107 protein-coding genes and 1 tRNA gene are annotated in these 110,543 nt (G+C 32.2%); 56 read left to right on the top strand and 52 right to left on the bottom strand.

Translation table 11 applies throughout. The annotated features are described in order from the left end of the window. From N5D90_RS08135 to N5D90_RS08110, 6 genes are all read right to left on the bottom strand, one after another. Positions 1 to 1,195, bottom strand: a 1,195-nt coding sequence (locus N5D90_RS08135) for a DNA repair ATPase (RefSeq protein ID WP_280062132.1), incomplete at its 3' end; no start/stop codon positions are given. Between the two features lie 87 nt (positions 1,196 to 1,282). Next, a complete protein-coding gene (locus N5D90_RS08130) occupies positions 1,283 to 3,367 on the bottom strand; it encodes a flotillin family protein (protein WP_114997783.1) in 2,085 nt (694 codons plus the stop codon). Between the two features lie 99 nt (positions 3,368 to 3,466). Next, positions 3,467 to 4,159, bottom strand: a complete 693-nt coding sequence (locus N5D90_RS08125) for an OB-fold-containig protein (RefSeq protein WP_114997780.1) — start codon at positions 4,157 to 4,159, stop codon at positions 3,467 to 3,469. 18 nt (positions 4,160 to 4,177) lie between these two features. Next, positions 4,178 to 4,372, bottom strand: coding sequence for a DUF4177 domain-containing protein (locus N5D90_RS08120; protein WP_038332555.1), 195 nt, complete (start codon positions 4,370 to 4,372; stop codon positions 4,178 to 4,180). Between the two features lie 69 nt (positions 4,373 to 4,441). After that, the gene (locus N5D90_RS08115; protein WP_180905237.1) at positions 4,442 to 5,146 is read right to left on the bottom strand and encodes a PspA/IM30 family protein; all 705 of its coding nucleotides are present in this window, start codon (positions 5,144 to 5,146) and stop codon (positions 4,442 to 4,444) included. 12 nt (positions 5,147 to 5,158) lie between these two features. After that, entirely contained in the window at positions 5,159 to 5,551 is a 393-nt protein-coding gene (locus N5D90_RS08110; RefSeq protein WP_038332747.1) for a hypothetical protein, read from the bottom strand. Between the two features lie 93 nt (positions 5,552 to 5,644). Between N5D90_RS08110 and N5D90_RS08105 the strand changes: the two genes are divergently transcribed. Further along, on the top strand, positions 5,645 to 6,304 hold the full coding sequence (locus N5D90_RS08105; RefSeq protein WP_280062131.1) for a helix-turn-helix transcriptional regulator: 660 nt from the start codon (positions 5,645 to 5,647) through the stop codon (positions 6,302 to 6,304). 30 nt (positions 6,305 to 6,334) lie between these two features. Here the strand turns inward: N5D90_RS08105 and N5D90_RS08100 are convergent, their stop codons facing one another. Both N5D90_RS08100 and N5D90_RS08095 read right to left on the bottom strand, forming a co-directional pair. Beyond that, positions 6,335 to 6,901: a hypothetical protein gene (locus N5D90_RS08100; RefSeq protein WP_280062130.1), complete on the bottom strand. Its 567-nt coding sequence runs from the start codon at positions 6,899 to 6,901 to the stop codon at positions 6,335 to 6,337. A gap of 10 nt (positions 6,902 to 6,911) precedes the next feature. After that, entirely contained in the window at positions 6,912 to 8,120 is a 1,209-nt protein-coding gene (locus N5D90_RS08095; protein ID WP_280062129.1) for an acyltransferase family protein, read from the bottom strand. Between the two features lie 120 nt (positions 8,121 to 8,240). On the opposite strand from N5D90_RS08095, the gene aspA reads away from it, so the two are divergent. The 3 genes from aspA to N5D90_RS08080 all read left to right on the top strand — a co-directional run bounded on the left by aspA (position 8,241) and on the right by N5D90_RS08080 (position 10,274). Next, on the top strand, positions 8,241 to 9,629 hold the full coding sequence (aspA, locus tag N5D90_RS08090; RefSeq protein WP_280062128.1) for an aspartate ammonia-lyase: 1,389 nt from the start codon (positions 8,241 to 8,243) through the stop codon (positions 9,627 to 9,629). A gap of 52 nt (positions 9,630 to 9,681) precedes the next feature. Next, positions 9,682 to 9,987 carry a hypothetical protein gene (locus N5D90_RS08085; RefSeq protein ID WP_280062127.1) on the top strand — a complete coding sequence of 102 codons (306 nt, stop codon included), beginning with the start codon at positions 9,682 to 9,684 and terminating at the stop codon, positions 9,985 to 9,987. 86 nt (positions 9,988 to 10,073) lie between these two features. Then, a complete protein-coding gene (locus N5D90_RS08080) occupies positions 10,074 to 10,274 on the top strand; it encodes a hypothetical protein (protein WP_280062126.1) in 201 nt (66 codons plus the stop codon). Positions 10,275 to 10,350: 76 nt separating this feature from the next. On the opposite strand, the gene N5D90_RS08075 is transcribed toward N5D90_RS08080, so the two are convergent. Beyond that, complete coding sequence (locus tag N5D90_RS08075; RefSeq protein ID WP_280062125.1) at positions 10,351 to 11,493, bottom strand: DEAD/DEAH box helicase; 1,143 nt, start codon at positions 11,491 to 11,493, stop codon at positions 10,351 to 10,353. A gap of 245 nt (positions 11,494 to 11,738) precedes the next feature. Between N5D90_RS08075 and N5D90_RS08070 the strand changes: the two genes are divergently transcribed. Both N5D90_RS08070 and N5D90_RS08065 read left to right on the top strand, forming a co-directional pair. After that, positions 11,739 to 12,914 carry a PLP-dependent aspartate aminotransferase family protein gene (locus tag N5D90_RS08070; RefSeq protein WP_280062124.1) on the top strand — a complete coding sequence of 392 codons (1,176 nt, stop codon included), beginning with the start codon at positions 11,739 to 11,741 and terminating at the stop codon, positions 12,912 to 12,914. An 89-nt stretch (positions 12,915 to 13,003) separates the two neighbouring features. Then, complete coding sequence (locus N5D90_RS08065; RefSeq protein WP_280062123.1) at positions 13,004 to 13,513, top strand: hypothetical protein; 510 nt, start codon at positions 13,004 to 13,006, stop codon at positions 13,511 to 13,513. A gap of 36 nt (positions 13,514 to 13,549) precedes the next feature. Here N5D90_RS08065 and N5D90_RS08060 read toward each other — a convergent pair whose 3' ends face one another. Then, positions 13,550 to 14,566, bottom strand: a complete 1,017-nt coding sequence (locus N5D90_RS08060) for a low specificity L-threonine aldolase (protein WP_280062122.1) — start codon at positions 14,564 to 14,566, stop codon at positions 13,550 to 13,552. Between the two features lie 93 nt (positions 14,567 to 14,659). Between N5D90_RS08060 and N5D90_RS08055 the strand changes: the two genes are divergently transcribed. The 5 genes from N5D90_RS08055 to N5D90_RS08035 all read left to right on the top strand — a co-directional run bounded on the left by N5D90_RS08055 (position 14,660) and on the right by N5D90_RS08035 (position 17,743). Then, the gene (locus N5D90_RS08055; protein WP_280062121.1) at positions 14,660 to 15,331 is read left to right on the top strand and encodes a response regulator transcription factor; all 672 of its coding nucleotides are present in this window, start codon (positions 14,660 to 14,662) and stop codon (positions 15,329 to 15,331) included. 1 nt (position 15,332) lies between these two features. After that, entirely contained in the window at positions 15,333 to 16,607 is a 1,275-nt protein-coding gene (locus N5D90_RS08050) for a HAMP domain-containing sensor histidine kinase (protein ID WP_280062120.1), read from the top strand. A 64-nt stretch (positions 16,608 to 16,671) separates the two neighbouring features. After that, a complete protein-coding gene (locus N5D90_RS08045; RefSeq protein WP_280062119.1) occupies positions 16,672 to 17,100 on the top strand; it encodes a PepSY-like domain-containing protein in 429 nt (142 codons plus the stop codon). Between the two features lie 112 nt (positions 17,101 to 17,212). Next, positions 17,213 to 17,470, top strand: coding sequence for a type II toxin-antitoxin system Phd/YefM family antitoxin (locus tag N5D90_RS08040; protein WP_280062118.1), 258 nt, complete (start codon positions 17,213 to 17,215; stop codon positions 17,468 to 17,470). After that, positions 17,471 to 17,743 (top strand): Txe/YoeB family addiction module toxin, encoded by a 273-nt coding sequence (locus N5D90_RS08035; RefSeq protein ID WP_280062117.1) that lies wholly within the window; start codon positions 17,471 to 17,473, stop codon positions 17,741 to 17,743. Between the two features lie 63 nt (positions 17,744 to 17,806). Here the strand turns inward: N5D90_RS08035 and N5D90_RS08030 are convergent, their stop codons facing one another. Continuing rightward, a complete protein-coding gene (locus tag N5D90_RS08030; RefSeq protein WP_280045208.1) occupies positions 17,807 to 18,454 on the bottom strand; it encodes a protein-L-isoaspartate(D-aspartate) O-methyltransferase in 648 nt (215 codons plus the stop codon). 71 nt (positions 18,455 to 18,525) lie between these two features. Here N5D90_RS08030 and N5D90_RS08025 point away from each other — a divergent pair, with 71 nt between their 5' ends. Further along, entirely contained in the window at positions 18,526 to 19,530 is a 1,005-nt protein-coding gene (locus N5D90_RS08025) for a Gfo/Idh/MocA family oxidoreductase (protein ID WP_280062116.1), read from the top strand. 192 nt (positions 19,531 to 19,722) lie between these two features. Continuing rightward, positions 19,723 to 20,613 carry a 3-hydroxyacyl-CoA dehydrogenase family protein gene (locus N5D90_RS08020; protein WP_114997739.1) on the top strand — a complete coding sequence of 297 codons (891 nt, stop codon included), beginning with the start codon at positions 19,723 to 19,725 and terminating at the stop codon, positions 20,611 to 20,613. Between the two features lie 76 nt (positions 20,614 to 20,689). Here the strand turns inward: N5D90_RS08020 and tpx are convergent, their stop codons facing one another. Further along, positions 20,690 to 21,190: a thiol peroxidase gene (gene tpx / locus N5D90_RS08015; RefSeq protein ID WP_280062115.1), complete on the bottom strand. Its 501-nt coding sequence runs from the start codon at positions 21,188 to 21,190 to the stop codon at positions 20,690 to 20,692. A 111-nt stretch (positions 21,191 to 21,301) separates the two neighbouring features. Between tpx and N5D90_RS08010 the strand changes: the two genes are divergently transcribed. From N5D90_RS08010 to N5D90_RS08000, 3 genes are all read left to right on the top strand, one after another. Next, entirely contained in the window at positions 21,302 to 22,483 is a 1,182-nt protein-coding gene (locus tag N5D90_RS08010; RefSeq protein WP_280062114.1) for a pyridoxal phosphate-dependent aminotransferase, read from the top strand. A 204-nt stretch (positions 22,484 to 22,687) separates the two neighbouring features. Next, positions 22,688 to 22,761 (top strand) — tRNA-Met (locus N5D90_RS08005). Positions 22,762 to 22,909: 148 nt separating this feature from the next. Then, positions 22,910 to 23,962, top strand: coding sequence for an NAD(P)/FAD-dependent oxidoreductase (locus N5D90_RS08000; RefSeq protein WP_038332589.1), 1,053 nt, complete (start codon positions 22,910 to 22,912; stop codon positions 23,960 to 23,962). A 60-nt stretch (positions 23,963 to 24,022) separates the two neighbouring features. On the opposite strand, the gene N5D90_RS07995 is transcribed toward N5D90_RS08000, so the two are convergent. Then, positions 24,023 to 25,468: a DUF5723 family protein gene (locus N5D90_RS07995; protein WP_280062113.1), complete on the bottom strand. Its 1,446-nt coding sequence runs from the start codon at positions 25,466 to 25,468 to the stop codon at positions 24,023 to 24,025. A gap of 108 nt (positions 25,469 to 25,576) precedes the next feature. Continuing rightward, positions 25,577 to 26,368: a TIGR00266 family protein gene (locus N5D90_RS07990; protein WP_280062112.1), complete on the bottom strand. Its 792-nt coding sequence runs from the start codon at positions 26,366 to 26,368 to the stop codon at positions 25,577 to 25,579. Positions 26,369 to 26,510: 142 nt separating this feature from the next. Here N5D90_RS07990 and N5D90_RS07985 point away from each other — a divergent pair, with 142 nt between their 5' ends. The 4 genes from N5D90_RS07985 (at position 26,511) to N5D90_RS07970 (ending at position 33,351) form a co-directional block, all read left to right on the top strand. Further along, positions 26,511 to 26,843, top strand: a complete 333-nt coding sequence (locus tag N5D90_RS07985) for a 2Fe-2S iron-sulfur cluster-binding protein (RefSeq protein ID WP_180905218.1) — start codon at positions 26,511 to 26,513, stop codon at positions 26,841 to 26,843. A 75-nt stretch (positions 26,844 to 26,918) separates the two neighbouring features. After that, positions 26,919 to 29,756: a DNA polymerase I gene (gene polA / locus N5D90_RS07980; protein WP_280062111.1), complete on the top strand. Its 2,838-nt coding sequence runs from the start codon at positions 26,919 to 26,921 to the stop codon at positions 29,754 to 29,756. A 138-nt stretch (positions 29,757 to 29,894) separates the two neighbouring features. Then, positions 29,895 to 30,917 carry a hypothetical protein gene (locus tag N5D90_RS07975; protein WP_280062110.1) on the top strand — a complete coding sequence of 341 codons (1,023 nt, stop codon included), beginning with the start codon at positions 29,895 to 29,897 and terminating at the stop codon, positions 30,915 to 30,917. 121 nt (positions 30,918 to 31,038) lie between these two features. Continuing rightward, positions 31,039 to 33,351: a GH92 family glycosyl hydrolase gene (locus tag N5D90_RS07970; protein ID WP_280062109.1), complete on the top strand. Its 2,313-nt coding sequence runs from the start codon at positions 31,039 to 31,041 to the stop codon at positions 33,349 to 33,351. 49 nt (positions 33,352 to 33,400) lie between these two features. On the opposite strand, the gene N5D90_RS07965 is transcribed toward N5D90_RS07970, so the two are convergent. The 5 genes from N5D90_RS07965 to recQ form a co-directional block, all read right to left on the bottom strand. Further along, the gene (locus N5D90_RS07965) at positions 33,401 to 34,177 is read right to left on the bottom strand and encodes a class I SAM-dependent methyltransferase (protein ID WP_280062108.1); all 777 of its coding nucleotides are present in this window, start codon (positions 34,175 to 34,177) and stop codon (positions 33,401 to 33,403) included. Between the two features lie 9 nt (positions 34,178 to 34,186). Then, on the bottom strand, positions 34,187 to 34,996 hold the full coding sequence (gene map, locus N5D90_RS07960) for a type I methionyl aminopeptidase (RefSeq protein WP_038332603.1): 810 nt from the start codon (positions 34,994 to 34,996) through the stop codon (positions 34,187 to 34,189). After that, positions 34,993 to 35,415, bottom strand: a complete 423-nt coding sequence (locus N5D90_RS07955) for a BT0820 family HAD-type phosphatase (RefSeq protein WP_038332605.1) — start codon at positions 35,413 to 35,415, stop codon at positions 34,993 to 34,995. Before N5D90_RS07955 ends, map begins: the two co-directional genes overlap by 4 nt. Before the next feature lie 27 nt (positions 35,416 to 35,442). Then, entirely contained in the window at positions 35,443 to 36,978 is a 1,536-nt protein-coding gene (gene gpmI, locus N5D90_RS07950; RefSeq protein ID WP_280062107.1) for a 2,3-bisphosphoglycerate-independent phosphoglycerate mutase, read from the bottom strand. A 66-nt stretch (positions 36,979 to 37,044) separates the two neighbouring features. After that, positions 37,045 to 39,246: a DNA helicase RecQ gene (recQ, locus tag N5D90_RS07945; RefSeq protein ID WP_280062106.1), complete on the bottom strand. Its 2,202-nt coding sequence runs from the start codon at positions 39,244 to 39,246 to the stop codon at positions 37,045 to 37,047. Between the two features lie 164 nt (positions 39,247 to 39,410). On the opposite strand from recQ, the gene N5D90_RS07940 reads away from it, so the two are divergent. From N5D90_RS07940 to N5D90_RS07915, 6 genes are all read left to right on the top strand, one after another. After that, positions 39,411 to 40,376, top strand: a complete 966-nt coding sequence (locus N5D90_RS07940; protein WP_280062105.1) for a KpsF/GutQ family sugar-phosphate isomerase — start codon at positions 39,411 to 39,413, stop codon at positions 40,374 to 40,376. Positions 40,377 to 40,380: 4 nt separating this feature from the next. After that, a complete protein-coding gene (tatC, locus tag N5D90_RS07935; RefSeq protein ID WP_280062104.1) occupies positions 40,381 to 41,214 on the top strand; it encodes a twin-arginine translocase subunit TatC in 834 nt (277 codons plus the stop codon). A 68-nt stretch (positions 41,215 to 41,282) separates the two neighbouring features. Beyond that, positions 41,283 to 42,029 (top strand): electron transfer flavoprotein subunit beta/FixA family protein, encoded by a 747-nt coding sequence (locus N5D90_RS07930; RefSeq protein ID WP_280062103.1) that lies wholly within the window; start codon positions 41,283 to 41,285, stop codon positions 42,027 to 42,029. Between the two features lie 26 nt (positions 42,030 to 42,055). After that, positions 42,056 to 43,012 carry an electron transfer flavoprotein subunit alpha/FixB family protein gene (locus N5D90_RS07925; RefSeq protein ID WP_280062102.1) on the top strand — a complete coding sequence of 319 codons (957 nt, stop codon included), beginning with the start codon at positions 42,056 to 42,058 and terminating at the stop codon, positions 43,010 to 43,012. A 108-nt stretch (positions 43,013 to 43,120) separates the two neighbouring features. Next, on the top strand, positions 43,121 to 43,753 hold the full coding sequence (locus N5D90_RS07920; RefSeq protein WP_038332620.1) for a bifunctional nuclease family protein: 633 nt from the start codon (positions 43,121 to 43,123) through the stop codon (positions 43,751 to 43,753). Between the two features lie 18 nt (positions 43,754 to 43,771). Next, positions 43,772 to 45,106, top strand: a complete 1,335-nt coding sequence (locus tag N5D90_RS07915) for an MFS transporter (protein WP_280062101.1) — start codon at positions 43,772 to 43,774, stop codon at positions 45,104 to 45,106. Between the two features lie 67 nt (positions 45,107 to 45,173). Here N5D90_RS07915 and N5D90_RS07910 read toward each other — a convergent pair whose 3' ends face one another. The 5 genes from N5D90_RS07910 to N5D90_RS07890 form a co-directional block, all read right to left on the bottom strand. Then, complete coding sequence (locus N5D90_RS07910) at positions 45,174 to 45,671, bottom strand: dihydrofolate reductase (RefSeq protein ID WP_280062100.1); 498 nt, start codon at positions 45,669 to 45,671, stop codon at positions 45,174 to 45,176. Between the two features lie 66 nt (positions 45,672 to 45,737). Beyond that, positions 45,738 to 48,272, bottom strand: coding sequence for a M1 family metallopeptidase (locus N5D90_RS07905; RefSeq protein ID WP_280062099.1), 2,535 nt, complete (start codon positions 48,270 to 48,272; stop codon positions 45,738 to 45,740). Between the two features lie 102 nt (positions 48,273 to 48,374). Beyond that, complete coding sequence (locus N5D90_RS07900) at positions 48,375 to 48,803, bottom strand: hypothetical protein (RefSeq protein ID WP_280062098.1); 429 nt, start codon at positions 48,801 to 48,803, stop codon at positions 48,375 to 48,377. Between the two features lie 69 nt (positions 48,804 to 48,872). After that, complete coding sequence (locus N5D90_RS07895; protein WP_280062097.1) at positions 48,873 to 51,485, bottom strand: reprolysin-like metallopeptidase; 2,613 nt, start codon at positions 51,483 to 51,485, stop codon at positions 48,873 to 48,875. Between the two features lie 84 nt (positions 51,486 to 51,569). Continuing rightward, entirely contained in the window at positions 51,570 to 52,364 is a 795-nt protein-coding gene (locus N5D90_RS07890) for a thymidylate synthase (RefSeq protein ID WP_280062096.1), read from the bottom strand. A gap of 43 nt (positions 52,365 to 52,407) precedes the next feature. Between N5D90_RS07890 and N5D90_RS07885 the strand changes: the two genes are divergently transcribed. From N5D90_RS07885 to N5D90_RS07875, 3 genes are read left to right on the top strand one after another with little or no spacing between them, the layout of a single operon-like run. Next, on the top strand, positions 52,408 to 52,671 hold the full coding sequence (locus N5D90_RS07885) for a hypothetical protein (protein ID WP_038332632.1): 264 nt from the start codon (positions 52,408 to 52,410) through the stop codon (positions 52,669 to 52,671). Positions 52,672 to 52,700: 29 nt separating this feature from the next. Continuing rightward, positions 52,701 to 53,450, top strand: coding sequence for a 23S rRNA (guanosine(2251)-2'-O)-methyltransferase RlmB (gene rlmB / locus N5D90_RS07880; protein ID WP_038332636.1), 750 nt, complete (start codon positions 52,701 to 52,703; stop codon positions 53,448 to 53,450). A gap of 12 nt (positions 53,451 to 53,462) precedes the next feature. Next, a complete protein-coding gene (locus tag N5D90_RS07875) occupies positions 53,463 to 53,780 on the top strand; it encodes a hypothetical protein (protein ID WP_038332637.1) in 318 nt (105 codons plus the stop codon). 36 nt (positions 53,781 to 53,816) lie between these two features. On the opposite strand, the gene N5D90_RS07870 is transcribed toward N5D90_RS07875, so the two are convergent. Further along, on the bottom strand, positions 53,817 to 54,263 hold the full coding sequence (locus N5D90_RS07870) for an exosortase F system-associated membrane protein (RefSeq protein WP_038332639.1): 447 nt from the start codon (positions 54,261 to 54,263) through the stop codon (positions 53,817 to 53,819). After that, the gene (gene xrtF, locus N5D90_RS07865; protein WP_038332642.1) at positions 54,253 to 54,795 is read right to left on the bottom strand and encodes an exosortase family protein XrtF; all 543 of its coding nucleotides are present in this window, start codon (positions 54,793 to 54,795) and stop codon (positions 54,253 to 54,255) included. The genes N5D90_RS07870 and xrtF overlap by 11 nt, the downstream gene beginning before the upstream one ends. Positions 54,796 to 54,890: 95 nt before the next feature. On the opposite strand from xrtF, the gene N5D90_RS07860 reads away from it, so the two are divergent. From N5D90_RS07860 to gyrB, 3 genes are all read left to right on the top strand, one after another. Further along, positions 54,891 to 55,337 carry a GAF domain-containing protein gene (locus tag N5D90_RS07860; protein WP_038332644.1) on the top strand — a complete coding sequence of 149 codons (447 nt, stop codon included), beginning with the start codon at positions 54,891 to 54,893 and terminating at the stop codon, positions 55,335 to 55,337. 6 nt (positions 55,338 to 55,343) lie between these two features. Further along, on the top strand, positions 55,344 to 55,970 hold the full coding sequence (gene rsmG / locus N5D90_RS07855) for a 16S rRNA (guanine(527)-N(7))-methyltransferase RsmG (protein ID WP_280062133.1): 627 nt from the start codon (positions 55,344 to 55,346) through the stop codon (positions 55,968 to 55,970). 188 nt (positions 55,971 to 56,158) lie between these two features. Continuing rightward, the gene (gene gyrB / locus N5D90_RS07850; protein ID WP_125349786.1) at positions 56,159 to 58,102 is read left to right on the top strand and encodes a DNA topoisomerase (ATP-hydrolyzing) subunit B; all 1,944 of its coding nucleotides are present in this window, start codon (positions 56,159 to 56,161) and stop codon (positions 58,100 to 58,102) included. Positions 58,103 to 58,183: 81 nt separating this feature from the next. On the opposite strand, the gene N5D90_RS07845 is transcribed toward gyrB, so the two are convergent. From N5D90_RS07845 to N5D90_RS07830, 4 genes are all read right to left on the bottom strand, one after another. Continuing rightward, entirely contained in the window at positions 58,184 to 60,460 is a 2,277-nt protein-coding gene (locus tag N5D90_RS07845; RefSeq protein WP_280062095.1) for a cation:proton antiporter, read from the bottom strand. A 98-nt stretch (positions 60,461 to 60,558) separates the two neighbouring features. Continuing rightward, a complete protein-coding gene (locus N5D90_RS07840) occupies positions 60,559 to 61,203 on the bottom strand; it encodes a LytTR family DNA-binding domain-containing protein (protein ID WP_280062094.1) in 645 nt (214 codons plus the stop codon). Positions 61,204 to 61,249: 46 nt separating this feature from the next. Next, positions 61,250 to 61,945 (bottom strand): sensor histidine kinase, encoded by a 696-nt coding sequence (locus tag N5D90_RS07835; protein ID WP_280062093.1) that lies wholly within the window; start codon positions 61,943 to 61,945, stop codon positions 61,250 to 61,252. Between the two features lie 159 nt (positions 61,946 to 62,104). Continuing rightward, on the bottom strand, positions 62,105 to 63,727 hold the full coding sequence (locus tag N5D90_RS07830) for an ABC-F family ATP-binding cassette domain-containing protein (protein ID WP_038332655.1): 1,623 nt from the start codon (positions 63,725 to 63,727) through the stop codon (positions 62,105 to 62,107). 66 nt (positions 63,728 to 63,793) lie between these two features. Here N5D90_RS07830 and smpB point away from each other — a divergent pair, with 66 nt between their 5' ends. Then, positions 63,794 to 64,246, top strand: a complete 453-nt coding sequence (gene smpB / locus N5D90_RS07825) for an SsrA-binding protein SmpB (RefSeq protein WP_038332657.1) — start codon at positions 63,794 to 63,796, stop codon at positions 64,244 to 64,246. 65 nt (positions 64,247 to 64,311) lie between these two features. Continuing rightward, positions 64,312 to 65,802 carry an OmpA family protein gene (locus tag N5D90_RS07820; protein WP_280062092.1) on the top strand — a complete coding sequence of 497 codons (1,491 nt, stop codon included), beginning with the start codon at positions 64,312 to 64,314 and terminating at the stop codon, positions 65,800 to 65,802. A gap of 75 nt (positions 65,803 to 65,877) precedes the next feature. On the opposite strand, the gene N5D90_RS07815 is transcribed toward N5D90_RS07820, so the two are convergent. Then, entirely contained in the window at positions 65,878 to 67,509 is a 1,632-nt protein-coding gene (locus N5D90_RS07815; protein WP_280062091.1) for an AarF/ABC1/UbiB kinase family protein, read from the bottom strand. A 241-nt stretch (positions 67,510 to 67,750) separates the two neighbouring features. Between N5D90_RS07815 and rpsA the strand changes: the two genes are divergently transcribed. From rpsA to N5D90_RS07800, 3 genes are all read left to right on the top strand, one after another. Beyond that, positions 67,751 to 69,577, top strand: coding sequence for a 30S ribosomal protein S1 (gene rpsA, locus N5D90_RS07810; RefSeq protein WP_280062090.1), 1,827 nt, complete (start codon positions 67,751 to 67,753; stop codon positions 69,575 to 69,577). Positions 69,578 to 69,770: 193 nt separating this feature from the next. After that, complete coding sequence (locus N5D90_RS07805) at positions 69,771 to 70,247, top strand: Lrp/AsnC family transcriptional regulator (protein WP_038332665.1); 477 nt, start codon at positions 69,771 to 69,773, stop codon at positions 70,245 to 70,247. 14 nt (positions 70,248 to 70,261) lie between these two features. After that, positions 70,262 to 71,269, top strand: a complete 1,008-nt coding sequence (locus N5D90_RS07800; RefSeq protein WP_280062089.1) for an EamA family transporter — start codon at positions 70,262 to 70,264, stop codon at positions 71,267 to 71,269. 51 nt (positions 71,270 to 71,320) lie between these two features. On the opposite strand, the gene N5D90_RS07795 is transcribed toward N5D90_RS07800, so the two are convergent. The 10 genes from N5D90_RS07795 to N5D90_RS07750 all read right to left on the bottom strand — a co-directional run bounded on the left by N5D90_RS07795 (position 71,321) and on the right by N5D90_RS07750 (position 82,013). Continuing rightward, the gene (locus N5D90_RS07795) at positions 71,321 to 71,740 is read right to left on the bottom strand and encodes a hypothetical protein (protein ID WP_280062088.1); all 420 of its coding nucleotides are present in this window, start codon (positions 71,738 to 71,740) and stop codon (positions 71,321 to 71,323) included. Positions 71,741 to 71,762: 22 nt separating this feature from the next. Beyond that, positions 71,763 to 72,266: a hypothetical protein gene (locus tag N5D90_RS07790; protein WP_280062087.1), complete on the bottom strand. Its 504-nt coding sequence runs from the start codon at positions 72,264 to 72,266 to the stop codon at positions 71,763 to 71,765. Between the two features lie 36 nt (positions 72,267 to 72,302). Further along, a complete protein-coding gene (locus tag N5D90_RS07785; RefSeq protein ID WP_280062086.1) occupies positions 72,303 to 72,761 on the bottom strand; it encodes a hypothetical protein in 459 nt (152 codons plus the stop codon). Positions 72,762 to 72,844: 83 nt separating this feature from the next. Beyond that, complete coding sequence (gene ribB / locus N5D90_RS07780) at positions 72,845 to 73,969, bottom strand: 3,4-dihydroxy-2-butanone-4-phosphate synthase (RefSeq protein ID WP_280035473.1); 1,125 nt, start codon at positions 73,967 to 73,969, stop codon at positions 72,845 to 72,847. Between the two features lie 9 nt (positions 73,970 to 73,978). Continuing rightward, positions 73,979 to 75,439, bottom strand: a complete 1,461-nt coding sequence (locus tag N5D90_RS07775; protein ID WP_280062085.1) for an LptF/LptG family permease — start codon at positions 75,437 to 75,439, stop codon at positions 73,979 to 73,981. Between the two features lie 3 nt (positions 75,440 to 75,442). Then, positions 75,443 to 76,072: an outer membrane lipoprotein carrier protein LolA gene (locus N5D90_RS07770; protein ID WP_038332673.1), complete on the bottom strand. Its 630-nt coding sequence runs from the start codon at positions 76,070 to 76,072 to the stop codon at positions 75,443 to 75,445. Positions 76,073 to 76,105: 33 nt separating this feature from the next. After that, positions 76,106 to 78,679 carry a DNA translocase FtsK gene (locus tag N5D90_RS07765; RefSeq protein ID WP_280062084.1) on the bottom strand — a complete coding sequence of 858 codons (2,574 nt, stop codon included), beginning with the start codon at positions 78,677 to 78,679 and terminating at the stop codon, positions 76,106 to 76,108. A 217-nt stretch (positions 78,680 to 78,896) separates the two neighbouring features. After that, complete coding sequence (locus N5D90_RS07760; protein ID WP_280062083.1) at positions 78,897 to 79,361, bottom strand: hypothetical protein; 465 nt, start codon at positions 79,359 to 79,361, stop codon at positions 78,897 to 78,899. Between the two features lie 64 nt (positions 79,362 to 79,425). Continuing rightward, on the bottom strand, positions 79,426 to 80,670 hold the full coding sequence (locus N5D90_RS07755; protein ID WP_280062082.1) for an amidohydrolase: 1,245 nt from the start codon (positions 80,668 to 80,670) through the stop codon (positions 79,426 to 79,428). Between the two features lie 11 nt (positions 80,671 to 80,681). Next, the gene (locus N5D90_RS07750; protein ID WP_280062081.1) at positions 80,682 to 82,013 is read right to left on the bottom strand and encodes an amidohydrolase; all 1,332 of its coding nucleotides are present in this window, start codon (positions 82,011 to 82,013) and stop codon (positions 80,682 to 80,684) included. 148 nt (positions 82,014 to 82,161) lie between these two features. On the opposite strand from N5D90_RS07750, the gene N5D90_RS07745 reads away from it, so the two are divergent. Beyond that, the gene (locus N5D90_RS07745) at positions 82,162 to 82,665 is read left to right on the top strand and encodes a hypothetical protein (protein ID WP_180905196.1); all 504 of its coding nucleotides are present in this window, start codon (positions 82,162 to 82,164) and stop codon (positions 82,663 to 82,665) included. A 22-nt stretch (positions 82,666 to 82,687) separates the two neighbouring features. On the opposite strand, the gene N5D90_RS07740 is transcribed toward N5D90_RS07745, so the two are convergent. Further along, positions 82,688 to 83,548 (bottom strand): helix-turn-helix transcriptional regulator, encoded by an 861-nt coding sequence (locus tag N5D90_RS07740; protein ID WP_280062080.1) that lies wholly within the window; start codon positions 83,546 to 83,548, stop codon positions 82,688 to 82,690. Positions 83,549 to 83,694: 146 nt separating this feature from the next. On the opposite strand from N5D90_RS07740, the gene dnaX reads away from it, so the two are divergent. The 3 genes from dnaX to N5D90_RS07725 all read left to right on the top strand — a co-directional run bounded on the left by dnaX (position 83,695) and on the right by N5D90_RS07725 (position 86,416). After that, positions 83,695 to 84,783: a DNA polymerase III subunit gamma/tau gene (gene dnaX, locus N5D90_RS07735; RefSeq protein WP_115001827.1), complete on the top strand. Its 1,089-nt coding sequence runs from the start codon at positions 83,695 to 83,697 to the stop codon at positions 84,781 to 84,783. Positions 84,784 to 84,992: 209 nt separating this feature from the next. Further along, the gene (locus N5D90_RS07730; protein WP_115001825.1) at positions 84,993 to 85,424 is read left to right on the top strand and encodes a hypothetical protein; all 432 of its coding nucleotides are present in this window, start codon (positions 84,993 to 84,995) and stop codon (positions 85,422 to 85,424) included. Between the two features lie 41 nt (positions 85,425 to 85,465). Then, entirely contained in the window at positions 85,466 to 86,416 is a 951-nt protein-coding gene (locus N5D90_RS07725; RefSeq protein ID WP_125349774.1) for an FKBP-type peptidyl-prolyl cis-trans isomerase, read from the top strand. Positions 86,417 to 86,484: 68 nt separating this feature from the next. Here N5D90_RS07725 and N5D90_RS07720 read toward each other — a convergent pair whose 3' ends face one another. The 4 genes from N5D90_RS07720 to N5D90_RS07705 all read right to left on the bottom strand — a co-directional run bounded on the left by N5D90_RS07720 (position 86,485) and on the right by N5D90_RS07705 (position 90,747). Then, positions 86,485 to 86,973 carry a thioredoxin fold domain-containing protein gene (locus N5D90_RS07720; protein WP_125349773.1) on the bottom strand — a complete coding sequence of 163 codons (489 nt, stop codon included), beginning with the start codon at positions 86,971 to 86,973 and terminating at the stop codon, positions 86,485 to 86,487. 119 nt (positions 86,974 to 87,092) lie between these two features. Beyond that, entirely contained in the window at positions 87,093 to 89,303 is a 2,211-nt protein-coding gene (locus N5D90_RS07715; protein WP_280062079.1) for a TonB-dependent receptor, read from the bottom strand. A 134-nt stretch (positions 89,304 to 89,437) separates the two neighbouring features. Next, positions 89,438 to 89,980, bottom strand: a complete 543-nt coding sequence (locus N5D90_RS07710) for an RsmD family RNA methyltransferase (RefSeq protein WP_115001821.1) — start codon at positions 89,978 to 89,980, stop codon at positions 89,438 to 89,440. After that, positions 89,956 to 90,747 (bottom strand): DUF3822 family protein, encoded by a 792-nt coding sequence (locus N5D90_RS07705; RefSeq protein WP_038332697.1) that lies wholly within the window; start codon positions 90,745 to 90,747, stop codon positions 89,956 to 89,958. The genes N5D90_RS07710 and N5D90_RS07705 overlap by 25 nt, the downstream gene beginning before the upstream one ends. A gap of 200 nt (positions 90,748 to 90,947) precedes the next feature. Between N5D90_RS07705 and kdsB the strand changes: the two genes are divergently transcribed. The 10 genes from kdsB (at position 90,948) to N5D90_RS07655 (ending at position 100,008) form a co-directional block, all read left to right on the top strand. Next, the gene (gene kdsB, locus N5D90_RS07700) at positions 90,948 to 91,691 is read left to right on the top strand and encodes a 3-deoxy-manno-octulosonate cytidylyltransferase (RefSeq protein ID WP_280062078.1); all 744 of its coding nucleotides are present in this window, start codon (positions 90,948 to 90,950) and stop codon (positions 91,689 to 91,691) included. 144 nt (positions 91,692 to 91,835) lie between these two features. Next, a complete protein-coding gene (locus N5D90_RS07695) occupies positions 91,836 to 92,387 on the top strand; it encodes an HNH endonuclease (protein WP_038332702.1) in 552 nt (183 codons plus the stop codon). Positions 92,388 to 92,466: 79 nt separating this feature from the next. Continuing rightward, positions 92,467 to 93,135: an outer membrane lipoprotein-sorting protein gene (locus tag N5D90_RS07690; protein WP_260392500.1), complete on the top strand. Its 669-nt coding sequence runs from the start codon at positions 92,467 to 92,469 to the stop codon at positions 93,133 to 93,135. A 108-nt stretch (positions 93,136 to 93,243) separates the two neighbouring features. Next, on the top strand, positions 93,244 to 95,205 hold the full coding sequence (locus tag N5D90_RS07685) for a site-specific recombinase Gcr (RefSeq protein WP_280062077.1): 1,962 nt from the start codon (positions 93,244 to 93,246) through the stop codon (positions 95,203 to 95,205). Between the two features lie 6 nt (positions 95,206 to 95,211). Beyond that, the gene (locus N5D90_RS07680) at positions 95,212 to 95,655 is read left to right on the top strand and encodes a dCMP deaminase family protein (RefSeq protein ID WP_115001819.1); all 444 of its coding nucleotides are present in this window, start codon (positions 95,212 to 95,214) and stop codon (positions 95,653 to 95,655) included. A 7-nt stretch (positions 95,656 to 95,662) separates the two neighbouring features. After that, the gene (locus N5D90_RS07675; protein ID WP_115001817.1) at positions 95,663 to 97,246 is read left to right on the top strand and encodes a S41 family peptidase; all 1,584 of its coding nucleotides are present in this window, start codon (positions 95,663 to 95,665) and stop codon (positions 97,244 to 97,246) included. Beyond that, positions 97,247 to 98,134 carry a site-specific tyrosine recombinase XerD gene (xerD, locus tag N5D90_RS07670; RefSeq protein WP_180905186.1) on the top strand — a complete coding sequence of 296 codons (888 nt, stop codon included), beginning with the start codon at positions 97,247 to 97,249 and terminating at the stop codon, positions 98,132 to 98,134. Positions 98,135 to 98,153: 19 nt separating this feature from the next. After that, the gene (locus tag N5D90_RS07665; RefSeq protein WP_280062076.1) at positions 98,154 to 98,672 is read left to right on the top strand and encodes an NUDIX domain-containing protein; all 519 of its coding nucleotides are present in this window, start codon (positions 98,154 to 98,156) and stop codon (positions 98,670 to 98,672) included. A 61-nt stretch (positions 98,673 to 98,733) separates the two neighbouring features. After that, complete coding sequence (locus tag N5D90_RS07660) at positions 98,734 to 99,258, top strand: DUF4136 domain-containing protein (protein ID WP_280062075.1); 525 nt, start codon at positions 98,734 to 98,736, stop codon at positions 99,256 to 99,258. Positions 99,259 to 99,270: 12 nt separating this feature from the next. Next, complete coding sequence (locus N5D90_RS07655) at positions 99,271 to 100,008, top strand: hypothetical protein (protein ID WP_280062074.1); 738 nt, start codon at positions 99,271 to 99,273, stop codon at positions 100,006 to 100,008. A 43-nt stretch (positions 100,009 to 100,051) separates the two neighbouring features. On the opposite strand, the gene N5D90_RS07650 is transcribed toward N5D90_RS07655, so the two are convergent. The 3 genes from N5D90_RS07650 to N5D90_RS07640 all read right to left on the bottom strand — a co-directional run bounded on the left by N5D90_RS07650 (position 100,052) and on the right by N5D90_RS07640 (position 101,910). Beyond that, the gene (locus tag N5D90_RS07650; RefSeq protein ID WP_280062073.1) at positions 100,052 to 100,525 is read right to left on the bottom strand and encodes a GNAT family N-acetyltransferase; all 474 of its coding nucleotides are present in this window, start codon (positions 100,523 to 100,525) and stop codon (positions 100,052 to 100,054) included. A gap of 82 nt (positions 100,526 to 100,607) precedes the next feature. Beyond that, entirely contained in the window at positions 100,608 to 101,135 is a 528-nt protein-coding gene (locus N5D90_RS07645) for a hypothetical protein (protein WP_180905180.1), read from the bottom strand. A 10-nt stretch (positions 101,136 to 101,145) separates the two neighbouring features. Further along, positions 101,146 to 101,910 carry an exodeoxyribonuclease III gene (locus N5D90_RS07640; RefSeq protein WP_115001807.1) on the bottom strand — a complete coding sequence of 255 codons (765 nt, stop codon included), beginning with the start codon at positions 101,908 to 101,910 and terminating at the stop codon, positions 101,146 to 101,148. A gap of 113 nt (positions 101,911 to 102,023) precedes the next feature. Between N5D90_RS07640 and N5D90_RS07635 the strand changes: the two genes are divergently transcribed. Further along, positions 102,024 to 102,779, top strand: a complete 756-nt coding sequence (locus N5D90_RS07635) for a head GIN domain-containing protein (protein ID WP_280062072.1) — start codon at positions 102,024 to 102,026, stop codon at positions 102,777 to 102,779. A gap of 95 nt (positions 102,780 to 102,874) precedes the next feature. Here N5D90_RS07635 and N5D90_RS07630 read toward each other — a convergent pair whose 3' ends face one another. Together N5D90_RS07630 and N5D90_RS07625 are read right to left on the bottom strand one after the other, a co-directional pair. Continuing rightward, entirely contained in the window at positions 102,875 to 104,269 is a 1,395-nt protein-coding gene (locus N5D90_RS07630; protein ID WP_180905178.1) for an OmpP1/FadL family transporter, read from the bottom strand. A 21-nt stretch (positions 104,270 to 104,290) separates the two neighbouring features. Further along, a complete protein-coding gene (locus N5D90_RS07625) occupies positions 104,291 to 105,631 on the bottom strand; it encodes a hypothetical protein (protein WP_280062071.1) in 1,341 nt (446 codons plus the stop codon). 103 nt (positions 105,632 to 105,734) lie between these two features. Here N5D90_RS07625 and proS point away from each other — a divergent pair, with 103 nt between their 5' ends. The 4 genes from proS (at position 105,735) to N5D90_RS07605 (ending at position 109,085) form a co-directional block, all read left to right on the top strand. Continuing rightward, on the top strand, positions 105,735 to 107,213 hold the full coding sequence (proS, locus tag N5D90_RS07620) for a proline--tRNA ligase (protein ID WP_280062070.1): 1,479 nt from the start codon (positions 105,735 to 105,737) through the stop codon (positions 107,211 to 107,213). Positions 107,214 to 107,384: 171 nt separating this feature from the next. Next, complete coding sequence (locus N5D90_RS07615; protein WP_038332733.1) at positions 107,385 to 107,603, top strand: hypothetical protein; 219 nt, start codon at positions 107,385 to 107,387, stop codon at positions 107,601 to 107,603. Between the two features lie 277 nt (positions 107,604 to 107,880). Beyond that, the gene (locus N5D90_RS17125; RefSeq protein WP_407932354.1) at positions 107,881 to 108,864 is read left to right on the top strand and encodes an RHS repeat domain-containing protein; all 984 of its coding nucleotides are present in this window, start codon (positions 107,881 to 107,883) and stop codon (positions 108,862 to 108,864) included. After that, entirely contained in the window at positions 108,864 to 109,085 is a 222-nt protein-coding gene (locus N5D90_RS07605) for a hypothetical protein (protein ID WP_180905167.1), read from the top strand. The genes N5D90_RS17125 and N5D90_RS07605 overlap by 1 nt, the downstream gene beginning before the upstream one ends. A 76-nt stretch (positions 109,086 to 109,161) precedes the next feature. On the opposite strand, the gene N5D90_RS07600 is transcribed toward N5D90_RS07605, so the two are convergent. After that, the gene (locus N5D90_RS07600; protein WP_180905166.1) at positions 109,162 to 109,326 is read right to left on the bottom strand and encodes a type II toxin-antitoxin system RelE/ParE family toxin; all 165 of its coding nucleotides are present in this window, start codon (positions 109,324 to 109,326) and stop codon (positions 109,162 to 109,164) included. Positions 109,327 to 110,543 lie beyond the last annotated feature (1,217 nt).

The raw sequence follows: 110,543 nt of genomic DNA, 5'->3' as shown, positions 1-110,543 counted from the left end.
CTTGATGATGTCGCGTTGCTTCTTCTTCTGTGCGGAAATAGATTAAACTTCCGTCTTTAAAAATAGTAAAACCATTGCAAACAATAGGCGTTTCGACATTTTGTTGAATGATATTGTACGATAAAAGAATGTATGTATTGGTTTCATCTTGATTGAAAATATACATAAAATCTTCTCCGTTTGGAGAATTTACACGACGGAAAAATTGAAAATTATCTAACTTATTTTCGAATATATGATAGGTTCCGTTTTGTAAATAATAGCCATTCGAAAAAATCAAACCTTGATTGTCTGGCAACAAAACTGCTGCATCCAAAAGAGCAGGAATATTGATGACTTCCTTGGTGCGAACATTGTAAATATACGCTCTGAAATCTTCTTGAAAAGGTTTGATTTTAACCGCAATCAGATTTCCTAAATCGGCGTAATAATATTCGGCATCGTCTAATTGTTGATCTAAATGCGTAACTTTTTCAGTGAAAATTCCTTTTCCTGTATCCGTATTATCCTCAATTTTGAACGTAATATCGCCACCAATCGCTTCGATAAAAATTTTATCTAAAATAGAAATGTGTGGAAATTTACCTAATCGACGATCATCAATTGACGTTTTTTGCCATTCGAAATCAAATTGATCTGCTTTTTTTACTTCGTGAATGCTGCGATCATCTTGATAAATTAATTTTCCGTCTTTGATTAACCATTTAAACGCTTTCAAATCTTGTGCGCTTTTACTGGTTTGGAAAACCATGTACAAATAATTATCTGTTCTACGAAATTTAGAAAAGATAGAATCGCGGTAATATTTATATAAATTCTGAAAATCTGTAAAGAAATTCTGATCGTTAATTAAGTCGAGAGGTTGAGGTATAAATTGATTTTCTTGAAACAGATAAATACTAAAAACATCGCTCAACTGAATGTCTGTGCGTAAACCGAAATGTACGTTGTACCCAAAAATACACAACTTATCGAACGCGATAATTCCACGTGAAATACAAGTGTTTTCTGTTGTAATTCTTTGGTTTGCGCTTAATGCAAAATTGGTAGAATTGAATACCTCTTTACGAGCTTCGTTCAATTTCGTTAATCTTTCCGAAAGAAAATCTTTTTGTGTAAGAAGTCTTTTTCGGATGATTTCGTACGCGCCTGCATCAAGCGTTTCGGTAACGTTAATATTTTTTTCTTCTTGCATTAAATTAAAATCTAAAAGGTGATTAAACGTGATGATAAGAGCGATTGAAACGATAAGATTTCAATCACTCTATTGTTGTTTAATGGATTAACCTATTTTTTTATTTGAAACACCTAACTGATTCGCAATTCCGAAAAGAGAATTGATAAATCCTGTGTCTTCGCTGTTTCCAGAAGCCGAAGCAGCTTGCTGTAATTTAATTAATGCCGCAGTAATTGTTAAGTTTTTGATATCGTTTGACGAAATACCATATTTATCGGCAAGACTTCTTACTTTTCCAGCTAAATCGCTTCCGCCATCTTCGTCAATCAATGCATTTTTGATGTCTGTTGCATGTTTAGAATTGTCGATTAAATGATCAAAACCTTTTGCATTCGAAACTTGTTTGACAATATTTTCGAAGAACATCGTTTCTCCACCAACAATGTCAATTTTCGCTGATTTCAATGCAGTTGATAACACCTCAGCTTGCGCTCCAGCAATATCTTTTTGAATGTTGATTTGAGCCAATTCGATATCTTTTTCTTTTTGTAATTGAAGTTTGAACTCTTCGTGCTCTTTTCCAACACCGTCCAATTTCTTCATAGCTTCTGCTTTTTCTTCGATTCCTTTCGCTTCTGCCAACGCTTTTTCACGTACAACTTCTGCTTGTGCTAAACCTTCTTTACGCAATGCTTCCGCTTTTTTCTCGATTACAGACGCTTCTACAGTTCCTTGTTTTTCTTCCGCTTCTGCTTTAGCAACCATTACTTCTGCTTCCGATAAACCAATTGCAGCTTCTTCTTTCGCTTGTGCTTCTGCAATAATTTTACGAGCTTCCGCTTCTTTTGCAGATGCCTCTTTTTTCGCCTCCGCATCAATTAATAACTCTTGCGCTTTGCGTTCTGCAACTTGTTTTTGTGCATCGGCTTCGATAACTTGACGAGCAGCTTCTTGTTCTGCTGCAATTTTAGATGCTTCCGCAGCTTTTACAGTTTCGATTAAACGCTCTTCCGCTTCTTGCGATGCAGCAATAATTCCGGCTTGTTTCTGACGCTCAACTTCTCTATAAACTTCAACGTCTTTCACGCCTTGTTGCTCTTCAATCACGCCTTTTTCTAAAAGAACACGTTCTTTGATAACGCCTTGAATATTTTTTTTCTCCACCTCGATTGATCTTTCTTTATCAATCTGAGCTAAAGTCACAATTCGTTCACGTTCTGTTTGCTCCAAAGCGCGATCTTTTTCAACGCGTTCAGTTTCGATAGCATCAGTACGAACTTTATTTTTTTCTGCGATAATAATTTGACGCAATTTATTTTCTTCTTGAACTGCTAATTGCTCTTCTGTTGTAATACGAACAGATTCAGCTTTTAGACGTTCTTCTTCACGAACTTTTGCAATTTCTGCTTCTTCACGTGCTTTTATATTTTCGATTTCTCTGCGTTGACGCTCTTCTTTTTCGGCTAATTGACGCTCTAATTCTAAGATTGCTTCACGTGCTTCAACGTTTTGTTTTTTGATTACTTTTTCTTCTTCACGACGAATTAAATTGGCGTTCATATTTTGTTGAGCCGTTAATTCAGTGATTTTTTTGATTCCTTCAGAATCTAAAATATTGTCTGGACTTAAAAATTGTAATTCAGTTTGTTCTAAATAATCAATTGCACAGTCATCTAAAATATATCCATTCAAATCTGTTCCGATAATATTTAAAATTTCATCTCTAAATTCACGTCTTGCTTCGTATAATTCGATAAAATCGAATTTTTTACCAACTGTTTTTAAGGCTTCTGAGAATTTTGCTTCAAAAATACTTTTTAATGTTTCTGGTTCTGATGCACGTTCTGTTCCTAAGTTTTGTGCAACATTGATTACATCATTCACCGATTTATTAACTCGAACAAAAAATGCAACTTTGATATCTGCACGAATGTTGTCTTTACAAATTAATCCATCATGTTGTTGACGCGCAATGTCAATTTTTTTGATCGAAATGTCCATAATTTCCATTTTATGGAAAACAGGAATTACATACATTCCTTTGTTGAATGCTACTTGCGAACCTCCAACACCAGTACGAACGATGGCTTTTCCTTGCGGAACTTTTTTATAGAAAACGCTTAAAACGACGATGAAAGCAATAAAGATGAAAACGATGACACCAACTGCTAAAAGAATAAAATTTGTCATGAGATTTTTATTATATTTTGATTGATTTAGTTAATAATTAAGGTTAAAATATCTTCGATAATAAACGAAGTAAGTTGAAATAATAGTATCATAATTAGGTTAAATATTGTTTAAAGTAATGTGTTTGATGACGAAATAATAATGATTTGACGGCGATTCGTCAGTAATAATAATGGTGTCACCAAAATTAATTTCTTCGCCATTTTGACTTTTGATGTTAAGCGTAATAATATCTTTCTCGATTTGAAATTCAGCAGAACCTATTTTATCACCAGTGATTTTAGACTTCGATTTTCCGACTCTTCCAATAAAATCTGTTTCGTCTTCTCCGTGATAGCCTAATTCTGCATAAACTCTTACGAGTGGTTTTGTAATCCAATGCATCATAAAATAAGCGATGATGAAAACTGGAATTAAAACTAAAACAGAATACAATCCTAACTTGCTTAATCCAAAAACAATCGAAGAAATAATGGTAATCACCCAACTGATAAATTTGAACAAGGTAATAATTACCATTAACGGAACTTTACCAACATTGATAAATTCTAAACATTTTGCCCAAAAACCTGGCTCGTGATGCACGTCAGCATCAGCATCGTGATCGGCGTCAATTTCGTGGTGCGCATCAACATCATTGATGTCTCCGATATGAAAATCTGAATCAGTTCCAAGGTCAATTCCGTCACCAGCCAACAATTGAAACACCCAATAGACGAGAGAAAATCCCATCAGAATGGTCATAATTCCATTGGCCAATGGATTGAAAAGAAGGTTTAAAATTTCGCTCATTAGCGTTGATTTTTAGTGTTAAAGTTGTCTTTTAAAGGTAAAATAAATTCTGTAAGTTATTCCATTATTTGACAATGGAGTAGAGGAGGTTAATTCCCAGCCTTCTGCTCCGTATTGATTCAATAATTTATCTAAATATTCTTGGTCGATAGAGACTTTGAAAATTCCTTGTTCAGCTTTTATTTCGATTGTTTTGTATTCAAATTTTGGCATATAGTTTCAAAATTAAAAATGATTAAGTTCTATTATTTTAAAGAAATAAAACTCACTATAAAAAGTGATTTATTCTTGATTTTTCGATAGAATTTTTAGCTTCAAAGCTTCTAATTCATTTTGAATCAAATCTCCTTTCAAGGTTTCATTAATTTCATCATCAGCTGTTTTCGAATTATCCGCCAAACTTCCGTAAGCTTGCGCAAGCGCTTCGTCTTCTTCTACTTTGGCTTTCATGCGTTCTAACATGCTAATTGTGCTATTTGCATCAATTTTTGCCATTTGTTTGTTTACCTGTTTTGTCGCATCAGCAACTTTTACACGCGCTTTTAACGTTGTCAATTCATTTTCCCATTTATTAATGTTGAATTTTAGAACTTCGACATTTTTATGGACTTCATTTGCAGATTTTTCATGAATAATTACTTGATTTTCTAATTCAGTAATTTCTTCTAACAATTGCTTCTTTAAGCCCAAAGCTTCTTTCGCTAAACTTTCGGCTTGTTCAACTGTAATTTCACTTCGCCCAGCTTTTTCTAACAAAAGAATTGCTTTTCGTTCGTAATCTGCCGCTTCTTCTTTCTTTTTGTCTACGCTATTTTGCGAACGAATTGCCATCGCTTTTACTTTTGCATAAGCTTCTAATGATTGATTAAGATCGTCGCGCATTTCGCGAATTCCTTGTTCAGTCATTTTAATTGGGTCTTCCATTTTTTCGACAACCGAATGTATTTCTGCTTGTCCAATTCTAAAAATACGTTTGAAAATATTCATAGTGATATTGTTTTATTGTTTAGAAAATTCGATTAATTGAGCAGAATATTCGCTCATCAATAAACTCAAAGAGTTTAACGTTGCTTCAAATTCGTTTTGATCAAGATTCGCAATTTGAAGTGTGTAACGATAAATAACTTTGTTTCCGTCTTCTGTTATTGCAAAAGCACCATGAATGATATCGCGATTTTTCATCAACAACGCTTTTAGCATTTCCAGATTATCATTTGTAATTGTAAATAAATACAACTCGAAAATGATGACAGGTGGTGCAATTCCTACAATCAGATTTTGAACACCATCCAATAAATTTTCAATCATAAAAACACCTTCTTTTTCGTCTTTGTAACTGATGGTGTAATTGATGTTTTGAATAAAATTTTCAATCTTCGAAAAATAATTCATTTTGTTGTTATTCGTGTTTTTTGTAATTTGTTTCCATAAAATTAAACAATTTGCTAAAATAATTAGCAATTAAAAATGTTAAAATTTTAAATAATGACAAAAATAGGTGAAAATATAAAAAAATTAAGACAGGTTAAGAACTTAACTCAACAGGCTTTTGCTGACTTATTTGAAGTTAGTAGAGGAAATATTTCATCTTATGAAGAAAAACGTGCAGAACCAAAAATTGAAACGATTTCTCAAATTGCTAAATATTTTAGCATTCCAATAAGTCATTTGATCGAAAAAAACTTAACTGTTAACGAAATATTACACTTTGATAACTATTTTGAGGAAGCTGATATGTTGCGAAATGTTAAAAATTTGAGCGCGATTCCTTTTTTATCTCGAGAAGTTATTCAATCAAAAAAAGAATTGTTTTCGAACTTAGAAAATTATCCTTCAATCTATTTTCCTATTTATAATTCGCATCAATTTATTGCGTTGGAATATTCTTCGAGTATCGCTTCACCTATCGATTTTGCAGAAGAAGAATCGTCTATTTTATTTTTTGAACATTTGGAAGTGGAAAATTTACATTTGGTTAATGATAAATTTGGTTTGTATGTGAATGATGATGAAATTTTTGTAGGAAAGTTTATTCAACACAATAATCAGTTGATTTTGGAATTAAATCAATGGAAACAAATTATTTTTGATGTTGAAAATATTCAGCATTTTTATCAGTTTTATGCTGTTTATAAGAAAGTTTAGTTAGAATTGAGGATTGATTGTGGTTTGTTTTTATTTTGTTTTTAAAGTAACTAATCGCATTTTAAAATCAATAAAATCTACTGTTTTATTTCCATCTTGGTCATAAGATATAAGAGTCTCACCAGCTTGTTGATACTTATAATTTTTAGGCAATCCGAACTTTTGAATTAAATGATCGTATTTTAAATATTCTTTCGGTCTGGAATTATAAAAAGTCAATGCAGATTTAATGTCATATAATAAGGTATCTGAAATTTCATGTAATTGTCCATTTTTAAAAATTAATCGTTCTTCATAGAGGCACGAACAGTATTTGTCCTTTCCAACGGAAAAGCTAAAATCACTTGGACAATCATTGATTTCTTTAGAAGATTTTAATTTTTTCAAACGATTAATAATTGAATTAAATTCGTTCTCATTAATTAAAACAATTTCAGAATCTTTATTATAATACCCATTGTTTTCTTGACATTCAGGAGGAATATTATAATCTACGTAATTAGGAGGAAAAGACGCAATAATATCATTGATTTCTTTTTGTTCATTGCAAGAGAAAAAATAGAAAAGACTTAATAATCCAATAATAAAATACTTCATAATTAAGATTTTAAACTTTAATATAAATCTTCTTTTTATCTAATAAATAAGCCAACCACCAAAAGAAAGCTAAGAAAATTAGCGAATAAACAAATGAACCAATTTCTGGAATTCCAGGAATTTTAGCACAGACATTTTCGTAAAACCAACCCAATGGTGAAATGAATTTGATTTCTCCTTTGTCGTTTAAACCAGCTTCAATTCTGATTAAACCTAATAATCGTGGTAATAATCCGCTCAAAACAAAGATGAACAAAGGGTTTTTTCCGAAAACATCAAAGAATTTCATGAAACCATTTTTGATTCCTAAAATTTCGATGAACCAAATCATTGCGCCAATTGTCAAAATTGCTAAACCAGTTGTGTTGAAAACATAAGAGCTGCTCCAAATCTTTTTATTGTACGGAAAGTCCCATTGCCATACGTAACCAATTGTCAATGCAATTGTTCCTAAAACAAATAAACCAGCTAACATTTTATATTGCGGATTGTCAGTATTTGGTAACGGATGATTCAACCAATTGATATTTCCTTGTTTCTGAATATAATCACCAACCAAATACCCAAATAAAACTTGTGGAATAGTAGAAATAGTACTAAAAATTCCTTCTGGATCAAACGGGATGCCTTCTCCTTTATAAATATGCGCTAAACCAAGCAATTGATTATCAATTTTAGTTCCGATAAAACCTTCTAATGAATAAGGATCAGAAGTTCCAAGTCCGAAAGTTAAAACCCAATAAAGTAGAAGAATCGCACAGCTTATCAATAAAACTTGTTTTTGTTTAAAATAAAAAGCAATCACCGAAGCGAAAAAATAAGCAATTGCAATTCGTTGTAAAACGCCCATAATTCGGATTCCGCTTTCTTCTGAATCTTTCCACGCTTTGAAAATTAGTTCATTATTATCCCACTTGAAAAATGGCCACCAATTGATGAATAATCCAATTCCGAAAATTAAAATTGTTCGTTTTATTACTTTTTGCCAAAAAATCTGTTGAGGTTGTTGTTGCAATTTTGGAATCACAAAAGCCATTGCATTTCCCACAGCAAACAAAAAGAATGGAAAAACCAAATCTGTTGGAGTACAGCCGTGCCAACTTGCATGCTCTAAAGGATCGAACATAGCCGACCAAGTTCCTGGATTATTTACCAAAATCATCAACGCAACAGTTGCGCCACGAAAAACATCTAATGAATAATAACGAGCTGCTTTCATCTCTTTTGTGTTAATGTTTTAAAGATATAGATTTTTTGAATTTTTTGGCAAAATGCTTTTCAAAAAGATACTAGATTATTCCTTACCTTTAATTTATAATAACAAACAATCTAAAAAAGAATGAGAACGGAGTCTGATTTATTAGGAGAGTTACAAATTCCTGAAACGGCTTATTATGGTGTGCAAACGCAACGTGCCATTAATAATTTCAAAATTTCCAATAATTATTTGTCGCATTATCCCGAATTTGTAAAGGCGCTTGGTGTCGTAAAATTAGGAGCTGCGCAAGCTAATCACGAATTAGGAATTTTATCGAAAGAATTATTTGATGCGATTTCTTTTGCTTCAAATGAATTAATTGCTGGGAAATATACAGAGCAATTTCCGATTGATATGATACAAGGTGGTGCGGGAACTTCTACAAATATGAATGCGAATGAAGTAATTGCAAATATTGCTTTGGAACATTTAGGAAAACAAAAAGGTGAGTATCAATTTTGTTCGCCAAATGATCATGTCAACCTTTCGCAATCTACGAATGATGCGTATCCATCTGCTTTGAAATTGGCATTATTTAATATGAATAAGCCTTTGGTTGAAGCATTAACTTCGTTGTATGAAGCGTTTGATAAAAAAGGAAAACAATTTGGTAATGTTATAAAAATGGGACGTACGCAATTGCAAGATGCAGTTCCAATGACGCTTGGGCAAGAGTTTGAAGGTTTTTCGAATACGTTGCATAAAGAAGTTGATAATTTGAATCGAATTGCGACCGAATTATTAGTGATTAATATGGGGGCAACTGCGATTGGAACTGGATTGAATGCTGTTCCGGGTTATGCGCAATTGTGTACAACTAAAATTGCTGAAATCATGAATGAAGATGTTTCGTTGGCTGATAATTTAGTGGAAGCAACTTCGGATACAAGTTCATTTGTTGATTATTCATCTGCTTTGAAACGTCTTTGTGTGAAGTTGTCGAAAATTTGTAATGATTTACGCTTATTGACTTCAGGTCCGAGAACAGGTTTGTTCGAGATTAATTTACCTCCAAAACAACCAGGATCTTCGATTATGCCAGGGAAAGTAAATCCGGTAATTCCAGAAGTTGTCAATCAAGTTTGTTTTAAAGTAATTGGAAATGATTTATCAATAACAATGGCTGCCGAGGCTGGACAATTGCAGTTGAATGTAATGGAACCGATTATTGGTTTTTCGATTATGGAATCAATTCAATATTTAACAAATGCGATGAATACGCTACGTGTTGAATGTGTAGATGGAATTACAGCGAATGTTGAACATTTGAAAAATGAAGTTCAAAATAGTATTGGAATTGTGACTGCGCTAAATCCGTATATTGGCTATAAAGCAAGTACAAAAATAGCGAAAGAAGCTTTAGAGACTGGTGGAAGTGTTTATCAATTGGTCTTAGATCATGGTTTGTTGTCGAAAGAACGTTTGGATGAAATCCTTGATCCTAAAAATATGCTTGGACCACATATATAGAAGTTGTGAGTTAGTAGTTATGAGTGAAAAGTTTTGAAAAAATAAATTAATAATGAAACCTTTAAATCTTCTAAAAATAGAAACATTAAACGATGAATGGCTAGATAAGGATGTGATTATTTTACATGCTTGTTTTCAGATTTTATGCGATTGTATTGAAAAAGAAAATTTATTTAAAAGTCATGTTGATTGGATGTATGATAATGAACATAAAAATGCAAAAATTGAAATTGAAAACTTATATAATTGGAGGAATAAACGTAAGTTCGATAATGATAATTTAGAAAATATTCAATATGAAGAAGATAATCAAATGTTGAAGAAATTAATAGAGTTTAGACAATATCTTTGGACTTAATTTGATTGTATATGATACCAATTGACGGGGAATTCGGAATTTTATATGTGTTTTATTTAATACTGTTCTGCTTTTGCATATTTAAAATGATAGTAGGAAATAAATTTAGTAGAATAAAAACGATACTGATTTTATCAATTAGCATTTTATTGAATGTCTTATTGTATTCTAATTCGAATAATTTTGAAGGAGGAGGTTCTTTAGTCGTTTTATTTTATTCAGGAATAATTTTTCTTTTGACTTTGGTAGTGATTCTTTTAGACCAATTGTTAGGAAAAAGAAAATAGCATTTTAATTAAAAAAATTATGAGTAATGAGTTCAGAGAAAACTTAGAACTTATTACTCATAACTTAAAACTTATTTTAATATCCGTGTAAATTCACATCATCAGTAGGAAGTAAATCAACTTTTTTACCCATTTTTTTCTGAATGATTTTGAAATGGTGTACATCTTCTTCTGTAATCAAACTAATTGCTTTTCCATTTGCATTTGCACGACCTGTACGTCCAATTCTATGTACATAATCTAAAGGAGAACGAGGTAATTCGTAATTAATCACAGTTGGCAAACCTTCGATATGGATTCCGCGTCCAATCAAATCTGTTGCAACCAAAACTTTAACATCACCTAATTTAAAATCTTCCAAATTATCCATTCTCGCGCCTTGGGATTTCTTACTATGAATCGCCATCGCAGAGATTTTATTCTTTTTTAATTTTTCAACCAAGTTATCAGCAGTTCGTGTCGAAGAAACAAAAACCAAAACTTGCTCTAAGTTTTCAGATTTGATTAAATAACGTAAAAAAGGACCTTTTGTTTCTGCATCAACTTTGTAAGCAATTTGCTCGATTTGTTCCAAATCAATTTCTTGCTTTTTAATTTCAATAACAATCGGATCAATATTTAATGTAGATTTTATTTCATCAATTTTATCATTCAAAGTCGCAGAAAAAAGAATAGATTGTTTCTTTTTCGGAACACTTTTCAAAATTCGGTTCATTTCATCACCAAATCCTAATTGGAACATTTTGTCCGCTTCATCAATCACCAAATATTGCAATTGATCTAATGATAAAGCATTATGATCCATCAAATCTAATAAACGACCAGGTGTTGCAATTAAAATTTCTGTACCATACAAATTTTTCATCTGTGGATTAATCGAAGTTCCTCCATACACCGCTTGTGTTTGTACTTCACGACGTAAAGCAGTTTGTAATCCTGCAAAAGTTTGTTCAATTTGAACTGCTAATTCACGTGTTGGAACTAAAATTAATGCTTTTATGTTACGAGATTTTTCGTACGATTGATGTTGAATTTTTTGCAACAAAGGCGCAACAAAACACAAGGTTTTTCCAGAACCAGTTTTTGCAATTCCCATCATATCTTTTCCTTTTAAAATAGATGGAATTGTTTCGGTTTGAATTTCAAAAGGTTTTAAAAATCCAAGTTTTGTAATTGCTTTTGATAAATATGGTGATAATCCTAAATTTTCGAATGACATAAATTGATATAAGATTGCAAAGGTAGAGATTAAATCTGAATGATATTTTATGAAAAATTGTTCAGTTCAACATTTTTGAATTTAATGAAAATGAAAGATTTAAAAACAAATTCTGAAATATTTCTAAAAATCATTTTATAATCGTGTCTAATTCTTTAAAATTAGATTTTAAACAGAAATAATTTCGGTTTAAAACTTATTAAAAAGCTTTTAGCTTAATAAAACTATCGTTAACTTTGATTCTTATGAAAAAAGATCAGTCTAAGATAATTCGTGAGCAAGCGCCAAGATCTGCTACTCGCGAGCATTCGGTTCCATTATATTTAACTTCAAGTTTTATTTTTGATAGTGCAGAACAAGGACGTGCAATTTTTGCGGAAGAAGAGCAAGGGATGGTTTATTCGCGTTATGCAAATCCAAATACAACAGAGTTTATTAATCGCGTTTGTGCGTTAGAAAAAGCTGATGCTGGTTTGGCTTTTGCGTCGGGAATGGCAGCTGTTTTTGCGTCATTTGCATCGTACATCAAAAGTGGAGATCATATTGTGTCGAGCCGTGCAATTTTTGGTTCTACGCATCAATTAATTACACAATTGTTTCCACGTTGGGGTGTAACTTATACGTATGTAGAAACGCCAAATATTGAAGATTGGGAAAAAGCAATTCAACCAAATACAAAAATTGTTTTCTTAGAATCTCCTTCAAATCCTGGATTAGAATTATTCGATTTAGAAGCTTTGGCAAAATTGAAAGAAAAACATCCGCATGTTATTTTTGCAATTGACAATTGTTTTGCGACACCATATTTACAACAACCTTTGCAATTTGGATTTGATTTATCTATTCATTCTGCAACAAAATATATGGACGGACAAGGTCGAGTTTTGGGTGGAGTAGTTGTAGGAAAAGAAGAATTAATCAATGAAATGATGTTTTTTATTCGTCATACAGGTCCGGCGATGTCTGCTTTTAATGCATGGACAATTTCTAAAAGTTTAGAAACTCTGCCGCTTCGTATGGATCGTCATTGCGAAAATGCGTTAGCGTTGGCAGAAGCTTTGGAAAATCATCCTGAAATTGCAGATGTAAAATATCCATTTTTACCATCGCATCCGCAATATGAGTTGGCGAAAAAGCAAATGAAAGGCGGTGGTGGAATCGTAACGTTTGAAGTGAAAGGCGGTAAAGAGCGTGCTTTCAGATTTATTGATGCATTAGAAATGATTTTGTATACGTCTAATTTAGGAGATTCTAGATCGATTGCAACGCATCCAGCTACAACAACTCACGCAAAATTATCAGATGCAGAACGTGCAGATTTAGGAATTATGCCAGGTTCTATTCGTTTATCAGTCGGTTTGGAAGATAAAACAGATATTATCGAAGATATTTTGCAAGCATTAGAAAAAACTAAACTTTAATAAGTTGATTATTTGTTGATTATGTGTAATTATTAAAAATTTATTCATTTCAGCACGGACTTTGCTTAGTCTAAACGAAAGTTTAGAAAATGAAGAAGGTTTTAATTTTTGGATTTACATTGTTCGCAATGTCAAGTTATGCACAACATAGGCCAAATGATGGAAATAATAGAAATGTCGATATTTTAATTGAACGATCAGATTATTATGATATATCATCAAGTCAAAAAAATAAAATAATTGCTTTAAAAAAACAAGCAAGTAAAGATTTCGAACGTATTGGTAGAGATCGCAATTTGTCTGGTTACGAAAAAGGTAGAAGAAAAAGAGAGATTTCGTACAATTTACAACGAGATATTGATAAAATCTTAAATGATAATCAACGTTACAAATGGTCAAATTCTCATCGTGATGATTATTACAAAAATAGAATTGATAATCGATTAGAGCGTTTAGAAGACGAATATGAAAGAGATATCAAGCGAATAGAACGTAATTATTTTCATGATAAAAATTTGATGAAACGTAAAAAAGAAATCAGAAAAGCAGAATATAAACGCGCAAAAGAGCGTATGAAAAATGCGAAAGATTATTATTAAAATAAAAGGATCCACAAATTATGGATCCTTTTTTTTTTATATTGATTTGATAAAACTTTCTACTTGTTCCTCTGGCGTTATCCAAGAAGTAACCAATCTAATTGCAGAATTTTGATCATCAATTTTTTGCCAAATATAAAACTCAAAATCTTGTTGTAGTTTTTCGATAATTGAATTTGGTAAAATAGGAAAAATTTGATTGGAAGATGGTTCAGTCAAAAAGTTGTGACCTTTTGCTAAAATAGCATTTGCTAATTTTTCTGCCATTTGATTAGCGTGTTTTCCCATTTCGAAAAATAAATCATCTCGAAACATTTCCGAAAACTGTATTCCAATCAAACGTCCTTTCGCTAACATTCCACCTTTTTGCTTGATATGATAACGAAAATCTTCGTCCAATTTCAAATTATTTATCACAATTGCTTCACCTAAAAGTGCTCCATTTTTAGTCCCTCCAATGTAAAAAATATCTGTAAAATTTGCCATATCTTCTAAAGTTAAATCACATTTAGAATAAGTTAAAGCAGAAGCTAAACGCGCGCCATCAACGAAAAGATATAAATTGTTTTTTTGGCAAAAATGATAAAGCTCTTGTAATTCCTTTTTCGAATAAACACTTCCAACTTCCGTAGAATTAGAAATATAAACCAATTTTGGCTTTACCATATGCTCGTCCGTGTGTGTGGCAAGAACAACCGAAATTTGCTCAGGAGTTATTTTTCCGTTATCCGTCGCAATGGTATTTACTTTATGTCCTGTTGCTTCTATCGCGCCAGTTTCGTGAACAGCAATATGCCCACTTTCTGCTGCAATTACAGATTCATGTGGTTTTAGAATAGAAGAAATTACAATTAAATTGGCTTGTGTTCCTCCAGAAACAAAATGAATTGCTGCATCTTTTTTCAGATGTTTTTTGATTAATTCTCTTGCTTCATTGCAAAATTCATCTTCGCCGTAACCAATTGTTTGTTCTAAATTTGTATCGATTAATCGTTGCAAAATTGCTGGATGAGCGCCTTCGCTATAATCATTTTTAAAGCTATATTTTTTCAAAATTGAAATCTTAAATTTTGAGAATAAAAGTAGGAGTTTTCCTAATTCTTTCCTATTTTACTATCTATTTTTACCAATTATTTAAACTGAATTATGAAGGTTTTAGTCGTAGAAGATGAAATAAAATTGCAAGAAACGATTGTTGAATTTTTAGAAAAAGAAAAGATGATTGTCGAAACTGCTGATAATTATCAGCAAGCTTTGGATAAAATAATTTCGTTCGATTATGATTGCATTTTGTTGGATATGATGTTGCCAGATGGCGATGGAATGTCTTTGTTGAAGGAATTGAAGAATCTTCATAAAGAAACTTCAGTCATTATTTTGTCGGCAAAAGATTCGGTTGATGATAAAGTAGAAGGATTATTGGTTGGAGCGGATGATTATTTGGCGAAACCATTTCATTTTGCTGAATTATTGGCTCGAATTAAAGTTGCTTTGCGTAAAAATCTACAAAAAGGAGAAGATGTTTTGAGTTATAAAAATGTTCAAATTTTTCCCGAAGATCGTTTGGTTAAAGTAAATAATATCGAACTGAAATTGAATAGAAAGGAATACGATTTGCTGTATTATTTTATGTTGAGACCCGAACGTGTTTTTCAGAAAACGACTTTAGCAGAAAGTGTTTGGGGAGATCATATTGAGCTATCAGATAATTTAGATTTTATTTATTCGCAAATAAAAAATCTAAGAAAAAAAATGAAAGAAGCGAATTCTGAAGTCGATTTACAAGCGGTTTATGGGATTGGTTATAAGTTGATTTAACATGAAAATATCACTAAAAAATTATACATTTCGTTACCTCACATTTTGGTTGCTTATCGTTATTGCGATTTGGGCTTTTCTTTTTCATTCCTTGATTTTGGATGAAGTTTATGACAATGTAGATGACGGATTAAAGAATCAAAAAATAGAAATTATTCGAGAAGCTTATCGCGATCCGAATTTATTAAATACAACCGAATTTGGATTAAGTCAATTCAAAATTACCAAAGTTGATCCAAGTAAATATGATGAAAGAAATCATTTTTCGAACGAGTTGGTTTACATGGAATACGATGATGATATGGAGCCTTATCGTATATTGAGAACTGGTTTTTATGACAAAGAAAATCATCCATATTCGTTAGAAATTAGAACCTCAACCGTTGAAGAAGATGAATTGATTTATGATTTGTCTCTTTCTTTGATTGCGCTATACTTTTTTATCTTGATTAGTATATTGTTGATTAATCATTTTGGATTGAAAAAAGCCTTCAAACCTTTTGGACAAATTATTTCTCAACTAAGAAAATATGAAGTGGGAAATAACGAAAAACCAAAACTTGTTGAAACGAATGTGAAAGAATTTTCTTATTTGCAAAAAGAAATTGAGCGAATGATTAATCGAAATGATGAGGTTTTTAATTCGCAGAAATTGTTTATCGAAAACGCTTCGCACGAGTTGCAAACGCCCTTGACAATTGCACTAAATAAACTTGATTTGCTAATAGAAAATTCAGATTTAAAAGAAAAAGAAGTGATGAGTTTAGTAGAAACAAAACAAACACTTTGGCGAATGGTAAATCTAAACAAATCGTTGTTAATGTTATCTCGAATCGAAAATAATCAATATAAAAATAATGTTGAAGTTAATTTTACAGCTTTGACAAAAGATTTGATCGAAGATTATGAAGAAATTTTTGAAGCAGAAGAAATTAAATTAGAAACGAATTTTAAGGCAGATTTTATTCTTGATTTTAATATCGATTTGGCGCGAATTTTAATTTCAAATTTGATTAGAAATGCGATCAAACATAACAATGATGAAAAAATTATTAAGATAGAAAGTGACTCAAATCAATTTATAATTTCTAATACAGGAAAAACCGCAACGTTGGATTCGAATCTTATTTTTAGTCGTTTTTATAAACAAGGAACAAGTGATGGAAATAATGGATTGGGGCTTTCGATTGTGGACACAATTATCAGAAATCAACAAAATCTAAAGTTAGATTACAATTATGAGTTTCCTTTTCATCAATTTATTCTGAAAAAATAAATTATTCCCAAATCTTTCCTAATTCACTTTGCAACTTTGTCTTATAATTATAAAATCAAACAAAATGAAAAAGTTTTTAAGTGTTATCATGTTAAGTGCAACGTTGATTTCTTTTGCTCAAGATAAAGCGATAAAATATAACCAAGTTCCAAAAACGGGACAGCAATTTATCAATAAACATTTTGGAGCAAAACAAGTTGGTTCTGTGATGTTGGACGACGATTATTTTTCGAAAGAATATAAAGTGTATTTGGCAAATGGAACAAAAGTAGAATTTGACGGAGACGGAGCTTGGAAAGAAGTTGATGGAAAACGAAATGCTATTCCAACAGGATTTATTCCAGCTAAAATTTCAAATTATGTGAAAAGAAGTTTTCCGAATACTACAATCACAAAAATTGAAAGAGACCGAAAAGAAATTGAAGTAAAATTGAACAATGGACTTGAATTAAAATTTGATAAAAACGGAAATTTCAAGAAAATTGATGATTAATAAAGTATCAATAAATCGAAGTTTTATAGTTTTAATTGTTTAATATTAAGTTGATTATATAATTTATTTGTATATTTGTGTACCAATATGGTTATCATTAAAATTTAAAATGATGTTAGTTATTAGTACAAGAGAATTTAGAGAACACCAAGGAAAGTACCTTAAAAAGGTAAAAGAGGGAGAAGATGTTGTATTAAAATCTCGTGAAAATGGGAGTTTTAAATTGGTTCCTCTAACAGAAGATGATACTTTGATGAATAAAGAAGAATTTTTCAACAAATTAGATCTTTCTTTGCAACAAGCAAAAGAAGGAAAAACAATAAGAGTGTCTTCTGTAGAAGAGATTAAAGCGCTTTTAGATAGTTTGTAGATGTACAATATAGATTTTACAAATTATGCTCTTGAGGATTTAGGTAAATTAAAAAAATCTGAACCAAAAGCATTTAAAAAAGTTGCTAAATTAATCGAAGAACTCCGAATCCATCCAGAAAAAGGAACAGGACATCCAAAACCTTTGGGAGGTAATAGAGTTGGAGAGTGGTCTCGCAAAATTACAGATAAGCATAGATTAATTTATACAATAGATAATGACCAAGTTATTGTTTTGGTAATTTCTGCATATGGTCATTACGATGATAAATAATTTCGATAAAAAAAATATATTCAAAGAAAAACTCCAACTAAATTTTAGTTGGAGTTTTTTATTCTATTTATCTCGGCTTTCTAACATTGGCACAAATTTGAAATCTCCAAATTCGTAATGCTCAAATTGATCTTCTGATAAACGTATAATTACAATCATTCGTTGCGATTGTTCACCAACTGGAATCACCATTATTCCACCAATATTCAATTGTTTTTTTAATTCTTCTGGAATTTCTGGCGCACCAGCTGTTACAATAATTTTATCAAAAGGAGCAAAAGAAGGTAAACCTTTGTAACCATCTCCATACGTCTGATAACGTGGCTCGAAATTGATTTTTTTCAACATGATTTTTGAGAAATCAAACAAATCTTTTTGACGTTCAATCGTAAAAACTTCAACACCTAAAGCAACCAAAACCGCAGTTTGATAACCAGAACCAGTTCCAATTTCTAAGACTTTTTCATTAGGTTGAATATCTAATAATTGTGTCTGAAAAGCAACTGTAAACGGATGCGAAATTGTTTGTCCAGCAGCAATCGGAAAAGCTTCGTCGCGATATGCGAATTCGGTAAAAGCGCTGTCTAAAAATAAATGTCGTGGCACTAAATTAATAGCTTCCAGCACGTTTTCATCTTCAATTCCTTTCGAGCGCAACAAATCAACCAACATTTTGCGTCGTCCTCTGTGTTTAAAATCGTCTACAGACATATTCCAAAATTTTTACAAAAATGCATTAAATACAACTTATTCTCATTAATTTTAACGGCAAAATCTACCAAATGTTAAAAGTAGGAGTGATCGGTGCTGGGCACCTTGGAAAAATCCATTTAAAGTTATTAAATCAATCGGAAAGATACGAATTAATTGGCTTCTTTGATTCTTTTGAAGAAAATGGAAAAAAAGTTGAAGCTGAATTTGGGTTTAAATATTTTAGTTCAATGGATGAATTAATTGATGTTGTTGATGTTGTCGATATTGTGACACCAACCTTATCACATTATGAAGTTGCATTGAAAGTGATCGAAAAAAATAAACATTTTTTCATCGAAAAACCAGTTACGCATACCTTAGAAGAGGCAGATCATTTGTTGAAATTGACAAATGAAAAAGGTCTGAAAGCGCAAGTTGGACACGTAGAGCGTTTCAATCCTGCATTTACAGCGGCTGCACCTTTTATAGAAGAACCATTATTTATCGAAACGCATCGTTTGGCAGAATTTAATCCGCGCGGAACAGATGTTCCTGTTGTGTTGGATTTGATGATTCATGATTTGGATGTGTTTTTATCGATTGTAAAATCAGAAATTAAATCAATTCATTCGTCTGGAGTTTCGGTTATTAGTGATACGCCTGATATTGCAAATGCTCGAATTGAGTTTGAGAATGGTTGTGTGGTTAATGTTTCGACAAGTAGAATGTCGATGAAAAATATGCGAAAAATGCGTGTTTTTCAACGAAATGCGTATATTTCAATTGATTTCTTGACGAAAAAGACTGAAATTATTAAGATGCACAAAGCGCCAGAAAATCCAAGCGAATTTGCAATGATTTTGGAAAATGATAAAGGAGATCGTAGAGAAATTTGTTTCGAACATCCAGAAGTTTTACCAAATAATGCAATTTTGGATGAATTGGAAAGTTTTGCAGATTCTATTGTGAATAATTCACCAATCAAAGTTTCGTTACAAGATGGACGAAATGCCTTGAAAGTTGCATTGGAGATTATTGCTTATTTTGAAAAAGAGCAGCAAGTCATCAAAAATCAAACAATCGAGAAAGAATAATCGAAGTTAGATTTTAGAAGTACGAATTTCGAAAAAAATATGATGTGATTCTGAAACAAGTTCAGAATGACGAAAGTTTGTCAAGCTGAATTCATTTCAGCTTCTCATCCTGAAAAATCAAATTTCGCAAAACGCATTTCGAACTTCGAATCTCGAAAAAAACATAAATAATAAAAACAAACATACAAAAAGATGAAAAACATTACAGTTATTGGAGCTGGAACGATGGGTAACGGAATTGCTCACGTTTTCGCACAATCAGGATTTGCAGTGAATTTGGTAGACGTTTCTCAAGATAGTTTGGAACGTGGATTGAAAACAATCGCTGGAAATTTGGAGCGCATGATCGCCAAAGAAAAAATTACAGAAGCTGATAAAACAGCAACTTTAAATAATATTACAACATTTACAGATACTGCGGAAGCAGTAAAAAATGCGGATTTAGTTGTAGAGGCTGCGACAGAAAATTTAGATTTGAAATTGAAAATCTTCAAACAAATTGATGAAGCTGCGCCTGCAAATGCAATTTTAGCATCAAATACGTCTTCTATTTCGATTACAAAAATTGCATCTGTTACAAGTCGTCCAAAACAAGTGATTGGAATGCATTTTATGAATCCAGTTCCGATGATGAAATTGGTCGAAATTATTCGTGGTTATGATACAACTGACGAAGTAACAAAAGCGATTATGGAAATGTCAGAAAAATTAGGAAAAGTTCCAGTTGAAGTGAATGATTATCCTGGTTTTATCGCGAATCGTATTTTAATGCCAATGATTAACGAAGCAATTTATTCTTTATACGAAGGCGTTGCGGGCGTGAAAGAAATTGACGAAGTAATGAAATTAGGAATGGCTCATCCAATGGGACCATTACAATTAGCTGATTTTATTGGTTTAGACGTTTGTTTATCAATCTTAGAAGTATTGTACGATGGTTTCAAAAACCCTAAATACGCGCCTTGTCCATTGTTAGTAAACATGGTAACAGCAGGTAAAAAAGGAGTGAAATCTGGAGAAGGATTCTATGATTATTCAGAATCTAAAAAAGCTGAAAAATTAGCTGCTCAGTTTGCAAAGTAATTTATCTTACACAAAATAGTCAAAATAAAAAGCGTTACTTTTCGGGTAACGCTTTTTATTTTGAAAACTATTTTGATTACTTAATTGCTGCTAAAGCGTGAGTGTAATCTGGTTCTTGACCAATTTCAGGAACTTGCTCTGTGTAAGCAACTTCTCCATTTGGATTAATCACCACAACTGCGCGAGAAAATAAACCGTTTAATGGTCCATCAACCATTTTTACACCATAAGCATTTGCAAACTCTTCATTTTTGAAATCAGATAAAGTCACTACATTATCCAAACCTTCGGCAGCACAAAAACGAGATAAAGCGAAAGGTAAATCTTTCGAAATACATAACACAACTGTATTTGCAGCAGAAGAAACTTCTTTGTTAAAAGTTCGTACAGATTGCGCACAAACACCAGTATCAACACTTGGGAAAATATTTAAAACAACATTTTTTCCAGCATAATCAGCCAATGTTTTGTCGCTTAAATCGCCTGCTGTTAAAGCAAAACTTGGGGCTTTTTCACCAACTGTTGGTAAATCTCCGCCTGTATGAATAGGATTTCCTTTGAATGTAATTTCAGTCATAATTTTTTGTTTTATTCTAGATTTTTAATGATTAAAAGTAACAAAATTCTACGGAGAAAAAAGTATCTTCGCAACAATAAATTGTTACATTACAAATAACACACAAATATTATGCAACTTTCAAAGCGTTTACAGAATTTGAAACCATCTGCAACTATTGCAATGTCTGCGAAAGCAAGAGAATTAAAATCACAGGGAATCGATGTGATTAGTTTAAGTATTGGAGAACCAGATTTCAATACACCAGATTTTATCAAGGAGGCAGCTAAAAAAGCTATCGACGATAATTATTCAGGATATCCTCCAATTGCAGGGTATGCAGATTTGAAGGAAACAATTTGTAAGAAGTTTAAACGTGATAACAATATTGAATATACAGCAAATCAAGTTGTTGTTTCTACAGGAGCAAAACAATCTATTTATAACGTTTTACAAGCAATTGTAGACGAAGGAACTGAAGTGATTATTCCAACACCTTATTGGGTTTCTTATTCAGATATTGTAGAATTATCAGGAGGAACGCCAGTTTTTGTGGAAGGAACTTTAGAAGCTGATTTCAAAATTACACCAGCACAATTAGAGGCTGCAATTACAGATAAAACGCGTGCTATTATTTATTCATCTCCTTGTAATCCGTCAGGATCAGTTTATACAAGAGAAGAATTGAAAGGTTTGGCTGAGGTTTTAGCAAAATATCCAGATGTGATTATTATTTCGGACGAGATTTATGAGCACATTGTTTACGGAGAAAAAAATGTTTCGATAGCATCTTTCCCAGAAGTTTATAACCAAACGGTAACTGTAAATGGTTTAGCAAAAGCTTTCGCGATGACAGGTTGGAGAATCGGTTTCATTGGAGCTCCAGCTTGGTTAGCAAAAGCATGCGAAACATTACAAGGGCAAGTGACTTCGGGAGCAACATCTATTGCGCAACGTGCAGCAATTACGGCTTTAGAAGCAGATCCAAGTTCTGTTCAATACATGGTTGATGCGTTTGCAGAACGTCGTGAATTGATGTTAGGTTGGGCAAGAGAAATTCCAACGTTCAAAGTAAATGAACCAAAAGGAGCTTTCTATTTATTCCCAGATGTTACGGCAACTTTTGGAAATACATACAATGGTGTTACAATTAACAATGCAGATGATTTGGCTTTATATTTATTAGAGCATGCACAAGTTGCAGTTGTTTCTGGTTCGGCTTTCGGATCTAAAAATTGTATTCGTATCTCGTATGCGGCGTCTGTAGAAGAGTTGAAAGAAGCAATGATACGTATCAAAAATGCTTTAGCGTAAGTAGAAAAGCAGGTAAAATATCAAAATCTTCAAGTTTTGCTTGAGGATTTTTTTGTTGATGATATTTTTCTTTAAAAAAATGTGATTTTAATTTTAATGAAATTCAATTGATTAGCCTATTTAAGCGACTTTTTATTGAAAATATTTCAAAAAAGATTTGTTTTAATCGAAAATAACCTCTTATATTTGCACCACTAAAAACAAGGCGAGGTAGCTCAGATGGTTAGAGCGCAGGATTCATAACCCTGAGGTCGGCAGTTCGATTCTGCTCTTCGCTACAACTTCAAAAGACAAATTCATTATCGAATTTGTCTTTTTTATTATCAATAAATATTATTAGACTTCTGATGATAATCATCGATTAATCCTTTCAAATTCATTAAATTTGCATTCAATTTAGTAACGTTCTAAATAAAATTCAAAAAAATGATTCAAACAGATATAGTTATAATCGGAGCTGGACCAACTGGTCTTTTTGCCGTTTTCGAAGCAGGTTTATTAAAAATGAGATGTCATATTATTGATGCACTTCCTCAACCTGGAGGACAATTGACAGAATTGTATCCCAAAAAACCAATTTTTGATATTCCTGGTTATCCTTCTGTAGGTGCAGGTGAATTGATTGATAATTTGATGGAGCAAATCAAACAATTTGAGCCAGGTTTTACATTGAACGAACAAGCTGCAACAATCGATAAGCAAGAAGACGGAACTTTTATTGTAACAACTAATAAAGGAACGCAAGTGCAAGGAAAAGCAGTTGCGATTGCAGGTGGTCTTGGATCTTTTGAGCCTCGTAAACCAATTATCGAAAACATTGAAGCATACGAAGAAAATGGAGTGGAGTATTTTGTGAAAAATCCTGAATTGTTCCGTGATAAAAAAATCGTGATTGCTGGTGGTGGAGATTCTGCTTTGGATTGGTCTATTTTCTTGGCTGATGTGGCTGCGGAAGTTACGTTGGTACACAGAAGAAATGAATTCCGTGGAGCGTTAGATTCTGTTGATAAAGTAATTGAATTGAAAAAAGCGGGAAAAATTAATTTAATTACCCCAGCCGAAATTACTGGAATCAAAGGTGATGGGAAAGTAGAATCTTTGGTCATCGAAAAAGGTGAAGAAACTTTTGAACTTGAAACAGATTACTTTATTCCATTATTTGGACTTTCTCCAAAATTAGGCCCTATTGCAAATTGGGGATTGGAGATTGAGAAAAATGCAATTAAAGTAAATAATGCGTTAGATTATCAAACAAATATCGAAGGGATTTACGCAATTGGTGACGTAAATACGTATCCAGGAAAATTGAAGTTGATTTTATGTGGTTTCCACGAAGCAACATTAATGTGCCAGTCTGTTTACAATAGAATGAATCCTGGGAAAAAATTTGTCTTGAAATACACAACAGTTTCTGGTGTTGATGGTTTCGACGGGACAAGAAAAGAAGCTGAAAAAGCGGTTGTCAAAGCTATTGACTAATTTTAACAAAATAAATAGAAATATTTTTTAAACCTTTTGCGTTTTGCGTAAAAGGTTTTTTTATTCACATTCACAAGGTTCTCTACTTCGTCTTTTGGCTTCATTATCCCAAAAGGGATAAAATTTTAATCCAAAATAAAAGTTTGCAGAAGTTAATTTTTTCTGTTTAAAAACGATTGGAATTGCATTATCACTGCCCAAAATCAGAGGACCAATTCTTACATAACCACCGAATGTTACATTTTCATAATCATAGATAGAAAGGGAAGGTCCAATTCCAAATCCATCTTTTTGGATAGTATAAGAAGTTTGTAGCACATTGATACGTTTCAAACTATTTTCAAAAACTGGAATTCGTTGCATCCAATTGAAATTTAAGTAATGATTTTCAATAATTTTTTTACTTAGATTAAGATGTAAACTGGTTGGTAAACCGATCGAAAAATTATTTCCCGTTTTATATTTTGTTTCATCACCATAAACTTCTTTGCTCAAAAGTCCTAAATATTGATCAACACTTTCAAATTTAACTCCATCTAAATTTGGATTATTACGAAGTTGAACTCTTTGCGAAGGATTGTAGAAATGATGGTTATCGCCTCTGAATTTTACTAATCCAACATCTAATAAATTTGCTGAAAATTTGAAATCATATAATTCATCATTCGCTCTTCTGTTCACAAAAGAAATTCCTAAATCTATTCCAACTCCATTTCCTCTATTTCGTAAAACATATTTATCTCGATCAAAATCATAATTGGTAGAATATCCTGCTTTTATATCATAATTTGACGCATAAATATTTGCATCAGGATTGTCGATTGTACTTGTTATAGTTGGTTCAGCTTCTAATTTTATCGCGTTTTTACTTTTGATATACGCGCCATCTAAACCCATAAGATATTTAATATTTGCCCCAATAATAACTTCAGAAGTATTAGTTGTATACAAATTTGTTGCAACATTTAAGCCTAATTCAGCCCAATTCATTGCATTTGTCTTTGTAGGTTCAAACATATAATTTTTTGGTTCTATTTCATTCTGATTACTAAAACGAAAATAATTATCTAAATCTTTAATAGAACCTTGTGTACGAAGTCGGGTAAAAATTCCAACACGATAAGTTTGACCTTTAATTTTCTTTTTAAAAGAAACCGAAGGTCCCATAAGATCATTTTCTAAATGATAAGAAATCGTATTTTTAGTTGTGAAATCTAAAATATTAGAATGTGTATCTCCTCTTATTCCAGCTTTTATATTTGCTGATTTTGTTTCACCTTTTATTAAACCTAATACGTTTTGATCGGATATGTAAGCGTAATCATTTCTGAATAAAATATCTTCAGAAATAATATTAACATCCCATTTATTCGGGTTGAAATATGAAGTTGTCGGAGAAAAAACACTACCGTTAATCCCGCTATATTGATCATTACTAAAAGATAAAATATTTTGTCCAAAAGTAAATCCTGAACAAAAAATAACGGTTAATAGAAGTTTTTTCAAATGATGAAATTTTTATTAAAAATAAGAAAAATCAATCAAAATAAATTATGGTTTTCCGTATAAAATAAAAGAGTTTCAATTTGAAACTCTTTTTTGTAAAATTAAATTTTAATCACCATCAATTAATCTTCCTAAACCTCCTAAAATAGATCCTTCACCTTGAGAAGAACCACCCGCAGAAGGTGCATGAGCAATAATACGATCAGCCAATCGGCTAAAAGGTAAAGACTGAATATACACAACTCCTGGACCTCTCAAAGTCGCAAAGAAAACACCTTCTCCTCCGAAAAATGTATTTTTAATTCCGCCTATAAATTCGATGTCGTAATGAACAGATTGTTCGAAACCAACAATGCAACCTGTATCAACTTTCAAGACTTCGCCAGCTTGTAAAACTCGACTATACAATGTTCCGCCAGCATGAATAAAAGCCATTCCGTCGCCTTCTAATTTTTGCATAATGAAACCTTCTCCTCCAAAAAGTCCAGTTCCTAATTTTCGATTAAATTCAATTCCAACCGAAACTCCTTTTGCAGCGCAAAGAAAAGCATCTTTCTGACAAATAAATTTTCCATTTACTTCTGGTAAATCAATCGGAACAATTTTTCCTGGATATGGCGCAGCAAAAGAAGCTTTCTTTTTTCCTTGTCCGTAATTCGTGTACGAAGTCATAAACAAACCTTCACCTGTTAACATTCGTTTTCCAGCATTCAATAATTTTCCGAAAAGTCCACCGCTTTGTTGCGAACCATCGCCAAAAATTGTTTCCATTTTTACGCCATCATCCATCATCATAAAACTACCTGCTTCTGCTACAACAGTTTCTTGTGGATCCAATTCAATTTCGACAAATTGCATTTCTTCGCCGTAAATTTTATAATCTATTTCGTGTGCATTCATTTTTTTAATTTTCTAATTAGTAGTCAAAATTCGTAATTCGTAACAGTTCTTATTTAAAATTAGTATTAAATATAATCCAATGAGGCATATTCTTTTTTTGAAAGTAAACAATCCGTATTTTTGTGTAACTTGAAAAAGTATTATGGCAGATATTAAAATTACAATTATAGATAGAGAAGGTGTTTCGCACGAAGTTGATGCACCTACTGATATGAATATGAATATTATGGAGCTTGTGCGTGCATACGAATTAGCACCAGAAGGAACCATTGGTATTTGTGGTGGAATGGCGATGTGTGCCTCTTGTCAATGTTATGTATTGACACCAGAAATTCAATTACCTGAAATGACGCCTGATGAAGATGCAATGTTAGCAGAGGCTTTTAATGTGAAAGATAATTCTCGTTTAGGTTGTCAGTTACATCTTTCGGATGAAATGGATGGATTGGTTGTTGAATTAGCGCCAGAATATTAAAATAAACGTATTGCGGTTAGCGATTTGTGAGAATTTTCGCTTTACGCTCATCGCTTTTCGCATAACGAAAATTATATGAATCAATTAGATAAAAGACTTTTTTTGTTAGATGCGTATGCCTTAATTTTTAGAGGATATTATGCATTTATCAAAAATCCACGAATCAATTCAAAAGGGTTCAATACATCGGCAATTATGGGATTTACAAATTCCTTGTTCGATGTTATTCGCCGTGAACAACCAACGCATTTAGCAGTTGTTTTTGATGTTGGTCAAGCAACAGTTCGTACGGTGGATTTTCCTGAATATAAAGCAAATCGTGATGAAACGCCAGAAGCGATTCGTCAAGGTGTTCCGTATATTCAAGATATTTTACGTGCGTTAAAAATTCCAGTGCTTTTTGCCGAAGGTTATGAAGCAGATGATGTAATTGGAACTTTGGCTCAAAAAGCTGAAAAAGCTGGTTATACAACCTATATGGTAACGCCTGATAAGGATTTTGCGCAATTGGTAACAGATAAAATCAAGATGTATCGTCCTGCTGCAAACGGAAAAGGTGTGGAGATTTGGGGAATTGAAGAAGTCAAAGAAAAATTTGAAATCGATGATCCAATTCAAGTGATAGATTATCTTGGAATGATGGGTGACGCTGTCGATAATATTCCAGGTTTACCAGGTATTGGAGCGAAAACGGCAAGCAAATATTTGAAAGAATTTGGTTCGATGGAAGGACTTTTAGCGAATACAGATAAGCTGAAAGGAAAAGCCAAAGAAAAGATTGAAGAAAATAAAGAACTTGGAATTCTTTCGAAAAAATTAGCCACAATTATTACAGATGCTCCAGTTGAATTTGATGAAGAAGATTTAACGGTTTGTCCACCAGATATTGAAAAAGTTACTGAACTTTTCACGGAGTTAGAATTCCGTAGAATGTTAGAAACGGTTTACAGAATTTATGGTTTGGATGCTTCTGGAATTATCAAAGAAGCGCAAGAAGAAATTTCTGCGGCAAGTCAGATTTCTTCAAATCAAACGCAAACGGCTCAACAATCTTTGTTTGATTTTACTTCTGATGAAGAGATTATTCCTCAAAATTCTGCGTTTACAGATATTTCAACAACGAATCATTTATATCAATTAATCGATACAAAAAAAGGTCGTGAAATTTTATTACGAAATATTCTAAAACAAAAAGAAGTGACGTTCGATACGGAAACAACTTCTTTGGACGCTTTAGAAGCTGAATTGGTCGGGATTTCATTTTCTTGGGAAAAAGGAAAAGGTTATTATGTGCCTTTTTCAGCTGATTTTGAAGAAACGAAAACAATTATCAACGAGTTTAAACCATTTTTTGAAGATGAATCAATTTCGAAAATTGGTCAAAATTTAAAATATGATATCAAAGTTTTAAACAAATATGACATTGTTGTGTTAGGTCAAAATTTTGATACGATGATTGCTCATTATTTGATTAATCCAGATATGCGTCACAATATGGATGTATTGTCGGAAACTTATTTAAGTTATCAACCCGTTTCAATCGAAAGTTTGATTGGTAAAAAAGGAAAAAATCAAAAGAATTTTCGTGATGTTCCGTTAATGGATCAAACCGAATATGGCGTAGAAGATTCTGATATTACAAATCAGTTGAAAAATCTTTTCGAGCCTGAATTAATTAAAGCAAATACACACAAATTATTCACTGATCTTGAAATGCCATTGATGCAAGTTTTGGCTGATATGGAATTGGAAGGTGTTAATTTGGATGTTCCTTTTCTGAAAGAACTTTCGGTAAAACACGAAGCTAAATTAAGAGAATTAGAAGCAAAAATTCAGGAAGATGCTGGAGAAGAATTCAATCTTAATTCGCCAAAACAATTGGGAGAAATCTTATTTGATAAATTACAATTAGATCCAAAAGCTAAGAAAACCAAAACAGGACAATACGCAACTGGAGAAGAAATTTTATCGAAATTGAAAGATAAACATCCAATTATCAATGATATTTTAGAGTATCGCCAATTACAAAAATTAAAATCGACTTATATTGATGCGTTACCAGAATTGGTTAATCCAAAAACTGGTCGAGTTCATACAACATATGCGCAAACGGTTGCTGCAACGGGACGTTTGTCTTCTGTCAATCCGAATTTACAAAACATTCCGATTCGTTCAGAAGCTGGACAGCAGATTCGTAAAGCCTTTGTTGCACGAGATGAAAATCATGTGATTATTTCTGCCGATTATTCACAAATTGAATTACGTTTGATTGCGCAAATGTCACAAGATCCTGCAATGGTAGAGGCTTTCAAACATGGTGAAGATATTCACGCTTCTACTGCTGCAAAAGTTTTCAATGTTGCATTGGATGAGGTAACGCGTGAACAACGTAGTCAAGCAAAAACGGTAAATTTCGGAATTATTTATGGTGTTTCCGCGTTTGGTTTGGCAGATCAAGCGAATATTTTGCGTAAAGAAGCCAAAGCATTGATTGATGCGTATTACGAAACGTATCCAACGTTGAAAGCATATATCGAAAAACAAGTTGAGATCGCTCGTGATCAAGGATTTGTAGAAACGCTGATGGGACGTCGTCGTTATTTGAAAGATATCAATTCGAGAAATGCTGTCGTGCGTTCGCATGCAGAGCGAAATGCTGTAAATGCGCCAATACAGGGAACTGCGGCGGATATCGTGAAAATGGCAATGATTCAAATTCAGAAAGAATTGAAGAAAAATTATCAAACCAAAATGATTTTGCAAGTGCATGATGAGTTAATTTTTGATGCACCAAAAGATGAGGTAGAAAAAGTTTCTGAATTAATCAAATCGACTATGGAAGCGGCAATGCAAATGGATGTTCCGTTAATTGCAGAAGTCGGAGTAGGAGCAAATTGGTTAGAAGCACACTAAGATTTCAACTATTACAATATTTTATAAACGCCACTCGAAGAGTGGCGTTTTTTGTTAAAATATATTTAAAACTTAATGATTCACAAATTCTTAACATTTTTAAAATATATCTTTATCGTAAATCATTTTAAAAACTATATGAAAAGAATTATACTATTTTTTACATTGTTTGCCATTTCGGTCAACGCACAACTTGTGAATTTAAAAATTACCGATTTTTTGGATAATTTGCCATTAGATGATGCGGATATTTATTTCAAGAATTCGACTAAGAATTTTGTTTCGGATCAGCAAGGAAAAGCGATGATTGATTTGAGTAATGTTTTGCAAACAGATGAATTAATCGTATCGAAAAAAGATTACCAAGATGCAATTTTGAAAGTTTCGGATTTGAAATCTGAACTCAATATCAAACTCGAAAAAGTTTCGGAAGTAGAACTTCAAGAAGCGTTCATTACAAACCTGAAAGCAGAAGATATTTTGAAAAAAGTAATCGAAAACTACGATAAAAACTTTAATACTGATGAGCATTTTTATAAAGTAATTTTTATAATTGATGAAATTGTAGATTCTACGAAAAGAGATTTCATTGATTTAGATTTGCAGCTTCGTTTTAAGAAAGATAATTTGAATATAAAATCTAATAATCAGGTTAAAGAACGAATAATTAATGAGCCAAATTATGGATATAAAATAAATTTATTACCCATTTTAGGTATGGTTTCTTTGAAAGAAGTCGTAAATGATTATCTGAAATATTATAAAAAATATAAACTTTCAAAAGTCAACTTAACAAAATATGGTGATGAGTTGATGTATGAATTTTATTTGGATAATAATTCGTTTCATCGGTTTTTGGTGGCAAAGGATTCTTTTGCTATTGTAGAATATAAAGTAGATGCAGAAGGAATTGAAATAAAAAAGAGTCAACAAACTGTGAATTTTGTTAATACCTATTACAGATACAGACCTTATCAAGGGAAATATATTTTGAAAGAATTAATGCGCAATTGGAGTACAGATTACAGAGGAGGTGATGGAAGTAATCATAATGTTAATGTAAAAATGAACCTTGAAGTTAAAGATTTCAGTACGCAACCTTTCCCTGAATTCAATAAATCGGTGAATGAGAAAATGGATATTCGTAGAAGTTTTAAATAAAATAGTTTTCAAAATAGAAGCGTTACCAAGAAAAGGTAACGCTTTTTATTTTGACTATTTTATGAAGAGATTGAAGATGAGGCAAAAAAAACAATATCTTTAATCTTCAGAATAATTACACATGAAATCGATAAAATTAACACTGATAAAAATATTGGTTCTGCTTCCTGCCGTTTATCCTTTGTTTATTAATGCGCAAAAAACGTTGTACAACAACAAAGAGATTGATCCTGTTGATTTGGTAAATCCGTTGATGGGAACCGATTCTAAATACGAATTATCTAACGGAAATACGTATCCTGCGATTGGTTTGCCTTGGGGAATGAATTTGTGGACGGCTCAAACAGGGAAAAATGGGAACGGTTGGCAATATCAATATTCGGCCGATAAAATTAGAGGTTTGAAACAAACGCATCAGCCTTCTCCTTGGATGAACGATTATGGACAATTTTCGTTGATGCCAACTACGGGTTCGGCGGTTTTTGATGAGGAAAAAAGAGCGAGTTGGTTTTCTCATAAAACAGAAGTTGTGAAACCGTATTATTATTCGGTTTATTTGGCAGATTATGATGTTGTAGCGGAAATGACACCAACAGAACGCGCTGCAATTTTTAGGTTTACATTTAATCAAACCGATCATGCGAATGTTGTGATTGATGCTTTTGATAAAGGTTCTTATGTAAAATATGTTGCGGAAAAAAATCAAATTATTGGATATTCGACGCGTTATTCGAGAGGAGATTTAAAGAATTTTAAAAATTATTTTATTGTTCAGTTTGATACGCCAATCAAAGAAGTAACTGTTTTTGATAATGGAAAAAAAATTAATAAAAATGAAATTTCGAGTAAACACGCTGGGATTGTAGTTAGTTTTGGAGCTCAAACAAAAGCTAAACCAATTATTGCAAAAGTTTCTTCTTCATTTATTAGTGATGAACAAGCAGCGACAAATCTGAAAGAATTAAAAAATCATTCGTTTGAACAAATTGCTAAAAAAGGTCGTAAAATTTGGAATGATAAATTGGGACAATTGGCTATAGAATCGGATAATTTGGATGAAATGAAAACTTTTTTTTCGACATTGTATCGCACACTTTTCTTTCCGAACAAACTTTATGAAATTGATGAGAAGAATAATGTCGTTCATTATAGCCCTTACAATGGAAAAGTTTTGCCTGGTTATTTGTTTGGCGGAACTGGTTTTTGGGATACGTTTAGGGCGTTATATCCATTTCTTAATTTGGTTTATCCGTCAATCAATGTCGAAATGCAAGAAGGTTTGGCGAATGCGTACAAAGAAGGAGGTTTTTTACCAGAATGGAGTAGTCCAGGATATGCTGATATTATGATTGGAAATAATTCGGCTTCGGTTGTAGCAGACGCTTATATGAAAGGTTTGCGAGGTTATGATATTAATACTTTATACGAAGCGCTTTTGCATGGTGCAAATAACGAAGGACCAATGAGTGCTGTTGGACGAAAAGGAGCGAAATATTACAATGATTTGGGATATGTGCCTTACGATGTTGGAATTAATGAAAATGCTGCAAGAACATTGGAATATGCGTATGATGATTTTACAATTTATCAATTAGGAAAAGCTTTGGGACGACCAAAAGCAGAAACTGATTTGTATAAAAAACGATCAATGAATTATAAAAACTTGTTCGATCATTCGACAGGTTTTATGAGAGGAAAAAATAAAGACGGAAAATTTCAATCGCCTTTCAATCCTCTAAAATGGGGAGATGCGTTTACAGAAGGAAATAGTTGGCATTATACATGGAGTGTTTTTCATGATGTACAAGGTTTGATAGATTTGATGGGAGGAGATGAAAAATTTATTTCGAAATTAGATAGTGTTTTTCTTCAGCCACCATTGTTTGATGATTCGTATTACGGGCAAGTAATTCATGAAATTAGAGAAATGCAAATTGTAAATATGGGACAATATGCGCACGGAAATCAACCTATTCAACACATGATTTATTTGTATAATTATGCTGGAGAACCTTGGAAAGCTCAATTTTGGACAAGAGAAGTGATGAAAAAATTATATGCTGCAACGCCAGACGGATATTGTGGTGACGAAGATAATGGGCAAACATCTGCTTGGTATGTTTTTTCGGCATTAGGTTTTTATCCTGTTACGCCAGCTGTGGACGAATATGTGATAGGTTCGCCATTGTTTAAAAAAGCTACAATTTATTTAGAAAATGGACGAAAAATTCAGTTGATAGCAGAAGATAATTCGAACGAAAATATTTATATCAAATCAGTTGAATTAAATGATAAAAAATATACGCAGAATTTCTTTAAACATTCAGAATTAATAAAAGGCGCAAAAATTGAATTCAACATGAACAATAAACCGAACAAAAATCGAGGAACTAAACAAGAAGATCGACCATATTCGCTTTCGGTAAATGATTAATACGAAAAAAGCTCAACTATTAGTTGAGCTTTTTTTATGATTTTATATTTTATTCAGCTTTTGGTTTGCGAACCACAGGTAAAATTTCACCTTTTTCTAAGCAATATTTTTGAACATCTTCCGACGGAATTTGTTTCGTGTAATCTACTTTTTCGACGATAAAACCTACATCTTCCAAACGTTTGTAATAATCTAAACCATACACACGAACGTGATCATATTGTCCAAATTTTTCTTTACGTTCTTCTTTTGTTGTAACCGTTGGATCTTCGTACGTTACATCTCGTTGATACGAAATCGGAACTTGAAAAATTCCCCAACCTCCAGGTTTCATGACACGAAATAACTCGCTCATCGCTTTGTGATCGTCAGGAATATGTTCCAAAACGTGATTACAAAAAATGATGTCAAATGTATCATCACCAAAAGGTAAATCGCAAATATCTGCTTTTACATCTGCCAAAGGCGATTCGATATCACTTGTGATGTATTCTAAATTCTTCATCGCACGAAAACGCTTGATAAAAGATTGCTCTGGCGCAATGTGCAAAACTTTTGCTTTTTCGGTAAAAAAAGACGTTTCATTTTTTAGGTATAACCACATCAAACGATGTCTTTCTAATGAAAAAGTTCCGGGTGAAAGCACATTATCACGCTGTTTTTCGTAACCATAAGGCAACAAACTGTAATAACCTTGTCCATCAATTGGATCTACGAAACGATTTCCTTTCATAAACCAAACTAAAACTGGACGAACGATATAACTACCTTGAATCAACAATGGACGAGGTAGAATATTCATGATTTTTTTTAAAAGCTTTTTCACAAAAGTTTTTTAGGGTTTGAATAAAAATGGTTTTTCTTCATCAGATTCGATACCTAACGCATCGTAAATAAACTGATAAGTTGACAATAATTTTGGTTCGCCATCTACCACACAAACATCATGTTCGAAGTGAGCCGAATATTTATCGTCGCGCGTTGTAACCGTCCAACCATCTGGATGAAAGAAAACTTTTTCAGTCCCCATATTTACCATTGGTTCGATGGCTAACACCATTCCTTCTTCAATTTTTTTACCAGATCCACGACGTCCATAATTCGGAACTTGTGGCTCTTCGTGCATTTTACGACCTAACCCGTGTCCAACTAATTCACGAACGATTCCGTAACCTTCTTTTTCACAGTATTGTTGAATTGCAAAACCAATATCACCAACGCGATTACCTTTTTTCATTTGTTCAATTCCTTTGAACATTGATTCTTTCGTAATGCGTAATAATTTTTCAGTTTCAGCATCTACTTCACCAACTGCAAATGTATAAGCGTGATCTCCGTAAAAATCATTCATATAAACACCACAATCTACTGAAACAATATCTCCTTCGTTAAGCGGTTCGTCGTTTGGAATTCCATGAACAACTTGTTGATTTGGAGAGATACAAAGGTTTTTAGGGAAATCGTACATTCCTAAAAATGCAGGATATCCACCATTGTCGCGAATAAATTCGCCTCCTAATTTATCTAAATGATTGGTTGTAACACCAGGCACTACTTCTTTGGCTAACATACCCAAGGTTTTTGAAACCAATTGAGCACTTAGGTACATTAGTTCTAATTCTTCTTTACTTTTTAAATGTATCATAATCCGAAAAATCCTCTTTTCTTTTTCTTCTCAGGAGCTTTTTGCCCGTTTGCGTGAACACTTAATTCAATCTTTTTTGTAATGATTTGATAAACGTCACTCCAACCTGGGAAACCTCCTAAATTTCTGTCGTCGATAAAGATATCGGCATTTATTTTTCGACTTTGCGTATTTTTATCAAAATCCTCTCCGTCAAAACTATTGTTGATGGCATAAAACTCAATACCGTTTTGTTTACAAAACTCAACCGCTTCGTCCAAAGCTTTACCACTACGATAAGTCCATAAAGTAAGGCGATATCCGTCGTTTTGTAATTGTTTCAATGTTTCGAAAGCGAAGATTTTAGCTTTTCCAATTTCTGGATATTTATCATCTACCACAGTTCCGTCAAAGTCAACAGCAATAATTTTATTAATCATGTTTGTAAGTATTTAAAGTTATTTAGGTTATTTTTTTTGAACAATAATATTTCCAGTCATTTCGGTTGGAATTTCAATTCCCATCAAAGTTAAGATAGTTGGCGCAATATCTCCAAGTTTACCATGCTCAACATTCCATTTGATATCTTTCTGAGCCAAAATAAATGGAACAGGGTTCGTTGTGTGTTGCGTATTAGGTGATCCGTCTTCATTCATCATAAAATCTGAATTTCCGTGATCGGCTAAAATTACCACATTGTAACCATGTTCTAAAGCTGCATTTACAATTTTCTCCGCACAAGAATCTACTACTTCAGCAGCTTTTATCGCCGCAGACATTACACCTGTATGACCAACCATATCCGTGTTTGCGAAATTTAAACAAATAAAATCAGCTGATTCTTTTTCGATTTCAGGAACAATAGCATTTGTAATATCGTAAGCTGCCATTTCTGGTTTCAAATCGTAAGTCGCAACATCTCTTGGCGAAGCACATAAAATACGAGATTCTCCAACGAAAGGCTCTTCGCGACCACCATTGAAGAAAAATGTTACGTGCGGATATTTTTCAGTTTCAGCAATACGAATTTGCTTGCGACCAGCATTTGCAATAACTTCTCCTAGTGTATTAACAATGTTTTTCTCATCAAAAATTACCGCAACTCCAGTATATGTAGCATCATATTCTGTCAATGTGATATATTTTAGATTTAATTTATGCATTCCAAATTCTGGATAATCATGTTGTGTTAAAACTTCTGTGATTTCACGTCCACGATCAGTTCTGAAATTGAAACAAATCACTACATCATCATTCTCGATTTTAGCTTTTGGTTGACCATTTTCATCCGTTACAATAATCGGTTTGATGAATTCGTCTGTCACACCTTCATTATAAGATGCACGAATTGCTTCTAATGGATTTGTTGTTGTTTCACCAACTGTATTTACCATTGCATCGTATGCTAATTTCACACGTTCCCAACGCTTATCACGGTCCATTGCATAATAACGACCAGTTATCGAAGCAATTTCTCCTGTTGATTTTGTCATATGATTCATCAATTCTGTGATAAATCCTTCACCAGATTTTGGATCGGTATCACGACCATCAGTGAAAGCATGTACAAAAACATTTTGTTGTAAACCTGATTGATTTGCTGCATCTAACAAACCTTTCAAATGATTGATATGTGAGTGTACACCACCATCAGAAACTAAACCGATGAAATGTACTTTTTTGTTATTCTCTAAAGCATATTGAAAAGCATCTTTTAAGATTGGTTCGTTTTGTAACGTTCCGTTTTCAACTGCCATATTGATTCGAACTAAGTTTTGGAAAACCACGCGTCCAGCACCCAAATTCATATGTCCAACTTCCGAATTTCCCATTTGCCCTTCTGGTAAACCAACGGCTAAACCAAACGTATCCAACGTAGAATGTGGGAATTTCTCGAAACAGCTATCTATAAAAGGTGTATTTGCTTGCGCGATTGCAGAAACAGCAGGGTTTGGTCCAATTCCCCATCCGTCCAAAATCATTAATATTGCTTTATTGTTCATTTTTCTTGTAATAATTAAGCCCAAAGATAAGCATTCCTTGGGCTGAAAGTTTATTTTTTGTATGGTTTAATTTGCGACTTCACTGATGAATTTGATACGCATCAAACGTAATTCTTCTTCATCATAATCGTCACCAAATTCATCTAACAATGATGACATTGAGTCAGAATCTGCATCCATCAAGAATTCATAAATTTCCTCTTGTTGGTCTTCGTCCAAAACTTCGTCAATGTAATAATTGATATTTAATTTTGTTCCTTGATAAACGATACTTTCCATTTCTGAAAGCAAATCGCTCATCGTCATATTTTTTGCTTCCGCAACATCTTCAAGATTTAACTTTCTATCTGTTGATTGGATGATATAAACTTTGTGACTCGATTTGTCCGCAACTTGTTTAATCACCATATCTTCAGGGCGAATGATATCGTTATCTTTAACATATTGCGCAATAAAATCTACAAATTCTTTCCCAAATTTTTGAGCTTTTCCTTCTCCAACTCCAAACACATTTGTTAACTCCTTAACGGTTGTTGGATATTGCATTGTCATATCATCTAAACTTGAATCTTGGAAAACTGCAAAAGGTGGAATTTGATGTTTTTTAGAGATTTTTTTACGTAAATCTTTCAATTGTTTCAATAAAACATCATCAAAAGCAATAGGAGCAGAAGACGTTTCTTCTTTGTCGAAACTACCTTCCGATAATAATTTTTTGAAATCAATATCTTCGGCAATTTCAAAAGAAGTTGGTTTGCTAATGAAATCTTTTCCTGCTTTGGTAATTTTTAAGACACCATACGATTCGATTTCTTTCTCTAATAAATTACGCACAATTAATTGACGTAAAATAGATTTCCAATAATAATCTTCTTTTGCTTTTCCAATTCCGAAGAAATCTTCGGAGCTCAAATTATATGATTTTGTAATCGAAGTTTCTTTACCAACGATAACGTTTACAACATCATTTAATTTTAATTTTTGATTTGTTTTCTGAACAACATTTAAGGCAATTACGGCATCATCTTTTGCCTCAATCATTTTTTTAGGATTGCGCATATTGTCGTCCATATTTGCACCTTCGCCGTTTTTGTCGTCAAATTCTTCTCCAAAATAATGTAACAAAAATTTACGACGCGACATCGAAGTTTCAGCATACGCCACAACCTCAGAAAGTAATTGCATTCCAACTTCGCGTTCTGCAACAGGTTTACTTGCTAAGAATTTTTCTAACTTTTCGATATCTTTATAATCATAGAAAGCAATACAAACACCTTCACCACCATCGCGACCTGCACGACCAGTTTCTTGGTAATAACTTTCTAACGATTTTGGCATATCGTAATGCATCACAAAACGTACGTCTGGCTTGTCAATTCCCATTCCGAAAGCAATTGTAGCGACAACAACACTTGCATCTTCCATCAAAAACATATCTTGATGTTTGCTACGTGTTTTGGCGTCTAAACCTGCGTGATAAGGAATAGCATTGATTCCATTTACTTGTAAAAGTTGGGTAATTTCTTCAACTTTTTTACGACTCAAGCAATAAATGACACCAGATTTACCATCGTTTTGTTTGATAAATTTGATGATTTGTTTGTCTTGATCAACCTTTGGACGGATTTCGTAAAATAAATTCGTACGATTAAAAGAATCTTTAAAAACTTTAGCGCTTTGCATTCCCAAAGTTTTCTGAATATCTTCTTGTACTTTTGGTGTTGCTGTTGCTGTTAAAGCAATAATTGGCGCATCACCAATTTTGTTGATAATCGCTTTTAGATTACGATATTCTGGTCGAAAATCGTGTCCCCATTCAGAAATACAGTGCGCTTCATCAATCGCAAAAAAAGAAATTTTTACCGATTTAAAGAAATCGATGTATTCTTCTTTTGTCAAAGATTCGGGTGCAACGTACAACATTTTAGTTACTCCATCTTTAATATCTGTCATAACTGTTTTCGTTTCTGACTTATTTAAAGATGAGTTTAATACGTGGGCAATTCCATCATTTTCAGAAATTCCACGTATAGCGTCTACTTGATTCTTCATCAGCGCGATTAAAGGGGATACAATAATCGCAACTCCATCTGACATTAATGCCGGTAATTGATAACATAAAGACTTACCTCCTCCAGTTGGCATCAAAACAAATACATCTTCTTTATTTAGTAAGCTTGTAATGATTTCGTGCTGCTGTCCTTTAAATTGGTCGAAACCAAAATATTTTTTTAGGTAAGATGTTAAGTTTTTCGAAGTGGCTTCCATCTACACAAAAGACTAAAATTAATATTATAAATTAAATAGTTCCTATATTTGATAACTCTTAAATATACACATAAATTTTATATGATTTATATATAATTGAGTGTAAATAAAAAAGGAGAGTAAAAGTACGAAAAATTTTAAAAATAGACAATAGAAATTTTATTGTGGGAAATTCAGAATTAATACAAATAGCGCAAGATGTTTTTCGAGAAGAAATTCAAGCGCTAGAAGCAATAGCTTCTCGTATTAGCGAGTCTTTTGTTGATGCGGTAAATGCGATATATAACACGAAAGGAAAGTTGGTAGTTGTTGGAGTTGGAAAGAGTGCACATATTGCAAATAAAATTGTAGCAACGTTAAATTCTACCGGAACTCCAAGTCAATTTTTACATGCGACGGAAGCCATTCATGGCGATTTGGGTCTTGTGCGACCAGAAGATGTGGTGATTTGTATCTCGAAAAGTGGAAATACGCCAGAGATTACTTACTTGGCTCCGATTCTTAAACAATATGCTTCGGTTTTGATTGGATTGACATCAAATTTGAAATCAGAATTAGCAAAAAATTCAGACATTGTTTTGGATGTTAATATTGATAAAGAAGCTTGTCCAGTAAATTTGGCACCAACAACTTCTACAACAGCTCAATTAGTAATGGGTGATGCTTTGGCAGTTGCTTTGATGAAATTGAGAGCGTTCACACAAAACGATTTTGCAAAATATCATCCAGGTGGAGCATTAGGAAAACGATTATTATGGACAGTAGAAAATATTGTTGATCCAGAAAGAAAACCTTTTGTTCATCCAGATTCTTCGATTACAGAAGTCATTAATTCATTAACATCAGGTCGTCATGGAATTACAGTTGTGATAGATAATGATAAAATTGTTGGTGTAATAACAGACGGAGATTTGCGCCGAATGTTATTAAATAATGAAACTTTTGCACATTTAACAGCGAAAGATATTGCTTCAATGAATCCGAAAACAATTCAAAAAACTGAAAAAGCAAGAGAAGCTTTAGCAATTTTGCGTCACAACAGTATTGGACAATTGGTGGTGGTTGATGAAGAAAATCATTATTATGGAATTTTGGATATTCACTCAATTTTAAACGAAGGAATCGAATAAGCGTATGGCAGATAATACAAAATCGAGTATGTCATTTTTGGCTCATATTGGTGAGTTGAGAGGACATTTGGTTCGTTCTATTTTATCAATTGTGATTACATCTATTGCAGTCGCTATTTATTGGGACGAATTGGTGGAACATGTAATTATGGCTCCATTAAAATCAACTTTTCCAACGTTTGATATTTTTAATCAATTTGGTGAATTAACAGGTTTCGGAAAAATTTATACCGAATCATTTGACATTTCGAAAGAATTGACCAATCTTAATCCATCAGGACAGATTACTTCACAGTTTTTTGCTGTAATTGTGTGTGGCGTAATTATCGCAATTCCTTATATTATTTTTGAAATTTGGCGATTTGTAAAACCAGCCTTAAAAGAAGCTGAACGAAAATATGCAGGATTTACCATCTTTGCTGTTTCGTTTTTCTTTGTAACAGGAGTACTATTTAGCTACTATATGTTGCTACCATTGTGTACGCAATTCTTATTTACGTACGACCCTTTTGGTGTAGGAAATACATGGACATTGCCAAGTTATATCGATTTATTTGTTCAATTATTATTATCGATGGGAGTCATGTTTTTGATGCCAGTTTTCGTTTACTTCTTAACGAGTATTGGAATCTTAACTCCAAAATTCTTGAAAGAATACCGCAAACACGCATTTATCGTTGTATTAGTGATTGCAGCTGCGATTACTCCAAACGATGTGTATAGTATGGTTTTAGTGACAATTCCTCTTTGGTTATTGTACGAACTAAGTGTATTGGTTTCAAATTCAGTTTATAAAAAACAATTGAAAGCGAAAAGTAACGACTTAGTAAAGAATTAACAATGTTATGCTTGCATAATAAAATAAATTAGTTATTTTTACATAAAAGAAAAAGTAAACACAAAATTATGAAGATATTAGTTTGTATTAGTAGTGTACCAGATACTACAGCAAAAATCAACTTCACAGCTGATGGAAAATCATTTGACAAAAATGGCGTTCAGTTCGTTATTAACCCGCACGACGAATTTAGTTTAAACAAAGCAGTAGAGTTACAAGAAAAACAAGGCGCTACTGTTACAATTTTAACTGTTGGAGATGCAACTGTAGATCCAGTTATGCGTAAAGCTTTAGCAATTGGTGCGAATGATGGAATTCGTATTGATGCTGATGCTCGCGATGATTTCTTTGTTGCTACACAAATCGCAAAAGCTGCTAAAGATGGTGGTTTCGATTTAGTATTGACAGGAAAAGAATCAATTGATTACAACGGAGGTTCTGTACCAGGATTAGTTGCAGCAATGTTAGATTACGGTTTTGTAAACGGATGTATCGGTCTTGATGTAGAAGGTTCTTCTGCAAAAGCTGTTCGCGAAATTGATGGAGGAAAAGAAATTGTAGAAGTTGCTTTACCAGCTGTTATCGCAGGACAAAAAGGATTGGTTGACGAAGCTGCATTAAGAATTCCTAACATGCGTGGAATTATGCAAGCGCGTACAAAACAAATCACAGTTGTTGCACCAGAAGCGACAGAAACTAAAGTTGAAGTTGTTGGTTATGTAAAACCTGCTGAAAGAGGTAATGTAACATTAATCGACAAAGACAATGTAGCAGAATTGGTAAGATTATTACACGAAGAAGCTAAAGTAATCTAATTATTCACCTAAAAAGAAATTAAAAAATGGCAATTTTTGTATACGCAGAGTCACACGACGGAAAATATAAAAAAGCAGGATTAGAGGCAGTTTCTTACGCAAAAGCTACAGCTGATGTTGCTGGAGATACTGTTACAGCAATCGTTTTTGGAAATGCTGCTGCTGACGAATTATATAAATATGGAGCATCTAAAGTAGTTAAAGTTGAGAATGCAGCTTTAGCAAAATTTGATGCAAATTCTTACGCAAAAGCTTTGGCTGAAGTTGCTCAAGGAGATGTTGTGGTTTTACCATCAACAAACGAAGGAGCGACTGTAGCACCAGTTTTAGCATACAAAACAGGAGCATCTTTAGTAACAAATGTAGAAAAAGCCCCAACAGCAGTTTCTCCATTCATAGTTGCGCGTAAAGCATTCTCTGGAAAAGGAATTGAAACTGTTGCAGTTTCAGGAAAAGTTGTAGTTACAGTTTTACAAAACGCATTCGGAGCAAAAGAAAATGCAGTTTCTGGTTCAGAAGAATCAGCTTCAGTATCAGTTTCTGATGCAGATGCTAAAGTAAAAGTTGTTTCAACAGAAATGGCTTCTTCTGATAAAATCGATTTGAAAGAAGCTGATATCGTAGTTTCTGCAGGTCGTGGAATGAAAGGTCCAGAAAACTGGGGAATGATCGAAGATTTAGCAAAAGTTTTAGGAGCTGCTACAGCGTCATCTAAACCAGTTGCTGATATCGGTTGGAGACCTCATGCTGAGCACGTAGGACAAACAGGAAAAGCAATTGCGCCAAATTTATATATCGCAGTTGGTATTTCCGGAGCTATTCAGCACTTAGCTGGAGTTAACGGATCTAAAACAATTGTTGTCATCAACAATGATCCAGAAGCACCTTTCTTCAAAGCAGCAGATTACGGAATCGTAGGAGATGCTTTTGAGATTGTACCTAAATTAACTGAAGAGTTAAAAAAATATAAAGGTCAAGCTTAATCATTTTAAGATTATAAATTCAATCCGAATCATTTAGGTGGTTCGGATTTTTTTTATTCATTAAAAAAAGATTAAATATTCATCAGTTTTTCATAGATTTACACCCAAATGGACAATTTAATTAGATTAAATATTAAAGGAATTTCTTACAGTCAAACTCAGACTGGCGCATATGCGTTGATTCTTGAGGAAAATGTAGGAGGAAGAAAGTTACCTATTATTATTGGGAGCTTCGAAGCGCAATCAATCGCATTAGCTTTAGAGAAAGATATTAATCCACCTCGTCCATTAACACACGATTTGTTTATTTCATTAGGAAAAGAATTTCAATTAAATGTTGATTCAATTTATATTTATAAATTAGAGGATGGCGTTTTCTACTCGAATATTGTTTTTGTGAATGATGATGGACAACGTGCCGAAATTGATTCGAGAACTTCTGATGCAATTGCGTTGGCTGTTCGTTTCAATGCACCTATCTATGCCTATGATAATGTTGTAGAAAAAGCTGGAATTCATTTGGACGTTATTGAAGAAGAAGAAAATATACGTCGCGCAGCAAATAACTTTGAAGATGATTTGGATATCTTGGCTGGTTTGGAAAATGATTTGTCTGATATCAACGAATATGAAGGTTGGACAAAATCTGAACTTGAAACTGAGATGGAAAAAGCTGTGAAGAATGAAGATTACGAATTGGCAGCTCGCCTTCGTGATCAAATCGATAACATGGGAAACTAATAACTATTTCAAATAATTATGTCTGTAAAGCTTAGACTTACAATCATGAGTTTCCTTGAGTTTGCGGTATGGGGAGCATACCTAACCTCTATGGGAAATTACTTAGGATCAGTTGGCTTAGGTCCAAAAATTGGTCTTTTTTACGCGATGCAAGGTATTGTGTCGATTTTTATGCCCGCAATAATGGGTATTGTAGCGGATAGATGGATTCCTGTACAACGTTTGTTGGGATTGAATCATTTATTAGCTGCGATTTTTATGTTTGCAGCAGGTTATTACGGAATGACAGCTGGAAACGATGTAGATTTCACAACAATCTTCGCACTTTATTCGGTTAGTGTGGCGTTCTTTATGCCAACAATCGCCCTTTCTAACTCAACAGCCTACACAATTTTAAAACAAAATAATTTAGACACAATCAAATCCTTTCCACCAATCAGAACGTTTGGTACAGTAGGTTTTATTGTTGCTATGTTATTTGTTAATTTCTCTGGATTTAAAGATGGTGTTTTTGGATTTAACTTTTCAAGTGATCCAACATTCGTAAGTTTTCAATCCAATTATTATCAGTTCTTTGTATCAGGAGTTTTAGGTGTTGTATTATTTTTATACAGCTTCTTATTACCTAATTGTCCAGTTAACAAAAGTTCTGAAAAACAATCTATTTCTGATGCATTTGGTTTAAAAGCTTTTGCATTATTCAAGGATAGAAAAATGGCAATTTTCTTTATCTTTTCGATGCTTTTGGGTGTCTCGTTGCAAATTACAAATGGTTATGCAAATCCATTTATCACAACGTTTAAAGATATTCCAGAATATGCTAATACGTGGGGAGCAAGTAATGCAAATGCCTTAATTTCGTTATCTCAAGTTTCAGAAACATTGTGTATTTTATTAATTCCTTTTGTGTTAAAACGATTCGGAATCAAAATCGTAATGTTGATGGCAATGGTAGGTTGGGTCTTACGTTTCGGATTATTTGGATTAGGAGATCCAGGATCTGGCGTTTGGATGTTTATCTTATCAATGATTGTTTACGGAATCGCTTTCGATTTCTTCAACGTATCAGGTTCATTGTATGTAGACAAAGAAACAAACGAAGAAATTCGTTCTTCTGCACAAGGAGTTTTTATGATGATGACAAATGGTTTTGGAGCAACTATCGGAATGTTAATTGCGCAATATATCGTGAATCATTTAGTGTATAGTCAAACTGATTTGACATTACAATTAGAAGGATGGAGACATTCTTGGTTCATCTTTGCAGGTTACGCATTAGTCGTTACGGTATTGTTCGCAATTGTATTCAAATACAAACACAATCCAGACGAAGTACAAGATGTTAAGCACTAAGTTGTTAAATTAATAAAATATAAAAGCAAGAATTTTGGTTCTTGCTTTTTTTATGCTCGTAATTTTTCTAATTTTCTTTATCTGATCTTTTATACGTCACAAACGAGTAAGCATACGGATGCTTTTCATCCTTTTTGAAATCTTGTCGTTCTACTTCTTCCCATTCGTCCGAGTCAATTTCTGGAAAATAAGTGTCTCCATCAAATTCGTGATGAACTTCTGTGATGTACAAAACATCTGTAAATTCCATCGCTTGTTTATAAATATTTCCACCACCAAGAATGTAAATATCATCGTCAATTTTTTTTGCAGCTTCTATTGCTTTTGCTAAAGATGAAGCAATTTCGATACCTTCTGCATTCCAATTCTGATCTCTTGTCACAACAATATTGGTACGATTTGGTAAAGGTCTACCCAATGATTCAAACGTCTTTCGTCCCATAATAATAGGATGTCCAGAAGTTATACTTTTGAAATGTTTCAAATCATTTGGTAAATGCCAAATCAAATCGTTTTTTGCACCAATTACGTTGTTGCTTGCTTTTGCTACTACAATGTTTATCATAAGTTATAAGGTAAAAAAAGCTATCCTTTTTGGGGATAGCCTAACAAATATAATAATTTTAGCGAATTATTTCATTTTATTTATTGCATCTTGTAATTGCTCCACTTGTTTTGCAATAGTTGCAGATTTAATTGTTTTTGCTGCATTCGTTTTCACTTGCAACGCTTTTTCAGCCATCATTTTCACCGCTTGTCCAGCTTGTGGATTTTGCTCTTTCAAGTATGGATAATAGCGCGAATATGTTTTCGCAATTTCAGCTGTTGCATCTGGTGTATCATTGTTCATAATCCAATTGAAAGCTTGTTCAGCAATTTTTCCTTTTTCTGCATCTTGGAATTTTACAAATTCATACATCGCAGCAGATTCAGAAATTAAAGCAGCTTTATCCAATTGATTATTTTTAATCCAAGTCGGAACTAATGCCATTGCTAAATCTGGCGAACCTTTAATTACTTCATTGTCAAGATTAGTTGTTAAATCATTAATTTTTGAAGGATTATTTTTTAAGATTCCTGTTAATGAAGCTCCTTGAACACTAAACGATGGACTTTTTGAAGCTTTCTCGAAAATTGTTGCATCATAAATATTGGCATCATTCAAAGCACTTAAAGCTGCCGCTTGAACCAATGTTTTAGGATCGTTAGAAGCTAATTGTTTTAATTTTGAAGAAGCTTTATCTACAATCGTTTTTGATTTTGTATCTAATTTATGAATCGCATAAATTCTTAATCCATCAAATGAATCATCTAACGCATTAATTAATGCATCAGCCGCTTTTGGATTAGTAGCTTGCGCATTTGCCATCGCTTCAATCGCTAATAAACGCGTCGTGTAATTTCCTTTTCCAGCTTTGTATTGCGCAATAAAATCTTCAACAGGTTTTTTATCATCAATATCTGCTAATAAAACTTGATCCGCATTTGGAATAACGACATCAGGTTTTTGGTTTGAAGCAAATTCGAAAACAGTTTCTGCTTGTTTTGGAACCCAAACTTGTTGACGTGTTGTTTTTCCGTTTTCGACAATATCAATTGCAAAAGGGAATTCAAATAATTTTGAAGCATCTTGACGAACAACAACTTTTACTTTTTTATTCGTTGAAGAATAGTCTGAAACAATAGTTAATTTTGGATGACCATTTTCGTAATACCATTGATTGAAAAACCAGTTCAAATCACGGCCAGAAACCTCTTCCAAAGCCAAGCGTAATTGTGCAGATTCAGCTTTTCCGTATTCGTTGTCTTTCAAATATTTGTTCAAACCTTTGAAGAAAGCATCATCTCCCAAGAAATTTCTCAACATATGTAAGATGATTCCACCTTTGTTATACGAAACACCATCAAACATATCTTCGCGAGAATTATAATGAACTCGAACCAAATTTTTCGTTGGTCCATCACCTTGTTTATAACCAAACATTTCGTTGTAACGATGCTCATCCGCTTTCTCTTTTCCGTATTTATATTCGAACCATAAATATTCAGAATAGTTCGCAAAAGATTCATTCACCGTTAAATTTCCCCAACTCTCAGCTGTTACTAAATCTCCAAACCAATGGTGAAATAATTCGTGCGCAATCACATATTCAGCAGTATTTTCATCGACTAATTGACCAGCTTTTTGCTGAACACCATCATGAAAAAGAGAAGCTGTTGTATTTTCCATTGCTCCAGAAACATATTCGCGAGCTGTCATTTGCGCATATTTATCCCAAGGATAAGGATAGTTTAATTTATCAGAAAAAAACTGAATCATTTCTGGCGTGTTACCAAAAATTTGCTTCGCAACATCTTTATATTCTGGCTCTACATAATAATCAACATTGATGTTTTTCCATTTGTCATTGATGACTGCATAATCTCCAATCCCGAAAAAGAATAAATATGGCGCATGTTTTTTATCGAATTTCCAATAATCCGTTTTTGTTCCGTCCGAATTTTTCTTTGAAGATTTCATCGTTCCATTTGATAATGAAACATATTTATCAGGATATGTTAACGTGATTTCTTGCGAAGTTTTTTGATTTGTTTTATCAATTGTCGGGAACCAACAAGAAGAAGATTTTGTTTCGCCTTGTGTCCAAATTTGAGTAGGATAATTTGGTCGATCACTTTTTGCATTGATAAAATAAACACCTTTTGCATCGTTTATCGCCGCACTTCCTTCTTGTTTTACTTCGTTCGGACGCGCTGTATACTTGATGTAAAGCGTATATTCTTGATCTTTTTTGTATTCTTTATCTAAATCGATGACTAATTGTAAATCATCATATTTATAATTTAATTTCTTTTTTGTAGCGCCATTTACCAAAGCAACTTCGCTAATCAACATTGCTTTTGCGTCTAACGTAACTTTGTTTGTTGCATAGAAATGCGGTTTCAACGTAATCCAAGCTTCACCCAAAACGTGCTCTTTTGCATAATCAAATTTAAGATCTAACTTGGTATGAACAAGATTGTTGATTCGCTCTGCCTCCGCACGATAAATATCTAATTTATTCGTTTGGTTTTCGTTGTAACTCGGTGGTGGCGTCATTACTTGCGCATAAGTAAGACTTGATATAATAAAGGCTGATGAAAGCCAAAGAATGCGTTTTTTCATTGTAAAATTTTATTTCTATTGGTTGATAATTTTCTCGAAAAGTTACAAAAAAAGCCTCCAATTTGGAGACTTTAAGTATATTTTATGAAGATTTAAATTCAATTAATTAATTTCTTGAAATTTATACAGGGAATTTGAAAATGGAATTTTATAGAATTTAATCAAATTTTCTTGGTTAGAAGTTGATTCAGAATTTTTATTCTTGATTCTTTCGTATAAAATTACTCCGTTTTTTATGTCGATAATATTAATACTATCTGTTTTCATATTAAAAACGACTAAATTATTTTTATCAAAATTAACAATTCCAATTGATACTCCAGGCATACGAGTCGCATTTATCGGGCCTAATGTTTTACCGAACTCAATATCATTTTTAATTGTAAAAATAGAATCGAAATTTTCGAGAGAATTTTCTCGTAACTCTAAAATTAAATTACTTTTATCGTCAAAGTTATCTTGATGTTGAGTTAATTTATTTGCTGAGCAACTTAAAATGAATAGTGGAATTATAAGAAAAATAGTTTTCATAATGGTTGTATTTTAAATTACAAAACCCATTAAAAAATGGGTTTTGTATGAATTATTGAATGAAAAAAATTATTTAATAATTAATTTTTTCGTTTGTGTTGAATCTCCATCATTAATTTTTACAAGATATACACCTTTAGGTAAATTTGTAGCATTAACTGCTTGGTCGATTTTATTTCCAGCAACATTATAAGTATTTGTAGAAACAACTTGTCCAGCAAGGTTAATAATTTCTGCAGTTACTTTATTAGTTTTCGTGTTCATACGAATATTAAAATTACCATTTGTAGGATTTGGATAAACAAATAATTCATTTTGTTTTGTGATGTCTGAAACAGCTAATTTTGACGTTTCACGATGACATAATTCAATTCCTATTTTATTGACAGTTCCTATATTTCCAGCTTTTAAATCTGCAAGGCGGAATAAATACGAACCATTTGCTGTTATGTTTTCATAACGTTTAAGATCTAAAGTACCTGTAATTACAGCATCTTTTACTCCACAATTATCAAAACTTGAGCCTCCGAACTTATTAAATTTATACGATAAGTTTGGTGTAGTACAGCTTTGGTACCATGCATATTGATAAATTTGATCAACACCAGATTTAGCAAACATAACAACTAATTCGTTAGAATTATCATGTGTAATATCGGTAATTAATGAGATGTCTTCAACTTTTTTTGTTTCTCCAGAAATTGGAATTGTGATATTTGTAATTCCAGCAGTACTTCCTACGGCATCTTTCATTGTGATTGGAGTTGTCGCGAAAAATTGATTACATGATAAACTAACTTCATAACCAATAGCTATAAAAGGGCTTGCTGCATAATAAATATTATTAACAGCTTCTATGATAATATTTGCTTTTTCTGCAGTAACACCGCTAGGTAATGTAATAGAAGCTTGTCCGTTATTAGGAGTTGATTCTAATAGAGTGGTAAATGTTTTGCCTTCGTCTGTTGTTAGTTTTATTTTTACATTTTGTGTATTAATTGCTCCTGTATTTGTCCCAGCAACATCCCATTTTAAGTCAAATGTTTCTCCTGATTTAAATGATTGGTTAAGGTTAATATTATTAATCTTAAATGGACCATCTTCAGTAATTGTTATCAATGCTTTGTCCGAATCAATTTGACCTCCTCCTTGTTTGTTATCTCTGACTTGTAAGACGAAGTTCATCTCTTTTGCTATATCAGAAACTGTATTCCATGTAGAATATAACTGACTATTTAGTACATTCTCCATTGGGGGAAAATATCTTTCTGGATTTGTAGAGTGTTCATAAACTCTAAAATTTGCACCATCAGTATTTTTACTACTTGGATTTTTGAAATTAGATCCTGTATATGTTAATATTGGATCTGATTGTTCCCATGAATAAGTTAATTTATCATTATCTGTATCATTAGCACTTCCAATTAAATGAAAAGCAGTTCCTTTTGGTATTGTGTAATCTTTTCCAGCATTTGCTATAGGAGGTTTGTTAGTACTTTCTGTAGTTGTACCACATGTTTGTTTAGCTAAATAACTATTAATTTGTTCAAGATTATAATGATTAAATTGAGAAATGAAAGTATTTTGAACATCATGAGTGCCTGTTACGCCAGGGTATCCCATAACTGTTACACCACTTCCGATTTCTCTATTCGCCATATATCCTTCGTTTCTCGCGTGAACATGATTTGCTCCGAATTGATGTCCCATCTCATGGGCACCAGCAACCGAAAAATTAAAACCTTCAGGATTTGTTTCTACAGGTCCAATATAAGCTGATCCTTTTTTAGTATTATTACAAACACTTCCGATATAGCCAGCATTTCCTCCTCCAAGAAGATTAGTGAATAGGATTCCAATATCATAATTTTCAGAACCAATATTTGCGTCCAATTGTTTTTGAACTTCAGCGTTTAATCCAGTTGTTTTAAAAGGACTAGTAGCAGCTGTAAGATAAGTTACTTTGTCTAGATTGTCAGCTAATTGAAAAGAAATAGACAAGTCATTTTCATATATAGGTAATATATAAGTTAATGATTTTGATACAGCAGCAATAGATGTTTCTAAAGTTGGTTCTTGAGTACCAGAAAAATATTTATTGTATTGATAATCAGTTGCTATTGCTAGTTTGTATTTTCTGTAAGTAGAAGGGTTATTAATTCCTTTTGATTCGCTAGATACAACAGAAGTACTTGAATCTACACTACCACAACTGAAATTTTTTAAACTTGGAAGATTTTCGCTATCAATTAATTCATATTGACCAGCTGTTTTTTCGATAATATATTTATCAGTTGAAGAATATACAATAGCATTAATTCCTTGAGCCGTAGAGTAGCCTAAACTGATTTTTTTTAATGGATCAGAAGTTGAATATCCGTAATATGATTTAATGTTAGGAAACTGTTCCTTCATTTTATCATTTAATAATTCTCTTTCAACTAAAACAAATTTTTCATTTTTTCCTTTATTATTAGGAAGAGTAACTTCTAATTTTGAATTTTTATTAAGAGTATTAGCATTAGACGCTAATTGATTTTCAACATTCTTTAAGTCTAGAATTATTTTTTTTGAATTAGGTAATGAAGTGTCAATGTTTTTTAATTGATTATTGCTATTTTCTTGCGCATAGGTAATAGTCATAGCTAAAAGCATAGCTACAAGCGTAAAATTTTTTCTCATAATTGCGTGTTAATATTATATTTAATGTTAATAAAATTAAATAAGTTATTATAAATTACAAAAAAAATAACGTTAAAATAAAAATTAAACCGCTACAATTCCTTTGATATGAGGATGAGCTTGATAATTTTCTAACTCGAAATCTTCGTATGTAAAATCAAAAATATCTTTTACATTCGGATTGATTTTCATTGTTGGTAATGGAAAAGGTTCTCGCGTTAATTGTAGTTCAACTTGGTCGAAATGATTTTTGTAAATGTGCGCATCTCCAAACGTATGTACAAAATCGCCAACTTTTAACTCACAAACTTGCGCAACTATCATTTGTAATAATGCATAAGACGCAATATTGAATGGAACACCTAAGAAAATATCTGCACTACGTTGATACAATTGCAACGATAATTTTCCATCATTCACATAAAACTGAAAAAATGCGTGACAAGGCGCTAAAGCCATTTGATCTAATTCACCAACATTCCAAGCAGAAACTATTATTCTACGCGAATCAGGATTGTTTTTTATTTGATCAATTGCAACTTTAATTTGGTCAACAACTTCTCCGTCAGGTTTTCCCCATGAACGCCATTGATGTCCATAAACAGGACCTAAATCGCCATTTTTGTCGGCCCATTCGTTCCAAATTCTAACGCCGTTATCTGTTAAATATTTGATGTTTGTATCACCTTTCAAAAACCATAACAATTCGTAGATAATCGATTTTAAATGTAATTTTTTAGTCGTCACCAAAGGAAAACCTTCCGACAAATCGAAACGCATTTGGTAACCAAAAATACTTTTCGTTCCCGTTCCCGTTCTGTCTTCTTTAAAAGCGCCTTCTGCCAAAACCTTTTTACATAAATCGTGATATTGTTGCATTTTGAGTATATTTAACCTTTCAAATTTAGTGAATTTTTTTAGAATGAAAATTAGTTTAATTCTTACAATTTTAGTGCTTTTTATGTTTTTTGCTTCATATAGCAAATCAGATTTTGGACGAAAAATTGCGCAACATTTTTATTTTCAAACCTTATTTAATGTTGTTTTGGTGGTTGTTTTTGTGTCAAAAATCATTCATCTCAAACTAAATTTAATCTCAATGATTTCGCTAATTGTCATTGGTTGCATGTTGTATATGAGCTTTCCAAATTATTTGCAACAATTGAGAAGAAGGATTGGTAAATAGTTACGTATAATTTTTTTATCTTTGCACTTATGAAAAACGAAGCAGGAATTTTTGGTTTAAGACCAGTAATAGAAGCGATTGAAGCAGGGAAAACAATCGACAAAATTTTTATTCAAAAAGGTTTACAAGGAGAAATTTTTTCAGAATTGAGAAAATTAATCACTGAATATGAAATTCCTGTAAGTTATGTGCCTTTAGAAAAACTAAATCGTTTTACTGGAAAAAATCATCAAGGTGTTTACGCATTCGTTTCTCCAATCGAATTTGATTCAATCGAAAATGTATTACCTCAAATTTGGGAACAAGGAAAAACGCCTTTTATTTTGATTTTAGATCGTGTTTCTGATGTTCGTAATTTTGGTGCGATCGCTCGTACAGCAGAATGTGTTGGTGTTGACGCGATTATTATTCCAGCAAAAGGTTCGGCTTCTGTAAATGCAGATGCGATCAAAACTTCGACAGGGGCGTTGTATAATATTCCGGTTTGTAAAGAAGGAAATTTAGTGAATGTTATTAAATATTTACAATCGGCTGGAATCTCAATTTTTAGTGCTTCTGAAAAATCAGCAGAATTTATTTATGATGCAGATTTCTCTGTTCCTGCAGCTATTGTGATGGGAAGTGAGGAAGATGGTGTTTCGGATTCTATTATTAAAATTTCGGATAAAATTATTAAATTGCCTATGGCTGGACAAACTGCTTCATTGAATGTTTCGGTTGCGGCTGGAGCGATTTTGTACGAAGCTGTTCGCCAAAGAATGTTACAAGATTTATTTTAAAAACATATAACGATGACCTATTCTACTTTTATTGGATTTTTGTTGATTGCGATTAGTATTGCAATGTATTATTTTACGAATTTGGATATTTCGAGATTATTTTCGGATAAAGAATTTTTGGTAGGAATTACTGGAGGTGCTGGTATCGGATTTATTTTGGGAGGATTTTTAGGCTGGCTTTATAAATACAAAGCGGTGAATAAAGCAAATGCAGAGATTGCAAACGAAGAAAAACGTAAAGTTGCAGAACAAAAAGCACAAGAAGCTGCTGCAAAAGAGCAAGCAAAATTGGATGCACAACAAGAAAAAGATGAATCAGGTTTATTGTAAAATATAAATTAGATAAAATAAAAAAACGGTCGAAAATTAATTTTCGACCGTTTTTTTATATTGTATTTCTTGGTAATAAAAACAAGGAACTAAAATCAATAAAAACATAGGCTGAATGAGAAATCTTCTCACATAAAAGAAAATCATTTCGCCTGATGAAAATTGTGTCGAAATCAAATAATTATAGATTGGTAAAAGAACGATTAATCCAATAATCATGATAATGATAGAGAATTTAACGTAAATTTTTTTCCAGAAAATAAACCAAATAATTAATACAGTTAATAATGTATTGATAAGATAACGAACTGTCAAACTAGCGCTCAATTTTGGTAAATCAATTTCTGGGAATTTTGAATGACCAACAAAATGAAAGTATTTTATGAAAGGATCATAAAATAAAACATCTTCAAATTTTCGGACTAATATCAATCCAAAAACAAGTAAAACTGCAATTGCGTAACGTAAATATTTATTTGGCATTTCGCTTATTGTATTTTGTTACAAAAAACTTAATCCAAACAATCCAAAGAATTACGATTGAACCATAAATAATTGCTGGAAACAAATAATCGTGCGCCATTTTACCATATTCTGCGTGGTATCTAAAAATATAATTTAGCAACATAATTCTCGAAATATTCATCACAAAAAGAATTGCTAAACCAGACAAAATAAACAAAAAAGTTTGTTTGAAATTCGTGTAAAAAGCAACGATAAACGAAACGAAAATGATCAGAATAGAAATCGCATTACAACCTTCATTTACAATAGATGCAACTTGTCCATCTACAACCAAACGCATCCAAGGGTGATTTTCGGCAATATTAGAAAATGAGAAAAAACCACATTTGTTCAAGCCAAAAGCTGTTATATCTGATGTTAATTTTGTAAACGGATCAGGGTTATTGTGCGGTAAATATTGATCTAAATATAATTTATAAGCTAAACTTAAAATAATGTAAGTTCCTAAAAAACGTGCAAGGAATAACAATAAGGGTTTAAATTCTTTCATTTGATTAAAAAATCTTGTACAAAGATAAATGAAAAACGTCAACTTTTGATTAAGTTATGATTAATCAATAAATTTGCTTTTTTAGAAGTAACAAAATGCAAGATTTACATAAACGCGTGGATGTCATAATTGATAGCGCAATTTCTACGGAAGACAGACTACAAAAGATTTGTCAATTGTTGAGTGATGAAGTTGAATACTACAATTGGGTGGGATTTTATTTCAAGAATGGAGATAAAAACGAGCTAAAACTTGGTCCTTATGTTGGAGCGGCAACCGATCATACAATAATTCCTTATGGTAAAGGAATTTGTGGGCAAGTGGCAGAATCTAACGAAACTTTTGTTGTGCCAGACGTTTATGCACAAGATAATTATTTGGCTTGTTCAATCGAAACGAAAGCTGAAATTGTTGTTCCAATTTTCAAAAATGGAGAAAATATTGGTCAAATTGATATCGATTCGCACAAAATTAATCCGTTTACAGAAGACGATACAAAGTTGTTAGATTACGTTTGTCAGCGAGTTTCAGAAATTATTTAAGCAATGATTGATTTAATTTTAAAATATTTTCCTGATTTAACGGAGAAACAAATCGAGCAATTTTCGAAAGTTGGTGATTTGTACAAAGAATGGAACGATCAAATCAATGTTGTTTCTCGAAAAGATATTGACGAAATTTATACGAATCATATTTTACATTCGTTAGCGATTGCAAAAGTGATGGAGTTTACAGACGGTTCTTCTGTTCTTGATGTAGGAACTGGAGGAGGTTTACCAGGAATTCCGTTGGCAATTTTGTTTCCGAATGTTCAGTTTCATTTGGTAGATTCTATCGGGAAAAAAATCAAGGTTGTAAAAGGTGTGGCTGATGGTTTAGGTTTGACGAATGTAAAAGCGGAACAAAAGCGTGCCGAAGAGTTAACAGATAAATACGATTTTGTTGTTTCTCGTGCGGTAACTGCGATGCCAAGATTTGCGGAATGGATTCGTGGAAAATTCAAAAAAGAAGGGATTAATCCTTTTCCAAATGGTTTGTTGTACCTAAAAGGAGGCGATTTGACAGAAGAATTAGCAGGTTTTCCGAATGCAGTTTTATTTGATATTCAAAACTTTTTTGACGAAGATTTTTTCGAAACGAAAAAAGTCGTTTACTTAGAAAAGAAAGATATTTAGTTTATAGAAATTATATACTTGAAATCCGAAATCAATTTGATTTCGGATTTTTTATTTTAACAATTATTGAATTAATCCAAAAAATGAACCTTAAAACGTTATTTTATCCAATACTTTAAGTTCTTTTTAAGAGGTTTTCTCGTCAAAATTCACTATATTTGTTTGTTTTAAAAAGTTAGAGACATATTATGAGTAATAACACATATACGGCGGATAATATCCAAGCGTTAGAAGGAATGGAGCACGTACGTCTTCGTCCATCGATGTACATTGGTGACGTCGGAGTTAGAGGATTACACCACTTAGTTTACGAGGTTGTTGATAACTCTATTGATGAAGCTTTAGCAGGATACTGTGATACAATCAAGGTAACAATTTTAGAAGGGAACTCGATTCGTGTAGAAGATAACGGACGTGGTATTCCTGTCGACTTACATAAAAAAGAAGGAAAATCTGCATTAGAAGTTGTAATGACGAAAATTGGTGCAGGAGGTAAGTTTGATAAAGATACGTACAAAGTTTCTGGAGGTTTGCACGGTGTTGGAGTTTCGTGTGTTAATGCACTTTCTAACCATTTATCGGCAGAAGTTTTCAAGAACGGAAAACAATATATTCAGGAATATTCGAAAGGGAAACCTTTGTATGATGTAAAAGAAGTTGGAACGACTGATAAAAGTGGTACAACAGTTACTTTTACGCCAGATGATACAATTTTCCAAGAAGTACAAACATATAACTATTCTACTTTAGCAAATCGTTTGCGTGAGTTAGCTTTCTTGAACAAAGGAATCAATATTGTATTGGTTGACGAGCGCGAAAAAGATGCTGATGGAAATCCTGTAACAGAAACTTTTCATTCTGAAGAAGGATTAAAAGAATTTGTTGAGTTTATCGACGGTAGCCGCGAATCTATTATGGACAAAGTAATCTTCATGGAAGGTGAACGTGATGGAATTCCGGTTGAGGTTGCAATGCGATACAATACGTCGTATAATGAAAATGTACATTCATACGTAAATAACATCAATACACACGAAGGTGGAACACATTTATCTGGTTTCCGTCGTGCATTGACACGTACATTGAAAAAATATGCTGAAGAAAACTTTAATCTTGCAAAAGAAAAAGTTGAAATCGTTGGAGATGACTTCCGCGAAGGATTAACAGCAGTTATTTCGGTAAAAGTAATGGAGCCTCAATTCGAAGGTCAAACGAAAACGAAATTAGGAAACTCTGAGGTTTCTCCTGCAGTTGATAAAATTGTGGCAGAAATGTTAACGAATTTCTTAGAAGAGAATCCAACAGAAGCAAAACAAATTGTTGATAAAGTAATTTTAGCAGCAAAAGCTCGTCAGGCAGCGAAAAAAGCTCGTGAAATGGTACAACGCAAAAACCCAATGGGAGGAAGCGGATTGCCAGGGAAATTAGCGGATTGTTCTTCTCGTAAACCAGAAGAATCTGAGTTATTCTTAGTCGAGGGAGATTCTGCCGGAGGAACGGCAAAACAAGGTCGTGATCGTCATTTTCAAGCGATTTTACCATTACGTGGTAAGATTTTGAATGTAGAGAAAGCGATGGCGCACAAAGTTTTGGATAACGAAGAGATTAAAAATATCTATACAGCTTTAGGTGTAACAATCGGAACAGAAGAAGATTCTAAAGCACTTAATATCTCAAAATTACGTTATCACAAGGTTGTAATTATGACCGATGCCGATGTCGACGGTTCTCACATCGCGACATTAATTTTAACATTCTTCTTCCGTTACATGAAAGAATTGATTGAGCAAGGACATATTTATATTGCAACGCCACCTTTATATTTAATTAAAAAAGGAGCGAAAGCAGAATATGCTTGGGACGAAAAAGATCGTGAGCGTTTAACTGCCGAATTCTCTACAGATGGTTCTGGTAAAGGAGTTACAATTCAACGATACAAAGGTCTTGGGGAAATGAACGCAGAGCAATTATGGGATACAACACTTAATCCAGAGCACAGAACGTTACGTAAAGTAACGATTGACAATGCGACAGAAGCAGATCGCGTGTTCTCTATGTTGATGGGTGATGATGTACCGCCTCGTCGTGAGTTTATCGAGAAAAATGCACACTATGCAAAAATTGATGTTTAATCGATTTTGAATGATATAAAACAAAAAATCCAGCTTTTCAGCTGGATTTTTTGTTTTACTTTATGAATCTTATAAAAAATGTTACTCAGAAATAATCAAAGTTGTTGGTACATTGGAAATCCAAATGCTTTTTGTTTCGATTAAGTTTTTCCAACTTTCCATACTAATCATCATCAAATCCATTTCATCCAAAAACTCTTTATCCAATTGTTGCTTGTACGAAAGACTAATATGATTTGGTGCAATATTTTCGATACTACGAATAATTTCTTTTACTTCTGAATGACGTTTTGTGTAACCGCTCACGTCTACAATAATAATTTGAGATTCGCTATTCGAGATTAAACGTTGTGCATATTTCAGTAAATCGGCATCTTTATTCCCGAAAAGTGGAAGAAAAACTTTTTCTGCTTTTGTGAAATTTTTGTCCAAAACAATTCCAACAGGAACGGTTGATTTGTTCAATAATTGTTTCGTTCTTTCATTGAAAATTGAATGATCAAACATGTTTTCTTTTCCAGTAACTTGACCAATTAAAATATCTGGATCAATAATTTTAGTTGTAAATCCTAAAATATTTCCTAACAACGAACCTGAATAAATAGAATTTCTTACACCCATTAACATCAAATCGTAATCACCTTTTTGCGCAACATCAACGGTGTCGAAAACCATATCTGTAGACACTTTGAACATGGTTGTTACATCTTGATGCAACTCTTCGGAAACCTCAATAATCGGTTCGAAAATTTCTGCTTCTCTATCCTCAAGATTGAAATGTTGCACTTCGCTACTTTTCATCACATGAATTGCAGAAACAAGTGAATTTTCGTCTTGTTTTTTGATAAAGCTATTAGCTATTCGCAATAATTCAGCACCTTTTTCGGGTGTTTGAAAATCAATTAAAATTTTATATTTCTGACTTTGACTAATTTCAGAAAGTTCATTTTCTGTTTTTTGTTTGCGGAAAATCCAATTGATTAAATCCAAAGCTGGACCTGTCATAAAAGTTGTGACCAAAGCCATTATCACCATCATAGCGAAAACTTCTGGTGTTAAAACTCCTAAATCATATCCAATGTTTAACACGACTAATTCCATCAAACCTCGTGTATTCATCAAAGCACCGATGGTCAAACTATCTTTCCAGTTTTGTCCAACAAATTTAGCGGCGACTGCACTTCCTACAAATTTTCCAGTTACAGCTACCAAAATAATCAATCCTGCTGTTTGCCATAAATGTGGCGTATCTAATAATCCAATTTGTGTTCTTAAACCTGTGAAAACGAAGAATAAAGGAAGTAATAAAACCAATGAAACATCTTCTATTTTTTCGATAAATAAGTTTCTGAATTTTACATTTTCAGGCATAATTGTTCCAGCTAAAAAAGCTCCAAATAATGCATGAATTCCAATGATTTCGCTTAAATATGAAGAAATAATTAAGACCAAGAAAAAGATTCCTATGATAGGTTTTGTAAGCGTTGTTTTGCTCGAATGTACGTCTGCAATGCGCTTTAGAAAAGGGCGAACGAAACGAACCATTGCGATAACGTAAATAATTGCCAGTAAAATCACGTAGATTGAACTGATGAATGAACCGGCTTTTACGATGGCGATAACCGCAGCTAATAAACACCAAGCTGTGATATCGTCGGCAGCAGCGCAAGTAATTACAATAGAACCTAAGCGAGTTTTACTAATTCCGCGTTCTTGTACAATACGAGCCAAAACGGGAAAAGCTGTAATACTCATCGAAATACCGATAAAAAGGGCAAATGATAAAAAGTTAATTCCTTCTGGTGCGAATTCCATATAAATTAATCCAGCCAAAGCCAAACCAAGTGTAAATGGAATAATGATACTTGCATGACTGATAACTATGGCGTCTTGTGCATTTTTCTTTAGCACTTTCAGGTCTAATTCCATCCCGATAACATACATGAATAGGATCAAACCTATCTGACTGATAAATTCTAAGTTTCCTAACGATTCTTTTGGAAAAAGATCTCCGAAAAATTCTGGGAAATGCATTCCTATAAAAGAAGGACCAAGGAAAATACCTGCAATAATTTCTCCAATTACAGTTGGTTGTCCAATTTTATTAAAAATCCATCCAAAAACCCTTGCGGTAAATATAATGGTCACAATTTGTGCTAATAAAATAGCAAGCGGATGTCCAATATTATGCGTAATACTGTTGATGAAATCATTGAAGTAATTGCTTCCGTTTGCAGCTTGTACAACATGTTTTCCTGCTTCCATTTCTTCTGCTCTTATCACAATAAAATACATCATGATTGAACAAAGTAGAATGGTTACGATATAAAAAATTGAATTTCTTGTCGATTTTTTCATGGCGTTAATTTTCAACAAAAGTCAGAAATTAATTTACAGAAAAATATCAATATTTTTTAAACTCGAGTAAAATGTAATGAAATGGATTTTTTTTGTAATCAAATTGAAATTTGAGCAATAAAATTAGCTTTGTAAACTTCGCTTAATACCAAATTGATTTCTTTATTTTCTTTTGATAAAACATCTAAAGTAACGTTGTCTGAGTGGAAATATTTGATGTGATGTAAGCTGATTATTTCTCGTTTGTTGATACGGACAAAATCTTTTTCGGGTAACATTTCTGACAATGCATCGAGTGTGATATTTTTCAAAATCAAGAATGATAAATCTTGATAATAAACCACTTTATCACGGCTGTCAACGGTAGAAGTTGTAATGTACAAAATTTGATTAAACTGCAACAAAATTTTTCCTTTATCCGAGTTTAATTGCACAAAATTATTTGGTGTCGAAAAACTATTTTGCAAACGCTTTTTTACTTTGTCAACAGCTTGTTGTAAACGCTCTTTTTTGATTGGTTTTTGAATATAATCTGTCGCATCTAAATCAAAAGCATCAACAGCATATTCCTTATAAGCAGTAGAAAAAATAAACGGTTTTTCTTTTAATAAATTAGCGATTTGTAAACCATTTATTTTAGGCATTTCGATGTCCAAAATACAAAAGTCAAAATCTAAGTTTTCAATTTCGTTAATGAATAATTCAGGATCAACATAAGCTTTCACAACTTCTATGTCCTCCATTTGTTCACATAACATTTTTAGGTACTTTAACCCAAGAATTTCGTCATCAATTAGTATGCATTTTAGTGTAAAACTCATGTAGATTTATTTTTAAGTTGGCTACAAAAATATCTTGTTCAATAGTTTTAGAAAGTGAAAAATCGTCGCCGTAAACCATTTTTAGGCGATGTTCTAATGATTGACTTCCATGTCCGCCAGTTTCTTTTTTTAAACTATTTTTTGGTGAAATTTTATTCATTACCTGAATTTGAAATGATTTATTATTCAGTTCAAGCAAAATTTTTATAAATGAATTGGCTTGTTGAAAATCGGTGTGTTTGAAAGCATTTTCAATAAAATCAATACTTAATAAAGGTAAAATAATTTTTTCTTGATAATAAGGTGAAGTTTCATCAATTTTTGTTTTAACTTGAAAATCAAACAAAGGCGAAACTTTTACTTTATTAATTTCAATAAAGTTTTTAGTGAAATCTATTTCATCTTTTATCGTCACAAAATTGTCTTTGCTTTCGTACAGAATATAATCCAACACATTTGCCAATTTATCAATCGTATAATAGGTTTGATACGCATTTGATTGAATAGAATTAAGTATATTTTTGAATAAATGAGGATTCAGTTTTGCTTCGTAAGATTCTAATTTTAACTCATCAACTTTTGTAGATAAATTGTCTAAACGTTGCGTTTGTTCTTGACTTATTTTTTTCTCAGATTTTAATGAATGGATTAAATATGTAATCATAATGATTAGAAAAATAATCAATGCAATAATGAGATAAAGTAATATTGTAGGAAGTTGAATCATGCGAAAAATTCTAACTCAAAGATAAAATAATTTATGAACAAAAAAATCCAGAAAGTAGAACCTTCTGGATTTTTAGAAATATTGTGAAAGAAATTATTAAGCGTAATATTTTGCTTTTAATTCTTTTACTTTTGGATCATCTAAGAATTCATCATACGTCATATAACGATCGATGATTCCATTTGGAGTTAACTCGATAATACGGTTACAAGTTGTTTGAATCAATTCGTGGTCATGAGAACCCATTAAAATTGTTCCTTTGAAATTAACCAAAGAGTTATTTAATGCTGTAATCGATTCTAAGTCTAAGTGACCTGTTGGTTCGTCTAACAATAATACGTTTGCGCGTAATAACATCATACGAGAGAACATACAACGCATTTTTTCACCTCCTGATAAAACAGAAGATTTTTTAAGTGCTTCGTCTCCTGAGAATAACATTTTTCCTAAGAAACCACGCATAAATTCTTCGTGACGCTCATCGTCTGATTCTGTATACTGACGTAACCAATCAACCAAGTTGATATCTTCTTTGAAGAAATCTGTATTATCTAAAGGTAAATACGCTTGCGTTGTTGTAATTCCCCAAGTAAAATCTCCAGAATCTGGCTGAGCTTTTCCTGAAAGAATTTCAAAAAATTGAGAAACCGCTTTCGAGTTGCGAGAGAAAATACCAATTTTATCACCTTTTTTCAAGTTGATGTTCGCATCTTTAAATAAAACTTCTCCATCTACAGAAGCAGATAAATTGTTTACTTCTAAGATTTGATCACCAGCCTCACGCGATTGTTCCCAGATAAGTGCTGGATATCGACGAGAAGAAGGTTTGATATCTTCGATATTTAATTTCTCGATCATTTTTTTACGAGAAGTCGTTTGTTTTGCTTTAGCAACGTTAGAAGAGAAACGAGCAATGAAATCTTGTAATTCCTTTTTCTTTTCCTCTGCTTTTTTGTTTTGTTGTGCACGTTGTTTTGCAGCTAACTGAGAAGATTCGTACCAGAATGTGTAGTTACCAGAATATAGGTTTAATTTAGAGAAATCTAAATCACAAATATGCGTACAAACCGCGTCTAAGAAGTGACGGTCGTGCGATACAACGATTACAGTATTCTCGAAATTACCTAAGAAATCCTCTAACCATTGAATTGTATTAACGTCCAATTCGTTGGTAGGCTCATCTAAGATTAACACGTCAGGATTTCCAAATAAAGCTTGCGCAATCAAAATACGAACTTTTGCTTTATTATCTAAATCTCCCATTAACGTATAATGCATATCCGAATCGATTCCTACATTAGATAATAATGTAGCAGCATCAGATTCTGCATTCCATCCGTTCATTTCTTCATAAACGACACCTAATTCTCCTGCTTTGATACCATCTTCTTCAGAAAAATCTGGTTTAGCATATAAAGCATCCATACGTTCTTTAATATCGTATAATACTTTATTTCCACGTAAAACAGTATCCAATACTGTATATTCGTCATATTTGAAGTGATTCTGTTCTAAGACAGACATACGTTTTCCTTTTTCAAGACTAACTTGTCCTGAAGTTGGATCGATTTCACCTGATAATATTTTTAAGAAAGTAGATTTTCCTGCTCCATTGGCACCAATTATCCCGTAACAGTTGCCATTTGTAAATTTTATATTAACTTCGTCGAAAAGTACACGCTTGCCGAATTGAAGCGATAAATTAGAAACATTTAACATAATTTTTGGTATGATGTTTGTTTGACCTTCCGGCAAAGTTACAAATTTTAATTGGAATAAAATAAAGTGCAGAAAGAAGTTACGATTAAGAATAAACGTGCAAGGTTTGAGTATGAATTATTAGATTCTTACGAAGCCGGCATCCAATTATTTGGGACTGAAATAAAATCTATCCGAATGGGAAAAGCTTCGATTACCGAAAGTTTTTGTCAAATGAAGGATGGAGAACTCTATATTGTCAATATGTTTATTGACGAATATGATTGGGGAACATACTTTAATCATAAAACTAGACGAGACAGAAAACTTTTATTACAAAAATCTGAGTTGAGAAAATTAGAACGCAAAACGAAAGAGACTGGATTAACGATTGTAGCAACCACGCTATTTATAAACAATAAAGGGTTGGCAAAATTGAAGATATATTTGGCAAAAGGGAAGAAACTTTTTGACAAAAGAAACACAATAAAAGGAAAAGATTTGAAAAGAGATTTGGATAGAATGATAAAGAATTCTTAAATTTGTCTTATAATTGTATAAAATTAAGTAAAATTTAATATATTTAAAACGCTAAATATTTGATAATGAAAAAGTTTAATCTATTATTATCTGCAGTAGTATTATTCCTAGCGGGTAATTCTTTTGTAGATGCTCAGAATTCTAAGAATCCTTGGGCAATTACAGTTGGTGCTCACGCAGTTGATCACAACTCAGTGACTGGACCATTCAACCAGTATTTCAAAACAGATAATTGGGATATCGTTCCTCCTTTATCTAAATTATCTATCATCCGTAACTTAAACAGATCTTTTGATGTTGATTTAACTGCTTCAGTAGGTGAAGTTGATAACAACAGATTACGTATCAAAGATGAATTATTCATCAATGCTGGTTTAGGTTTACGTTATAAGTTAGCTAATGGTTATATCTTAAAAGAAGATTCTTGGTTTGATCCATATATCCGTGTAGGTGCTGGTTACCACAGATACGACTACACAGGATTACAATTTCCATTAACAGCTTACTATGGTAATGGTGATGGAAATGAAACTTACCAATTAACAGAAGTTGAAGATTTAGAGAAAAATCACTTTGTAGCTTCTTTAGGTGCTGGATTTAACTTATGGTTTACTAAAAACTTTGGTTTAAACGTTGCTTCTGATTACAACTGGTTACCAGCTTACGGAGGAAACAATTATTTCGATTTCTTCCAACACACAGTAGGTGTTACTTTCCGTTTCGGAAAACAAGATAGAGATGGTGATGGTATTCCTGATGACGAAGATGCATGTCCAGATACTCCAGGTATCGCTACAAATGATCCATCTACAAACGGATGTCCAGATACAGATGGTGATGGAATCTTTGATAAAGATGATGCTTGTCCAACAGAATTTGGTTTAGCTGAATTCCAAGGTTGTCCAGATACAGATGGTGATGGTGTTCCAGATAAAGATGATGCTTGTCCTACAGTTGCAGGTCCAGTAGAAAATAATGGATGTCCTTGGCCAGATACAGATGGTGATGGAATCTTAGATAAAGATGATGCTTGTCCAAACGAATATGGTTTAGCTGAATTCCAAGGTTGTCCAGATACAGATGGAGATGGTATTCCAGATAAAGATGATGCTTGTCCAACAGTAAAAGGACCAAAAGAAAATAATGGATGTCCATGGACAGAAGTTCACGTAGCAAAACGTTTATCTAATATTTTATTCGAATACAACTCTAATAAAATTGTTCCTTCTTCTTACGAAGATGTACGTGTAGCTGCTCAAATTTTAAATTCTGATGATTTAAAAGAAAAAAGCTTCTACATTGACGGACATGCTGACCAAAGAGGTAAAGACGCTTATAACAAAACATTATCTTTAAAACGTGCTCAAGCGTTAGTTAATATTTTAGTTGAAAGAGGTGGAGTGGATAAAGCTCGTTTAACTGCTCGTGGTTTAGGAAAATCTCAATTGTTATGTACTGAAAACACTGAAGAGTGTTACCAAAGAAACAGACGTGTTGAGGTATTACCTAGAACAGCTGTAGTAACTGAAACAAAAGTTATCAAAAAGAAAAAATAATTCTTTAAAACGATAATATACAAAAATAGCCACCTCATTGAGGTGGCTATTTTATTTTTATGAAATTAGGATTAATTATTTCTTTCTAAAAACCAATATAATGATACAACAAGCTGTAAACACTGATAGTAAATATCCAATCCAAGAAAGTAATGGCATGTCCAAAATCATTGGACGAACAGTAGTGTTAGCAAGCATACTTGCTCCAATTCCGAAAGCTAAAGTAAGAATGGCTAAAACCAGTTTATTAATACTGTCTTTTATTAATTTCTGAATATTATCTATTTGATCAATCTTAAAGTTTAAAGCCAATTTATCATTGTTTACTTTTTCAATTAATTTCAAGGTGTCTTCTGGTAAATCGTTGATTAAATCCTGAATATCTTTAAAATTATCAATTGCTTTTTTACTCAAATATTTTGGATGAAATTTTTGTCGAGCCAATTTTACGGCATAAGGACGCATCGAGCGTTGGACATTAAGATCAGCGTGTAATTGTTGTCCAATTCCTTCTATAAGCGCAATTCCGCGTAGTAAAATATAAACATATTCGGGTAATAAAACATGATTTCGCTGTAGAATATTGTTGAATTTCTTAATGATGATTTGAACTTCTATTGTATCGACAGTATTGTATTCTAAATAATCAAAAATATCTGCAATGTCACGTTCCAATTGTTTTTCGTTCTCGATATAATGTTTAATCGCCATTTTTTTGAGTGAACGAACAATTCGTTTCGGATTTTTTAATCCAAAATCAATTACAACATTTTCTAAAGCCTCTTTTTCGTTGATGGCTAAAATTCCCATCGAACCAAAATCTATAAAAGCAAGTCGTCCATCTTTTAAAATAAAAATATTTCCGGGATGTGGATCGGCATGAAAAAAACCGTCATCAAGTAATTGTTTCAAATAAATATCAAAACCTTTCTGTACGATTTTTTTAGGATCAAGTCCCAAAGCTTCTAATTGCTCAACATCGTTTACCTTGAAGCCTTCGATGAATTCCATGCAAAGAAAATTATTGTTCGAATAATCTTCATATGTTTTCGGAACATAAACATCTTTACTATTCTCGAAATTTTTTCTGAAACGTTCGATGTTCTGAAATTCATTGGTTAATGAAAGTTCTTTCAGAATTGAATTTTCAAATGATTTTTCGATTTCAGAAATGAATAATTTTTGAAGTTTCTCATATTTTTTTTCCAAAAAATGAACAATGTCTCGAATCAGGGCTAAATCTGATTCAATTATTTTCTGAATATTAGATCGTTTTACTTTGAAAACAACTTTTTCTCCATTCAACAAAGTGGCACGATAAACTTGCGAAATACTTGCAGCAGCAAAAGGTTGTTCTTCTATAAAAAGAAAATGTTCGTCTGGTTCTATTCCAAATTCATCTCTAATTTTTTGTTTGATGTCAATTTCTTCTGGCGGAACATTATCTTGCAATTTCTTTAACTCTTCTACTAAAGAATCTGGAACCAAATCTTTTCGATTGCTTAATAATTGACCAAATTTTATATAAGTAGGACCAAGTTCTTCCAAAGCCATTCGGAATCGTTGATTGAAAGAACTGTTGAAAAATTCGGTATTTTGATCAGAATGAAATAAATCGTTTCCACGAGAAAGAATTTCTTCAAAACCATATTTTGAAACGACTTTTACGATTTTTGAGAATCGTTTTATTTTCTTTAAACTATCCATAAAGTTGAGATTCGATTACAAGTTACGAATAAACAAGAGTGTAATTCGTTTATAAAATCTTAAATTTCTTTGAGTTGAATCTAAAATTATTCCAAATATTAAAATATAATTGTTTATCTTTGCACTCGCTAAAATGGTTTAGGAATCAAGCGATTAATTATTAAGTTAAACATCTCTCGGTCATTTATTTGCATTTGAAGATTCCGAAATAAAATAGATTGAGATACAAATTTTTAGAATTATGTCTAAAGAAACAAAACAAGAGGAAGTACAAGAAGTTGTATTAAACACTCCAGTATTAGATGCGTCTGCTAATGCAAACGTAGCGCCAGAATCATTTGATTGGGAATCTTTCGAATCAGGATTAAACGAAGAAGATCGTAAAGAAAAAGCTGAATTAGAGCAAATGTACGATACAACTTTAGAAGACTTACATGAGAATGAAGTATTCAAAGGACAAGTTGTACGTATTACAGATAAAGAAGCTATCGTTGACATCAACTTCAAATCAGAAGGTGTTATTTCATTAAACGAATTCCGTTACAACTCAGACTTGAAAGTTGGAGATATCGTTGAAGTAATGGTTGATCAACGTGAAGATAAAAATGGACAATTAATTTTATCTCACAAAAAAGCTCGTACATTAAATGCATGGGATGCTGTTAACAAAGCACACGATTCTCAAGAAATCGTTAACGGTTACATCAAAGCTCGTACTAAAGGTGGTATGATCGTTGACGTATTCGGAATTGAAGCTTTCTTACCAGGTTCTCAAATCGATGTTAAACCAATCCGTGATTACGAACAATTCGTAGGAAAAACTATGGAGTTCAAAGTTGTTAAAATCAACCCAGAATTCAAAAACGTAGTAGTTTCTCACAAAGCGTTAATCGAGGCTGATATCGAAGTTCAGAAAAAAGAAATCGTTGCTCAATTAGAGAAAGGACAAGTATTAGAAGGTGAAGTTAAAAACATCACATCTTACGGTGTATTCGTAGACTTAGGAGGTGTTGACGGTTTAATCCACATCACTGACTTATCTTGGTCTCGTATCAACCACCCATCTGAAATCTTAGAAGATGGACAAAAAATCAACGTTGTTATCTTAGATTTCGACGAAGATAAATCTCGTATCCAATTAGGTATTAAACAATTAGAAGCTCACCCATGGGATGCTTTAGATGCTGATATCAAAGTTGGCGATAAAGTTAAAGGAAAAGTAGTTGTTTTAGCTGACTACGGTGCATTCGTTGAAGTTGCTCCAGGTGTAGAAGGTTTAATCCACGTTTCTGAAATGTCATGGTCTACTCACTTACGTTCTGCTCAAGATTTCGTAAAAGTAGGTGATGAGGTTGAAGCAGTAGTTTTAACTTTAGATAGAGAAGAAAGAAAAATGTCTTTAGGAATCAAACAATTAACTCCAGATCCTTGGACAGATATTACAACTAAATACCCAGTAGGTTCTACTCACAAAGGTAAAGTTCGTAACTTCACTAACTTCGGTGTATTCGTAGAATTAGAAGAAGGTGTTGACGGATTAATCTACATCTCTGACTTATCTTGGACTAAGAAAATCAAACACCCATCAGAATTCTGTGCAGTTGATGATATCTTAGACGTAGTAGTTTTAGAATTAGACGTAGAAGCTCGTCGTTTATCTTTAGGTCACAAACAATTAACTGAAAACCCATGGGATCAGTACGAAGCTAAATATGCTGTAGGTACTACTCACACAGGTGTTGCAGTTGACGTTTTTGACAAAGGTGCTACAGTACAATTTGAAGATGCTGACGTTGAAGCTTTCGCTCCAGCTCGTACATTAGAGAAAGAAGACGGATCTCGTATCAAAAAAGGTGAAGAAACATCTTTCAAAGTTATCGAGTTCAACAAAGAATTCCGTCGTGTGGTAGTTTCTCACACAGCAACTTTCCGTGAGGAAGAAGTTAAAGCTGAGAGATCATCTAACAACAATAACAACAATTCATCTAACACAATCGAAACTTCTACTTTAGGAGATATCGATTCATTAGCAGAATTGAAAAAGAAAATGGAAGAAGGAGGAAACTAATTCTCTAACCAAAATTTTTTAAAATAATAGAAAGGCTACTCATTTTTGAGTAGCCTTTTCTTTTGAATAATGATATTGTTTTATAGAATTAAAATGAATTTAATTTAAAGTTTAAAATAATATCAAGAATAACATACAATTTTTGATATATTTTTTGAATATTATTCAAAATAGTCTTAATTTTGCAGTCGAAATGGAAAAGATAGAATTTAATTTAGATGCTACTGATTTGAAAATCATGCGATTAATGCAAGATAATGCACGTATTAACAATGCAGACATCGCAAGAGAATTGGGAATGGCACCTTCTGGAATATTAGAACGAGTGAAAAAGCTTGAAAATAAACAAGTTATTTTGGCTTATCACGCAAAAATAAATCCAGTGGCAGTTGGACAAAAATTACTTTCGTATATGTTTATCAAAACCGTAGATATTATCGGTGATGAAACAGTAGGAAGACAACTTGCCGAAATTCCAGAAGTTTTAGAGGTTCATGATATTGCTGGAGAAGATGGTTATCTAATCAAAGTGAGAACTTCTGATAATGAAGGTTTGGTGGAATTGATGCGCAAACATTTGAGTAAAATTGGCGGAATTACTTCTACGCGTACAACTATAGTTTTACAAACAATAAAAGAAGAACAAAATATCGTTATACCAACGATTTAAAAAATAGAGATTGAATGAAAGGGAATCAACCAAGTAAGTGGCTGATTATTGCAGCGTATTTCGTGGTTTATGTAGTTTGGGGATCAACTTATTTTTTTATAGATAAGGCTTTGCATGGTTTTAGTCCGTTTATTTTGGGGTCGTTTCGCTTTATTGCGGCGAGCACAATGTTGATGGGATATTGTAAACTGAAAGGTTACAAGCTATGGGATAAACAAATTGTGAAACAATGTATGTTTACAGGGTTTATGTTGTTGTTTATTGATATGGCTGGGATTATTTGGTCCGAACAATTTTTACCAAGTGGAATTGTTGCAATTATGGCAGCATCGGCAGCAATTTGGTTTATTGTGTTAGATAAACCGAAATGGAAACAAAATTTTTCAAGTATTCCTACGATTTTAGGTGTTCTGTTAGGCTTTGTTGGCGTTTTGATGTTGTTTTATGAACAAACAACCACTGTGCACGCAGATGCAGATCAACAGTTCCTAAACATGATTGGGTTGATTGTTCTTATCTTTTGTTCGATTGCTTGGACGTTAGGTTCTTTGTATTCAAAATATGTAACAGAAAAGCAGAAAAAAGAAGTTACGAAACCAAAAGAGGATTTGAACATTATGGTCAAAACAGCTTGGCAAATGATTACTGCTGGAGTTTTGTTTAATACAGTTGCAATTTTCAATGGAGAATATGCTAATTTCAATTTTGCGAATGTAGCGACAGAAGATTGGTTGGCAATGGCTTATTTAACAACTTTTGGCTCTATTCTTGCTTTCGGATCATATGTTTGGTTGTTGCAATACCGACCAGCTGTGGAAGTTTCTACATATGCGTATGTAAACCCTATTGTAGCCGTTGCATTGAGTTATTTTTTTACAGATGATGTCGTAACTCATTTGCAAATTTACGGTTTGGCAGTAATTTTGTTCAGTGTTTTATTAATGAACTGGAATCTTTATAAAAACACAAAATTAGTTCAGAAAATTCTGCATTTTGTTTCTCGTAAACATTATGCGCATTAAATATTATGATGATTATTAATAAGAAAGCTTCTCGATCGCGAGAAGCTTTTTTTATAGTACAATTTTATCAAAATTTATATCGTTTGTAATTTCAAAGTTTTTAGCAATACACTCGAATAAATCATCATGAAAAGTAATTACATAATGATTTAAAGAATTCCATTTATCCTCATTAAAATAAGGATGGTTTTTATCGATTTCTTTTAATTCATTTATCCAATCTGAATTTTTTATCAAATAAATCTCAGACGAATTAATTCCGTAAATACTATAAGGATGATAATAAAGAGTTTCATTTCCTGGATAACCTATTTTGTATAGATGATGATTAAGAAATTTTAAAGTAACTGTTTCATAGTTTTCATCATCAACTCTAAAATTTAAATAAAGATTATTAGAGTTAGAAATTATTTTAGGAGAAGGAAATCCATCATCAATAATAAATTTAGTTTCGATTTTTTCTATTGTCATAATTTTTTTGTTTTACTATCTTTTAAAGAAGAATACCTCCTTTGCCTAAATAAGTTAATCTTGCATTTTTGTAAAAACTTTGTTCGTTACAGTTTTTGTCACATTTTACTTCTATATAGTAAATACGTGGATTAATCAGGCAAATTTCATTCAAATCTTTTCTACAAGTAGTGTTTAGCCATAAGCTGAATCGTTTTATATTTGAGGATGAAATAGTTTTTAATTCTTTTAAATTTCTAATGATATAAGTACGAGAAATTCCATCTTTATCTTTGTAAAATGGATATAATAGATTGTTTTCCAAAAGTAATTTTAATTCAAGATTTGCGCTTATAGAGATAGTGTCTTTATTATATTTGTACTTGTATTCTGATATTTTCTGTACATTTTTTTTAGGTTTTTTAAAGTCTTGTTCATAATTTTTTTGTTCAAAATATTCAATAGCCCATTTTTCTTCTTGAGATTGAGCAAAAGAAAAATTTGTTTTGAAAAGGAAAATAATAATTACGAATAAATATTTATACATAATGAATGTTTTGCAGTGTTATAAGTTATAAATATCTTAATGAGAATAAATTAAACCTAAATCTATTTGACAATTATCTGTGATTTTTCCTGTTTTGGATAATTTATAAGTTCTAGTTTTTACATTGTTTTTATCTAAATAATAATTTAGCGATACATATAAATCGTCATAATTATTTTCAAAGATATAAGAGTTTGAAATAGTTATTAAAGGATATTTTTTCTGAGATATAATTTTAAACTTTTTAGAATCAACAATACTTTTGTTTATAACATTTTCTAAATCATTTGTATTAAGAATTAATTTCTTTTCTTCATTAAAACAATTTGTAGCATTGTAGATATCAGGGTTTAAATCTAAAAATATTTTTTTTTGACCATTATATTCTTGTTGAAAATTTCGAAATACAATTTCTCTATAATTAATGAAGTTTTGCGAATAACTATTAATAGAGAAAGACAGAATAATTAATGCGAAAATTAATTTTATTTTCATAGGTGTGATAATTAGTAGTTAAATCTACAAAAAAAAGCAGCTCTTTTCAGAACTGCTTTTGTATATATTGGATAAATTATCTTTTACAATTTAGTGCATTTTACAATTTCCAAACCATATTGTGTTGTATGTGGTTCTTCTAAAGTACGCGTAATCAAATTCATTTTTTGGATGCCTAAATCTTTGATGATTTGAGAACCAATTCCGTGATCTTTTTCATCAGCTGGTAAAACACCAGATTTAGATTTTCCTTCAGAAAAACTTTTGAAAATCTCTAATTTTTGTTCAATCAACTCAGAACTTTGAATGTTATTAATAAAAATTACAACACCTCTTTCTTCTTCGTTGATAATGTTCATCGTTTTTTCTAACAATGGTGTTTCACCGTTTTGTAAAGCGCTAAACAAATCATAATAGCTATTTGTTGATTTTACACGAACTGGAACTACATCATCTTTTGTCCATTTTCCTTTTTTCAAAGCGAAGTGAACTTGATTATTTGTTGTTTGTTGATAAGCGATTAATTCGTATTCTCCGAATCTTGTTTTTGCAGGAAATTGCTCGATACGTTTTACTAATGATTCGTTTTCTAATCGGTAAGCAATCAAATCTTCAATCGAAACAATTTTAAGATCAAATTTCTTCGCAATCTCTAACAATTCTGGCAAACGAGCCATTTCTCCATCTTCTTTCAAAATTTCGACAATACATCCAGCAGGATAATGTCCTGCCATGCGTGCCAAATCAACAGCAGCTTCTGTATGTCCCATGCGAACCAAAACTCCACCATCTTTTGCAATTAATGGGAAAATATGTCCTGGTTTTCCTAAATCATCTGGATTTGTATTTTCATCAATTAAAGCTTGAATAGTTTTAGAACGATCCGAAGCCGAAATTCCTGTCGTACATCCGTGACCTTGTAAATCTACAGAAACAGTAAAATTAGTTTCGTAAATTGCCGTATTGTGCCCAACCATAAGGTCCAAACCTAATGCTTTACATCTTTGTTGTGTAAGTGGCGTACAAACCAATCCGCGTCCATGCGTAACCATAAAGTTGATGACTTCTGGCGTTGCAAATTCGGCGATACATAGGAAATCTCCTTCATTTTCACGATCTTCATCGTCAACTACAATGATAACTTTTCCTTGTTTTAAATCTTCTAAAGCTTCTTCAATTGTGTTTAATTGAGATGATCTATTTTCCATTGTTTTATGTTATTGATAACGAGAATGCTCCTCGTTTTTGTTTGTTTTCTTAAACTTATTAAAGTATTTTACAATTGGATCAACGTAAATACTGATGTCAAATAATCCAGAATCTTGATTGGCTTTGTAACTAAACAAAATAGAGAACGGAAGTGCAATAATATTCGCTGCCCAAGCGGCAAAAGTTGGATCTAATTTTCCGTTTTTCGACATGTTTTCTGCCGAGAAATTAAGGATAAAATAAATAACGAAAATGATAATTGAGATAACAACTGGCATTCCGATTCCTCCTTTTTTTACAATTGCACCTAAAGATGATCCAATCAAAAAGAAAATAATACACGTTACTGCATACGAGAAATTTCGTTGGTAATGAATATTTACTTTTGAATATAACTTTTCTCTGTTTACAATTTCTTGTTCAGAAAACGTCATATTTTCTTGATCTCGATTCACCATTTGTACGGCTTGATTAAGCACTTGATCTTGTTCTTGACGATTTCGCTCTTTCAAATCAAAAATCATATTTGTTTTTACCGTATCAATATCTTTTACTTTGATTGAATAGAAATAGTTTTGATTAAACATATTCGTTTTTAAATCTTTGTAATACTTCTTGTAATCTGTGTTTAATGAATCGATAAGATGTCTTAAACCTTTTCCGTCCAAGTATTTGTAAGAGTTTCCTGGGTCTTCGTCTTTACCAGAATTTAAAATATCTGTAATGTCAATATAATAGTTTAAAGTATCAAATTTCGTATATTGATTTTCTTGACGTTTGCGTTGATCAAAGTTTTTATTTTTGATGTTATCGGTATAAGCAATTCCATCAAAAAGTTCCATTTTTAGATAATGATTATCATTTTTGTCTGGTGCAAGATTTCCCTTTTTCGCAATAATTGTCATCGTATTTTCACCAAAAGGTGCATTTTGATGCACAAAAACGTCTTCTAATTTTTCTGAATTTTCGCCCGAAACTTTATTAATTTTCATTTGAAATCCTGGAACGGTTTCGATAAAAACACCTTCCTTCATACTTACTGTCGGCTTGGTTTGTAAGATGTTGAAGTACATTGTTCGTGCTTTTTGTTGGGAATATGGCATCACTTTGTCTCCGAAAAAATACAATCCGACAGACATTAAAGCGACTAACGTAAACAATGGAGCAAGGATTCTGGTAAGTGAAATTCCAGATGCTTTCATTGCAGCTAATTCGTATCGTTCTCCAAAACCTCCCATGGTCATAATAGAACCCAAAAGGATTGTAAGCGGTAATACAAGCTGAATAACGTTAATTCCTAACCAAAAAAGTAATTCGGTAATAGTGTACCATTCTAAACCTTTTCCAACAAATTTTTCCATTTGTTGCCATGCAAATTGCACGATAAAGATGAAAAATAGAACACTAAATATGAAAAAAAATGGACCTAAAAAGGTCTTGATTATATACCAGTCAAGTTTTTTTAACATTGATTATAATTGAGTAATCATATAGCCTTGCGACTTATATTTCTTTTGGTCAAAGTTAAAGTAACTTTTGTGAATAAGTAAATTTTGAACGTAATCTTTTACAACGATTGATGTTGTATCGCCATTTTTACCATATTCCTTGTAATCGTAGATTTCATTATTCGCTGTATTCACTCCTAAAACCGAGTATTTGATTGTAGAAGTTTTAGTTGGCGTTAATTTTATATACTGAATTGTTTTTCCTCCAACGGTTTTTTTATCTGTTAAAGCGTAGCTGAAATCAGTACGATACGTGTTCAAAACTTTAGTTGGTGTTAAGAAATCATCTGTGTTAGATGCATCAGAAATAGTGACTTCTTTATCATCTTTTGCAATTGTATATAATTTAGTTCCTGTGAAAATTTGGTTGATGTCGCCTACATTCAAGTTAAATTTTTGTTTCATTGCAAAAACTTCTCCCGAACGACTTGTTGATTTTCCATTTGCGTTATGGCTAAAATCAAATTTGATGTAATACGAGTTTGCGTTGGTATATTTAGCGTAAACTTTGTCTAAGATTTGTTTTGCTGATTGAGCGTTTAATGTTCCAACCCCTACTAATAAGAGTATGAAAGAATAGATTATCTTTTTCATACAATTTAATTTTCTATCTGTTTTTAATAAATTTTAGTTCAAATTATTCAACAACTGTTCCAAACTCATGTCGTCTTGTATCAACACTTGTCTTGCTTTACTTCCTTCGAAAGGACCAACAATTCCGGCAGCTTCCAATTGATCAATCAATCGTCCGGCGCGATTATATCCTAATTTTAATTTTCGTTGTAATAAAGACGCGGAACCTTGTTGATTCATTACAATCAAACGTGCAGCATCTTCAAAAAGTACATCACGATCAGATAAATCAATATCTAAATTAGATCCACCTTCTTCACCAACATATTCTGGCAAATGCATCGCATCTGGATAACCACGTTGTTCACCAATAAATTCGGTAATTTTATCCACTTCTGGTGTATCCACAAAGGCACATTGTAAACGTACTAATTCGTTTCCAGTTGTGTATAACATATCACCTTTACCAATTAATTGATCGGCTCCTTGCGAATCTAAAATCGTTCTCGAATCGATTTTTGACGTTACACGGAAAGCGACACGACCAGGGAAATTGGCTTTAATTGTTCCTGTAATCACATTTACAGACGGACGTTGAGTCGCAACAATCAAGTGAATACCAACAGCACGAGCCAACTGAGCCAAACGAGCAATCGGTAATTCAACTTCTTTACCAGCTGTCATAATCAAATCTGCAAACTCATCCACGATTAATACAATATATGGTAAGAATCTATGACCTGCTTCTGGATTTAACTTACGTTGTTTAAATTTCGCGTTATATTCTTTGATATTTCGAACGAAAGCATTTTTCAATAATTCGTAACGATCATCCATTTCAATACAAAGTGAATTTAACGTGTTAATTACTTTCGTATTATCTGTGATAATTGCTTCTTCCGAATCTGGTAATTTTGCTAAATAATGACGCTCTATTTTAGAATATAAAGTAAGCTCAACTTTCTTCGGATCGACCATCACAAATTTTAATTCAGATGGATGTTTTTTATAGATTAACGAAGCGATAATTGCATTCAAACCAACCGATTTACCTTGTCCAGTTGCACCAGCCATCAACAAGTGAGGCATTTTTGCTAAATCGGCAACAAAGGTTTCGTTCGTAATTGTTTTTCCGAAAGCAATAGGCAATTCCATATCAGCATTTTGAAATTTTTGCGAAGCAATAACCGAATGCATGGAAACCATCGAAGGATTAGAATTTGGAACCTCGATACCAATTGTTCCTTTTCCAGGAATCGGCGCAATAATACGAATACCAAGCGCAGCCAAACTTAAGGCAATATCATCCTCAAGATTTTTGATTTTAGAAATACGAACACCAGCTTTTGGTACAATTTCGTACAAAGTAACTGTAGGACCGATTGTTGCTGAAATTTCATCGATTCCGATTCCGTAGTTTCCTAAAGTTTCGACAATTCTATTTTTGTTCGTTTCTAATTCTTTTTGATCAATTAACGTATTTCCGTTGTCATATTTTTTCAATAATGAAATAGGAGGAAATTGATAATTTGGCAAATCTAAACGTTGATTGTATTCACCTTGTTCTTGCACCAATCGAGCAGAAGTTGCTTCAAATTCTTCTTCCTCATCAACATGTTGAACTTTTAATTCTAATCCATTTTCAGAAGAATTTTGAGTTGGTTGAGCAGGTTGAATTTCTGTTTCGAAATTTTGTTCATCATTAATTGATAAAAAATCTACTTGATCATATTCTTCCTCCTCATCAGCCAAATCTTCAACCACTAATTCTGTAATATTAAGTGGAGTTTCTTCGATTGTTTCTTCCTCTTTTGGTTGATTAATTTTAAATTCTTGATGAAATGCTTCGTTTGGATTTACTTTATGAGATTGAATTGCTTCTTTCTCTTGTTGTTCTATTAATTCTAATTCTTGCGATAAACTATCTTCTTGTTGCTTTTCGGCATCTTGATTGAATTTATTTATCTTTTCTTGTTCTTCTTTTTCTTTGCGTTTTCTTAATTCAAGCTGTTCTCTCTTGATTTTTTCTTGCTCTTTTTCTATACGCTCAATTTCTTTTTGTTTCGCACGTTCTTCCATTTTTTCTTGGATAGATTGATACGTCATTCGGAAATGAATCACACAATAAATCAACAAACTAACGAAAAGCAATAAAATTACACCCCATTTACCAATAAAGCTATTTAGGAAATCATTTACTTCAAATCCCATTACACCAGAAAGCATGTGTTGAGTTGGTAAAATGCAACCAAAAAATATTGGCAACCAAATCATGAAGAAAATGCTTTGATAAAGCGTTGTGAAAGGTTTAATTTTTTTCCAATTTGTAGCCACTTTAACTCCCAAAAGAATAAAGAAAACTGGGACAAAAAATGAAACGATTCCGATTCCTTGCAAAATGAATGTTTCGCCTAATAATGCGCCAAACTTCCCGAAAATATTTTCAGCGGTTTGACTTTTGTCTAATAAATCAGAGATTTGGCTCTGATCCATAAAACCATTAAAAAAATAAGAGATAAACGAAGCTGATAGTAATAAACCGATTACTAAAAACAGTATACCTATAATTGTTTTGACGATTTGTTTTTTAGGAGTTTTTGGTGCTTCCTGCGTGTTTTTTATAGCCATTTTAAGGTTGAGTATAATTGAGGCAAAAATAATAAATCTTTGACAGACGAATCTAACGAAAAGTATTTAAATTTACTAAAATCGTAAGCAATTTTAACTCAATTTGCTATCTATTATTGATTATTATTAGAAATGATTTATAAAAAATAAAAAACTGAGTTAGATACAATATCTAACTCAGTTTTGAATATTTGATTATTTAGTCTGTTTTTTTTGCTTAATCATTTTTGAAATGATCCATTTGACGTTTGGCTTCTGCACGAATTAGATTTAATTCTATTTCAGATTCTTTCTTGATTTTTTCAAGACTTTCTTCCATCGATTGTTTCAAGGCTTCAATATCTTTTTTGAGTTCTAATGATTTTCTCTTGTTAAAACGTTCTAGATAATAACCTGCAGCAGCGATGACAACCGAAACAATAATTCCCATCACAACCAATAAATAATTCAAAGTTCGATGAAATTCCTCCATTCCTTCTTTATGAAAATTGATAATATCAGCGACATTTTGTTTGCTTAATTCTAAATTATCTTCTTTCAGATCAAGTTCTCTTAGCTTAGAATCAATTTTATTTTCATACAATTCTATCTTAGCATCTATAACCTCACTTTTCGAAACAGTTTGTTGTCCGTAATTATTTATTGATAGTAGTAAAATAAAAACTATAAAAGTAAACTTCATCTTAATCGTATTAATTTTAAACAATGTACTAATATAGTAAAATATAACGATAATTTCTTTCTGGTTAATTTTTCCAAACTAAATTTCCATTGTGCGCTAAAGCTAGAACAGGCGACATTCGCGCAACTGCTTCGGCAGAACAACTTGCATCAATCAAAACGATATCAGCATTATCACCAGTTTTTGGCCATTGTTGATTTCCTTTGTTGTCTAATGGCGTAATGTTTTTTGTTGCAAAACCTAAATTTCTCGATAAATCATATTCAGTTTCTAAACCATATAATTCTGAAATCAAATTTGCTTTTTGCAACATATTTCCCGTTCCAAACGTGCTCCAGTAATCTTGTACATTATCATTTCCGATTAAAATTTCAACACCATTTTTTACCAAAGTAGGAATTGGCATGGCGACTTTATTGCGGAAAGGAACAGAAGAAACAATTCCAACTTTTGCTTCGGCTAATTTTTCTGCAATTTCTTGTTCTTCGCTTTTTGATAAATGTGCTAAAGCAAAGGCGTGACTTACATATGTTTTTCCTTTTAATTGAGGATTTTTTATCGTTAATTCAGCTAAATATTCAATTGTATGCATTCCTTCTTTTCCTGTGTCGTGTAAATGAATATCGATTCCTTTATTATTATCCAAAGCCAATTGAACCGTAAAATCGATTGCTTTTTCGATGTTTTTATCAATACTAAATGGATCTAATCCACCAACAAAAGCAACGCTTTTTAATTGCGCAGCTTCTTTCATCAACGAAGCAGAATCGGTATAGTACAAACCGTGTTGAGGAAAAGCAACCAATTCGGCACTGAATGTTTCCTTTTTATTTTCTAAGGCTTTTTCTAAATTTTCTAAAGACTTCAACCCAGAAGTTGTATCGACATTGAAATGGGTACGTGCGAAAGTAGTTCCGTAATGTTGCAATAAATTGATTAATTGTTCGCCACGTTCAACCGAAGTTTTTAACAATTCTGGAATAATTTCTTGCTCATACGAAATCATATCCGCAACAGTTCTGCGTTTTGGAGAAAGTGCTTGCCAAGGTAAACCGTACAATGTTTTGTCCAAATGCACGTGCATATCTTTGAAAGAAGGCAACATTAGTAACCCTTTTGCATCAATAGCATCTGTTAATTGCGGATTGTTTGTACTTACTTTTGTAATTTTACCATCTTTTATTTCAACCGAAAATAAATCAGTTTTTGTTCCAATAATTCCAGATTGATCTTCAATAAAACCTGTTTCTAATCGTACATTTTTTAAAGTATAATCTCCTTTAGCTTTTGCTGTATAATTTGTTTGCATGATGATCAATATTAATAGACAATATTTCCTTTTACAATTAAGGAACGAACAGGTGATATTCTCGAAACCGCTTCTGCAGAACAACTTGCATCAATCAAGATAATATTCGCGTCATCGCCTTCTTTTGGCCATTGTTGTACACCTTTATCATTTAATGGAATAGGTCCTGCGGTAGCTAATTTCAACATTCTTGATAATCCAAATTCAGAACTTTGTCCGTATAATTGTGCCGCAAGATTTGCTTTTTGTAAAACACTTCCTGTTCCGAATGTATTCCAATAATCCACAATGCTGTCGTTCCCAGTTAGTACTGTTACACCGTGTTTCAATAAAGTTGGAATTGGCATAACTAAGCTTCCGAATGGAATAGTAGAAACAATTCCGATTTGTGCTGCGCCCAATTGTTCGGCAATGGCTTCTTGTTTTGTTTTATCCAAAGTCGCTAATGCAAAAGAATGACTGATGAATGTTTTTCCTTTTAATTGTGGATTTTCGTTTACTTTTTTGATTAAATAGTCAATGGTATCGTGACCAGATTTTCCTGATTCATGTAAGTGAATATCAATTCCTTTGTTATGATCTAACGCTAATTGAATTGTTGCATCCATTGTTTTCTCGATTGCGCCATCAACATTTGTAGGGTCTAAACCTCCAATAAAATCGATGTTCATTTTAGCAGCTTCTTTCATATACGGCATCGAATCGGTGTAGAATAACCCGTGTTGAGGAAAAGCAACCAATTCAGCTCCAAACGAATCTTTTTTGTTCGCTAAAGCAATTTCTAAATTTTTCAATGAATCTAATTTAGAAGTTGGTTCGATGTTTACATGACTACGCGCAAAACCTGTTCCGTTCGATTGTAATAGTTCAATCAGTTTTTCTGCTTTGTAGGTAGATTTTTTTAACATTTCTGGCAAAACTTTTTGCTCTAATTCAATCATTCCTTTGATTCCTCCAGAACGACGAACTGCCCGCCATCTATCTGCATACAAGGTTTTGTCTAAGTGAATGTGCATATCTTTGAAAGATGGTAACATCAACAAACCTTTCGCATCGATTGCTTTTGCATTAGGTTGATTTGGGCTGATTTTTTTGATTTTTCCGTTTGAAATTTCAATTGTAAAAAGATCTGTTTTTGTTCCAATGATTTCATCGTTTTCATATTCGAACCCCGTTTCTAAACGAACATTTTTTAGGATGAAATTTCCTGGTTTTGTTACATTCGTTTTATCTAATTGAAAATCTGGTGCTGCTTGTAAAAATCCTGGTAAGAAAGAAAATCCTGCTAATCCTAAAGCTGAATTTTTAAGAAAATCTTTACGTGATATATTGTTATTGCTCATAGTTCATTATTTTTTGTAGTACAAAGTACCTGATATTGTATGAATTGAACTATCATAAAAACTGCTTATTCTTGTAGAATTTATCTTTTTCTTAAATATTATGAGAGTTTTGATTGTATATTTGATTATTATGTAATCCTTTAAAAGTATGAATACATACAAAGACTTTTTAATTATCAATAATTTTAAGGAAATCAAAGAAGAGTTTCAACTAAAAAATAACATTTTAGTATTCAGTAACTTTAATAAAAAATTGCACGAAGAATATATAGAAAATAGAAAAGAAATAGTTGAATCTTATTTCGAGAATTTACAAAAAGATCTATTAAATAATACTATAAAAATAGAGGATTATTATGCATTGTTTTTGCTTGAAGATGGATTTGATGAATCACAATCTACTTTTTTTTCAAATTATTTTTTACAATATATCAAGAGTTTGAATATTGCTATATCAAATAAGTATTATAGTGATGAAATTCTTGATTTTACTTGGAATGTTTTAGATCGAATATTTCATGAATGTTTTCATTGTGAACCGGAGTTTGAAGAAGAATATTTGAATGAACTTATCAAATTAAAAAATCAAATTGAAGAAATAGATAGTCAAGATGAACATTTACTTAAGCAAAAAATTGAGCAATTTATATAAGAGAATATAATGTTTGAAAATACTATTTTTGATTTCGAAATTCTGATGGAGTAATATTAGTTTGCGCTTTAAAAAAGTTCGAAAAATAGGCGTGGTCAGTAAAACCTAACTCGAAAGCTATTTCTTTGATGGATAAATCTCCTGATTTTAAAAGTCGTTTTGCTTCGATAATAATTCGTTGTTGAATAAGTTGTGTAGCAGAAACTTTCAGATGTTTTTTGCATAAGATATTCAGGTAATTAGCCGAAATATGTAATTTCTCTGCATAAAAAACAACCGATTTTTCTTCCTTGTAAAATTCATCAATCAACATATTAAATTTTGCTAATCTCGGATTGGATTGATAAACTTTAAATTCCGTAAAAACTTGTTCCGCTTCTTTACTCACAATTGCTGCAATAACAGCTGCACGAGCGTTAATCAAATGAACCAATGAATTTTCAGATTTTAATTCTTCTTTTATGGCATTGAATTCATACATCAATTTCGAGAAAGCTTCGTCCGATAATTTTATAACTGGATGATTTTGATAATTAGTAAATGAAAAGCGGAAATAAGGCGCGAATTGTTCGAAAAATGAACGTTCAGTCATCAATTGATAACCAATTGTTCCATCATTTATTTGCCATTTATGCATCTGTCCAGGAAACAAAATATGAATTTCTTTGTCATCGATTGGATAATCTTTCGAATCAATATTATGCGTTCCAGAAGCTTTGTCAAAAAGAATAATTACAAAAAAATCGTGCTTGTGTGGTTTATCTATATGTCGTTCGCCATGCAATTCATTAAACAGCAATTCATCGCGACCAGCTAGTTGTCCTTTTCGAAAACTTTTTATGCTGATAATAGGTATTGAATCTTGGTTTTCTGAATTTCGCATAAAATAAAAATGTGTTCAACAATCAAATGAATTGTTAGAAATATTACTTTTTTTGACTTGTGTAATTTATAAATAAAAATAGAATTAATTGATGAGCTTTGAAAGAATTTTTATTAGAAACTTAAAACTATTATATTTGCATTTGTATGGAAAATTTTGTTGTTTCAGCCAGAAAATATCGCCCGCTAAATTTTGAAGATGTAGTTGGACAAGCGTCTATTACAAATACTTTGGAGCAAGCGATAAAGTCAAATCAATTGCCGCAAGCTCTTTTATTTTGTGGACCAAGAGGTGTTGGAAAAACAACATGTGCTCGAATTTTAGCACGTAAAATCAACGAAGAAAATGGAGTAGAAGGCGATCAAGATTTTGCTTTCAATATTTTTGAGTTGGATGCGGCATCTAATAATTCGGTTGACGATATCAGAAATTTAATCGATCAAGTGCGTATTGTTCCTCAAATAGGGAAATATCGTGTCTACATCATTGATGAGGTTCATATGTTGTCAACAGCTGCTTTTAATGCATTTCTGAAAACGTTAGAAGAGCCACCAGCGCATGCTATTTTTATTTTGGCAACTACAGAAAAACATAAAATTATTCCTACGATTCTTTCTCGTTGTCAGATTTATGATTTCAAACGAATTGGAGTTGAAGATATCAAAGGACATTTGAAAAATGTTGCTGAAAAAGAACAGGTAACTTTTGAAGATGATGCATTACATTTGATTGCTCAAAAAGCAGATGGTGCGTTACGCGATTCATTGTCAATCTTTGATAGAATGTCAACTTTTACCAATAAAAATTTGACCTATTCTTCAGTAGCAGAAAACTTGAATGTATTAGATTACGATTACTATTTCAAGATGACAGACGCGTGTTTGGAAAATGATATTCCGCAAGCGATGTTGCAATTGAATGATATTTTGAACAAAGGTTTTGATGCACATTTATTTATTTGTGGTTTGGGTGCTCATTTTCGTGATTTATTAATGGCGAAAACAGCTAATACAGTAAGTTTATTGGAAGTAGGAGAGCGTATAAAAGCAAAATATTTGGAGCATGCGCAAAAATGTTCAGCAACGTTTTTATTTGGAGCAATTGAAATTTGTAATGAGGCAGATTTAAACTACAAATCGAGTAAAAATCCACGTTTAACAGTTGAAATTGCATTGATGCAATTGGCTTCGTTAACGGCAGAAGAAAACGGGCTTAAAAAAAAAAGTATAGGATAGTTCCGCCAACGTTTTATTTTTCTGAACAACAAACTTCTAAAATTGAAGTTCCTCAAATTCAGCAAAATAATTCTATTCCTCAAAATGGGCAAACTTCACAACAGGTAAATACGCAACACGTTAAAACTTCGATTTCAGAAGAAGTCAAAGAATATACGCGTGCTTCAAAACCAATTAGAACAAATGGTAATTCGTCGTTTAGTCTTAAGATGGCTTTGCCTGGAGCAAAAGTAGAAGAACATCAAGAGGAGATTTTACGAAATGATTTGCCTCGAGAAAAGTTTACATTGGATCAAGTAAAAGAAGGCTGGAAAAGATTTTTGGATCGATTAAAAATCGAACATAATATTCCGTCCTATAATGCTTTGATGACAACTGAACTTGGCTTGGAAGGTGATGAAATTATTTTCGAATTTACTTCTCATTCATCGGAACAAGAATTTGAGGAATACCGTGATCGAATCAGAAATAGTTTGAGAGCATTCCTTAAGAATCACTATTTTAGTATTCAAATTAAGTTTTCTGAGAAGGAAGCAACGAATCATATCTTATCAAACAAAGAAAAATTTGAGAAATTATCAGATAAAAACCCGATTTTGTTAAAATTAAAAGAAGAATTTGGTTTAGATTTGTATGATTAATGAAAGTTTCTTATTAAACTTGCAATAAATTTTTATAAATAATGAAAAAAGTTCTTTTAGGGATTTTTGTTGTTGCGTCGTTAGTGTCTTGTAACAAAGGAAAATCTGTAGACAAATTAGAAAGCGAAGATCAAAAAGCTTCTTATGCTTTCGGAACTGGTCTTGGTGAGCAAATCAAAGGTCTTGGAGGACGTTTAGTTGAAACTGATAGTATCAACTACGATCAATTAGAAAAAGGGATCCGCGATTACTTAAAAGCAGGTAAAGAAGGTAGAGAATCTTACGCGATTGGTCAACAAGTTGGTCAGCAAATTGAGACGGTTATTAACCAACAACAATTAGATCAAATGGACAAGGATATTATTGTTCAAGGGATTATGGATGTTGTACGTCACAAAAAATTGTTGATTACACAAGAAGCGGGAATGGGAATTTTAGATACGTATGCAAAAAATCACCAACAAAACTTGGTTAAGAAAAATGCAGACGAGTCTAAAAAATTAGTAGACGAGAAGAAAAAAACTTCTGGTGCTAAAACAACTGCTTCTGGATTAGTTTATGTTGTAGAAAAAGAAGGAACAGGTGCTAAACCAAACATTAATAGTATTGTTAAAGTAAAATATACTGGTAAAATTTTAGCTACTGGTAAAACTTTTGACAGTACAGATAAAAACCCTGAAGCTAAAGGAGGTGTAGAATTTCCTTTGAACCAAGTTATTCCAGGATGGTCAGAAGGTTTACAATTAATGTCTAAAGGATCTAAATACAAATTCTATATTCCAGCTAACTTAGGTTACGGTGAAATGGGAGCTCCTGGAGGACAAATTGGACCAAACCAAGCATTAGAGTTCGAAGTAGAATTAGTAGACTTTAAAGAAGGTCAACCAGCGCCACAAGGTCAACCAGGTGCGCAAGGAGGACAAGGTTTATCTGAAGAGCAAATTAAAGAATTACAAAAACAATTCGAAGCTCAAGCACAACAAGGTAAATAATCATCGATTAGATATAACAAAAAAATCCACTCAATTGAGTGGATTTTTTTTATGGATTAATTTTTAAATTATTTCAAATATTTAAAAATTTGATTTGCTTCTACAGAACCTTTTTTGATTGTAACAAGATTTTTATCCTTGTCGAATAAATAAAATGTAGGAATAGAAGTTGGTTGAAAAATTGGACCAAATTCGTAATTAGAATCATATAATAATTCTACATTTTTATTGTTTACAAAATTAGATGCGTGCTCTTTTAGGAAAGGGATAGCGTCTTTTGCTTCGTATTCAGAAACCAAAATAATCTGAGTATTTTTTAAATGTTCTTCGTAATTATTGCTAAAATGATTCAAGGTTAATTGGCAGTGAATACACGTTGGCGAATATAAAACGATTAACGTTTGTTTTCCTTTTTTGATATCTTTTGAACTGAAAATTCCTTCGGATTGCATTTTTACAAAAGAAAATTCTGGAATAGATTTTAGCGTATTTTCTGTTTGTGCAAATGTAAAAATCGAACAAAAGAATATCAATAAAGCAGTAATTTTTGTTTTCATGTTTTTAAGAAAAATTTTGACGGAAGTTAGTCAATTCTATCCAAAATAAAAACGACAGTTTATAAAACTGTCGTTTTCCTATTAAATAAATGCTAAAAATATGTTTAACTCTGAGAAAATTAGAATTTGAAATTTACTTGTCCAGCCATGTTAAATGGATCGATTTGGTTGATGTAACCACCTCTGTAGTATGAATTGTATCCGATTTCGTCTGTAATATTATTGATGAATATACGGAAATCAAATTTACGAGTAGAATATCCAATTTGTGCATTAAGCGTTGTATATTCTGGCATCATAAATGGTTTTACACCAGGAGTAGTGTTATGAATAATTGTTTTCTTCGTGTATTCATTTACAGGTCTTTCTCCGACATAGTATGCTCCCACAGATAATGATATTCCGTCAACAAATGTATTTGTATTTTGGAATTTGTATTGAACCCATGCGTTTGCAGTATGTTTTGGAGCATTCATTGGAGCTGAACCATCCATGTAAGCAGGTGAGTGCTCATATTGTGTGTCTAAATATGCGTAACCTAATAAAACTTGAACATTTGGTAATGGACGACCAGAAATATCTAACTCAATTCCTTGACGTTTTAAATTACCTGCTAAACCATATAAGTTTTCTTTTGTAACAGGATCTGTTGCATTACTTCCATCTTCATTATAAATAGTATAAGAAAGATTTTTATTGTTCATATTGAAGTAAGTAAGGTTAGCACGTAAACGGTCATTGAACCAAGATGTTTTAACACCTGTTTCGAATTGATCAGTTTTAGAAGAACCTACACGTCCACCATTTTCTAATAAGTTCATTGCAGATCGTAAACTTGTACTAGTAGTCCATGAAGCAAAAAGATTTACACTTTTTGTTGGGGAAACCATTAATCCAATCATTGGATCAACTGCATTATCATGGTTACTGATTGAATACGAATAACGTAAAGATCCAATTACTTTAATGAAATCTTTATAAGATAAATGTTGTTGAGTCATGAAACCATAATAGTAGTTATATGTTGGGGTTCCAAAAGATCCTAATTCTAAATTTTTAAGTAAATCCGAAGATAGACTTACATTATTTTGAATCTCTTCAAAGATATTTGCTTGAGGTAAATAATATTTAGTTACCCCATTTTCTTTGTAACTTCCTATTCCTTTTGCACTTCTTGAAGTACTTCTATCATAAGAATAATCATATCCAACTTGCCATGACCATTTGAAGTCACTAAAGTTAAAATCTTTTCCCATCAAATCAGCTTGAATAGCTGTACTTCTATCATCATTATATGATCTACCTAATGTACGATCTAATATATTTAAATTATTTTTATCGCTTTTTACAAGAGAAGTTGATGTATTATCATTTGTAAAGTAAGAACCAAAATAAGCTACACGGAAGTTAATTTTATCAGTAATTTGACGATTAACCCAAGCAGAATATGTTAAATTTTCCATTTTGGTTTTATCGTATTGAGTACCTAAAAATTTATGACCCATATTAAATAATGCTTCTGTATCATCTGCTGCTAAATTAACAGTACCACGATCAGGAACACCATTCAAATTTAAATAATCCATTTGTACCACAACTTCTGTTTTATCATCTGGTCGCCATGCAAAAGAAGGATTTATATAATGTCTTTTTGTTTCAATTACATCTCTATAGCTTTCACCATATTGATATGCTCCATTCAAACGAAAAGCAAATTTCTTATTATTATCCAATACTTGTTGCATATCAAAAGTTGCTCTAACATTGTTCCAACTTCCATAACGTAAACCTACTTCTTTTTCGTTATTGAATCGAGGAGTTTTTGTGACAATATTGATTACACCACCAGCAGAACCTAATCCTGTAGCAATACCTTGTGTAATAGAGGCTGCACCTTTTATAACTTGAATAGATTCCACTCCTTGCATATCACTTATTGCAGAAGCTGTACGGAAATCAGAGTCCATACGAACACCATTTTTTAAGACTGGAGTTCCTCTATATCCACGAATAGACATAGATTCTTTATAACCACCATAGTTTCCAAATAATGTAACACCTGGGACATTACGAGCAGCATCCGTAATAGTAAGAGCCCCTTGTTCTTCAATTAATTTTTCTGAAATTGTAGAAATTGATTGAACTTGATCTTGAGGATTCCCTGGAAAACGTGTAATCATTTCTAATCCACGTTGTTTTTTTGCTCTATCTCCAAAGATTTCTACTTCTTGTAGATTACTTACTGTATCTTTTTTTTCTTTCTCTTGTGCGAAGGCAGTAGAAAAACTTAGAATAGTAAGTGTAGCTAGTAAAAGTTTATTCCTTTTCATATGTTATATATATTTATTCTAAATAAAATTAATGATGCAAATTTAATTAGACTTAGTATAAATAAAAAAAAGAAATCGACTGATAGATATCATCTATCAGTCGATTTTGTTAAATATTTTAAGAAAATGTAGGTTTACTCGAAAAAAGAGAAGTGTACGTTTCCGTATTTTTTGTGTTGTACAAAGTTTGGATGCTCTTCAAAAGAAATGCTTGATGGATGTTCTAAAACAAAATTTCCACCTTCTTCTAACCACTGATTATCGATTACCAAATTTGGGATTTTTTTGTAAGTTTCTACATCCAAATCGTAAGGAGGATCAGCAAAAATAATATCAAATTTCTTTATAGGTTGTTTGTTCAAATATTTAATGACATCACTTTTTACAGTAGAAATAACATCATCTAATTTTAATTGTTTCGCTGTTTCGTCCAAAAATTTTACACAACCATAGAAATTATCAACCGAAGTTACTTTTTTTGCTCCACGCGAAGCAAATTCTAATGAAATACTTCCTATTCCAGAGAATAAATCTAAAACGGTAATTTCGTCGAAATACCATTCGTTGTTTAAGATATTAAATAAAGCTTCTTTCGCGAAGTCTGTTGTTGGGCGCACCGGTAAGTTAGTTGGTGCTGTGATTCTTTTTCCTTTTAATGTTCCTGAAATGATTCGCATTCGAATAATTTATATAATGTAAAATATTGCCCAAGTTGCTTGTCTGCTTCGTTAAACGAAATATGACGCACATATTTTTGTAAAGTTTCGTAATAATTTGGCGAATTCAAGATATCACCAAAAGCATACAACGAAACGGTATTTGGACTAATATTTAATTGATTTAATGTATACAAAATGTAAAACAAAAAGTCTTCTTTCGTTTTTGTTTCAAATAGATTATAAAAAATAAATTCTCCATTGCTTAACACACAAACTTCTAATTTTTGATGCATTAAATTGATATAAATTTCATCGTTTTTAGAATTAATCATTCCATAATCTACCAAGAATTTACCCGAATGATATAAACGCGCATTTTGCAAGTTCGGTAACGAAAGCAAAATATCTTTTAGCGGATAATGAATATTGTAGATAATTGAAGCATCTACATTTTCCAAAGGGCAATCAATCGCTAATTTTACGGGACTATAGTTAGAAAGTGATAACAATTCCTCGAAAGGTTTGTGTGCAAACTGATTTGGAACAACATTTACAGTTGTCGACAAAAAACAAATGTGCACATAATCATATTCTTGTAACAAAGTCAAATTAGAACGCAATTCATGTTCAATCTCAATTTCCGTTTTGTTAAGATTTGTAAAATCTACCGAATAGTCATACACATCCGAGTACGAAGTCGTTTCCCCGTCGGTTGTTTTGGTAATATAACTAAGCATATCGTGAGATAGTAAAATCGCTAACGAACGTTGAGTTGTTTTTGACATAAATTTTTCTTTATCCTTGAATTTTTAACTCGCTGATTAAGATGTATATTAATCCTAATGAAATCAAAAATAACAAAATTTTGAAAGCAATCTTCATACAGAAAATTTATTTTAGCAAAGATACTATAATTATTTTGTTGATTAAAGAAGCATTTCAGCCGAATCTATTTTAAATTTACAGAAATTTGAAATTAAAAATTGTGAAAAAAATAGCCGTAATTCCAGCTCGTTATGCAGCAACACGTTTTCCAGGTAAATTGATGCAACAATTGGGCAATAAAACTGTGATAAGAATGACGTACGAAAATGTTGTTGCAACCAATTTGTTTGACGATGTTTTTGTGGTGACAGATTCTGATTTAATTTTTGATGAAATTGTTTCGCACAACGGAAAAGCAATCATGAGTATCAAAGATCATGAAACGGGAAGCGATAGAATTGCAGAAGCTATACAAGATATAGAATGTGATATTATCTTGAATGTGCAAGGTGATGAACCATTTGTGAACGAAAAAGCGTTGGCAGATATTTTATCCTCTTTTGATGGAGAAATGGGAAAAACTGTAGATGTGGCGACTTTAAAAGAATCCATTATAAAAGAAGAAGATATCAACAATCCTAATTTTGTGAAAGTGGTCACTGATATCAACGATTTTGCGCTTTATTTTTCGCGTTCAGCAATTCCATTTGCTCGTGAAACCAATTTTACACCAAATTATTTTCGTCATTTAGGGATTTATGCGTTTAGAAAAGAAGCTTTATTGAAGTTTTCAACACTTGAAATGCGTCAAAATGAGCGTGCAGAAAAATTAGAACAATTGCGTTATTTGGAATATGGAATGAAGATTAAAGTAATTGAAACCGAATCGATAGGAGTTGGAATTGATACTCCAGAAGATTTAGAACGTGCAAAAAAGTACTTATCCACTATTGTTAAAAAATAATCTTTAAACTTTTTATGATTTATATTTGCCCTAAAATCAGCTATACTTGACGTGTAAATGAAATAATTAAGTTAATTAATATTTAAAAAATTATTTCGGTATGAATGTTGTTGTAAAATGGAGTAAATAAGTAAAATAGTGATTATGAGTGATTCATGGAAAGAATACGAAGCAGAAGGATTAATTGAAAAAAGATCCTTTTTAGTTTCAAAAGATGGTCTTGTAAAAAAATTATACACAGGACAAGATAAATACAAAATCTTAGAAGGAGCGATTAACAACGGTTATCGTGCGATTTGGGTAACAAAAGCAGACGGAAAACGTACGGCTAAATATGTACATAAAATGGTTGCCGAAACTTTTTTACCAAATAAAGATAATAAAGAATATGTAGTGCATTTGGATCATAACAAATTAAACAACGCAATGGATAATTTGAAATGGGCAACATTGGACGAATGGAAAGAGCACAATAAGGATTTATTTAGAATGATGAAAGGACGTTCTCGTTTAGACAGTATTCCAAATAGTAAGTTGACAGAAGCACAAGTAATTCGTCTGAAAAAGAAATTAATTGATCCAAATAGAAAAACAAAAATTTCTACACTAGCAAAACAATTTAATATTTCTCAAGGTCAGGTTTACCGTATCTTAAGAGGAGAAAATTGGGCGCATATAGAAGTTAAAAAAGACTAAAAGACAATATTTCTTTACAGAACTTTAAATTAGTTTTTATATCTTGTTCGACAGATTGTTAAAAATTAAAAAAGTTCTTATGTCGAAATTGACGTTTAGTGCGCTTATGATTTCATTATTTTCTGTGACTACATTTGCACAAAATGCAGAGAAAATAATCGAAACTCATATTCAAAAAACAGGAGGTGAAGCAGCTTGGAATAATTTGAACAGTATTATCCTAAAAGGAGAAGCCATTATAAATGTTGGAGATTCTTACCCAATGATTGTTTATCATCAACGCCCTTACAACAAAAAAGTAGTGTTTGTGATGAATGGAAAAGAAATCTTGAACGAAGGATATGATGGTAGAATGGGATGGACATACAGCGAAGTTGCGAAGAAAAATGTAGCTGTAAAAGATTATAAACCAGACTCTTTTGACTCTGATGTATTGAAATACAAACAAAAAGGATTTAAGGTAAAATACTTAGGTATAGATAAATACGATCAAAATAATAGTTGTTATAAAATCGAATTAACAAAAAATGCGAATTCAACAGTTTATTGTTTTGACAAAAATTCTTACGAAATTGTAATGGAGAAAAATAAAGATGAAACACTTTATTACTCTAATTTCAAAAATTACAATGGATTATCTTTCGCTACCAAAGTTGTGGGGAAACCTACAGAGGGAGGAGAATATGTGATTAAATTTAATGACATAAAAATCAACCCAGCAATAGATAAGAAAAATTTTAAATTCTAAATATATAAAAAGTGGTTCATCAAGAATCACTTTTTTATTTCTGTTGATTTATACTGCTTAGGTAGTATAAGTTTTTTACTTTTGTACTCTGAATGAAGAAATTAAAATATGGCTTTAGACTCTATATTTGATCAAAATAAAAAATACGAGAAGAGCTTTTTTCTAAGATTATTAGAGAAAGCAAGAAAAGATTATCCAGATTCAATTTCTTTTATAGATGATCTAATTTCTAAACTTCAAAATAACCCTACATATCGATTAATTTTTCGCGAAGAACTTCAAAATACATTCGGGAAAATCAATTTTGTTAGCTATTTAGTAGATAGTGGAATTCATCTGGAAGATAATTTATTATCCATTTTTCGAAAGAAAATAATGGATTCTCTTTTACCAGATATCGAAGATAATAATGAATTAACTTCTGTGGTAAATGAGATTTTTTATAATTCGAAAAACTTATCAGCAATCCGAATTATTCCAAGAGATCGTTGGCGAAAATTTTTCGAAGTATTGTATCAAGATATCGAACCAGATAATTTTAAAGGAAACGTTAACAATATTCAGAATCAGCTTTTACAAGCAATTTCTATTTTGACGGTTCGTATTACTGGTGGGTTTTCGGACAAAGAAATGATGCGTTACAGTAACGAGGTTAATTATCTTGATAATCCATTCTCTAAACTTTCGATGCAGATTAGTAACATTATCGAAAATCCGCAAGCTGGATTTGATATGTTAGAGATTAAAGAAAGTATTTCTAAGTGTAAACATTTGTTAAATGATATTTTAACGCAAAAAGATTACAAAGGAATTTCATTGAAAGTTGCATCAAAAATCAATCGTTTGCAACAACAATTGGTTCGTTTACAAACAATTTTAAATAGTTATAATGAACTAAGATTACATGGAATAATTTCTTTCTATAGTCTTGCAACAAAGAAATGGGTTGAATTTTATGCACCAAAGAATTTTATGAGTAATCAGTTAGGTTCTACGGTTTATTTAATCACTTTCTTAGTTACTTATCATAATGGTAAAACGGGGGAAAAATATATTACGCAGACAGCCAAAGAGTATAATAAGATGTTTTGGACAGCTTGTGGAGGTGGTTTTATTGTTTCTTTTTTGTGTTTTATCAAAACCGGAATTGGAAATATACATGATACATCGCCACTGTTTAAAGCGTTTTTCTTTAGTGTTAATTACGCTGTTGGTTTCTGTACGATTTATTTGACACATATGACACTTGCTACAAAACAGCCTTCTATGACTGCGGCTCGTTTAGCTCGTTCGCTTGTGCCGACTTCAGGTTCTGAACTGAATGTGAAAGATTTTACAACTTTATTTGCACAATTAGTAAGAAGCCAAATGATTGCTTTTTTAGGAAATGTTGTTGCTGGTTTTGTTGTATCATTAGGAATATTTTATTTACTGAACGAAATCTTAGGATTAGAAGTTTTAAAATATTCTAAAGCTTATCATTATTGGGAAGAATTGGTGACAATGGATTGGCATATTTTTTACTTTGGAGCAATTGCTGGAGTCTTCTTATTCCTTTCAGGATTAATTTCGGGAATAACAATTAATAATCAACGTTTTCATAATATTCCAGAACGTATTTATAATCATCCCATTTTGAAGAAATCATTTTCAGAACGTAGACGAAGAAGAATTTCGAATTGGTTTGAGAAAAATATGGGTGGAGTTGTAGGTAATGTTGCATTCGGTTTTATGATGGGATGTGCTTTTTTGATTGGTGATTTTACTGGTCAACCTTTCGATATTCGACACATTACTTTCGTTTCAGGAAACTTCGCGATTGGTATTGGAGGAATGGGCTATCATTTTGATATTGGACCAATGATTATTGGTTTTATTGCAATTTTTATGGTAGGTTGGAGCAACTTCTTAGTTAGTTTTATCTTATCATTATTAATGGCAATGCGATCTAATAATATTCCTTTTTATAAGATTTTTACGATGATTTCACATACATTAAAAGCATTTTTCCGAAATCCATTACCATTTTTTATTCCGCCTTTATGGACAAAAAATAAAGAAGAAGCTTAGTTAGAAATGGAAACAAACTTAGAAAAACAATTACGTTACGATAAAGCTTATCTTAAAATGGCTTTTGAATGGGCGAATCTATCCTATTGCGAACGCAAAAAAGTTGGTGCAATTATTGTTAAAAATCGAATGATTATTTCTGATGGTTACAATGGTACGCCAAGTGGTTTTGAGAACAAATGCGAGGATGAAGATGGGAATACAAAATGGCATGTTTTGCACGCTGAAGCAAATGCAATTCTAAAATGTGCAACCTCTACACAATCTGCAGAAGGAGCGACATTGTATATTACACTTTCGCCTTGTACAGATTGTAGCAAACTTATTTTGCAAGCAGGTATAAAGCGCATCGTTTACATTCAACAATACAAAGACCTTTCTGGGTTAGAGTTTTTAGAAAAATCAGGAATTACAATTCGACAAATTACAGAAGAAGAATTATACATTTAGCATTTCAATGAGAAGTTTTTTCAAGGTTATTAATATCGTATTAGTTGTGATGATTATTTTCTTAATCGGTTTTATGGTTGGGAAAAAATACGACTTTGCGTTCGATGAAAACAAGGATATTGTAGGTTTGCAATATTCGGATAACGAACAAAAAATTCGTCGATTAGTTTCTTTGATTGACAATGAATATGTGAACGATGTTAATTCGGATAGTTTGGTTGATGATGCGATTCATTATATGGTTGCCAAGCTAGATCCACATAGTACATATATCGACAAAGCTTCTGTACAAAAGGCAGAAGAACAATTGAAAGGTGAATTTGTGGGAATTGGAATTCAATTTCGTACAATGAATGACACCATTGTTGTTGAACGTACGTTGCCAGGAACTAAGAATTATGGTAAACTAGAATTTGGAGATCAATTAGTTGCTGCAGATGATCAATCTTTGGTTGCAAAAGATAATAAAACGATTGAAGGTTTATTGAAAGGAAAAAAGGGTTCGGAAGTTAAATTATCTGTTATTCGCGATCAAAAACCAATTTCTGTTACGCTAAATCGTACGATTGTACCAATTCCTACGGTTACTGGAAAACATATGTTAACGAAAGATATTGGTTATCTTAAATTGACTCGTTTTTCCGAAAATTCTGCAAATGAAGTTCACGAAGGTTTACAAAATTTATTGGATCAAGGAATGAAAACTTTGGTGTTTGATTTACGTGGAAATCCAGGTGGAATCATGCATATTGCCGAAGAGATTGCCGATGAATTTTTAACGAAAAACGAATTGATTGTTTACACACAAGACAAACAAAAACGTAAAAAATATATTTACGCTACAAATAAAGGTCTTTTCGAACAAGGAAAAATTTACGTCTTAATGGACGAAAATTCTGCTTCTTCGAGTGAGATTGTTGCGGGAGCGTTACAAGATTATGGACGCGGAATTATCGTTGGTCGTCGTTCGTTTGGTAAAGGTTTGGTGCAACGCGAGATTAATTTAGGCGATGATACCAAAGTTCGTTTGACTGTTGCTAATTATTACACGCCTTCTGGTCGATCTATTCAAAAACCATTTGATAAAAAAACAGCGAAATATAGTGACGATTTATACAAACGATTAAAGTCGGGTGAATTATACAGTAAAGATTCAATCAAAATCAATAAAGATTTAGAGTTTACAGCACCTTCAGGTAAAAAAGTCTACGGCGGTGGTGGAATTATTCCTGATGAGTTTGTTGCATTAGATACAAATTCGGTTTCGAATTGGTTGTATTATAATCAAGATACAAATTATTTTAATGATTTTTTATTCAAGAAAATTTATTCAATTCACGATTTTTTCATGTTTCATAACGAAGCAATTTATTTGAAATATTTCAGTGCTGGAATGTATAGAAATGAGTTTTTAGGTGTTTTAGGAATTCCTTCAAATGAGTTTAACCCTGTCTTTTCAACAACTGTTGATAACTACATGAAAGCCACAATTGCTGGAACTTTATATGGTTCGCGTGCATTTTATCAAGTTTGGATGCCCGAAGATGAAATGATAAAGCGTATTTTTGAACTTGAAAAAATAACGAAGTAAATGCTGTGGAAAGATGCTTTGTATGACTATCAAATGTATCTGAAATTAGAAAAAAGAGTTTCTGCTAATACAATTGAAGGTTATCTACGCGATATTCAAAAATTAATTAATTATTCTGATAAACAACCTTTAGATTATTCGCAAGATGATTTGAGGGATTTTGTACACGATTTTGCATCGAGCGAATATAGCGTGCGTTCACAAGCGCGTGTGATTTCTGGCTTGAAAAGCTTTTTTGGCTACTTACAACTCGAAGATTTTAGAGAAGATAATCCGACTTCTTTGCTCGAAACTCCAAAAATTGGGATGAAACTTCCTGATGTACTTTCTGAAAAAGAAATTGATAAAATGATTGAAGTAATTGATTTATCAAAACCAGAAGGACAGCGCAATCGTGCGATTATAGAAGTGCTTTATGGATGCGGTTTGCGTGTTTCGGAATTGATAAATCTCAAAATTTCTGATCTTTTTTTTGATGATGGTTTTATTCGTGTCATTGGGAAAGGAAACAAACAAAGACTGGTTCCGATTAGCGATTATACGATAAAATATATTAACTTGTACAAAGAAAGTATTCGTATTCATCTTCCTATACAAGCTGGTTTCGAAGATTTTTTGTTCTTAAATAGACGAGGTAAAAACCTTACACGTGTGATGATTTTTACAATCGTGAAAGAATTATCGATAATTGCTGGAGTTAAAAAAACAATTAGTCCGCATACATTTCGCCATTCTTTTGCGACTCATTTATTGAAAAATGGAGCAGATCTTCGTGCAATTCAGTTAATGTTGGGACACGAAAGTATTACGACGACTGAAATTTATACGCATGTTGATCAAGAATTTATTCGAGATGCGATTATCAAATTTCATCCAAGAAATAAATAATAATCATTAACCTAAAAAGATGATAAAATCGTTTAAATTTTGTCCAAATTGTGGACATTCTATCGATCATTTTGATTTTAGAAAAATGTCGTGCAACAATTGTGATTTGGTTTATTATCAAAATGTAGCAGCTGCTGTGGCGGTTATTCTAAAAAAAGAAGATAAAATCCTTTTTACAGTTCGAAATAGAGAACCAAAGAAAGGAATGTTAGATTTGGCTGGAGGTTTTACAGACCCAAATGAATCGGCAGAAAGAACGTGTCAACGAGAGATTGAGGAAGAATTAGGAATTAAAATTCAGTTAGAGAATTTTAAGTATTTTCTTTCTCAACCTAATACATACGAGTACAAAGAAGTTCCATATAAAACGTGTGATTTAGCATTTATTGCTGATTTTCCTGATGAAGAAATTACGCTTGAAAAAGATGAAATTGCAGAAGTAAAGTGGGTTTCTATTAACGAAATTAATTTAGACGAGATTGGTTTTTATTCGTTGAGAAAAGTGGTGGAAATTTATATTAATTCTTTGAATAACTAATGCGATGTTGAAACGAGTTCAACAGGACTTGTTTTAGATACGTATTTTAAAAATACAAATAATGAAAAAAATACTTTTACTAAGTGCGTTATTTTTAACAATTGTTTCATGTAGCACGCAAAATATAGCTGTAGATTATGACCGAGATTTTGATTTTGAAACAAATAGAACATATTCTTTTACGCAAACAGGAAATTTAGGTTTGAATGATTTAGATTCTGCCAGATTATATTCGTCGATCGAAAAAGGAATGTTGTACAGAGGTTTTCAGAAATCGAATGAAGGAAGTTTAACGTTAGACGTGAAGCCTGAAGAGTTTGTTTCGAAACAACAAAATTCAAATGTAGGAATTGGAATGGGAACGGGTGGTTATGGTTTTGGAGGTGGAGTTTCGGTTGGAATTCCGATTATGTCTCAAAAATTAAATCAAAATTATACGATTTCGATGAAGGATGAGGGAAGATTAGTTTGGGAAGGAACCTTGAAAATTCAAATGCCCTTGAAAGCTTCTCCAGAAGTTCGTGCAGCGAATATTCAGAAAGGTGTAACGAAATTGTTGCAAAAATTTCCACCTAAAAAGAAATAAAACAATAGTTTGATGAAAATTTGTTATACGGTATTTCTTTGTTTAATATTTCAGTTTTGTTTTGGACAAATTAATGATTTTGAAGGTCTTTCGAATCATGAAGATTATTCATCATATCGTCAAGTTGTATTCAAAAGTTTTATGGGGTCAACTACTGAATATAATTTAAAGGAAAGTAGAGTGACAGATTTAATCTTTTATTTTTCTAAAGATAATATAGTTAGAAAAGAATCTTTTATTTATGATACGATAGGTAATTTAATAAGCGTAAATAATTATAATATAGCTAATAATGAACTTTTGTATCAAACAAATTATATCTTGAAGTATGATGATTTAGGTAGAATTTTAGAGAAAGATAAAAAAAACTATATTTATAAAGGAGCTTCTAAATTACCAGAAAAAATAACAACTCTTTATCCTGAAGTTGAAGATTCTGCTTTTAATTTAAAAAAAGAATTTTTATATGATGATTTGGGAAATGTAAAATCAGTTAAAAATTATTATACCCAAAATCAATTGCAAGTTGATATTGAACAATATCAGTATGATAAATTTCAAAATGTAGTCAAACTTGAAAGGAAAAGTATTCCAGAAAAAGAGTATCCAATAATTATGATTGGAGGTTATAATAAACATCGAACTGAAGAGTTTGAGTATGTTTATAATCAGAAACAACTATGGATAAAAAAGTATAGAGTAGTTGATGGAAAAAAGACATTGATTGCAGAAAGAGAATTTTTTCATTAAAAAAAGCCTTGATAAAATAACTTACCAAGGCTTTTTTTATTTTTTATAATTTGAAAATTAATTCGTTTTCTTCTGATTGTTGAAGTTTAGATTTTTGTAAAAGTTTCAATGTTTCAGGTTGATTTGCATTTGCTTTAGCAGCTATTTTATCTAATTTCAATTCATTTTTTGCATAATCTACAATGGCGTTTAGAACCTCTGTTCCGTATCCTTTGTTTTGAAATTTACGTTTCAAACGAATGTTGATAACTGCGCCATATTTCGTTTGACGCAAACCTCCCCAACCAACAAATCGTCCGCTTTTTTTCTCGTGAACACCCCAAAGACCAAAACCATGTTCTTGGTAATGTTTCTCCATATTTTCGATAAAAAACTTCGCTTCGTCTTCAGATTTATATGGTTTTTCGTTGACGATTTTCATCAATTCTTTGTCAGAATTTAATTGAAATAATTCGAATGCATCAATCTCAAAAAACTCTCGTAAGACCAAACTTTTTGTTTCGCAAATAACTTTCATTAAAACTTTTTAGTTGTTGCAAAGTTACTTCGATTTGGAGAATAAAAAAAGTCTTACATTTTGGTGTAAGACTTTTTATTGCTTATTTTTTTGTTCCAGTTTTTGCTGGAGTTGTTGTTTTAGGAGGCGTAGCTGTTGCTTCCGAAACCTTTTGATTAATCTCTTGTGTTAAGATTTGTCTTTTTAGATTAAAGATTTCTGTATCTTTTTGATCAATCTTAGCGTCCAAATCTTTTACTTTTTGAGTCAAATCGGCAACTTGTTTTTCTTTTTCATTCAGTTGAGTGTAGAAAAGTTTCGATTTTTCTCCAGAACTATTCAAAGCAGAATATAATTCTTGCAAATTAGTATCATGCTCTTTTTGAGCCATTCTAATCATAGATTGCGCATTCGACAAAGCTGTATCTTTGATGTATAATTCGCTTTTTGTTTTTGCTAAATCTTTTTCAAGATTCTCTATTTTCAAATTCGCTAATGTCAATTCTTTAGATGTATTCGATTGATCGTCTAAAGCTTTGTAATAGTTAGCTTCCAATTCTTGGTGTTGTTTCTGAGGAACGCAACTTGCAATTGCAAAAAGAGCGAAACAACAAAGTACAATTTTTTTCATTTATATAATCTTAAACGTCTAATTCTAATAAAACAGGACAATGATCTGAGTGCTTCGCATCTGGTAAAATTGTCGCACGTGTCATATTTTTTTCTAATGTATTACTCACCATATTGTAATCGATTCTCCAACCTTTGTTATTATTGCGCGCATTTGCACGGTAAGACCACCACGAATAATGATGAGGTTCTTTTACAAAATAACGAAAAGAATCAATCATATTACATTCATCAAGAAAAGCAGTCATCCATTCTCTTTCGACAGGTAAAAAACCAGAAACTTTTGCATTACGAACAGGATCGTGAATATCAATTGCTTCGTGACAAATGTTATAATCGCCACAAATTACAATGTTTGGATGAGAGATTTTAAGTTCTTTGATATAATCTTTAAAATCTTCGCAAAATTGTAATTTAAAGTCTAATCGATCAATATTTGTTCCACTTGGCAAATACAAACTAATTACCGAAACATTGTCAAAATCAAGTCTCAAAACGCGACCTTCTCTGTCAATATAATCTATTCCAGTTCCTATTTGTACATGATTTGGTTTTATTTTCGAGAAAATAGCCACTCCGCTGTATCCTTTTTTCTCTGCTGCATGCCAATAAATGTGATAACCCAATTCCTCAAAAGGTTTTGTGTCCACTTGTTCTTGCATTGCTTTTGTTTCTTGAATACATAAAACATCTGGTTGTGCAGCCTCTAACCATTCAACCAAACCTTTCGTCATCGCAGCGCGAATTCCATTTACATTGTAACTGATGATTTTCATAGTTAGCGAAATTACTAAATATTTATGACGGATTGATTTAGAATGATAAATAAAGTGAATATTTTTTGTAACTTTTTAGAAGTTAATGCGTCTATATAATAAAAGACATCTATATGAAATACATTTTTCTTCCAATTTTAATATTCAGTTCGTTAGGATTTGCGAGTTGTTCGGTCGATTTAAATTCTAAATCACCAGCTTCTAATTATTTAGATCGAGTAGAAGCGAGTAGTAATACAGTTACGGAAACGCGTAAAGTTGCTTCTTTTGAAGGGATTGACGTAAGTAGTGCAATAAGTGTTACAGTTGAGGATGGTAATTATAATGGTCAAATTTCTGTTGAAGCACCAGATAATATTATGAATAGAATCACGACTGAAGTGAAGAATGGTGTTTTGGTGATGAAAATTAATGGAACAGTAAATTTGAAAAATTCTTCTATTAAAATTAAATTCTCACATCAAAAATTACGTTCATTTAATCTTTCTGGAGCAACGAATGTAACGGTTTTACCAACGCAAAAAGTAGAAAAAATGGCGGTTGATTTATCAGGAGCAAGTAATTTGAAATTAGACGTTGTTTCTAACTCTATTTCGGTTGATAATTCTGGTGCATCAAGTATGAAAATTTCTGGAAATGTACAGGATTTAAATATTTCGGTTTCGGGAGCTTCTTCATTTGTTGGAAAAGAATTGAAAGCTGCGAATGTAGTGGTTGATTGTTCAGGAGCAAGTTCTACAACAGTTTGGGCCGTGAATAGTTTGACTGCTGATAGTTCTGGAGCGAGTTCTGTTCGTTATGTAGACGAAAATGGCTTGAAAACTAAAGTGAGTACTTCGGGAATGTCTTCTATCAAAAGAATAAACTAATAGTTTTTTGTTTAAAACTATATTACGTTAATATTTAGTACTACAAAAAAAATCGGATGAATTTCATCCGATTTTTTAATATCTATTTTTTTTTATTAGAATTGCCAACCTAATGTCAATAAGAATAAATTGTTGTTTAATTTAACTTTTGGAGCATAAGTGTTAGGTAAAGAAACAAATTCATTATTAGTATTAATATAATCTGTTCCACCAATCAATTGTTGATATTTTTGAGTTTGATATTGATAAGCCGCATCTATATAGAATCCACCAAAATCATATCCTAAACCAAAACTTGCACGATTAATATCTCCTTGAAATGCTTTCGATAAAACAGCTGCATTTGTTACAACATTGTTTTCGTTTGCAATATCCATTGTAAAATCTTTGTAAGGAGAAGTTACATAATTATAACCCGCTCTTACTTTGAAACGATCTACACGGTATTCTGCACCAACTCTAACTTCACTTGAATTTTTTACAAAATCATTGATGAAATTATTAGAAGAATTAAAATATTGTGATGGTTTTAATTTTGTATCATTGTTCATGTGGTACGTATAATCAGCACCAAGTGATAAATTTTTACCAACAACAAAACCTAAACTTCCTACAAGGCGACCACCACGTGTCATATCGTAATCAGAAGAATACATATAATAAGAATCTACAGCAGTTCCGTTATTGATGAAGTTTGCTGCATAATAATCTTCCGAAACATTGTACCAAACAGGAGAATGATAAGCCGCTCCTAAACGTACATTGTGATTCACTTTGTAAATAGCACCTAAAGAGAAAGAAAATCCTTGCCCAATTTCACTATATGGAGCTCCATCTGCATTGTATACATAAGTTTTTCCATTGTCATCATCACGCTCTGCATATTGTTCGTATCCCGAATAGTTAGTTTCGTGGAAGTTTAATCCAAATCCTAAGTAGACTTTGTCGTCATAGCTAGTTCCTAAATTAACAGAGAATTTAGATTTGTATCCATCTATATCTTTAATGTAACCATTGAAAGTTCCATTTGGATTATCAAATTTAATTCCTTCATTTGTTCCAATTGATGAATAATTGTCTAAACGCTGATTAAGATAAGCGACACCAACTGTGAAACGATTCCATTTTGAAGCTTCATTTGCAAAAACAAATGTTCCTCCAAATTGTTGGAAATCAAAATTACTTTCAGATTCTTTGATATTTGTTCCGAAATTAGTTTTGTTACTAAAAGTAGAAACACCAGCTGTTACTTGTACGTCAGAGTTAATTGCTACTCCTAATCCAGCAGGATTTTGCTCGACAGAAGTAATGTCACTTCCTAATGCACCAACAGCCCCACCAACACCAATATATTTAGCATTTCCGCTGTTAATATCTTGCGAATATAAATTTATAGCATTTGTAGAATACTGAGTTTCGTACCCTTTGTTTTGTTGTGCAAAAGCCAATGTACCAGCTAAGGTACAAAGGCTTAATAATATTTTTTTCATTTATATATGATCTAAATCTAGTTATCTTCTTCCTCCACCACGAGAACCTCCGCCTCCTGTGCTACTTCCGCGAGAACCACCTCCCATGCTTCCGCTACTCATACTGCTACCTCTACTTGGAGAAGGTGTTGAATATGATGAACGAGAATTGTTCATGCTATTTGTTCTGTCATAGCTTCTTGTTGGTTGTTGATATTGTTGCGCTTCGCGAGTCGGTCTTGTGTTGTAAGTAGGCTGTTGTGTTTGCGCTGGTCTTACTTCACGAGTTGGACGTGTGTTATTCATTTGCCCTTGATCAACAGTAGGTCTTACTTCTCTTGTAGGACGAGTTCCGTTAATTTGACTTTGGTCTACACTTGGTCTTACTTCACGAGTTGGACGTGTATTATTCATTTGTCCTTGATCAATAGTAGGTCTAACCTCTCTTGTAGGACGAGTTCCGTTAATTTGACTTTGGTCTGTACCTGGTCTAACTTCGCGAGTTGGACGTGTTGTAGTATTAATTGTATTATCACGAGTAGGTCTTAAACCTGTAGAGATTTGGTTGTTTCTACCATTTAAGCTTCCAACAGGACGAGTAGAATTAATCGTGTTATTTAAACGACCACCGTTTCTGTAACCTGGTTGAGAATAAATTCCTCTTGGACGATTGTATCCATATCCGTAATAACCTGGATATCCGTAACCGTAACCCCAACCGTTATTCCAACCGTAGTAACCTCCATAATATCCACCATAGTAAGGTCTATTCCAACCCCAACCATAATATCCATTATACCATGGATCGTTCCATCCCCATCCGAATGAAATACCAAATCCGTTTCCGTACCATCCACCATACCAAGGATTGTAATATCCCCAACGATATGGATTGTAGAAACCTCCCCATCCGTAATTGTACCAAGGATAGTTGTTCCAGATATTAATTTCTACACCATCATTACGTCCCCAGTCATAATTACTTGATCCGTTATAAGTAAGTGTGTAATCGTTGTTTCCAAAATAATTGTAACCACCTAAACCATATCCGTTAATTTTAACTTTGGTTGCTGATTTAGATTGAGTATTATCATTTGTACTATCAACATCATCTTGGTAATAAAATTGTTCAGCACCATTTCCTTCTGCATCAAAGTATGGACTACCAATTTTTATTTCCCCTTGATTTTCTTGTTCTCCTTGCTCGTTTCCATATTGTGGTTGAGCTTGTTGATAGGTTTTATCTGTTTTCGGATTATAGTAAACTCCGTCGCTTTCGTAACCACTTGGTTGATAAGTCGAACAAGATGAAATTCCTAATGCAGCCACAAGAATTAATGTAGTTGCAGAAATTTTATTAGAAATTTTATAAACTTTGTTCATAATTATAAATTTACATCGTTTGTAATAATTAAATTTGCATAAATTTAAAGGCAATTTTTATGCCAAGTAAAGATACGAAACTTATCAACAAATATAAAAGATTATGGCAAAATTAACAACTCGTGCTGAGGATTATTCTAAGTGGTACAATGAGCTTGTTGTAAAAGCAAATTTAGCTGAAAATTCCAAGGTTAGAGGGTGTATGGTGATCAAACCATATGGCTATGCTATTTGGGAAAAACTACAAGCAGAATTAGACAAAAGATTTAAAGAAACAGGTCATCAAAATGCTTATTTCCCCTTATTTGTTCCTAAAAGTTTATTCGAAGCTGAAGAAAAAAACGCAGAAGGTTTTGCAAAAGAATGTGCAGTTGTAACACATTATCGATTGAAAAATGATCCTGATAATAAAGGAAAATTAATTGTAGATCCAGAAGCAAAATTAGAAGAAGAATTAATTGTTCGTCCAACTTCAGAAGCAATTATTTGGAGTACATACAAAGGTTGGATTCAGTCGTACCGCGATTTACCAATTTTGATTAATCAATGGGCAAATGTTGTACGTTGGGAAATGCGTACGCGTTTGTTTTTGAGAACTGCCGAGTTTTTATGGCAAGAAGGACACACAGCACACGAAACAAAAGATGAAGCAATTGCAGAAGCGCAACAAATGCAAGAAGTGTATGCGGATGTTGTAGAGAATTTTATGGCAATTCCAGTTGTAAAAGGAAGAAAGTCAGATTCTGAACGTTTTGCAGGTGCAGATGATACCTATACAATTGAAGCGTTGATGCAAGATGGAAAAGCTTTACAAGCGGGAACTTCTCACTTTTTAGGGCAAAACTTTGCAAAAGCTTTTGATGTTAAATTCGCTAGTAAAGAAGGAAAACAAGAATATGTTTGGGCAACTTCTTGGGGAGTTTCTACTCGTTTGATGGGGGCATTAATTATGACGCATTCTGATGATTTAGGATTAGTTTTACCTCCAAAATTGGCACCAATTCAGGTTGTAGTTGTACCAATTTATAAAACAGAAGAACAATTAGAAGAAATTCGCCAAGTGGTGGATAAATTTTCATCAGAATTGAAAGCGAAAGGAATTTCTATCAAATTTGATGATGATGATAAAACGAAACCAGGTTGGAAATTTGCTGAATACGAATTGAAAGGTGTTCCTGTACGAATTGCAATTGGACCAAAAGATTTGGAAAAAGGTCATGTTGAGGTTGCTCGTCGTGATACATTAGAAAAACAATTTATTACGTTAGATAATGTGTCAACTGAAGTAGAAAAATTGTTAGAAGATATTCAAACTAATTTATTCCAAAAAGCGTCAGATTTTAGAGATACTCATACAACAGAAGCAACAACTTTTGAAGAGTTCAAAGATATTATCGAAAATAAAGGTGGTTTTGTTTCAGCTTTATGGGATGGAACAGAAGAAACAGAAGAAGCGGTGAAAAATGCGACGAAAGCAACAATTCGTTGTATTCCTCAAGCTTTTGAAACGCCTACAGAAGGTGTCGACGTTTTCTCTGGAAAACCTGCAAAATACAGAGTTTTATATGCAAAAGCATATTAATTTGTTAAATAATAATTAGCAAAAAAACTTTCCAAAATAAATGAGGAGCTATTAATTAGCTCCTTTTTTATTTTTCTTGGCATGTAATTCTTTCAAATTAGTCAAGGTGAATTATTAAAAAATATAGAAAAGACTTTATAGAAGGAGGTCGTTATAGTTTAGATTAAAATTATGTTTAGATCATTTATTTCAATTTTAGGTGGAGCATATCATTGGTATAAAGAAGGACGAAAAGAGACTTTTTTAAAAGGAGTGATTTTAAAAAATTCTTCTCAAGAAGAAATGACAAGGGATTATTACACTGGATTAAAGTTTTTTTTAATATTTGGAACAATAGTAACTGTCCTACTTATATTATATAAAAAGATAACAAATCAAGAAATATCATAAAGAAGTGTAGTTTTTAAGATGTGTTGTTATTTTATAAAGTTGCTACATTTTTAACATATAATTTCTTAAATTTACTTGCAGAAGTTCTTTGAGAGTAGAGTGTTAAAAAATGTTTTGTAAACATTTTTAGCGAACGAGCCAGATTGTTGTAGAGGTGATAGTAGTATAGAAGGATAACATTTAATTATGTTTACAATTACACCGATCATTTTGATTCATGAGTGAAAAGCTTTGATAAAGATTTTCATGAAATGACCCGAGTGAAGCGAGTGTAAGATTGAGTTATCAAAAAGAAGCAAATGGCTCGTTAAAAATATTGGAGGAGAACAACTATTATCCTTTTGGATTGAAACATAGTGGATACAACAATACCAATCTTGCGAATACTAACTATAAATACAAATACAACGGCAAAGAGTTACAGGATGAATTAAACCTAAATCTGTACGACTACGGTGCACGAAACTATGACCCTGCAATTGGTAGATGGTTTAACATTGACCCGCTCGCGGAGAAATTCATTAATACAACTCCTTACAATTATGTTCTAAATAATCCTGTCAATATGATTGATCCTGACGGAATGGAGGCTCAAGATATATGGGGTAGAAACCGTTATAATGAAATGGGAATGTATATTCCTCCTCATGAAAGGGGTTCAAAAGATGGGAATGATAATGGTTATGAAAGAGATGGAAATGGAGGCTATAAAAAAGTTAATAATTTAGGTGGCGATGATAAAGATTATCTTTTTGAAAATGGAAAATTAGTAGATTCTAAAGATGTTACCGAAAGTGCTCATGAAAGAACTTTAAGAACATATGGAATTAAAGGGCCTTCTTCCTTAAATTTAATAGAAACTGATGTAATTGGTCCTGCGATAGCTTTAAGAGGTTTAGCGATTGGAAGTTTTAAACTTTTAAATGGAGGTTGGTCATTATTAAAATCAGCTGTCTTTGCGAAAAATTTAGTTAAAATTGCTCAAATAGAGGATGATGTAATGATTTTTACTGCTAAAATAGGAAATGAGACAGTAGAAGGAGTTACTAATTTCATTGTAAAAGAAAATCAATTACATTTAAATCAGTTACATCTTCAAGGTTCTTCTGGAGGGCAAATTGGTCGTCAAAATTTATGGAAAATGGCAAAAGATTTAGGAAAACAATTTAAAGTAGAAGAAGTTATTATACAAGGAGGTAAAAGAACTACAGGTAAATATAAAGGTCAAATACCTTCACCTATTAAAATACCAGTTAATTAATGGAAATATTATTAGAAAGTTGGAATGAGGGATTCCAAAAAGTATGTTTAACAAAATTGCAAATGGATTTATTAAAATTATCTTTAAAAGAATCAAAAAATAATGTTGATAATCTATTAGATGGGAAAAAAGTTATTATAAGAATTAATGACATTGAATTAGGTAATCTTTTTATTAAAGAAATTAATAAAATTGGTGTCAATGCTGTAGTACTTGAATAAGATACTCTTCCAATCGTATTATTTTAAATAAAATAATACACAATAAAGAAAAAGGCAAACGTTTGTTTGCCTTTTGTTATTTTATCAGTTTTAGTAAATCTTTTATTTCTTTATCGGAGATAGAATTTTGCTCGCTTTTATCGTAAAGAGAAAGTAGATAAACTGTTTCGTTTTCAATAAAAAGATGCGTTATTACTCTTGCTCCACCGCTTTTACCTTTTCCTTTCGATTTTATTGTCAAACGTTTGTTTGCCTTTTATTATTTTACAAAATTCTCTCAAATTATATCATTTAACGTAAAAATATTACATCTAAATAAAGCCGTGTTTTAACCTATCTTCTTCGATAATCCTTCGACCGTTGTTCGACTGTTGTTCGACAAAACAACCTTTTTCTCGAACCATTGTCGAAGGACACTCGAACAAACCCCGAAGAAATAGGCTATTTTGTTATTATAAAATATAGACGACAAAATAAGAGGTATACCTTGTTGTGTAAAGTGTTTTTGGAATGTGAAATAATTTGAATTATTGTTCAATAGATAGTAAGATTTACTCCTACTTTATAGCATTATTATTTCTCATACGTTAATAATGGAATGTAAAAAGAGTTTTATCTACTAAAATAAAATTAAAAACTGCAAGACAATTGGCAGAAGTTAAATAAATAAAGGCTCCAAGTTGGAGCCTTTATTATATATTAACCATTTTGAAAAACTCGTATAACTTGATTTCCCTAGATGTACATATTTTTTCAAGTGTAGTGATAGGAATATTATACTCAATATAATCTTTATCTTGAGATGCTTTTTTAATCTTTCTAACAATACTTTCTTCTATATTATGCTCATCAGCAAACTTTCTTTGTGAATCAGAATTTATTATCCAATTATAATATATGTATTTACATATACGTCTGTTTACGTTATCCATTGTAACAATAATAAGAGTAGTATGTAAAAATATTGCGGTCGATAGTGCGCAATTAAAAATATATTATTATATTTGTTATCAGATAGTTAAAAAATAAAGTAATTGTACTTTAATCTCGCTTTTGAAAACTGGTAATTTTTGTAGCAACGAGAAAATAAGTAAATTTGCTCACGACCTAGGCGTGGGCTCTCTTATTGTTGCAAGGTATACCAGTACCTCAAAAGCTTTAAGATGAGTTCATGCCTTTTTTGTTTTGGTCGTTTCTTCCATAACAATAGCATTGGACTTCATACGTTACACTTGGTTTAATTCCTCTACAAATCAAGTAAAATACTCTCTCTAAAAATATGTGTTTCTTATAATAGAAATACACAGACGGTTATTAGATTCTATTAGAATTGTAAGATGTATATAGTAGGTGTTAGATATTAGTATTGAGATTTTAGAATTGTAAGATGTTTTTAAGTATTAAGTAAAATGTAAAAAGTATTATGTATTCAGATTAAGGATGAGGTTTTGAGATAAG

Origin of the sequence: Empedobacter sp. GD03797 (assembly GCF_029842105.1) — a bacterium.
GTDB classification, from domain to species: domain Bacteria; phylum Bacteroidota; class Bacteroidia; order Flavobacteriales; family Weeksellaceae; genus Empedobacter; species Empedobacter falsenii_C.
The sequence above is the reverse complement of the archived record's forward strand: the minus strand, read 5'-3'. Positions and strand labels throughout refer to the sequence as shown.

What these genes read in the sequence shown, in the direction of transcription:
- N5D90_RS07690 (WP_260392500.1), top strand. Translation starts at nt 92,467, where the DNA reads ATGTCGAAATTGACGTTTAGTGCGCTTATGATTTCATTATTTTCTGTG.
- N5D90_RS08040 (WP_280062118.1), top strand. Translation starts at nt 17,213, where the DNA reads ATGTTAGTTATTAGTACAAGAGAATTTAGAGAACACCAAGGAAAGTAC.
- N5D90_RS07930 (WP_280062103.1), top strand. Translation starts at nt 41,283, where the DNA reads ATGAAGATATTAGTTTGTATTAGTAGTGTACCAGATACTACAGCAAAA.
- map (WP_038332603.1), bottom strand. Translation starts at nt 34,996, where the DNA reads ATGATACATTTAAAAAGTAAAGAAGAATTAGAACTAATGTACCTAAGT.
- N5D90_RS07875 (WP_038332637.1), top strand. Translation starts at nt 53,463, where the DNA reads ATGACCTATTCTACTTTTATTGGATTTTTGTTGATTGCGATTAGTATT.
- N5D90_RS08095 (WP_280062129.1), bottom strand. Translation starts at nt 8,120, where the DNA reads ATGAAAGCAGCTCGTTATTATTCATTAGATGTTTTTCGTGGCGCAACT.
- N5D90_RS07795 (WP_280062088.1), bottom strand. Translation starts at nt 71,740, where the DNA reads ATGACAATAGAAAAAATCGAAACTAAATTTATTATTGATGATGGATTT.
- N5D90_RS07680 (WP_115001819.1), top strand. Translation starts at nt 95,212, where the DNA reads ATGGAAACAAACTTAGAAAAACAATTACGTTACGATAAAGCTTATCTT.
- recQ (WP_280062106.1), bottom strand. Translation starts at nt 39,246, where the DNA reads ATGGAAGCCACTTCGAAAAACTTAACATCTTACCTAAAAAAATATTTT.
- N5D90_RS07665 (WP_280062076.1), top strand. Translation starts at nt 98,154, where the DNA reads ATGATAAAATCGTTTAAATTTTGTCCAAATTGTGGACATTCTATCGAT.
- N5D90_RS07820 (WP_280062092.1), top strand. Translation starts at nt 64,312, where the DNA reads ATGAAAAAGTTTAATCTATTATTATCTGCAGTAGTATTATTCCTAGCG.
- N5D90_RS07715 (WP_280062079.1), bottom strand. Translation starts at nt 89,303, where the DNA reads ATGAAAAGGAATAAACTTTTACTAGCTACACTTACTATTCTAAGTTTT.
- tatC (WP_280062104.1), top strand. Translation starts at nt 40,381, where the DNA reads ATGGCAGATAATACAAAATCGAGTATGTCATTTTTGGCTCATATTGGT.
- N5D90_RS07885 (WP_038332632.1), top strand. Translation starts at nt 52,408, where the DNA reads ATGAAAATTAGTTTAATTCTTACAATTTTAGTGCTTTTTATGTTTTTT.
- N5D90_RS07655 (WP_280062074.1), top strand. Translation starts at nt 99,271, where the DNA reads ATGAAAATTTGTTATACGGTATTTCTTTGTTTAATATTTCAGTTTTGT.
- N5D90_RS08110 (WP_038332747.1), bottom strand. Translation starts at nt 5,551, where the DNA reads ATGAATTATTTTTCGAAGATTGAAAATTTTATTCAAAACATCAATTAC.
- N5D90_RS08035 (WP_280062117.1), top strand. Translation starts at nt 17,471, where the DNA reads ATGTACAATATAGATTTTACAAATTATGCTCTTGAGGATTTAGGTAAA.
- N5D90_RS08020 (WP_114997739.1), top strand. Translation starts at nt 19,723, where the DNA reads ATGAAAAACATTACAGTTATTGGAGCTGGAACGATGGGTAACGGAATT.
- N5D90_RS07640 (WP_115001807.1), bottom strand. Translation starts at nt 101,910, where the DNA reads ATGAAAATCATCAGTTACAATGTAAATGGAATTCGCGCTGCGATGACG.
- N5D90_RS08025 (WP_280062116.1), top strand. Translation starts at nt 18,526, where the DNA reads ATGTTAAAAGTAGGAGTGATCGGTGCTGGGCACCTTGGAAAAATCCAT.
- N5D90_RS07990 (WP_280062112.1), bottom strand. Translation starts at nt 26,368, where the DNA reads ATGAATGCACACGAAATAGATTATAAAATTTACGGCGAAGAAATGCAA.
- N5D90_RS07840 (WP_280062094.1), bottom strand. Translation starts at nt 61,203, where the DNA reads ATGGAGGACATAGAAGTTGTGAAAGCTTATGTTGATCCTGAATTATTC.
- N5D90_RS07815 (WP_280062091.1), bottom strand. Translation starts at nt 67,509, where the DNA reads ATGGATAGTTTAAAGAAAATAAAACGATTCTCAAAAATCGTAAAAGTC.
- N5D90_RS07895 (WP_280062097.1), bottom strand. Translation starts at nt 51,485, where the DNA reads ATGAGAAAAAATTTTACGCTTGTAGCTATGCTTTTAGCTATGACTATT.
- N5D90_RS07830 (WP_038332655.1), bottom strand. Translation starts at nt 63,727, where the DNA reads ATGTTAAATGTTTCTAATTTATCGCTTCAATTCGGCAAGCGTGTACTT.
- N5D90_RS07750 (WP_280062081.1), bottom strand. Translation starts at nt 82,013, where the DNA reads ATGAGCAATAACAATATATCACGTAAAGATTTTCTTAAAAATTCAGCT.
- N5D90_RS08130 (WP_114997783.1), bottom strand. Translation starts at nt 3,367, where the DNA reads ATGACAAATTTTATTCTTTTAGCAGTTGGTGTCATCGTTTTCATCTTT.
- N5D90_RS07985 (WP_180905218.1), top strand. Translation starts at nt 26,511, where the DNA reads ATGGCAGATATTAAAATTACAATTATAGATAGAGAAGGTGTTTCGCAC.
- N5D90_RS07905 (WP_280062099.1), bottom strand. Translation starts at nt 48,272, where the DNA reads ATGAAAAAACGCATTCTTTGGCTTTCATCAGCCTTTATTATATCAAGT.
- N5D90_RS07915 (WP_280062101.1), top strand. Translation starts at nt 43,772, where the DNA reads ATGTCTGTAAAGCTTAGACTTACAATCATGAGTTTCCTTGAGTTTGCG.
- N5D90_RS07845 (WP_280062095.1), bottom strand. Translation starts at nt 60,460, where the DNA reads ATGAAAAAATCGACAAGAAATTCAATTTTTTATATCGTAACCATTCTA.
- N5D90_RS07635 (WP_280062072.1), top strand. Translation starts at nt 102,024, where the DNA reads ATGAAATACATTTTTCTTCCAATTTTAATATTCAGTTCGTTAGGATTT.
- N5D90_RS08125 (WP_114997780.1), bottom strand. Translation starts at nt 4,159, where the DNA reads ATGAGCGAAATTTTAAACCTTCTTTTCAATCCATTGGCCAATGGAATT.
- N5D90_RS07760 (WP_280062083.1), bottom strand. Translation starts at nt 79,361, where the DNA reads ATGAAGTTTACTTTTATAGTTTTTATTTTACTACTATCAATAAATAAT.
- N5D90_RS07975 (WP_280062110.1), top strand. Translation starts at nt 29,895, where the DNA reads ATGAAAAGAATTATACTATTTTTTACATTGTTTGCCATTTCGGTCAAC.
- N5D90_RS07890 (WP_280062096.1), bottom strand. Translation starts at nt 52,364, where the DNA reads ATGCAACAATATCACGATTTATGTAAAAAGGTTTTGGCAGAAGGCGCT.
- N5D90_RS07755 (WP_280062082.1), bottom strand. Translation starts at nt 80,670, where the DNA reads ATGCAAACAAATTATACAGCAAAAGCTAAAGGAGATTATACTTTAAAA.
- N5D90_RS07725 (WP_125349774.1), top strand. Translation starts at nt 85,466, where the DNA reads ATGAAAAAAGTTCTTTTAGGGATTTTTGTTGTTGCGTCGTTAGTGTCT.
- rpsA (WP_280062090.1), top strand. Translation starts at nt 67,751, where the DNA reads ATGTCTAAAGAAACAAAACAAGAGGAAGTACAAGAAGTTGTATTAAAC.
- gyrB (WP_125349786.1), top strand. Translation starts at nt 56,159, where the DNA reads ATGAGTAATAACACATATACGGCGGATAATATCCAAGCGTTAGAAGGA.
- N5D90_RS08120 (WP_038332555.1), bottom strand. Translation starts at nt 4,372, where the DNA reads ATGCCAAAATTTGAATACAAAACAATCGAAATAAAAGCTGAACAAGGA.
- ribB (WP_280035473.1), bottom strand. Translation starts at nt 73,969, where the DNA reads ATGGAAAATAGATCATCTCAATTAAACACAATTGAAGAAGCTTTAGAA.
- N5D90_RS07835 (WP_280062093.1), bottom strand. Translation starts at nt 61,945, where the DNA reads ATGATTACATATTTAATCCATTCATTAAAATCTGAGAAAAAAATAAGT.
- xrtF (WP_038332642.1), bottom strand. Translation starts at nt 54,795, where the DNA reads ATGAAAGAATTTAAACCCTTATTGTTATTCCTTGCACGTTTTTTAGGA.
- gpmI (WP_280062107.1), bottom strand. Translation starts at nt 36,978, where the DNA reads ATGAACAATAAAGCAATATTAATGATTTTGGACGGATGGGGAATTGGA.
- N5D90_RS07925 (WP_280062102.1), top strand. Translation starts at nt 42,056, where the DNA reads ATGGCAATTTTTGTATACGCAGAGTCACACGACGGAAAATATAAAAAA.
- tpx (WP_280062115.1), bottom strand. Translation starts at nt 21,190, where the DNA reads ATGACTGAAATTACATTCAAAGGAAATCCTATTCATACAGGCGGAGAT.
- N5D90_RS08030 (WP_280045208.1), bottom strand. Translation starts at nt 18,454, where the DNA reads ATGTCTGTAGACGATTTTAAACACAGAGGACGACGCAAAATGTTGGTT.
- N5D90_RS07775 (WP_280062085.1), bottom strand. Translation starts at nt 75,439, where the DNA reads ATGTTAAAAAAACTTGACTGGTATATAATCAAGACCTTTTTAGGTCCA.
- N5D90_RS07695 (WP_038332702.1), top strand. Translation starts at nt 91,836, where the DNA reads ATGAGTGATTCATGGAAAGAATACGAAGCAGAAGGATTAATTGAAAAA.
- N5D90_RS07920 (WP_038332620.1), top strand. Translation starts at nt 43,121, where the DNA reads ATGGACAATTTAATTAGATTAAATATTAAAGGAATTTCTTACAGTCAA.
- rlmB (WP_038332636.1), top strand. Translation starts at nt 52,701, where the DNA reads ATGAAAAACGAAGCAGGAATTTTTGGTTTAAGACCAGTAATAGAAGCG.
- N5D90_RS07740 (WP_280062080.1), bottom strand. Translation starts at nt 83,548, where the DNA reads ATGCGAAATTCAGAAAACCAAGATTCAATACCTATTATCAGCATAAAA.
- N5D90_RS07675 (WP_115001817.1), top strand. Translation starts at nt 95,663, where the DNA reads ATGAGAAGTTTTTTCAAGGTTATTAATATCGTATTAGTTGTGATGATT.
- N5D90_RS07790 (WP_280062087.1), bottom strand. Translation starts at nt 72,266, where the DNA reads ATGTATAAATATTTATTCGTAATTATTATTTTCCTTTTCAAAACAAAT.
- N5D90_RS08085 (WP_280062127.1), top strand. Translation starts at nt 9,682, where the DNA reads ATGAAACCTTTAAATCTTCTAAAAATAGAAACATTAAACGATGAATGG.
- N5D90_RS08075 (WP_280062125.1), bottom strand. Translation starts at nt 11,493, where the DNA reads ATGTCATTCGAAAATTTAGGATTATCACCATATTTATCAAAAGCAATT.
- N5D90_RS07765 (WP_280062084.1), bottom strand. Translation starts at nt 78,679, where the DNA reads ATGGCTATAAAAAACACGCAGGAAGCACCAAAAACTCCTAAAAAACAA.
- N5D90_RS08105 (WP_280062131.1), top strand. Translation starts at nt 5,645, where the DNA reads ATGACAAAAATAGGTGAAAATATAAAAAAATTAAGACAGGTTAAGAAC.
- N5D90_RS07970 (WP_280062109.1), top strand. Translation starts at nt 31,039, where the DNA reads ATGAAATCGATAAAATTAACACTGATAAAAATATTGGTTCTGCTTCCT.
- N5D90_RS07730 (WP_115001825.1), top strand. Translation starts at nt 84,993, where the DNA reads ATGGCTTTGCCTGGAGCAAAAGTAGAAGAACATCAAGAGGAGATTTTA.
- N5D90_RS07615 (WP_038332733.1), top strand. Translation starts at nt 107,385, where the DNA reads ATGTTTAGATCATTTATTTCAATTTTAGGTGGAGCATATCATTGGTAT.
- N5D90_RS07770 (WP_038332673.1), bottom strand. Translation starts at nt 76,072, where the DNA reads ATGAAAAAGATAATCTATTCTTTCATACTCTTATTAGTAGGGGTTGGA.
- N5D90_RS07625 (WP_280062071.1), bottom strand. Translation starts at nt 105,631, where the DNA reads ATGAACAAAGTTTATAAAATTTCTAATAAAATTTCTGCAACTACATTA.
- N5D90_RS08065 (WP_280062123.1), top strand. Translation starts at nt 13,004, where the DNA reads ATGAAGAAGGTTTTAATTTTTGGATTTACATTGTTCGCAATGTCAAGT.
- N5D90_RS07645 (WP_180905180.1), bottom strand. Translation starts at nt 101,135, where the DNA reads ATGAAAAAAATTGTACTTTGTTGTTTCGCTCTTTTTGCAATTGCAAGT.
- N5D90_RS08100 (WP_280062130.1), bottom strand. Translation starts at nt 6,901, where the DNA reads ATGAAGTATTTTATTATTGGATTATTAAGTCTTTTCTATTTTTTCTCT.
- xerD (WP_180905186.1), top strand. Translation starts at nt 97,247, where the DNA reads ATGCTGTGGAAAGATGCTTTGTATGACTATCAAATGTATCTGAAATTA.
- N5D90_RS07800 (WP_280062089.1), top strand. Translation starts at nt 70,262, where the DNA reads ATGAAAGGGAATCAACCAAGTAAGTGGCTGATTATTGCAGCGTATTTC.
- N5D90_RS08115 (WP_180905237.1), bottom strand. Translation starts at nt 5,146, where the DNA reads ATGAATATTTTCAAACGTATTTTTAGAATTGGACAAGCAGAAATACAT.
- N5D90_RS07650 (WP_280062073.1), bottom strand. Translation starts at nt 100,525, where the DNA reads ATGAAAGTTATTTGCGAAACAAAAAGTTTGGTCTTACGAGAGTTTTTT.
- N5D90_RS08050 (WP_280062120.1), top strand. Translation starts at nt 15,333, where the DNA reads ATGAAAATATCACTAAAAAATTATACATTTCGTTACCTCACATTTTGG.
- N5D90_RS07900 (WP_280062098.1), bottom strand. Translation starts at nt 48,803, where the DNA reads ATGAAAACTATTTTTCTTATAATTCCACTATTCATTTTAAGTTGCTCA.
- N5D90_RS07805 (WP_038332665.1), top strand. Translation starts at nt 69,771, where the DNA reads ATGGAAAAGATAGAATTTAATTTAGATGCTACTGATTTGAAAATCATG.
- N5D90_RS07605 (WP_180905167.1), top strand. Translation starts at nt 108,864, where the DNA reads ATGGAAATATTATTAGAAAGTTGGAATGAGGGATTCCAAAAAGTATGT.
- N5D90_RS07720 (WP_125349773.1), bottom strand. Translation starts at nt 86,973, where the DNA reads ATGAAAACAAAAATTACTGCTTTATTGATATTCTTTTGTTCGATTTTT.
- N5D90_RS07705 (WP_038332697.1), bottom strand. Translation starts at nt 90,747, where the DNA reads ATGTCAAAAACAACTCAACGTTCGTTAGCGATTTTACTATCTCACGAT.
- N5D90_RS07660 (WP_280062075.1), top strand. Translation starts at nt 98,734, where the DNA reads ATGAAAAAAATACTTTTACTAAGTGCGTTATTTTTAACAATTGTTTCA.
- N5D90_RS07860 (WP_038332644.1), top strand. Translation starts at nt 54,891, where the DNA reads ATGCAAGATTTACATAAACGCGTGGATGTCATAATTGATAGCGCAATT.
- N5D90_RS07955 (WP_038332605.1), bottom strand. Translation starts at nt 35,415, where the DNA reads ATGATTAATAAAATTATTGCTGTTGACTTTGACGGAACTGTGGTAGAT.
- proS (WP_280062070.1), top strand. Translation starts at nt 105,735, where the DNA reads ATGGCAAAATTAACAACTCGTGCTGAGGATTATTCTAAGTGGTACAAT.
- aspA (WP_280062128.1), top strand. Translation starts at nt 8,241, where the DNA reads ATGAGAACGGAGTCTGATTTATTAGGAGAGTTACAAATTCCTGAAACG.
- N5D90_RS07685 (WP_280062077.1), top strand. Translation starts at nt 93,244, where the DNA reads ATGGCTTTAGACTCTATATTTGATCAAAATAAAAAATACGAGAAGAGC.
- N5D90_RS07710 (WP_115001821.1), bottom strand. Translation starts at nt 89,980, where the DNA reads ATGCGAATCATTTCAGGAACATTAAAAGGAAAAAGAATCACAGCACCA.
- N5D90_RS08080 (WP_280062126.1), top strand. Translation starts at nt 10,074, where the DNA reads ATGATAGTAGGAAATAAATTTAGTAGAATAAAAACGATACTGATTTTA.
- N5D90_RS07630 (WP_180905178.1), bottom strand. Translation starts at nt 104,269, where the DNA reads ATGAAAAAAATATTATTAAGCCTTTGTACCTTAGCTGGTACATTGGCT.
- dnaX (WP_115001827.1), top strand. Translation starts at nt 83,695, where the DNA reads ATGGAAAATTTTGTTGTTTCAGCCAGAAAATATCGCCCGCTAAATTTT.
- N5D90_RS07870 (WP_038332639.1), bottom strand. Translation starts at nt 54,263, where the DNA reads ATGCCAAATAAATATTTACGTTACGCAATTGCAGTTTTACTTGTTTTT.
- N5D90_RS07745 (WP_180905196.1), top strand. Translation starts at nt 82,162, where the DNA reads ATGAATACATACAAAGACTTTTTAATTATCAATAATTTTAAGGAAATC.
- N5D90_RS08000 (WP_038332589.1), top strand. Translation starts at nt 22,910, where the DNA reads ATGATTCAAACAGATATAGTTATAATCGGAGCTGGACCAACTGGTCTT.
- N5D90_RS07910 (WP_280062100.1), bottom strand. Translation starts at nt 45,671, where the DNA reads ATGATAAACATTGTAGTAGCAAAAGCAAGCAACAACGTAATTGGTGCA.
- polA (WP_280062111.1), top strand. Translation starts at nt 26,919, where the DNA reads ATGAATCAATTAGATAAAAGACTTTTTTTGTTAGATGCGTATGCCTTA.
- N5D90_RS08045 (WP_280062119.1), top strand. Translation starts at nt 16,672, where the DNA reads ATGAAAAAGTTTTTAAGTGTTATCATGTTAAGTGCAACGTTGATTTCT.
- N5D90_RS07785 (WP_280062086.1), bottom strand. Translation starts at nt 72,761, where the DNA reads ATGAAAATAAAATTAATTTTCGCATTAATTATTCTGTCTTTCTCTATT.
- N5D90_RS08055 (WP_280062121.1), top strand. Translation starts at nt 14,660, where the DNA reads ATGAAGGTTTTAGTCGTAGAAGATGAAATAAAATTGCAAGAAACGATT.
- N5D90_RS08010 (WP_280062114.1), top strand. Translation starts at nt 21,302, where the DNA reads ATGCAACTTTCAAAGCGTTTACAGAATTTGAAACCATCTGCAACTATT.
- N5D90_RS08070 (WP_280062124.1), top strand. Translation starts at nt 11,739, where the DNA reads ATGAAAAAAGATCAGTCTAAGATAATTCGTGAGCAAGCGCCAAGATCT.